This is a genomic window from Acinetobacter gerneri DSM 14967 = CIP 107464 = MTCC 9824 (assembly GCF_000368565.1).
Taxonomy (GTDB): Bacteria; Pseudomonadota; Gammaproteobacteria; order Pseudomonadales; family Moraxellaceae; genus Acinetobacter; species Acinetobacter gerneri.
Genome location: NZ_KB849544.1, coordinates 566,787 through 682,129, shown reverse-complemented (window position 1 = coordinate 682,129; position 115,343 = coordinate 566,787). Strand labels below are relative to the sequence as shown.

The 115,343-nt window shown below is 37.1% G+C and carries 110 protein-coding genes, 2 tRNA genes, 1 pseudogene and 1 CRISPR repeat array (1 of these 114 only partly in view); of the genes and pseudogenes, 66 read left to right on the top strand and 47 right to left on the bottom strand.

Annotated features, from left to right (window positions below; all coding sequences use genetic code 11):
* A protein-coding gene (gene prpC, locus F960_RS14505) for a bifunctional 2-methylcitrate synthase/citrate synthase (protein ID WP_004866536.1) crosses the window boundary here: on the top strand, window positions 1-918 show its 3' portion. Its footprint begins 237 nt before the window's first position; the window shows 918 of its 1,155 coding nt (coding positions 238-1,155); its start codon lies beyond the left edge, outside the window; the stop codon is at window positions 916-918.
* Between the two features lie 157 nt (window positions 919-1,075).
* On the opposite strand, the gene F960_RS14500 is transcribed toward prpC, so the two are convergent.
* Window positions 1,076-1,774 carry a hypothetical protein gene (locus F960_RS14500; RefSeq protein WP_035374042.1) on the bottom strand — a complete coding sequence of 233 codons (699 nt, stop codon included), beginning with the start codon at window positions 1,772-1,774 and terminating at the stop codon, window positions 1,076-1,078.
* Window positions 1,752-3,905 carry an alkaline phosphatase family protein gene (locus F960_RS14495; RefSeq protein ID WP_004866532.1) on the bottom strand — a complete coding sequence of 718 codons (2,154 nt, stop codon included), beginning with the start codon at window positions 3,903-3,905 and terminating at the stop codon, window positions 1,752-1,754. Before F960_RS14495 ends, F960_RS14500 begins: the two co-directional genes overlap by 23 nt.
* Window positions 3,906-4,509: 604 nt before the next feature.
* Between F960_RS14495 and F960_RS14485 the strand changes: the two genes are divergently transcribed.
* Entirely contained in the window at window positions 4,510-5,481 is a 972-nt protein-coding gene (locus tag F960_RS14485) for an NAD(P)H-dependent flavin oxidoreductase (RefSeq protein WP_004866529.1), read from the top strand.
* Window positions 5,482-5,565: 84 nt separating this feature from the next.
* On the opposite strand, the gene F960_RS14480 is transcribed toward F960_RS14485, so the two are convergent.
* The 10 genes from F960_RS14480 to dnaE all read right to left on the bottom strand — a co-directional run bounded on the left by F960_RS14480 (window position 5,566) and on the right by dnaE (window position 20,557).
* Complete coding sequence (locus F960_RS14480; RefSeq protein WP_004866526.1) at window positions 5,566-6,303, bottom strand: fimbrial biogenesis chaperone; 738 nt, start codon at window positions 6,301-6,303, stop codon at window positions 5,566-5,568.
* Window positions 6,300-7,628 carry a fimbrial protein gene (locus F960_RS14475; RefSeq protein ID WP_004866524.1) on the bottom strand — a complete coding sequence of 443 codons (1,329 nt, stop codon included), beginning with the start codon at window positions 7,626-7,628 and terminating at the stop codon, window positions 6,300-6,302. The genes F960_RS14480 and F960_RS14475 overlap by 4 nt, the downstream gene beginning before the upstream one ends.
* Window positions 7,625-10,219, bottom strand: a complete 2,595-nt coding sequence (locus F960_RS14470; protein ID WP_042073348.1) for a fimbria/pilus outer membrane usher protein — start codon at window positions 10,217-10,219, stop codon at window positions 7,625-7,627. Before F960_RS14470 ends, F960_RS14475 begins: the two co-directional genes overlap by 4 nt.
* The gene (locus tag F960_RS14465) at window positions 10,209-10,886 is read right to left on the bottom strand and encodes a fimbrial biogenesis chaperone (protein ID WP_020847005.1); all 678 of its coding nucleotides are present in this window, start codon (window positions 10,884-10,886) and stop codon (window positions 10,209-10,211) included. Before F960_RS14465 ends, F960_RS14470 begins: the two co-directional genes overlap by 11 nt.
* Before the next feature lie 188 nt (window positions 10,887-11,074).
* Window positions 11,075-11,617 carry a fimbrial protein gene (locus F960_RS14460; RefSeq protein WP_004866515.1) on the bottom strand — a complete coding sequence of 181 codons (543 nt, stop codon included), beginning with the start codon at window positions 11,615-11,617 and terminating at the stop codon, window positions 11,075-11,077.
* Between the two features lie 511 nt (window positions 11,618-12,128).
* Window positions 12,129-14,147 (bottom strand): esterase/lipase family protein, encoded by a 2,019-nt coding sequence (locus F960_RS14455; RefSeq protein WP_035374051.1) that lies wholly within the window; start codon window positions 14,145-14,147, stop codon window positions 12,129-12,131.
* A gap of 128 nt (window positions 14,148-14,275) precedes the next feature.
* Entirely contained in the window at window positions 14,276-15,193 is a 918-nt protein-coding gene (locus tag F960_RS14450; protein ID WP_004866509.1) for an ABUW_2363 family tetratricopeptide repeat lipoprotein, read from the bottom strand.
* A gap of 120 nt (window positions 15,194-15,313) precedes the next feature.
* The gene (gene cysE, locus F960_RS14445) at window positions 15,314-16,129 is read right to left on the bottom strand and encodes a serine O-acetyltransferase (RefSeq protein ID WP_004866506.1); all 816 of its coding nucleotides are present in this window, start codon (window positions 16,127-16,129) and stop codon (window positions 15,314-15,316) included.
* Window positions 16,129-16,962 carry an RNA methyltransferase gene (locus tag F960_RS14440; RefSeq protein WP_004866504.1) on the bottom strand — a complete coding sequence of 278 codons (834 nt, stop codon included), beginning with the start codon at window positions 16,960-16,962 and terminating at the stop codon, window positions 16,129-16,131. The genes cysE and F960_RS14440 overlap by 1 nt, the downstream gene beginning before the upstream one ends.
* Window positions 16,963-16,987: 25 nt before the next feature.
* Window positions 16,988-20,557, bottom strand: a complete 3,570-nt coding sequence (gene dnaE / locus F960_RS14435) for a DNA polymerase III subunit alpha (protein ID WP_004866500.1) — start codon at window positions 20,555-20,557, stop codon at window positions 16,988-16,990.
* A 441-nt stretch (window positions 20,558-20,998) separates the two neighbouring features.
* Here dnaE and F960_RS14430 point away from each other — a divergent pair, with 441 nt between their 5' ends.
* The 3 genes and pseudogenes from F960_RS14430 to F960_RS14415 all read left to right on the top strand — a co-directional run bounded on the left by F960_RS14430 (window position 20,999) and on the right by F960_RS14415 (window position 23,041).
* Window positions 20,999-21,217 carry a DUF6500 family protein gene (locus F960_RS14430; protein ID WP_004866499.1) on the top strand — a complete coding sequence of 73 codons (219 nt, stop codon included), beginning with the start codon at window positions 20,999-21,001 and terminating at the stop codon, window positions 21,215-21,217.
* A 120-nt stretch (window positions 21,218-21,337) separates the two neighbouring features.
* A pseudogene (locus F960_RS14425) lies at window positions 21,338-21,990 on the top strand (haloacid dehalogenase-like hydrolase).
* A 736-nt stretch (window positions 21,991-22,726) separates the two neighbouring features.
* A complete protein-coding gene (locus F960_RS14415; protein WP_004866489.1) occupies window positions 22,727-23,041 on the top strand; it encodes a hypothetical protein in 315 nt (104 codons plus the stop codon).
* Window positions 23,042-23,162: 121 nt separating this feature from the next.
* On the opposite strand, the gene F960_RS14410 is transcribed toward F960_RS14415, so the two are convergent.
* Both F960_RS14410 and F960_RS14400 read right to left on the bottom strand, forming a co-directional pair.
* Window positions 23,163-24,238, bottom strand: a protein-coding gene (locus F960_RS14410; RefSeq protein WP_085945819.1) for an IS3 family transposase whose coding sequence is annotated in 2 segments (ribosomal slippage) — window positions 23,163-23,986 and window positions 23,986-24,238 — 1,077 coding nt in all. Because the reading frame shifts where the segments join, the coding sequence is not laid out codon by codon here.
* 956 nt (window positions 24,239-25,194) lie between these two features.
* A complete protein-coding gene (locus tag F960_RS14400; protein WP_004866487.1) occupies window positions 25,195-26,379 on the bottom strand; it encodes a HEAT repeat domain-containing protein in 1,185 nt (394 codons plus the stop codon).
* A 594-nt stretch (window positions 26,380-26,973) separates the two neighbouring features.
* Here F960_RS14400 and F960_RS14395 point away from each other — a divergent pair.
* The 4 genes from F960_RS14395 to F960_RS14380 all read left to right on the top strand — a co-directional run bounded on the left by F960_RS14395 (window position 26,974) and on the right by F960_RS14380 (window position 30,152).
* On the top strand, window positions 26,974-27,345 hold the full coding sequence (locus tag F960_RS14395) for a UCP032817 domain-containing protein (protein ID WP_004866482.1): 372 nt from the start codon (window positions 26,974-26,976) through the stop codon (window positions 27,343-27,345).
* A 24-nt stretch (window positions 27,346-27,369) separates the two neighbouring features.
* On the top strand, window positions 27,370-28,140 hold the full coding sequence (locus tag F960_RS14390) for a DUF6445 family protein (RefSeq protein ID WP_004866481.1): 771 nt from the start codon (window positions 27,370-27,372) through the stop codon (window positions 28,138-28,140).
* Window positions 28,141-28,686, top strand: coding sequence for a hypothetical protein (locus F960_RS14385; RefSeq protein WP_004866479.1), 546 nt, complete (start codon window positions 28,141-28,143; stop codon window positions 28,684-28,686). It begins immediately after the preceding gene.
* A gap of 131 nt (window positions 28,687-28,817) precedes the next feature.
* Window positions 28,818-30,152 (top strand): ISNCY family transposase, encoded by a 1,335-nt coding sequence (locus F960_RS14380; protein ID WP_004856465.1) that lies wholly within the window; start codon window positions 28,818-28,820, stop codon window positions 30,150-30,152.
* A gap of 275 nt (window positions 30,153-30,427) precedes the next feature.
* Here the strand turns inward: F960_RS14380 and F960_RS14375 are convergent, their stop codons facing one another.
* A complete protein-coding gene (locus F960_RS14375; protein WP_004866476.1) occupies window positions 30,428-31,486 on the bottom strand; it encodes a type II asparaginase in 1,059 nt (352 codons plus the stop codon).
* Window positions 31,487-31,686: 200 nt separating this feature from the next.
* Window positions 31,687-32,154: a hypothetical protein gene (locus F960_RS14370; protein ID WP_004866474.1), complete on the bottom strand. Its 468-nt coding sequence runs from the start codon at window positions 32,152-32,154 to the stop codon at window positions 31,687-31,689.
* 213 nt (window positions 32,155-32,367) lie between these two features.
* On the opposite strand from F960_RS14370, the gene F960_RS14365 reads away from it, so the two are divergent.
* A complete protein-coding gene (locus F960_RS14365; protein WP_004855273.1) occupies window positions 32,368-33,114 on the top strand; it encodes an IS5 family transposase in 747 nt (248 codons plus the stop codon).
* Between the two features lie 53 nt (window positions 33,115-33,167).
* On the opposite strand, the gene F960_RS14360 is transcribed toward F960_RS14365, so the two are convergent.
* Window positions 33,168-34,598: a pyridoxal phosphate-dependent aminotransferase gene (locus F960_RS14360; protein WP_004866472.1), complete on the bottom strand. Its 1,431-nt coding sequence runs from the start codon at window positions 34,596-34,598 to the stop codon at window positions 33,168-33,170.
* A 229-nt stretch (window positions 34,599-34,827) separates the two neighbouring features.
* Here F960_RS14360 and msrB point away from each other — a divergent pair, with 229 nt between their 5' ends.
* The 4 genes from msrB to F960_RS14340 all read left to right on the top strand — a co-directional run bounded on the left by msrB (window position 34,828) and on the right by F960_RS14340 (window position 37,361).
* Window positions 34,828-35,247, top strand: a complete 420-nt coding sequence (gene msrB, locus F960_RS14355) for a peptide-methionine (R)-S-oxide reductase MsrB (protein ID WP_004866470.1) — start codon at window positions 34,828-34,830, stop codon at window positions 35,245-35,247.
* The gene (locus F960_RS14350) at window positions 35,244-35,726 is read left to right on the top strand and encodes a glutathione peroxidase (protein WP_004866468.1); all 483 of its coding nucleotides are present in this window, start codon (window positions 35,244-35,246) and stop codon (window positions 35,724-35,726) included. The genes msrB and F960_RS14350 overlap by 4 nt, the downstream gene beginning before the upstream one ends.
* A gap of 82 nt (window positions 35,727-35,808) precedes the next feature.
* Window positions 35,809-36,696: an AraC family transcriptional regulator gene (locus F960_RS14345; RefSeq protein WP_004866465.1), complete on the top strand. Its 888-nt coding sequence runs from the start codon at window positions 35,809-35,811 to the stop codon at window positions 36,694-36,696.
* A gap of 47 nt (window positions 36,697-36,743) precedes the next feature.
* Window positions 36,744-37,361, top strand: coding sequence for a LysE family translocator (locus F960_RS14340; RefSeq protein WP_004866463.1), 618 nt, complete (start codon window positions 36,744-36,746; stop codon window positions 37,359-37,361).
* A 50-nt stretch (window positions 37,362-37,411) separates the two neighbouring features.
* On the opposite strand, the gene ychF is transcribed toward F960_RS14340, so the two are convergent.
* Complete coding sequence (ychF, locus tag F960_RS14335; RefSeq protein WP_004866459.1) at window positions 37,412-38,503, bottom strand: redox-regulated ATPase YchF; 1,092 nt, start codon at window positions 38,501-38,503, stop codon at window positions 37,412-37,414.
* Window positions 38,504-38,714: 211 nt separating this feature from the next.
* On the opposite strand from ychF, the gene F960_RS14330 reads away from it, so the two are divergent.
* From F960_RS14330 to F960_RS14295, 8 genes are all read left to right on the top strand, one after another.
* Complete coding sequence (locus F960_RS14330; protein ID WP_004866457.1) at window positions 38,715-38,933, top strand: hypothetical protein; 219 nt, start codon at window positions 38,715-38,717, stop codon at window positions 38,931-38,933.
* 305 nt (window positions 38,934-39,238) lie between these two features.
* On the top strand, window positions 39,239-40,405 hold the full coding sequence (locus tag F960_RS14325; RefSeq protein ID WP_004866455.1) for an ATP phosphoribosyltransferase regulatory subunit: 1,167 nt from the start codon (window positions 39,239-39,241) through the stop codon (window positions 40,403-40,405).
* Between the two features lie 65 nt (window positions 40,406-40,470).
* Window positions 40,471-41,790, top strand: coding sequence for an adenylosuccinate synthase (locus F960_RS14320; protein ID WP_004866453.1), 1,320 nt, complete (start codon window positions 40,471-40,473; stop codon window positions 41,788-41,790).
* Window positions 41,791-41,995: 205 nt separating this feature from the next.
* On the top strand, window positions 41,996-43,006 hold the full coding sequence (locus tag F960_RS14315) for an IS30 family transposase (protein ID WP_004857039.1): 1,011 nt from the start codon (window positions 41,996-41,998) through the stop codon (window positions 43,004-43,006).
* Between the two features lie 274 nt (window positions 43,007-43,280).
* The gene (locus F960_RS14310; protein WP_020846640.1) at window positions 43,281-43,778 is read left to right on the top strand and encodes a fimbrial protein; all 498 of its coding nucleotides are present in this window, start codon (window positions 43,281-43,283) and stop codon (window positions 43,776-43,778) included.
* Between the two features lie 59 nt (window positions 43,779-43,837).
* Window positions 43,838-44,566 (top strand): fimbrial biogenesis chaperone, encoded by a 729-nt coding sequence (locus tag F960_RS14305; RefSeq protein ID WP_004866449.1) that lies wholly within the window; start codon window positions 43,838-43,840, stop codon window positions 44,564-44,566.
* Window positions 44,567-44,809: 243 nt separating this feature from the next.
* Entirely contained in the window at window positions 44,810-45,127 is a 318-nt protein-coding gene (locus F960_RS14300; protein ID WP_004866447.1) for a hypothetical protein, read from the top strand.
* Between the two features lie 90 nt (window positions 45,128-45,217).
* Window positions 45,218-45,997, top strand: coding sequence for a M48 family metalloprotease (locus tag F960_RS14295; RefSeq protein ID WP_004866445.1), 780 nt, complete (start codon window positions 45,218-45,220; stop codon window positions 45,995-45,997).
* 72 nt (window positions 45,998-46,069) lie between these two features.
* Here F960_RS14295 and F960_RS14290 read toward each other — a convergent pair whose 3' ends face one another.
* Window positions 46,070-47,119, bottom strand: a complete 1,050-nt coding sequence (locus F960_RS14290; protein WP_004866443.1) for an NADP(H)-dependent aldo-keto reductase — start codon at window positions 47,117-47,119, stop codon at window positions 46,070-46,072.
* A gap of 202 nt (window positions 47,120-47,321) precedes the next feature.
* Window positions 47,322-48,035: a cAMP-activated global transcriptional regulator CRP gene (crp, locus tag F960_RS14285; protein ID WP_004866441.1), complete on the bottom strand. Its 714-nt coding sequence runs from the start codon at window positions 48,033-48,035 to the stop codon at window positions 47,322-47,324.
* A gap of 147 nt (window positions 48,036-48,182) precedes the next feature.
* Between crp and F960_RS14280 the strand changes: the two genes are divergently transcribed.
* Window positions 48,183-48,602, top strand: a complete 420-nt coding sequence (locus tag F960_RS14280; RefSeq protein WP_004866438.1) for an OsmC family protein — start codon at window positions 48,183-48,185, stop codon at window positions 48,600-48,602.
* Between the two features lie 418 nt (window positions 48,603-49,020).
* Here the strand turns inward: F960_RS14280 and F960_RS14275 are convergent, their stop codons facing one another.
* Window positions 49,021-49,824 carry a M23 family metallopeptidase gene (locus tag F960_RS14275; RefSeq protein ID WP_020846639.1) on the bottom strand — a complete coding sequence of 268 codons (804 nt, stop codon included), beginning with the start codon at window positions 49,822-49,824 and terminating at the stop codon, window positions 49,021-49,023.
* Between the two features lie 280 nt (window positions 49,825-50,104).
* On the opposite strand from F960_RS14275, the gene clpB reads away from it, so the two are divergent.
* Together clpB and F960_RS14265 are read left to right on the top strand one after the other, a co-directional pair.
* Window positions 50,105-52,684, top strand: a complete 2,580-nt coding sequence (gene clpB, locus F960_RS14270; protein WP_004866435.1) for an ATP-dependent chaperone ClpB — start codon at window positions 50,105-50,107, stop codon at window positions 52,682-52,684.
* A 191-nt stretch (window positions 52,685-52,875) separates the two neighbouring features.
* Complete coding sequence (locus F960_RS14265; RefSeq protein ID WP_004866433.1) at window positions 52,876-53,343, top strand: hypothetical protein; 468 nt, start codon at window positions 52,876-52,878, stop codon at window positions 53,341-53,343.
* Window positions 53,344-53,434: 91 nt separating this feature from the next.
* Here the strand turns inward: F960_RS14265 and arsC are convergent, their stop codons facing one another.
* On the bottom strand, window positions 53,435-53,863 hold the full coding sequence (gene arsC / locus F960_RS14260) for an arsenate reductase (glutaredoxin) (protein ID WP_004866431.1): 429 nt from the start codon (window positions 53,861-53,863) through the stop codon (window positions 53,435-53,437).
* 82 nt (window positions 53,864-53,945) lie between these two features.
* Here arsC and F960_RS14255 point away from each other — a divergent pair, with 82 nt between their 5' ends.
* Genes F960_RS14255 through arsH form a run of 3 tightly spaced genes read left to right on the top strand, consistent with a single transcriptional unit; the run spans window position 53,946 to window position 56,060 of the window.
* Window positions 53,946-54,266: a metalloregulator ArsR/SmtB family transcription factor gene (locus F960_RS14255; RefSeq protein ID WP_004866429.1), complete on the top strand. Its 321-nt coding sequence runs from the start codon at window positions 53,946-53,948 to the stop codon at window positions 54,264-54,266.
* Window positions 54,267-54,310: 44 nt separating this feature from the next.
* A complete protein-coding gene (gene arsB, locus F960_RS14250) occupies window positions 54,311-55,348 on the top strand; it encodes an ACR3 family arsenite efflux transporter (RefSeq protein ID WP_004866427.1) in 1,038 nt (345 codons plus the stop codon).
* Window positions 55,349-55,355: 7 nt separating this feature from the next.
* A complete protein-coding gene (gene arsH / locus F960_RS14245) occupies window positions 55,356-56,060 on the top strand; it encodes an arsenical resistance protein ArsH (protein WP_004866425.1) in 705 nt (234 codons plus the stop codon).
* 83 nt (window positions 56,061-56,143) lie between these two features.
* Here the strand turns inward: arsH and rlmKL are convergent, their stop codons facing one another.
* Window positions 56,144-58,348, bottom strand: coding sequence for a bifunctional 23S rRNA (guanine(2069)-N(7))-methyltransferase RlmK/23S rRNA (guanine(2445)-N(2))-methyltransferase RlmL (rlmKL, locus tag F960_RS14240; RefSeq protein ID WP_004866423.1), 2,205 nt, complete (start codon window positions 58,346-58,348; stop codon window positions 56,144-56,146).
* Window positions 58,349-58,532: 184 nt separating this feature from the next.
* On the opposite strand from rlmKL, the gene F960_RS14235 reads away from it, so the two are divergent.
* From F960_RS14235 to F960_RS14210, 6 genes are all read left to right on the top strand, one after another.
* A complete protein-coding gene (locus tag F960_RS14235) occupies window positions 58,533-59,138 on the top strand; it encodes a LysE family translocator (protein ID WP_051069893.1) in 606 nt (201 codons plus the stop codon).
* A 255-nt stretch (window positions 59,139-59,393) separates the two neighbouring features.
* Window positions 59,394-60,404, top strand: a complete 1,011-nt coding sequence (locus F960_RS14230) for an aspartate carbamoyltransferase catalytic subunit (protein ID WP_004866420.1) — start codon at window positions 59,394-59,396, stop codon at window positions 60,402-60,404.
* Window positions 60,405-60,415: 11 nt separating this feature from the next.
* Window positions 60,416-61,651, top strand: a complete 1,236-nt coding sequence (locus F960_RS14225; protein WP_004866419.1) for a dihydroorotase — start codon at window positions 60,416-60,418, stop codon at window positions 61,649-61,651.
* Between the two features lie 638 nt (window positions 61,652-62,289).
* Window positions 62,290-63,747 (top strand): OmpA family protein, encoded by a 1,458-nt coding sequence (locus tag F960_RS14220; protein ID WP_004866417.1) that lies wholly within the window; start codon window positions 62,290-62,292, stop codon window positions 63,745-63,747.
* Window positions 63,748-63,869: 122 nt separating this feature from the next.
* Window positions 63,870-64,886 carry a hypothetical protein gene (locus tag F960_RS14215; protein ID WP_004866414.1) on the top strand — a complete coding sequence of 339 codons (1,017 nt, stop codon included), beginning with the start codon at window positions 63,870-63,872 and terminating at the stop codon, window positions 64,884-64,886.
* 454 nt (window positions 64,887-65,340) lie between these two features.
* On the top strand, window positions 65,341-66,111 hold the full coding sequence (locus F960_RS14210) for a Rossmann-like and DUF2520 domain-containing protein (protein WP_004866412.1): 771 nt from the start codon (window positions 65,341-65,343) through the stop codon (window positions 66,109-66,111).
* 445 nt (window positions 66,112-66,556) lie between these two features.
* On the opposite strand, the gene trmB is transcribed toward F960_RS14210, so the two are convergent.
* Together trmB and F960_RS14200 are read right to left on the bottom strand one after the other, a co-directional pair.
* Complete coding sequence (gene trmB, locus F960_RS14205; protein WP_004866409.1) at window positions 66,557-67,273, bottom strand: tRNA (guanosine(46)-N7)-methyltransferase TrmB; 717 nt, start codon at window positions 67,271-67,273, stop codon at window positions 66,557-66,559.
* 365 nt (window positions 67,274-67,638) lie between these two features.
* A complete protein-coding gene (locus F960_RS14200; protein ID WP_004866407.1) occupies window positions 67,639-68,256 on the bottom strand; it encodes a LuxR C-terminal-related transcriptional regulator in 618 nt (205 codons plus the stop codon).
* 488 nt (window positions 68,257-68,744) lie between these two features.
* On the opposite strand from F960_RS14200, the gene F960_RS14195 reads away from it, so the two are divergent.
* The gene (locus F960_RS14195) at window positions 68,745-69,356 is read left to right on the top strand and encodes a glutathione binding-like protein (protein WP_004866405.1); all 612 of its coding nucleotides are present in this window, start codon (window positions 68,745-68,747) and stop codon (window positions 69,354-69,356) included.
* A gap of 111 nt (window positions 69,357-69,467) precedes the next feature.
* On the opposite strand, the gene F960_RS14190 is transcribed toward F960_RS14195, so the two are convergent.
* The 7 genes from F960_RS14190 to F960_RS14160 form a co-directional block, all read right to left on the bottom strand.
* Window positions 69,468-70,190 (bottom strand): hypothetical protein, encoded by a 723-nt coding sequence (locus F960_RS14190; RefSeq protein WP_004866403.1) that lies wholly within the window; start codon window positions 70,188-70,190, stop codon window positions 69,468-69,470.
* Window positions 70,191-70,260: 70 nt separating this feature from the next.
* Entirely contained in the window at window positions 70,261-70,914 is a 654-nt protein-coding gene (locus F960_RS14185; protein ID WP_004866401.1) for a hypothetical protein, read from the bottom strand.
* 82 nt (window positions 70,915-70,996) lie between these two features.
* Window positions 70,997-71,782 carry a thiazole synthase gene (locus F960_RS14180; protein ID WP_004866399.1) on the bottom strand — a complete coding sequence of 262 codons (786 nt, stop codon included), beginning with the start codon at window positions 71,780-71,782 and terminating at the stop codon, window positions 70,997-70,999.
* Window positions 71,783-71,794: 12 nt separating this feature from the next.
* On the bottom strand, window positions 71,795-71,992 hold the full coding sequence (gene thiS / locus F960_RS14175) for a sulfur carrier protein ThiS (protein WP_004866397.1): 198 nt from the start codon (window positions 71,990-71,992) through the stop codon (window positions 71,795-71,797).
* Window positions 71,993-72,018: 26 nt separating this feature from the next.
* Complete coding sequence (locus tag F960_RS14170; protein ID WP_004866395.1) at window positions 72,019-72,384, bottom strand: DUF423 domain-containing protein; 366 nt, start codon at window positions 72,382-72,384, stop codon at window positions 72,019-72,021.
* 151 nt (window positions 72,385-72,535) lie between these two features.
* Complete coding sequence (rpoH, locus tag F960_RS14165; RefSeq protein WP_004866392.1) at window positions 72,536-73,405, bottom strand: RNA polymerase sigma factor RpoH; 870 nt, start codon at window positions 73,403-73,405, stop codon at window positions 72,536-72,538.
* 137 nt (window positions 73,406-73,542) lie between these two features.
* Window positions 73,543-73,779, bottom strand: a complete 237-nt coding sequence (locus F960_RS14160; RefSeq protein ID WP_004866390.1) for a sulfurtransferase TusA family protein — start codon at window positions 73,777-73,779, stop codon at window positions 73,543-73,545.
* A 388-nt stretch (window positions 73,780-74,167) separates the two neighbouring features.
* Between F960_RS14160 and F960_RS14155 the strand changes: the two genes are divergently transcribed.
* On the top strand, window positions 74,168-74,380 hold the full coding sequence (locus tag F960_RS14155; RefSeq protein WP_004866387.1) for a cold-shock protein: 213 nt from the start codon (window positions 74,168-74,170) through the stop codon (window positions 74,378-74,380).
* Between the two features lie 99 nt (window positions 74,381-74,479).
* Window positions 74,480-75,631 (top strand): ATP-dependent RNA helicase RhlB, encoded by a 1,152-nt coding sequence (gene rhlB / locus F960_RS14150; RefSeq protein ID WP_004866385.1) that lies wholly within the window; start codon window positions 74,480-74,482, stop codon window positions 75,629-75,631.
* A 93-nt stretch (window positions 75,632-75,724) separates the two neighbouring features.
* Here rhlB and F960_RS14145 read toward each other — a convergent pair whose 3' ends face one another.
* Complete coding sequence (locus F960_RS14145; RefSeq protein WP_004866381.1) at window positions 75,725-76,111, bottom strand: hypothetical protein; 387 nt, start codon at window positions 76,109-76,111, stop codon at window positions 75,725-75,727.
* A gap of 235 nt (window positions 76,112-76,346) precedes the next feature.
* Here F960_RS14145 and F960_RS14140 point away from each other — a divergent pair, with 235 nt between their 5' ends.
* From F960_RS14140 to F960_RS14075, 14 genes are all read left to right on the top strand, one after another.
* Window positions 76,347-76,922 (top strand): nitroreductase family protein, encoded by a 576-nt coding sequence (locus F960_RS14140; protein WP_004866379.1) that lies wholly within the window; start codon window positions 76,347-76,349, stop codon window positions 76,920-76,922.
* Between the two features lie 90 nt (window positions 76,923-77,012).
* Complete coding sequence (locus F960_RS14135) at window positions 77,013-78,086, top strand: NAD(P)H-dependent glycerol-3-phosphate dehydrogenase (protein ID WP_004866376.1); 1,074 nt, start codon at window positions 77,013-77,015, stop codon at window positions 78,084-78,086.
* A gap of 75 nt (window positions 78,087-78,161) precedes the next feature.
* Window positions 78,162-78,617, top strand: a complete 456-nt coding sequence (locus tag F960_RS14130; protein ID WP_004866375.1) for a SixA phosphatase family protein — start codon at window positions 78,162-78,164, stop codon at window positions 78,615-78,617.
* Between the two features lie 25 nt (window positions 78,618-78,642).
* Window positions 78,643-79,785 (top strand): type II secretion system protein GspL, encoded by a 1,143-nt coding sequence (gene gspL / locus F960_RS14125; RefSeq protein WP_004866373.1) that lies wholly within the window; start codon window positions 78,643-78,645, stop codon window positions 79,783-79,785.
* On the top strand, window positions 79,785-80,264 hold the full coding sequence (locus F960_RS14120; protein WP_004866370.1) for a type II secretion system protein M: 480 nt from the start codon (window positions 79,785-79,787) through the stop codon (window positions 80,262-80,264). The genes gspL and F960_RS14120 overlap by 1 nt, the downstream gene beginning before the upstream one ends.
* A 91-nt stretch (window positions 80,265-80,355) precedes the next feature.
* Entirely contained in the window at window positions 80,356-81,360 is a 1,005-nt protein-coding gene (locus tag F960_RS14115; RefSeq protein WP_004866368.1) for a quinone-dependent dihydroorotate dehydrogenase, read from the top strand.
* Between the two features lie 2 nt (window positions 81,361-81,362).
* Window positions 81,363-81,956 (top strand): CvpA family protein, encoded by a 594-nt coding sequence (locus F960_RS14110; RefSeq protein WP_035373115.1) that lies wholly within the window; start codon window positions 81,363-81,365, stop codon window positions 81,954-81,956.
* A gap of 24 nt (window positions 81,957-81,980) precedes the next feature.
* On the top strand, window positions 81,981-83,525 hold the full coding sequence (gene purF, locus F960_RS14105) for an amidophosphoribosyltransferase (protein WP_004866362.1): 1,545 nt from the start codon (window positions 81,981-81,983) through the stop codon (window positions 83,523-83,525).
* Window positions 83,526-83,646: 121 nt separating this feature from the next.
* Complete coding sequence (locus tag F960_RS14100; RefSeq protein ID WP_004866359.1) at window positions 83,647-85,536, top strand: M48 family metalloprotease; 1,890 nt, start codon at window positions 83,647-83,649, stop codon at window positions 85,534-85,536.
* 72 nt (window positions 85,537-85,608) lie between these two features.
* Window positions 85,609-86,361, top strand: coding sequence for a hypothetical protein (locus tag F960_RS14095; protein ID WP_004866356.1), 753 nt, complete (start codon window positions 85,609-85,611; stop codon window positions 86,359-86,361).
* Window positions 86,358-87,326: a 2-hydroxyacid dehydrogenase gene (locus F960_RS14090; RefSeq protein WP_004866353.1), complete on the top strand. Its 969-nt coding sequence runs from the start codon at window positions 86,358-86,360 to the stop codon at window positions 87,324-87,326. Before F960_RS14095 ends, F960_RS14090 begins: the two co-directional genes overlap by 4 nt.
* Before the next feature lie 198 nt (window positions 87,327-87,524).
* A complete protein-coding gene (locus tag F960_RS14085; RefSeq protein WP_035373114.1) occupies window positions 87,525-88,961 on the top strand; it encodes a M48 family metalloprotease in 1,437 nt (478 codons plus the stop codon).
* A 10-nt stretch (window positions 88,962-88,971) separates the two neighbouring features.
* A complete protein-coding gene (locus F960_RS14080) occupies window positions 88,972-89,340 on the top strand; it encodes a GFA family protein (protein ID WP_004866347.1) in 369 nt (122 codons plus the stop codon).
* Between the two features lie 8 nt (window positions 89,341-89,348).
* Entirely contained in the window at window positions 89,349-89,912 is a 564-nt protein-coding gene (locus F960_RS14075; protein ID WP_004866344.1) for a GNAT family N-acetyltransferase, read from the top strand.
* Window positions 89,913-89,990: 78 nt separating this feature from the next.
* Here the strand turns inward: F960_RS14075 and F960_RS14070 are convergent, their stop codons facing one another.
* Together F960_RS14070 and rpsU are read right to left on the bottom strand one after the other, a co-directional pair.
* The gene (locus tag F960_RS14070) at window positions 89,991-90,437 is read right to left on the bottom strand and encodes a GatB/YqeY domain-containing protein (RefSeq protein ID WP_004866342.1); all 447 of its coding nucleotides are present in this window, start codon (window positions 90,435-90,437) and stop codon (window positions 89,991-89,993) included.
* A gap of 38 nt (window positions 90,438-90,475) precedes the next feature.
* Window positions 90,476-90,691 carry a 30S ribosomal protein S21 gene (rpsU, locus tag F960_RS14065; RefSeq protein WP_001136722.1) on the bottom strand — a complete coding sequence of 72 codons (216 nt, stop codon included), beginning with the start codon at window positions 90,689-90,691 and terminating at the stop codon, window positions 90,476-90,478.
* A gap of 145 nt (window positions 90,692-90,836) precedes the next feature.
* On the opposite strand from rpsU, the gene tsaD reads away from it, so the two are divergent.
* Window positions 90,837-91,850: a tRNA (adenosine(37)-N6)-threonylcarbamoyltransferase complex transferase subunit TsaD gene (gene tsaD, locus F960_RS14060; RefSeq protein WP_004866339.1), complete on the top strand. Its 1,014-nt coding sequence runs from the start codon at window positions 90,837-90,839 to the stop codon at window positions 91,848-91,850.
* Window positions 91,851-92,003: 153 nt separating this feature from the next.
* Here tsaD and F960_RS14055 read toward each other — a convergent pair whose 3' ends face one another.
* On the bottom strand, window positions 92,004-92,876 hold the full coding sequence (locus F960_RS14055; RefSeq protein WP_004866337.1) for an ATP-binding protein: 873 nt from the start codon (window positions 92,874-92,876) through the stop codon (window positions 92,004-92,006).
* 212 nt (window positions 92,877-93,088) lie between these two features.
* Here F960_RS14055 and F960_RS14050 point away from each other — a divergent pair, with 212 nt between their 5' ends.
* The 4 genes from F960_RS14050 (at window position 93,089) to F960_RS14035 (ending at window position 95,709) form a co-directional block, all read left to right on the top strand.
* On the top strand, window positions 93,089-94,606 hold the full coding sequence (locus F960_RS14050) for a DUF3336 domain-containing protein (RefSeq protein WP_004866333.1): 1,518 nt from the start codon (window positions 93,089-93,091) through the stop codon (window positions 94,604-94,606).
* Window positions 94,575-95,429: a protein kinase domain-containing protein gene (locus F960_RS14045; protein WP_004866330.1), complete on the top strand. Its 855-nt coding sequence runs from the start codon at window positions 94,575-94,577 to the stop codon at window positions 95,427-95,429. Before F960_RS14050 ends, F960_RS14045 begins: the two co-directional genes overlap by 32 nt.
* An 81-nt stretch (window positions 95,430-95,510) precedes the next feature.
* Window positions 95,511-95,595 (top strand) — tRNA-Leu (locus tag F960_RS14040).
* A 40-nt stretch (window positions 95,596-95,635) separates the two neighbouring features.
* Window positions 95,636-95,709: transfer RNA gene (locus F960_RS14035), tRNA-Trp, on the top strand.
* A gap of 186 nt (window positions 95,710-95,895) precedes the next feature.
* Here F960_RS14035 and F960_RS23125 read toward each other — a convergent pair.
* The 5 genes from F960_RS23125 to F960_RS14015 form a co-directional block, all read right to left on the bottom strand.
* Window positions 95,896-96,585 (bottom strand): type VI immunity family protein, encoded by a 690-nt coding sequence (locus F960_RS23125; RefSeq protein WP_004866327.1) that lies wholly within the window; start codon window positions 96,583-96,585, stop codon window positions 95,896-95,898.
* Complete coding sequence (locus tag F960_RS23120) at window positions 96,558-97,220, bottom strand: type VI immunity family protein (protein ID WP_004866325.1); 663 nt, start codon at window positions 97,218-97,220, stop codon at window positions 96,558-96,560. Before F960_RS23120 ends, F960_RS23125 begins: the two co-directional genes overlap by 28 nt.
* A gap of 42 nt (window positions 97,221-97,262) precedes the next feature.
* Window positions 97,263-98,318 carry a VRR-NUC domain-containing protein gene (locus F960_RS14020; protein WP_020846545.1) on the bottom strand — a complete coding sequence of 352 codons (1,056 nt, stop codon included), beginning with the start codon at window positions 98,316-98,318 and terminating at the stop codon, window positions 97,263-97,265.
* Between the two features lie 86 nt (window positions 98,319-98,404).
* A complete protein-coding gene (locus tag F960_RS22395) occupies window positions 98,405-98,566 on the bottom strand; it encodes a hypothetical protein (protein ID WP_004866320.1) in 162 nt (53 codons plus the stop codon).
* 12 nt (window positions 98,567-98,578) lie between these two features.
* On the bottom strand, window positions 98,579-99,028 hold the full coding sequence (locus F960_RS14015; protein WP_004866317.1) for a hypothetical protein: 450 nt from the start codon (window positions 99,026-99,028) through the stop codon (window positions 98,579-98,581).
* A 68-nt stretch (window positions 99,029-99,096) separates the two neighbouring features.
* Here F960_RS14015 and F960_RS14010 point away from each other — a divergent pair, with 68 nt between their 5' ends.
* Both F960_RS14010 and F960_RS14005 read left to right on the top strand, forming a co-directional pair.
* A complete protein-coding gene (locus F960_RS14010) occupies window positions 99,097-99,732 on the top strand; it encodes a hypothetical protein (protein WP_004866315.1) in 636 nt (211 codons plus the stop codon).
* Between the two features lie 135 nt (window positions 99,733-99,867).
* Window positions 99,868-100,383, top strand: coding sequence for a PM1805 family lipoprotein (locus F960_RS14005; protein ID WP_004866313.1), 516 nt, complete (start codon window positions 99,868-99,870; stop codon window positions 100,381-100,383).
* Between the two features lie 290 nt (window positions 100,384-100,673).
* On the opposite strand, the gene F960_RS13995 is transcribed toward F960_RS14005, so the two are convergent.
* From F960_RS13995 to F960_RS13985, 3 genes are all read right to left on the bottom strand, one after another.
* Entirely contained in the window at window positions 100,674-101,108 is a 435-nt protein-coding gene (locus F960_RS13995; RefSeq protein ID WP_004866311.1) for a J517_1871 family lipoprotein, read from the bottom strand.
* A 361-nt stretch (window positions 101,109-101,469) separates the two neighbouring features.
* Window positions 101,470-102,333, bottom strand: coding sequence for a DMT family transporter (locus tag F960_RS13990; protein WP_004866307.1), 864 nt, complete (start codon window positions 102,331-102,333; stop codon window positions 101,470-101,472).
* 468 nt (window positions 102,334-102,801) lie between these two features.
* Window positions 102,802-103,212 (bottom strand): OsmC family protein, encoded by a 411-nt coding sequence (locus F960_RS13985; protein WP_004866305.1) that lies wholly within the window; start codon window positions 103,210-103,212, stop codon window positions 102,802-102,804.
* Between the two features lie 326 nt (window positions 103,213-103,538).
* Here F960_RS13985 and F960_RS13980 point away from each other — a divergent pair, with 326 nt between their 5' ends.
* From F960_RS13980 to F960_RS13965, 4 genes are all read left to right on the top strand, one after another.
* On the top strand, window positions 103,539-104,117 hold the full coding sequence (locus F960_RS13980) for a YceI family protein (RefSeq protein ID WP_004866304.1): 579 nt from the start codon (window positions 103,539-103,541) through the stop codon (window positions 104,115-104,117).
* 645 nt (window positions 104,118-104,762) lie between these two features.
* Window positions 104,763-105,053: a DUF4822 domain-containing protein gene (locus tag F960_RS13975; protein WP_004866301.1), complete on the top strand. Its 291-nt coding sequence runs from the start codon at window positions 104,763-104,765 to the stop codon at window positions 105,051-105,053.
* 61 nt (window positions 105,054-105,114) lie between these two features.
* Entirely contained in the window at window positions 105,115-106,077 is a 963-nt protein-coding gene (locus F960_RS13970; RefSeq protein ID WP_004854881.1) for an IS30 family transposase, read from the top strand.
* Window positions 106,078-106,085: 8 nt separating this feature from the next.
* A complete protein-coding gene (locus tag F960_RS13965) occupies window positions 106,086-106,316 on the top strand; it encodes a DUF4822 domain-containing protein (RefSeq protein WP_004866298.1) in 231 nt (76 codons plus the stop codon).
* A 79-nt stretch (window positions 106,317-106,395) separates the two neighbouring features.
* On the opposite strand, the gene F960_RS13960 is transcribed toward F960_RS13965, so the two are convergent.
* Window positions 106,396-107,121 carry a glutamine amidotransferase gene (locus F960_RS13960; RefSeq protein ID WP_004866295.1) on the bottom strand — a complete coding sequence of 242 codons (726 nt, stop codon included), beginning with the start codon at window positions 107,119-107,121 and terminating at the stop codon, window positions 106,396-106,398.
* A 359-nt stretch (window positions 107,122-107,480) separates the two neighbouring features.
* Between F960_RS13960 and F960_RS13955 the strand changes: the two genes are divergently transcribed.
* Window positions 107,481-109,454 carry a gamma-glutamyltransferase family protein gene (locus F960_RS13955; protein WP_004866291.1) on the top strand — a complete coding sequence of 658 codons (1,974 nt, stop codon included), beginning with the start codon at window positions 107,481-107,483 and terminating at the stop codon, window positions 109,452-109,454.
* 104 nt (window positions 109,455-109,558) lie between these two features.
* Here the strand turns inward: F960_RS13955 and F960_RS13950 are convergent, their stop codons facing one another.
* Entirely contained in the window at window positions 109,559-110,128 is a 570-nt protein-coding gene (locus F960_RS13950) for a TetR/AcrR family transcriptional regulator (protein ID WP_004866289.1), read from the bottom strand.
* Between the two features lie 89 nt (window positions 110,129-110,217).
* Between F960_RS13950 and F960_RS13945 the strand changes: the two genes are divergently transcribed.
* Together F960_RS13945 and F960_RS13940 are read left to right on the top strand one after the other, a co-directional pair.
* Window positions 110,218-110,964 carry an SDR family oxidoreductase gene (locus F960_RS13945; RefSeq protein ID WP_004866286.1) on the top strand — a complete coding sequence of 249 codons (747 nt, stop codon included), beginning with the start codon at window positions 110,218-110,220 and terminating at the stop codon, window positions 110,962-110,964.
* Between the two features lie 86 nt (window positions 110,965-111,050).
* Window positions 111,051-111,647 (top strand): 2-hydroxychromene-2-carboxylate isomerase, encoded by a 597-nt coding sequence (locus F960_RS13940; protein ID WP_004866284.1) that lies wholly within the window; start codon window positions 111,051-111,053, stop codon window positions 111,645-111,647.
* Window positions 111,648-111,818: 171 nt separating this feature from the next.
* Here the strand turns inward: F960_RS13940 and exaC are convergent, their stop codons facing one another.
* A complete protein-coding gene (gene exaC, locus F960_RS13935) occupies window positions 111,819-113,330 on the bottom strand; it encodes an acetaldehyde dehydrogenase ExaC (RefSeq protein ID WP_004866281.1) in 1,512 nt (503 codons plus the stop codon).
* 327 nt (window positions 113,331-113,657) lie between these two features.
* Between exaC and F960_RS13930 the strand changes: the two genes are divergently transcribed.
* Complete coding sequence (locus F960_RS13930; protein ID WP_004866279.1) at window positions 113,658-114,839, top strand: hypothetical protein; 1,182 nt, start codon at window positions 113,658-113,660, stop codon at window positions 114,837-114,839.
* A 230-nt stretch (window positions 114,840-115,069) separates the two neighbouring features.
* A CRISPR array of direct repeats spans window positions 115,070-115,337; the repeat unit is 28 nt; unit sequence GTTTGACATCGTGTAGATGGTTTAGAAG.
* Window positions 115,338-115,343 lie beyond the last annotated feature (6 nt).

The following is a 115,343-nucleotide window of genomic DNA, read 5'->3' as shown; positions in this document are numbered from 1 at the left end:
GCTTTACGTGGTTTACCTGCGGCACTTAAAACAGCTTTGGAGCAATTACCTCCATCTGCGCACCCAATGGATGTGATGCGTACAGGTGTTTCAGTTTTAGGTTGTGTAACACCTGAACATGAAGACCATAACCATGCTGGCGCGCGTGATATTGCTGACAAATTGATGGCAAGCTTGGGTTCAATGTTGTTGTATTGGTATCACTTTAGCCACAACGGTCGTCGTATCGAAGTTGAAACTGATGATGATTCGATCGGTGCTCACTTCTTGCATTTATTGCATGGCGTAAAACCATCTGAGCAATGGATTCAAGCGATGCATACTTCTTTGATTTTGTATGCTGAGCATGAGTTTAACGCTTCAACATTTACTTCACGTGTGATTGCTGGTACTGGTTCAGACATGTATTCAACGATTTCAGGCGCGATTGGTGCTCTACGTGGTCCTAAACATGGTGGAGCAAACGAAGTTGCATTTGTGATTCAGCAACGTTATAACGATGCAGATGAAGCAGAAGCAGATATTCGTAAACGTGTTGAAAATAAAGAAGTTGTGATCGGTTTTGGTCACCCTGTTTATACGATTTCTGATCCACGTAATGAAGTGATTAAAACAGTTGCGCGTGAATTGGCTGATGCCCAAGAAAACCGCAAAATGTATGTGATCGCTGAACGTCTTGAAAGCGTGATGAAAGAAGTGAAAAACATGTTCCCGAACTTGGACTGGTTCAGTGCAGTAAGTTATCACTTGATGGGTGTGCCAACAGCCATGTTTACACCATTATTTGTAATTGCTCGTACAGCAGGTTGGTCAGCGCATGTAATTGAACAACGTCAAGACGGCAAGATCATTCGTCCAAGTGCCAACTATACTGGTCCTGAAAATTTAGAATTTAAACCAATCGCTGAACGTGGTTAATTTTGACTGATTGCTCCTCAAAATTAAAAGGGCTTGAGGAGCTTTGAGTCAAAATCCAACTACTGATCTTTTAGATCAAAGCCAAGCCTTGCTTATGCAAGGGCTTGGCTTTTTTTTGGCTACTTTTGGGAGCTACTTTGTTGGTTGATTTGGATATTTAGTCATTTTCAATATCAGCATTGGCATCATTTCTCATAAAGCCTGCATCATGCATGGTAAAAACATCCTTTTTGATGGGTTGGCGATTGAGCGTAGTGACCTGCCAGACAGCCATTGATTTTGCATTATCCCAAATGACAAGCGGGATACGATCTTTCTCACTCCAGCAGATATGATGCTGAACTTTCCCTTGGCTAAGTACGTACCACTGGCATGGGGCAAAAGTTTTAAGCGATGCTTGTGGCGCTTTGCCTAGATGCAATTGATATTCACCTTTGGGATGTCTTAAGCCATGTGACATATCAAACCAATCATTAAATTCACCAAGATGAATCAGATTATTGCGATTGATTTTCGTGGTCACCCGTTTGTTATAGTCCACCACGATCATCTGATAGGCATTTAAATTGGCTTTATCACGGATCACATAGGTATCAATGGCTTGGTCGGTTTTCCGCCTCAAATGTAGCTCGCCATCGCGCCAAACTTGTAGGTTATGTTTGCGTCCATCGGCAGCACTATAAAATTGACTCTGAAAATATAAAGCTTTCGGCTCACCTTGGCTTTTAAAGACGTGTTCAAATTTGAGTGACTTTTGATTTGGGGTATGTGTAGCAACTGCTGCATGTGCATCGAGGCACAAGCCAGCAGTCAATAACATACTCAATAAAGTTTTATTTACGAGTAGCTTTTGCATAGTCAAAATATCGATAAGTTTTACCATTTACAGTGAGGTCTTTCACTGCAAGATTGATGCTATAAATCCCTTGAGACAGGCTTGAATCAGCAGTTTTCCCTGTAGGGTCAAGTGGCGTTTCAAAGCGTAAATTGGTCGCAGGCGTAGTTGGGGAAATGGTGCTGGCTTTGACGACAGGAGCTGAGGTATCCGCAGGTGCAGAGAGCGCTTCGTTGATTACGCGTCCATCAGCTTGAGGCATACTTAAACCAAGTAGATAGGCAACTGTCGGAGCGACATCGACATTACCCGTTGGACTTAAGATTTTTTGATTTTGTTTAAATGAAGGACCAAATCCAATCAAAGTGTTGTGTACATCGGAGATCCCGAAACTGCCGTGCATACCACGTTGACCGCCAGCGCTTTCATATTCGATACCCGGCAATCCTTGTACTTTGCTGTTGTAATCCCAGTCAAAGCTTGCCACTACATCTGGTTGTCCATTGTTTTGACGTTTGGCATTTTCCAGATTGACCTGAGACAATTTTAAAGTCCCTGCAATATTGCCATAGCGACTATCAACAAAGATTGCCCCATATTCTTCACGTTGTTGAAGCACAGTCACCAATTTTTGAATCAAAACTGGATCATGATTTGGAACATAGAAATAATCCGATCCACCATTTGCAGCCACGACGATGCCATTATTTGGCAATTTACCTGCACTTGGAACTGTAAAACTCGCAACTGGATTGGCTAGGTTTGCACTAATGGCTTGGTATTTGGTTCCAGCCTTGCCATCACAAAGTTTGCCTGTAGTATCAATGCTGACAGGAATGGTCGGTGTACCATTGGCTTGTAAACCATACATCGCAGAGGTAGAGCAACCTGAACCATCATAGGCATTGAAGCCACGATAAGTCAGCAAATCGGCGATACGAACATCACCTGAAAACGAATAGCCATTATTGTTGTCGACCTTGCCAAGTGTTGCAGCACTCAAGCCACTGCTTGCACCATTGATCGAAGGACCATTTGGGGTACTTGGAGATGGGTTGATTGTGCGTAATGGGTAGGTGCTTAGAGGACCTGAAACACTAGAATGCCCATGATCCGAAACCACAACGATATTGGTGGTGTCATACATTTTGTTGGCTTTGAGTGACGCGATCAATTCACCTAAACGAGCATCTTGTGAACGCAAACCTGCTTTCATATTTGAGGTGTTTGGACCATAACCGTGCTCGACATTGTCTGGAGTACGGAACCAGATCAAAGATAACATGGGTTGTTTTTTCGGTAAAATGTAGCTGGTGTAGACATTCATCATGTATTTATTGGCAGCATCTTCAGGTGCGCCTTGAGATGTGTCACTACTGTCGCGCGCTGCAATCGCGATTTTTCCATTTGGATCAAAAGCTGTGGTATTAAAGGTGATATAGCCCGCTTTTCCTGTTGGATCGCCATTGTTTGAAGCCAAAGTAACAGCATCAGTACCGCTATAACCCGCAGTGGTATTTTTAGGAATTGGATAACCTGCTGTTTGTAATTCAGTCACCAGACTACGGGGTTGCACTGTATTTTCATCCAAGAAATATCCACCTTTATGCAGATCTTGGATATAAGCAGGACCCGATTTCCCAATCGTTGCAGTGCTTAGCCCAGAAGCTTGAGCTGTTTCAAATAAGCTTTTCACCAATAATAACTGTCCACCATAGTAGTCATTGAGGGTGTTTAATACCTGATAATCTTCAGTAAAAACAGGATCGGTATAGTCGCTATTGCCACCACTAGCGCTTGGACCGACAGGAATCGTATTGGCAGAACCCTGAGGCGGCGTCCAAAAAGTATTACCATAAAAACCAGAAGTATGTGGAAATGACCCTGTCGCAAAAGATGAACCATTCATCATGGTAAAAGTCGGATAGGTTGAGTGGTTATCCGTAAAATTTACGCCTGCCTGTTGAAGCGCATATAAATTTGGTGTGTCGGTTGCATTAATTGAATCAGGGCGCAAGCCATCCCAAACCATAATAATGGTACGTGTTGGTTTTGCTGTAATTTGCGTTGTTGTATTTATAGGCTTCGAATCACCACAAGCAGCCAGCAATAAACTTGCAGTGACTGCTGTATATGTAAATAAACGATTCATAACATTCCTTTAGTTAGTATGTTGGAACGATTTGGAAGAATAACAACGCGGTCACACTAACAATGCTTTATGAATGATCAGTGACAGAAAAAAATGAAAATTTTAAGATTTGAAATAATTTTAAAAAATACATTTAAATTATAAAGTATTAAATTCAAAGACTATTTTTAAAATTATTGCTTTGGCGCTGCTACGATTTACAACATAAAAATGTCAGGAATATTTTGATATTATGACAGTTTTATCAATTTTAAGATTGCATTAAGGAATATTGCAATATTTACATATTGCTCAAATATTTTGATTTGTCTTGATGATTTCACACTTGCTTCATCAGCTTTATGTTCAATAGGTAGACTTAGTTGCTTTTGTAGCTAAAAGTCCCCTCGACGATATAGAGTGTAAGGATTGTCATCATTTTTTGAACCAATGAGTAAGCAAAAAAGATCGTAAAAACGGAATTTTTTGCTAAAAGTATGATAAAAATGCTCAATGCTTTTATGAAACTTGTTGCATAAAATGCAGATAAAATAATGAAAGGTGGTTCACAAATTTGTGAAATCAACATTGATATGATGTGATGAGGACAGGTTAGGAAATAACAATGAAGACTAAAATTACAGAATTATTTGGTATAGAGCATCCAATCATCCAAGGTGGTATGCACTTTGTTGGTTTTGCAGAGTTGGCTTCGGCAGTGTCCAATGCGGGTGGATTGGGCATGATTACAGGTTTGACCCAGCGTAGCCCTGCAGATTTAGCCAATGAAATTGCACGTTGCCGTGATATGACGGATAAACCTTTTGGTGTAAATCTCACATTTTTACCTACAGTCAATGCACCTGATTATCCGGGCTATGTCAAAGCGATCATTGAGGGTGGGGTGAAAGTCGTGGAAACTGCAGGGCGAAATCCTGTAGAAGTGATGCCGTACTTAAAAGATGCAGGCATCAAAGTCATCCACAAATGTACCTCAGTGCGTCATAGTTTAAAAGCGCAAGCAATTGGTTGTGATGCCGTTTCAGTTGACGGCTTTGAGTGTGGCGGTCATCCGGGTGAAGATGATATTCCCAATATGATTTTGTTGCCTCGTGCTGCTGATGAGCTTGAGATTCCATTTGTTGCTTCTGGTGGTATGGCGGATGGTCGATCTCTGGCTGCTGCTTTGGCGATGGGTGCTGAAGGAATCAATATGGGGACACGTTTTATTGCCACCAAAGAAGCACCTGTGCATGAAAATGTGAAACAAGCCATTTTAAGAGCGACTGAGTTGGATACACGTTTGATCATGCGTCCACTACGTAATACTGAGCGCGTGTTATACAATGATGCTGTCGGTAAAATTTTGGAAAAAGAAAAAGAATTGGGTGATAAAATCCAATTTAGCGATATCTTAGAAGAAGTTGCAGGCGTTTATCCACGCATTATGCTTGAAGGTGAAATGGATGCAGGGGCTTGGTCATGTGGCTTAGTGGCAAGTTTAATCCATGATATTCCAACGTGTGAAGAGTTGGTTCATCGTACGGTAAAAGAAGCAGAAGACATTATTCGTCAGCGTTTGATGGGCTTTTTATAAGGCTATTTAAAGCCCTGAGGCTTAAAATCGAGAAGCTTAAACAATTCAAATAAGACTCAACAAAATCATCTGATGTCTAAGGCATCAGATGATTTTTTGTATATAAGTGTTTTTTATGCCTTGATCATCAATCAAGGTATATTCGATTTCGTTGGGTTGGATATTTGAAATATTGAACTGTTTTAAATTGATGCTGATCTTTTCAAATGGAGCAAGCATTTCTTGATTGGTATTGTCGACTGGAAATACGCCTTCTGCTGATTTGAGTTTGATATTTAGCATCGTAATATGAAATGCAGAATGATTTTCTATGCTCAGTTGTTGCTGATTTTCTTGCGTAATGATATCAAATAGTAGGTTTTTTGAGCGTTGATCAATCGACATTTCCTTGAGTGATTTGGGTCTAAAAAAGATTTTCATTTGAGTATTCATTGCCAAATTGAGATGATCTTCTTGCAATTTAGATCGTTCAACCATGGGCACTTCGTATAGATTGAGCCAAAATACAGATTCTCGATCTGTAGCAAGTTGATCTTGGTTGTATATGATTTTGATGCTTTTAATTTCTTGAACTTGCATTTTAAAAATAGCAGGCGTAATCACAAAAGGTGTGTGTGTCGATTCGGGATTACGTTCTCCTTGATCTGTCCAAATCTGGGTAATAATAGGATAAGGATTGCTATTGGCCAGTAAGAGTATCTGACTAGGATCCTCTTGCTGATGGATCACGCGTGTCGCACTCGGCACCAATCCTGCATTAGTATTCGAAATAACAATAAGATGCAAAATAAATAGCATCAAGGCAATCGAGTGTTTTTTCATTGGATTTTGACCAATACCGTAGCTGTAGATTTGACTTTACCTGCACTAATGGTGGTATTAGGGATGGCTTTTAGTTCTGCACGATAATGTTGCATATAACTTTTATGACCACTGGCATTGGAACCAATCAGATAGGGCGTACCTTGTAGAACTGGATACCAACCAGCATCTTCACCACCACCAGCAAGCGCAAACTGATTTAAAAAATTCATTTCTTTATTACTCGCGGCATTAAACAGTTTTATACCAACGCCTGTAGCAATATCGGGATCAGTCCCATATTGATCAGACAACAAATACTTTACACCACCCTGAGTCGTTAAAAGCCCAAGAGAACTGGCTGCTGTATATGCACCTGCAGAAGGTTGAAAGCCAATTGCCGTTTGTCCTGTAGCTGTACCTGAAATCATCGCGTCGTTGCATTCAACTTCGACTTCTAAAATAGCCGATCGAATCGCTCCATTTTTGATTTCATCTTGAGAAATAGGCGGAAAATTGATAAGCGGTGTTGCATTCCGAGCGACGCAAGTCGGAATGTTACTGAGCGTGGTATTACTTTTATTTAGGCCGTAAGGGATTCCATAATAGGGCCAAAAACTAAAAGATGTATTTGAATCTTGACCTTCTTTATCACGTGCTGAATAGCCAAAACTTACCGAACTATTTCCTGTCAATTGCAGATAGGCACTGGGTTGATTACAGCTACTATTCGCTCCATTTGCCAATTTCCCGCTGCTATAACTACCGCTCACGATCATACTTAGATGGCAAAAACTCCCTCGTGAAAAGCTAGGCAATTGGCTAATTCGGTATAAGGTTGCCTCAAGAGGAGGGAGATCTGCCAAGCGAATATTTATTTTTCCATTCTTTTTTTCATAATTTGTTATAGGAATTTTCTTCCAATATCTCGATAAGGGAATCCCTGAAATACTCTGCTTCAAGCCAATATATTGCCACCATGTGGCATAGACGTCGGGTAAATGATCGATTAGCCCAGTTTCTACATGACCACCAAATGGTTCATCGCCGTTAGTTGCTGCTAGAAAATAGATATTGGGAAGATCCGCTTCATCGCACTGCCAAATAATGGAATTATCTTGTACGGTTCCATAGTTATAGTTTGAACTAGGCACAACGATATTGCCTAAAATACTACCCACTGGCTGTAAATAGACACTCGTTAGGTTGATTTTGCCAAAATTTAAGGCTGTTGCATAACTGTCAGAGGCATTGATCGAAGTAACAAGAGTACATCTTGCCTGAGATTCAAAGCCTAATGCAGATAATAAACCGAGCACTAGAAAATGACTCATTTTAATTTTCATTCTAAATGTCCTCTTTTACATACGGTGTCTAATTTGATCAATGGTGCATTGATTTGTTCTTTAGAGAGTTGATAATCAATACGGCAACTGTCTTGAATCTGATTACCCCATTTTACATTTAGACTGCCAGTGGTTTTTTCACTACGAATATAGATTTGGTTGTTTTGACCGACTACGCCAATATTTTGGGAATACTCATCAAATACGTCAGCACCGAGAGGGAGATTTTCTCCGCTGTCAGGTGTTGCATGCAGTAACATCGCATAACCTTTCTTGGTATTGAATTTGACTTTGACGGTTGCTCCTGCATAGGGGGCAACTTTTTGATCATTTTCTTCAAATTCAATTTGTGAAGAAGAACCAATTGGGTTGATCACTAAAGCATTAAAGCGATAGGGAGTAAGTGTTGGAACGAGAGCGAAACCGAAACGATCTATTTTGGTATTTTGTGCATTGAGGATTTGTGCACCTTTTGCACCTGGTGCCTCGATCAGGGCAAAAGTATCACTGAGATAGTGTCCTAAAGTGATACCACCACGATGAAAAGCCATTGCCCCTTGGATATTGGCTGAACTTTGCCAATAATTTTCACTTGAAGATGCATTAAGTCCAAGATTGGCATAGGCAAAGCGTTTTTGAGCACTAAAATTTAGGGTGTTTTGATGAGTTGCATCATCATAATTTAAACCCAAGTTATAATGAATCGCTTGGCGTTCTGACAATATTCCACTTATAGATGCTTGATAAGTATTGGAAATATTATTGTTATAATTAACTGTTAGGTCATTGATCCGTTTGGTTTTTTGATTGAATGGGAACGTAAAAGAAACAGCATATTGCGTGTCATTATTTTTATGATATTTATCTAAAGGAATCTCTTGATCTGTTTCAATTCGATTTGTCTCAGCAGGATGAGATTGTTGTTTTACGATTGAAAAATTCATGCTAATGCCATTTTTAAAGGACTTTCCATAGCCGAGTTGTAGCTGGTAATCTTTATTTTTTTGATCACGATAATGGTGAAGGGAAGAAGAAAGATATAAGGTTCCCCACTGATCCATATTTTGATTGATGGAAAGTACAACACGAGATTTTTCTTGATTTATATATGGAGCGTTCTGTTGATTGGATTGTATGTCTTGTTTCTTATGATCATTATTCAAAATCTCACTGAGGTCTTGATAGCCTGAGCTTGAAAAACGATATCCAGCTAGTGCGATTGTGGTCTGGGTTGGTACAAAAGTTTTACTATAAGTGGTATTGATCATCCACCCAGATTGATAGGATTGATCAGATAATTTGGCATTTGTATAGGTAAAATCAGTGCCTAAAGCCCCAAAATAATGATTAAAAGCTGTTCCAACTACTGCTGCTTGATAGCCTTTGGCTAGACGTAATCCAGAATTTAAAGTAAAGGTATTATTTAAACCATACTGAGTATCTATATTTGCAAAATATGCATCTTCGGTATATTCACGTGTTTTTCCGATATTAATATCATATTTATATGCGCCTTGACGTAATGAATCAGGCACGGCTGAAAATGGCACTTTAAAATGTCCGACCGAGCCATCAGCTTCATAAATATAAACATCCAAATCGCCATTTAAACTTGTAGGAAACAAGTCTTCAATCCGAAATGCACCGGGTGCGACAGTACTTTGATAAATTTCTCTATTGTTTTGTTTAATGGATACGCGAGCAGTTGTTTTGGCAATACCTTGTACAACTGGAGCATAGCCACGCATGGATTCGGGTAACATTCGTTCGTCACTACGAAGATTGATACCAAGATAATTCAGTCCAGAAAAAAAGCGCCCAGATGTATTAAGCTGTCCAATAGACAATTCACTTTGGATATTTTCCAATGGCCTTTTCACATAACTTTTTATGTTATTCCAAGATGAAGTATGTTCATCGAGATTGACGGACGACTGTTGTCTAAACTGCCATTGAGCAAAATTAATGCCTCCATTTAAAGCAATATAAGTTGAACTTTGCTGATGGTTTTTGCCAGAAATTTCATAATTATTGAGGTAATAATTGGCCATATAGTTGATAAAACCAATACTTGAACCTGCATCCCAGTCTTTCTTTTCAACATAACCACGTGGATTTTGTTTGATGTAGAGATTCGGAATGATAAGGTTCAATTTAAGTTTATTAAAATCAAAGTCAAATTTGGCATCGGGGATGTAGTCTTCGAGGAAGACACACTCATTAGCTACGGAGGCTGTATCTAGTCCAGAGATAATAATATTGGTTTTTGCTAACAGTTCGCGATTGAAACAAGGGCTGAGTTTGTTGTTTTTATTTGCCTTATATTCGATCTGGGTACGTTCTACGAGTTGTTGATTTATATATAAATCCAAACGATATTGCCCAGCAGCAATCTGTTGACCTTCAGAGAGTTGTTTGAGTAATTGGGGACTAATACCCGAATCTTTGAGTAGTGCTTGATCAAAAATATAAGCTTCGTCTACAGAAGTTTCATTCTTATTTTCGGCATAGCACACTGAAATCATCAAAAAATAGCAGATTGAAACCGTTGAAACTACTGAATATTTGGATGTTCGTAGGTCATTTTTCATGTCTAGAATCATTAATTTGAGGCATGATTTCACTCGAAACAGTCGCGCCATAAACATTAATAAACTCAATTTTGGCTTGGCTATGTTGAAGATTCACAATTGATTTTTCAGCAGGGAAAATCAACTCTGATTTGGGTGAAATCATGGTGTTCTGGATGGTTAAAATATCATTTTGATTTTCTCTGATATTTAACTTTGCAAATGTAATATAAAATGAGCTGCGATTGATCAGTTTGATAAAATGCTTATTATTTTGAGTAAAAATGGTATATGACAAATCTTTTTTGACATCCATTTTTTGGTTTTGTAATGACTTCGGTCGATAAAATACTTTGACCTTGTTTTTAAAAATCACGGTCAGTTTATTATTATCTGCAACGGTATTTTTAGTTGCAGGAATCTCTGAAAAATTTAAATAAAAAAGTGATTCACGGTCTTGAGGATATTGATTAGCCTCGCCTGTAAAAATCAAACGTACAATTTGTCCTTGCTCAGCGTTAATTTTAAAAAACGTAGGATTGGTGATAAAGGGTACAGTCGTTTGAGCTTGATCAATATTCTCTGATTCAAGCCAAAGCTGAACTAAATAGGGCGCTTGACCTTTATTTTGAAATTGCAGGCTATGTTCTGTTTTTTCGGCAGGGAAAATAATACGTGTTCCGATCATGACAATAGCTGCATTCGCATTACTCAGGGTAAAGAGCAACATAAAAACAAAAGCAATGTAATTTTTCAAAACAACAGATTTTCTCAAACAACTTAATATCATAGAACGTGGTATCACAAAATTTATGAACAAAATTTAAAGTCAGATCTGCTATTTATATAAATAGCAGATTGATATTTATTGAGGTCTTAGGGATAACTTAAGGTGTATTCAGCAACTGCGGTAATTGCACCAGGAGTTGCAATATCTTCAGCATAGTAACGTGCAGCAAATTGATGGCTGGCTGCACTTTGATTGATCGGTAGAACAAGCCCTTGCACCGTCGTAACGCCGTTGAGTGTGACAGGCGTGCTGCCATTTGCATCCGCAGTTAATTGGATTGAAACGTTTTGCGCAGCATTCGTTGTCGCTACGTTGCCGAGATTACCTGTAGAGGTAACATTGTGCCCTAAAAATTTTGTCCCGATTTTAAGTTCGGAAGTCGTACTTACCGTACAGCCTGATACTGAAATCGTAAAAGGCGTTAAACCCGCTGTTTTACCAGCTGTATCCAATTCTGAAACTGGAACAGTTGGGAGTAACACAGTGCCTTCACTTTCGCCATTGATTACAGCCTTACAGGTTTGACTGGTCACCTCACCTTGAAATGTAACTTGAGGTGCAGCATGAGCAAAAGTTGGTATTACAATGCTAAATGCGAGGATTGAGAAATAATTGTGAATTAATCTCATAATATAGACTCTTAAAATTGATTAAAATAGAAGAAAACAATGCGTAATAATCATGTATTGATCGATATTAATTATGAAGTAATACTGAATTTAAAACTTTGTGTATTGCGAATAATTGTTTGTTTATTTCAGTAGTTTTATAAAAAAACGCTTAATATATACATATGTATTTTAAATCGTTGTGTAAAATGATTTGAATATCAATAAAATCAGAAATAATGAAAATAATTGGGTTTAAAATAATATGTAAAAGTTATGAGTATAATATTTATTGAGCTGTTGTAGTTAAATACTAGATTTAGTCAAAATTAATATTAATAATATTTAAAATATAATATTGTTGTTTTTTAGTTTTTTTAATCACAATAACTTGTTTATTTATTGAAATATTTAATGAATGTTCAGATAAAAAGTTTATATATTAAGCGGTTTACTTGCTTTTTAGACGTTTTATAGACAAAAAAACTCGAAGCATTGTTCGAGTTTTTTTATTTTATAGCGAGATTTAAGCTTATTTGACTGGTTTTGAGGGATTATATAAGCCAAGTTCAACCAAATGAAGCCTTAGGATTCGGCGTAGTTCCAGTACTGCTTGAGGCGTTTCTTGGATAGAGTGGCCGCCATGTATGATTTTTTCAGACTTGGCACCTTCTAAATGTGCACTCTTATATGGAACGACGCCATCGGTCATGACATCTGGATCATCACTCTTGGTATTATTTCCTATGATGGAGTGATACAGCATTCCTTTATAAGGCATCGTGTTTTCGGTCAACTCGGTAAATTTTGAGTTTTTACTGAGATCACTCGGACCATTTTGAATTAGACCATGCCCAACTTCACCGATAAAATGTCCGATATTGATGTCTTTATCTTCAACTGAGTCAGCAATTGCTCCCAAGAATGCTCCTGGCATTTTGATGATTTTTCGTGCGAGACGAGTAAACCACAAGTCAGCAAAATCTGTCCCACGATGCGGAGCTGATAAAAAGATAGCACGACTAAAATTTGGAATCGGTTTGATGTTGAGACGTTCTTTGAATACATTATTATCAGTGAATTTTTGCACTTTACGACTATTCATCATTTTAAATGCGTCATTAGTTAGATCCTGATCGCTGACCAGTAATCGAGCAATGATTCCACCCATACTGTGTCCAATCAATACGGCATCTTTTGAGGCAGTCGCATCTGTGCCAATCATGTCAAAGGTTTGATTGATAATCGCATAAATCTGAAAACGGCTTTCTAAAATTGGCATATTGGTTGAGTAGAACGTTTGCCAAACTTGATAGTGTTCTCGTAATACAGGATCGCCCATGATGTCATTGGTTAACCGAATCCAAGCCTCTGGACTACTTGCCAAACCATGCACCAAGACAATCACTTTTTTATTCGGATTGTATGGTTCTAGCATATATAAATGAGGCATAGTTAGGCGATTATCGCGATCAATCAAAGACAAATATGCGGATTTTCCGAGATTGTTTTCTGCCAACCATAGACCATAAGGTGCAGAAAAGTTGGCAGCTAGTGGATAGTCTTTATTGGCAAGTTTTAAAGTATCTTCGCGGTATGGGTCATATACTTTGAGTTTAAAATTTTGACCATGTAGGATTTGATCGACTGTTTCTGTTTGTTCAGGTTCAGCCGCAATCGTTACTGATAGATATTGTGGCTGATGAATATTTGGATTGACGCCTGTTTTATAATGGTGATGTAAAGGATCAATAATATATTTATCATCTATTTCATCATTAGATTTAGGCAGTACTGCAACAAATTCTGATCCGAAACCATCGCGGCGGTTGATTGATCGCAATCCTGAAAAATTGAGATTATAACTCGACATCAAAGATTCTAATTTTTGATTTTGCAAATCGGGATAATGTGAAAAATCAATTTTATAGCGGCTGTCACCAATACTGATCACAGGCTTAACTTGGGAATCTTTATGTCGAGCGCTATAAGTAGACACCATTTTAGCAAGTGCTTGGTTGTAAAAATCGCGTATTTGTACTTGTCGATTATCAAATATTCGATCTTCAGGTTTGCGTTTCGTGGTAAATAAATAGGCATAGCTATAACGGATACTTTTATCCAGCATGTCCATTTCTTGGTCTAAGCATTTATCATAGTTTTCTTTATTGGATTCGCGTTTTTTATCGGATTCAAGTTTTGACAATTTACTGATCGTACAAGCGGAAGATTTGTCGAGTGCTTTGGCTTTTGCTAAATACAATTCGCTAGCAGTCGAGTAGAGCTGTTCATCTTGAACTTGGGTGATTTTGGTAATGTCATTAATACATTGAGTCGGATTATCTTGGCAGGTCTCTGCCTGACTTCCTGTCATTGATAACACGTTTAGACTGGCTTCACTAAGTTTGTTACGTGTTAAAATATTGGAACGTTCATTGGTAATCGTGACATCCACCGCTTGCTGTTTAACGCTTACGACTTGGCAACCAGTCAATACACTGCTGGATAGAGCCGTTACTATGAGCAATTTTTTGATTATTTTTTGTTGCATATCAAACTTTCTGGATGATGTGAGTGCATTAGATGAAATCATACGATATTTGTTGGAATTTTCAATTTATTTAAAAAAATAGACCGTACTAGACGGTCTATTTTTTGTAGCTTTATATGAAAGCTAGCTTAAGATTTAGCTGGATTTTTCAAAATTTGCCATACGTTATAACGAGTACCTGCTTGAATCTCGTTGATTAAACGATCAGCAACCTCAGCCTCTTCTGGATATTTAACCTTGTAATTTTTCAAAGTTTGAATGGCATTTTTCTTCTGCTCCATACCTAAGTAATTGTTTGCAGAAGAAAGATAAGCTTCTTGAACGCCTGCTTTGATCGCGCGATCTAAGTAAGGAATCGCTTCTTTTTGACCGCCACCTTCAGAAAGTGAGAAACCAAACCAAAGATTTGCTTCTGGATCATTTTGATTGATTTTTAAAATACGTTGCGCATATTTAAGTGATTTGGTGGTGTAAGCAGGGCCCATGTCCAAGTTACGTCCCATGATGCTAGCTTTAAATGCACGAATCAGTACATCAAATGACGCATTATCTGCTTCAGCCAATTTGTCCAATTCAGCAGAAACGTCTCTTAGACGATTTTGGTAGCCACGACGTTCTTGACGGTCAGTAAATTGAGGTGGGTAATGACGAGCTTTACCTTCTACAAGTTGTAAAAAGTCATCAATGCTGGTGATGTCCATCTCATCTTTGCCAGCAAGTACTGCATATTTCATGGTACGTTGATTGTTGTTTACAATCGGGATAATCAGTTTATTGCTATCTAAAGTGAGTTGTTTAGATGGATTGTTTGGATCAGTCACTACCATTTTAGTCAAAGGAGCGGCAGCAGCTTTTTTAAGCTCAATTTCAAATGGAGGTGGAGCATCGTATTTAAATGGGTTTAGCGCATAAAATGGTGGTGAAACATCAGGCTCTGTATAGACGATAGGATCTGTATTTGGTTTATTTTGTTTGACCGTTTGCGAACTACAAGCAGTTAATAGTGATGCAGCTATAACCGCATATGCCAAGGGCTTAATTGTCATCAGGTGTTTCATCCATTTAAATAAATTAGTTTTGAAATATTAAAAAGCATGTTCGTCAGTCTAAGAAAACGGAAACGAACATGCAACTTGAAAAAACGTTCAGTTATTAAAATTAATACATTATGCTTTAGATTGGTTACTTTGTGCCTCACACTCACGTCTAACTTCTTCTATTATTTTGAGTTCTTCTTCGCTATATGGCTGCTCGCCATCTTGTTGCTTGTTATATGTCGGATCGAGCAAAGACAAACGATGGCATAAATCATTCATGCGTTTTTCATTTTGCTGAATACGATCCAAGAGTACGCGCATACCTTCAAGCATAGGATCTGATTGATCTTGAGTTGCTGCATAAGGTTCGAAACTAATGCTTTCAGCATAGGTACGACGACGTTGCTCATTTTCATTTTCCTGTACTTTATCTTTTTTGATAATAAAGCGTGCAGGATTGCCAACGGCTGTTACACCTTCAGGTACAGGTTTGGTGACTACTGCATTTGAACCGACTTTGGCATTTTTACCGACAGTGAAAGGTCCTAAAATTTTTGCACCTGCGCCAACGACGACACCATCTTCAAGTGTTGGATGACGTTTGCCTTTATTCCATGTTGTACCGCCGAGGGTCACGCCATGATAAAGAGTAACATCGTCGCCAATTTCAGCAGTTTCACCAATCACGACCCCCATGCCGTGATCGATAAAAAAGCGTTTACCAATTTTTGCACCTGGGTGGATTTCGATACCTGTTGCAAAACGGCTAAATGACGACAAAATACGTGCTGAGGTTTTACATTCTTTTTCCCAAAGCTCATGTGCCACACGGTGCATGATCAGTGCATGTATGCCAGGATAAGTAGTTAAAACTTCAAGTGTATTTCGTGCGGCAGGATCACGCGCGAATACAGCTTGGATATCTTCTTTGAGCTGTTTAAGCATTAGTTTTGATCCTCATTTTTAGACTTTTTCCATGTACCATTATTTAACGCTTGTACGCGACTAAAAATGCCGCGAAGTAAATGATATTCCATACGATCTAATTGTATACGTCCAAATAATCGACGCAAGCGCAAAGGTAATAATCTTGGATTTTTTGGATCTAAAAACTCGATTTCAGCCAACATTTTTTCGATATGTGGATAAAATTGTTCCATCTGTTCATGGGTCACCAGTGGCTCATCCCAATGCATATCTTCTTGGTTTGTGACATGCATCACAGCTTCTTGATCTGGTTTTTTATCAATCAATTCGAGGGTTGCCATACGCATTTCATAGCAAATCACTTGAATTGCTTGTGAAACGTTGAGCACACCGTAGTCTGTGTTGACTGGAATGGTGACATGATAGTTGGCAAGTGCCAGTTCTTCATTGGTCAGTCCACGATCTTCACGACCAAAGACAATCGCGATTTCTTGTTGGTCTTGCATCACAGCTTGCATTGATTTTTGCGCAGCAGGGCGTGCTTCAAGTAATGGCCAAGGAATGGTGCGACTACGAGCACTGGTCCCAAAAACTAAGTGACAGTCTTTGATTGCATCTTCAAGTGTTTCTACGATTTCGATTTGTTCGATGAGATCACTTGCACCTGCTGAGAGAGCATCAATATCAGGATGAGGATAGGTCTTGGGTGCAACCAAGACGAGCTTGCAGAGTCCCATGGTCTTCATGGCACGCAAGGCACTTCCGATATTTGCAGGTAATGTGGTATTGACCATGACAATACGCACGTGACTCAAATGCTGTGATACTGCAGCATTGTCAATAATATCCATCGTATTTCCAATATTTGTTTAAACTTTAGGAGAATTGGCTCGCTTCAGCCATATATTGATCCATCGCATCATCCATACTCACATCACTTGGGGGAGGTGCAAGTGCTTTAGCGGGTTGTTCACGATGATCTACGGCTTTGGCAGCTTTAGATTTGACGTGATATTCGATATGAATGGTTTCTTTACCGAAATAATCACGTAATTTTGAAAGTAATTCATCAACTGGTGCAACTTTCCATTGTGGTCCTAGATGGACCTCAGCAGAGGCATAATCATAATCCACTTTAAAATACACAGGGATATGTTGACTCATATCTACGTTGCAATAAGGCAAGATGATTTTTTGAATATCGGCAGCTAAGGTTTTACTGATCACCTCAGGTTTTAAGTCGATATTGATGTTGTTTGCACGTTTCTGACGAATTTCATTTAAGGTAAATGCTTTGGTTAGACGACCAAGCGGGCGATCAAATCCTTCACGTTCATAGATTTCACCTTCGATGACCACAACTTTTTCATTTTGAATAATGTCTTTAAATCGTTGGAAGCGTTCGTGCGGAGAAGACACTTCGATACGTGCTGTACCATCATCGAGTGTCACCATCATACGATTTGGGAAGTTGGCAACATCGACGACTAAACCTGCAAATACGGTTGTGACCCCACGTCGGGTCGGAGTAAGTTCATTGATACGCTGTGAAATAAATGATTTTAACTCAGGACGATAGACATCAATCGGGTGACCCGTCAAATACAGTCCGAGGGTATCTTTTTCACCTTTTAAACGAACTTCATCAGACCACGGCTTAACAGGTTTGGCCGGTTTACGTTGAACCTCTTCAACCTCACCAAATAGATCCATGATCCCAGTTTCACGGTTAGAACGTGCTTGTTCTGCTGCCTGTACCGCCTCAGGAAGTTGAGCCATGATGGTTGAACGTTCCATGCCCAAGCAGTCAAGAGCACCTGCACGAATCAAGGCTTCGAGTGTTCGTTTATTGATTTTTTTCAGATCAATACGATGACAGAAATCAAATAAATCTTTATAAGGACCATCCTGTTCACGTGAATCAATCACAGACTGCATGGCTTGTTCGCCCACGCCTTTAATTGCACCTAAACCATAAATAATGGTTTGTTCATTGCTGGCATGGAACTGATAGAACGACATATTGATAGAAGGGGGCAATACTTCTAAACCATTAATTCGGCAGTCATCAATCAAAAATACAATACTATCGGTATTTTGCATTTCCGAAGACATAACCGCTGCTAAAAACTCAGCAGGATAATGTGCTTTTAACCAAGCAGTTTGATAGGCAACAAGGGCATAGGCTGCGGCATGTGATTTGTTAAAACCATAACCCGCAAATTTTTCCATATAGTCGAAAATATGGTTGGCAGTTGCTTCATCAATGTCTTTTTTCGCCGCACCTTCAATGAAGATTTGACGATGCTTGACCATTTCCTCGACTTTCTTTTTACCCATGGCACGACGAAGTAAATCCGCGCCACCGAGAGAATAGCCCGCACAGAACTGTGCAGCTTGCATTACCTGTTCTTGGTACACCATGATACCGTAAGTCGGTTCAAGAACACCTTCGAGCAAAGGATGCAAATATTCAAATTCACCACCATGCATACGATGGATAAAGTCTGGGATTAGATCCATTGGACCTGGACGGTATAGTGATACGAAGGCAATAATTTCCTCAAATTTACTCGGACGAGCTTCTTTAAGCATTTTCTTCATACCGACGGATTCAAACTGGAACACCGCTGTGGTATTTGCTGAAGCAAAAATCTCGTAAGAGGCTTTGTCATCCAAAGGAATATTGGAAATGTTTAATGGAACTTCGGCTTGAATGCGTTTATTGATATTTTGTACCGCATCTTCGATCACGGTTAAGTTACGTAGACCCAAAAAGTCGAATTTGACCAGACCCGCTGATTCCACATCGTCTTTGTCAAATTGTGCAACACGGTTAGTCCCGTCTGCATCACAGAGTACTGCCGAATAATCAGTGATTTTGGTAGGTGCAATCACTACACCACCGGCATGCTTACCCGTATTACGGGTAATGCCTTCGAGTTTGAGCGCCATTTCCCATATTTCGGCAGCATCGTCATTGTCAGGATTTGATGGATTGGTGACGATATCTTTGAGCTGTGGTTCTGCTTCGATGGATTCTTCAAGACTCAAACCTAGAGGTTTGGTCGGAATCATTTTCGAAATACGGTCAGCCAAACCATAAGATTTACCCAAAACACGGGCAACATCACGAATCGCCCCTTTGGCAGCCATGGTTCCGAAAGTTGCAATCTGAGAAACTGCGTCACGACCATAGTGACGCGCAACATAGTCGATGACTCGGTCACGACCTGCGATACAGAAATCGACGTCAAAGTCGGGCATGGATACACGTTCTGGATTTAAGAAACGTTCGAAGAGTAGGTCATAACGAAGTGGATCGAGATCGGTAATTTTCAAACTAAATGCAACTAAAGAACCTGCACCTGAACCACGTCCGGGACCGACTGGAACGCCGTTATTTTTAGACCATTGAATAAAGTCCATGACGATGAGGAAGTAGCCGGGGAACTGCATTTTAATAATAATGCCGAGTTCATAAGCCAAACGCTCATCATAAGGCTTACGAATTTCAGCCCAATCATCGCCACGCTGTTCAACAGGGTAGAGGACTGCCAAACGCTCCTCTAAACCTTCTTCAGATAAATGCTCAAAATACGTATCAATGGTATGACCTTCAGGAATCGGATAATCTGGCAAGTCATGGAAACCTAAACGTAGCGAAACAGAACAACGTTTGGCAATTTGAACTGTATTTTCGATTGCAGCTGGAATATCTGAAAATAGTTCAGTCATTTGTTCTGCAGTTTTAAAATATTGTTCAGGGCTATAATTTTTAGGACGACGATCATCACCTAAAACATAACCGTCTGCGATACATACCCGAGCTTCATGTGCTTCAAAATCTTCAGGACGAATAAAGTGCACGTCATTGTGTGCGACGACACCAATATTATATTTTTTAGCAAGCTTTACCGCTTCTTGGATAAAGTCTTCTTCGTGAATGCGCTGAGTACGGGTGAGGGCTAAATAGACACGATTGCCAAATTTTTCTATCCACGCTTCAAGCAAAGGCTGAGCTTTTTCTGGATATGCTGAAATCAGCATTTCACCGACATCACTATGCAAACCGAGCATAACGATTAAATCTTCAGATTGTTCGAGTACCCATTCTTTTTTAATACATGGAATATCGAGCTGTTGTCCCTCGATATAACCACGTGAAACGATTTCAGTTAAACCACGCCAACCTTTGTTGGTCATAGCCAATAAAGTTGCTTTGTGATCGGCATCATTGAGGCGAATGGTACTACCGAAAATCGGTTTAATCCCTTTATCGAGAGATTTTTTATAAAATTTAACTGCTGCATGTAAGTTTGAAAGGTCGGTAATTGCCATTGCTGGCATATTGTCGCTTGCAGCTGCTTTGATGAGATCAGGCACACGCACGATCGACTCAGTGATCGAAAATTCTGTATGTATACCCAGATGTACAAACTGCATAGCTTAACCCTTCTAAATTCAGCCAAATATTCTAACATGGTCTTGAACTGTGCTTTGATTATTATTTGTCTAAACTGTACGCATAGTCGCTAAAATTTTATTTCAACATCATAGCGATTTTGCAGGGTGTTGGGAAATGGAGAATGTTGTTCACTGCATAGTGGTTGTTAAATTTAGGGTGGGTTTTAAAATATTTAAATAGTTTTGCTCTATGGTTTAGACAGGGAGACTCTCTAAATAATGGGGGATAATTGTTCGTTATGGTTAATCAAAATTGTGGACCAATGATTAAATATTAGGTGCGGAACGTGACGAATCCGTAAAAAAAGTCTAGTTTGTTCAAACTAGACTTTTCATGGATTACAATTTATTGAAATAATTAAACTAATACAGTTGATTTCGTATAAGGCGTATTATGTTAATTTTGAGAAAGTTAAAAGTATGAGAAAAGAGTTAAGAGAAATATTTATTTATGGATGTAATGAGAAAATTGAGAAAAAAGGAGATAACGTTGGTTTATCTTTCTATGCTTTTTTTAAAAATAAAAACGATAATCTTGAACTCTTAATGGAAGCAGCTAGCTGGTGGATCATGCAACATAAATTAGATCATTTCGAAAAAGCCATAAAAATTAAAGCACTTGTTTTAAGTGAGTCTTAGCTTAACTCGGCTTGGTAGTAGTTATACGAAATCTTGATTTAAGATCAAGGCTCTGGATAATCCGTATTATGTTAATTTTAGATGAACTAATAAATTAAAACTTCAAGGGATATAAAACCAATTATGGAAGTTGTCGTTTTTGATCTAGATGGAACACTTTTATCAACTGACTCTACAAAAGTTTGGTTAATAAAACAATTAAAATCAAACCCTTTTAGATTTATAGGCGCAGTTATTATACCTATTGCAATTCCTATGATGAAAATAAAAAAGTATAAATCAATAGGGGCTTCATTATTTCTATGGATCGCTACATATAGATTGAGTAAATATCAACTTGAAGAAAGTTTTAAAGCATTCGCTACTGAACTTAAAAATACATCTTTTCCTAAGTTGTATTGGTTTGAAGATGGTATCGTTGAATTGAGATCACATTTAAAAGAGAATAGACAAATAATCATAACAACAGCAGCTCCAGAGCTATTACCTTAGCATTAGAATTATTAAAGTCTATTGATTTTAATATAAAAGTTATTGGTACACCTTTAAGAAGGAAGATGGGTGGATGGGTTGGGGAAATCCATTACAGACATGAAGAAAAGCTTAGACGATTACAACTTATTGGTATAAATCAGAAATGGTTAGCAACATATAGTGATGATATTGAAGAAGATTATCCTATTTTAGAAAACAGTAAGTATCCTTATTTAATTAATGGTGGTAAACAAAAAAAATTAAGCAAGAAACTTAAAAATATCCAGTGTTTAGAGTAGAGTTAATTAATAATGATGAGAAATTTCATGAAAGTAGATCTCAAAAAAATCTGTGAAGTATGGAAATCTGATCCTTCGTTATTAAAGAGACATTTGTAAAATGATCAGATATATTGCCATTTTTTGTCTTTTTTTATCCGCTATTTTTTGTTTTGCAATGGATTTTGATAAAATTTGTACTTATGGTCTTTTTGAAAAGAATGAACTCACAATCATTTATCAAATGGATGGAACAATAAATGAAGATGTTTTTGTTTTTACAGTAATTTCTGTAATAAGTATAATTTTTTCTCTAGTAATAGCATTCATTTCAAATAAAGTTTTGTATGGAATAATAGTAGGACTTTTCTTAATGCTAGAGTTATTCTTGCTTAATACAATGCTAACAATTTTTAATTTTCAAGAAGTTATTACGAGTTCCATAACGATGTGTAATAACTATATGATGTTGTTTTGGTTAATATTACAAATGTTTTTTCTAATCTTAAGTTCAATTTATATTTTTAGAAAACAAATCTAATTTTAGCTCTATTTATCAAAATTGTGGAACAATGGCTAAATATTAGGCGTGGAATGTGATTAATCCATAAAATAGCCCAGTTTATTCAAACTAAACTGTTTTGTGGGTTGCAAGCTTATGATTTAAAACAAATTAATAGAAGTGTTTCGCATAAGAGTTTGAATGTTAAATAATATCTAGAATATTAATGCGACAGAATAAAAAATGGAGAAATTTATGAAGTTTCAATATTACATCGTTCTTGTGTTGGTATTACCACTTAGTGGGTGCATTGCTGACTGCTTTCTAGGGTGTGGTTTACCGCCAGGAACTCTCTACCATCCAAAGAGTGATACTCCCGTCAGAGATTGTTACAACAATATTTTGACTAAGAATGATGTACAAAGCAGAGCATTCTGGGATGAGAATAATCTTCCTCATGGCACGATCAACTTTACTTGTCGCAATCATAAGGCATATTTGCCAGGGAAAGTGCCAGAGGATTTAAAAGACTTACCAGATGATCGCAATCTACGTATATGGACACCTTGATGTGTGCTGAAATAGTTGGAGAATTTTACTTGGGAGATTCTAAGTCGTTAACCGATAAAAATAAGAATTATCTTCTTTCAAGGGTAATCCTCCCATAACTAACTGAAGTTAAAAGTAGAGGTTAAGCAGCCATTAGAGGAGGCCTTCCTTTGTTGGCTTGGTGTGGTCTTTCATGATTGTAATGCCATAGCCAATTCGTTGCATAATCTTGTACTTCATCCAAAGTATCAAATAAATGTTTGCTTAGCCAACTATAACGTATGGTTCGATTATAGCGTTCAATATACGCATTCTGTTGTGGGTTACCTGGTTGAATATGTTCAATACAAATACCGTGTTCAGTTGCCCAGCGTACGAATTCATGACTGATAAACTCAGGTCCATTGTCGCATCTAATCACCAAAGGTTTTTCCCGATATTCCAACAACTGATTGAGTGCTCGAATAACTCGTATTGCAGGTAGTGAGAACCCTGCTTCAATAACTAAACCTTCGCGGCGGTAATCATCAATCACATTCAATAATCGAAATTTGCGACCATCGGAAAGCTGATCGTGCATAAAATCCAGTGACCAGACCTGATTTTCACGGATGGGTTCTTTCAATGGTTCAGGCGCATGTCGTTTTAGTCTTCTTCTTGGCTTAATACGCAGATTCAGTGCTAACTCACAGTAAATGCGGTAAACCCGCTTGTGATTCCAACAGTGACTCTTAACATGCCGTAAATATGAGAAGCATAGACCAAAGCCCCAATCGGAATTTTCCTCAGTGAGGTCTATGAGCTGTTCTGCAATGAGCACATTGTCATCACTGAGTTTAGCCTGATAACGGTAGCAGGTTTCACTTATGCCAAATGCAGTGCAAGCCAAACGGATACTAACAGCATGTCGGGCCACTGCATGTTGAGCCATCTGACGTCGACAAGATGGCTTCACCACTTTTTTGACATCGCTTCCTGAATAATTTCTGCCTTTAACCGCTCTTCAGCATACATTTTTTTCAGTCTGGTATTTTCTGTTTCCAACTCTTTCAGCCGTGCCATCAAAGATGTATCCATGCCGCCATATTTAGCACGCCATTTATAGAAGGTTGCATTACTCATACCGTGTTCACGACATAGGGCAGCAACAGGTGTACCAGACTCCGCTTGCTTTAAGATGGACATGATCTGGCTGTCTGTAAATTTAGATGTTTTCATGCAGAATCTCCTGCTTGTATCTTAAGAGAAAATTCTACTTTTAGATCCTATTATTTTTAGGGGGGATTACCCAAGCAGCAAGCAAATACTGCGAGTGCAGCTGACGCACCTGATATGAGCCAATAATCATATTTCGTAATAATATCGACATAATATGCGCCTGCGGTCGTTAGCCAAAACCCGATAAAAATGAATAAAAATTTTGACTTGAATGGGTCAAATTTTTCTTTTTTCTCAACTGTATTGATTAGTTGGTGAGTTTGAGAGTTTATTTGATCATCCTTTTTTCACTGAATTTTGAATAGCTTATTTCATGTGTTTAATCTTTTTATTGGGTTCTGCGTTGGCTTTAAGTTGCATCTTAAGGCGTTGGATGTATCTTAATTTTAATGGTCGATAATATTGTGTGTGTTTTGCACTGTACTGATGATGAAAAATTGTCTATTGCACGAGAAGTTAATAGATCAACTTACTAATTCACTATGACTAACTAATCGGAAGCTTGTAATAACTCTAAAACAATTTGTAGCTCGTCATCTACAGTATTTTGATGCTGACCTTTCTTCTCACGTTATAGTCTTTCTTAAATGTAGAGCTGTACTTAATCGTCCGCATTGAGGTCAGCCATTAAGTCTTTTACAGACCTGAAGCTCTTTGTTTTGCTTAGATCTTCTTCCATCGCTGCAATAGTTTCAGCATTGGGTTGCCAAATATCAAAAGGCAAAGCCTTTTGCTAAGCCTTTTTTTTGAAATATTTAATTTTTTCAATTGATTATGGAATTAAAAACATCCCCCAAAATCGACCTGATATTCGAAAACTATAGAGGGGACTTTCATTGAATTTTGCAGATATTGAGGTCATGAACTTTTTGGAAAAAATCATTCAATGCCTTAAAGAAAAAATGTCTATAGGCAGTTATGTTGTGATTGAGGGAAATCAATAAATTTAGCCTAATCTATTGTCCCCATGACGCAACAGACATACGCGTTCCAATATCCTTGGATGTCGACAATTCTTTTAGAATATTCACAGGAGTTGCAGGATTATGAGCTACTGCCTGCGTGACAAGTGGCTCTGGATCTTTAGCTAAAATAGTTAACAGTTGGACAGGAGTTTTTGTGTTTTCAGCAATATTTGATCTGAACGAAAAATCATCACTTTTTAGAAAATATGTGAGATTTTCAGGGTTAATATTGGGATTAGAGAGCGCTTTTGTAGTAGGCATGATTGGATTGTTTTTTAATAAATATTCAAGCACTTGATTATTTGCATTTTTATTTTCAGCTAATGCACTGTGAATACCGATGTCATCACTGTGCATCAACTTTTTCTGTACTTGAATTGATAATTTAGGATGGCTTGCCATACAGTATAGAAAAGAACTGCTTAATGCTGCTTTTTCCAAAACTTGAGATGAAATATTAGGATGGCAGAGTGCGGACTCACGTACGCCCTGTGCTTTATCTTTGGCTAACTGATCAATTATAGCTGTTGGTGTACTTAGATTTTCGGCAATATTTTTTCTAATTGATTCATCTTTGGACTTACTATAAAGCGTGAGTAAATCCAAGGGAATGTTTTTTTTATGAGAAATAATTGACTGCGTCGATCTATTGTTTTGATCCAATTTATAAAGTGTTTCAATTGGAAAATGTGGGTTACTTATCGCATTTTCACGTACAGAGTTATCTTTATCATTTACCAGTTTTTGTAAAAAATCAGGCTTTGCTGATGGGTTGCTGGCTAGAGCACTTCTTAAAAGATCGTTTTCAGAACCCATATATTTTTTATAAGTTGCTTCCGAAATATTGGGATTAAACAGTGCCCTAAATTGAACATCCTCATCTGGATCAGATGCTAATGTATCTGCAATAGTTGATGAAATGTTTTTATTCTGCGCTAGTGCGAATCTTACTGTTTGATTATCTTTGACTAATTTTTCCGCAATAGCTGTAGAAATATATTTATTTTGAGCTACATTTGTTCGGACTCGAACATCAGAATCTCTTGATAATTGACTAAGAATTTCAATATAACCTTGGGGTGTTTGTATTGTTGAATCTGCATGAGCGAAAGTAACTCCAATTGTATTTATAAATGAGTAGGCCAGTATGCTTAAGCAGATATTTTTTGTAGTCATAAGTTTTCGATTTTATTTTTAAATTTCTTGTAAATACTACGGAATTCATTCTTTTTTGTCAAAATTACGGTGGCGGGGCTTTCTCAGATACTTCAAAATTTTTGGAAAATGAACATCAAAAGTGTTCAAACTATATTGATAGCATTGGGTAGGGCGCTTCCCTACAATTTGCTTGATAATGGGAAATGGAGAATGTTGTACTACGTATAGTGGTTTTGGAATTTGTTTGTATTTTTAAGAATTTGAATAGCTTTAAAATGATTGCTTAGTGGGAGGAATGCTCTAAATAATGGGGGATAATTGTTCACTATGGTTAATCAAAATTGTGGACCAATGATTAAATATTGGGCGTGGAACGTGATGAATCCATAAAAAAGTCTAGTTTGTTCAGACTAGACTTTTTTATGGATTACAACTTATTGAAATAATTAAACTAATACAGTTGATTTCGTATAAGGCGTATTATGTTAAGTTTAGAAATATTTAAAAATCAAAATTTAAAAAATTATTTATCTATTCATTAACTTTTCTGCTAATCTTAAATAAGGTAAGTCAAAATAAAAAATTAAATCAACACAATAAAAGGAAATTGATATGACTCTAGATGAAAAAAAAGAAATTGCAAAACAAGAGCTTAAAAAAGTATTTTTTTTGGCATCAAATGGAGTAGATGTAAAAATGTTTAGTAAGTTTATTGATAGCATCTGGCATGAATTATTAAAAGATAAAAAGCAATATGAAGATTTTTGTATTGAAGCATGTGGAAATGTGATTTTTCATTCTGAGTCCAGTGGAGAAGGTGTTATTGATTTCATTGAAATTTATGAAGAAAAATATGGAAAAATGCCAGATGTCTGGTTCATGGATAAGAATGGTGATTTAGATAGAAAACAATATGAAAATTATCATGGAGATAATAAATTTATTACAGGATGGGATTGTACTCCAACACATAATTGTCTTTAATTTTTAGGTTAAAAGGCTAAATATATGTTTAAAGAATTTTTTGAGATAAATCCAAATAGAATTATAAAAAAGATTCAATTACCAAATACAAGTGATCATATTACTATAATAGATAACATATATTTAGATCCAGAAAAAGTTACATGGCTAGCTAATAATTTTGATTACAGCGGTTTTAGAAAAAATGGGCAATTTAAAAGATATATAGGAGAGCGTGCTAGAGTTTCTATATTTCAAGATGCATTAATGAGAGAAATGTATTTAAACTCAGATTTATCTTTACCAATATCAACCTTCCAGCCAATTGATACTTTATTTACTAGATTTAGAATGGACTATATTGATGATATGGATGCTAGACAATTTGTTCCACACGTTGATAATGATTCAATCGTAAGTGGTGTTTTGTATTTATCTAAAGAAAATGAATTTAAATATGGAGGAACTGCATTTTACAAACATATTCCAAGTGAGATATATAAATTACCATATCATCCTGATAAAAAAATCATGGGAATGATGAGGGATCAAAATCTTGACCCTATGAAAAAGAGTGAATATATTCAATTTATAAAAAATCTAATGTACACTGACTTAAATATTTTATTTAAATATCAAGGTTATACAGGTATTCCAGAATCAAATTCTTGTTGGGATTTATTATATATAACTAAACCTAAATACAATTCACTATTAATTTTCCCAGCTATGATATTTCACTCTCCAGTAATCTATGCACCAGAACAAAGAATTATTGATAGGCTAACTCAAAATCTTTTTTTAAGAGTAAGATAAATGAAAAATGAATATGATGAAATTCTTCTAAATTTTTCAAAATTATGTCCTTACATCAAACCAGCTATAAAATCAAATAATATTAATATAACCTACTTAACAAAAGAAAATTTTAATAACTATTTATTCTTCCAAAAAGCACTATTTTACTCAAAAAAACTATTAGAAGATAATGAATATTTATCTAGTTTCCTAATTATTATTGAGCCTGATAATTGTTTTGATATTATTTGGAATAAAATTGAATGGGTTCATTTTATTTTAAAAAAAATATTCTCTTCTAAAAGTATTCTTTTTGGTAAATTTTCTAAATCAAATTTTCAAAGTAATTTCATTGAAAAAAATACAATTATGTTTGTAATTAGGAAATCTAATATAAAAATAGATAAAAAATTTATTAAAAAAAATTGCATTAAAAATGAAATAATTAAAGAGTTTAATGAAAAAAATACAATTTCTGGATATTCAATAGAAGATATTTATTCCGATCTAGATTTATCTAAAAAAATTTATAAAATTTTAAAGAATGATTTAACTTCTGGATAGAGTATCATTTAACATAATGGGCGTTATGCGAAGTCTATTTGTTAGAACCCATTTAAAGTGTCTATATTCTCACCAATAAAAATGTCTAGTTTATGATGGTTTTTATCACCATGGACTGGATATAAATATAGATGCTGATCACTATGTCTGACAAAGAAATTCAACGGCTTGCAGTTCTGCAAGACGTTCGAGATCATCGTATTACCCAGGTCCGTGCTGCTGAAATCCTAAATCTTTCCACCCGTCAAATTACCCGGTTATTGCAGAAGCTCAATCAAGATGGTGTCTCAGGTATGGCACATGCCAGTCGTGGTCAACCTGGCCATCGTCGCCATGATGACTTGTTAAAATCAAAGTGCCTTTCCATTATTGCTGAACATTTGCTGGGCTTTGGACCCACCTTGGCGCATGAGAAGCTCAGCAGCATGTTTGACCTGAATATCCCGGTAGAAACGCTTCGGCGCTGGATGACGGCCAATGACCTGTGGATTCCGCGATCCAAGCGCCTGAAGCGTCCATATCAGCCACGTTATAACCGGGATTGCTTCGGTGAACTGATCCAAATTGATGGCTCATATCATGACTGGTTTGAAGGTCGAGCTGCAAAATGCTGCTTGTTGGTTTATATCGATGATGCTACTGGAAAGCTGTTGCATCTGCGCTTTTGTGAGGCTGAAACGACCTTTGACTACATGCTTTCAACCCGAGCCTACATTGAACAATACGGCAAACCTCTAGCCTTTTATAGCGACAAGCATTCGGTATTCAGAGTTAATAAAAAATCCAGGCAAGACAGCCAGATTACGCAATTTGGGCGGATTCTGAATAATTTGAACATCGATATTATCTTTGCCAACTCACCCCAAGCCAAAGGTCGTGTGGAACGTGCCAACAGAACCCTTCAGGACCGTCTGATCAAAGAGATGCGCCTGGAAGGCATCGGTTCGATTGCAGAGGCCAATATATGGTTACCCTGCTTTATTGAGCAGTTCAATCAGAAGTTCGCCAAATGTGCGCGAAACTCAAAGAACCTGCATCGGCCATTAACCGAATCTGATCTTGAACTGGATGATATTTTTACCTGGCAGGAACCGCGTAAGGTCACCAAGAATCTGACCCTGACCTATGACAAGTGTATTTATATGCTTGAACCGACAGAGCTGAATCATAAGCTTGTTGGGCAATACATTTCATTTCTGGAGTACCCGGATGGTACTGTGGCAATCATGCATGAAGGACGGAAGATCAACTATAGAGTCTTCAATAAACTGGCTGGACTACAGCAGAATGATGTGGTTGAGAATAAAAGATTAGGTTCGGTCCTGGCCCATATCCAGCAGCAACATGAGGAATTGGAGAAACAGAATAAACGTTCCCGTCTCAAGAAAAGTATGCCGAGTCGTAGAGCTCAGAAAAATATTATTAAACAAAGAAAGTTGAATCCTGTACTTGACTCTTGTAGTTAAAAACAGGACATTTTAAATGGTTTTTCGCATAGACATTTTAATTGGTGAATAACACTATTTTGAAAATATATTATTTTTCAATTGATTAAAAATTTTTAAACTTAAAAAACCAAAACCGACTTGAAAGAAATTGAATCTTTTTTTGGTGATTTTGATATGTTAATCTCAATAAAAATTGACTAATTTTTTTTTATAAATTTGTATTCCTATCCGTAGTTCATACCCCAAAGGGGATCGAGTGAATTGAGACTACAATCCCCATCTGATCACATAGATCAATACTCCCAAAACATTCTTTGGATTTCTTTAGCATCTTTGGTTTTAGTTAAAGCAAGTGCCGCAAGTAAGCGCGCTTTTTGCGGATTTAAATCATGAGCAACCACCCAGCCATATTTATCATCTGGCTGTTCAGCATTACGAAGCACAAAACCTTGTGGTACACGTGATGAGCGAATGATTTGGATGCCTTGTTGTTGCAACTGATTTAAAGTTGGTACGATATAATTAGCAACAGAGCCATTTCCTGTACCAGCATTGATAATCGCTTTAACCCCAGCTTTTTGTAGGGCTAAATAAGACTCAGGCAACATATTGGTTGAACCATAGACAATTTGAACTAAAGGTAAAGCATCACCTTTAATATCATCGATATTAAATTCAGAGCTGTTGTTATGACGTTTGGCGATATTTCTAAACCAATAAGTTTTGCCTTCAACCAAAGAACCTAAAGCTCCCCATTGACTTTGAAATGCATCGGTATGGATATTGATGGTTTTAGTCACATCACGTGCCGCAAAGATATCATCATTCATCAGCACAAAAACGCCTTTACCTTTTGCATCATCTGCTGCAGCAAGTGCAACTGCGCTATAGAGATTTAAAGGACCATCGGCAGAAAGTGCAGAAGGTGGACGCATTGAACCAACTACAACAATAGGTTTGTCCGTATGTACTACGAGGCTTAAGAAAAATGCTGTTTCTTCTAAAGTATCTGTACCATGAGTAATCACTACACCATTCACATCAGGACGTTTAACCAGTTCATTGACTTTACGGGCAATGGTGAGTAGCTCTTTGTCAGTAATGCTTTCAGATGCAATTTGTAAGGCTTGTACACCTGTAACATTTGCTAGATTTTGAATCTGAGGAACAGCATTGAGTAGTGCATCTACGGGAACTTTTGCTGCGGTATAGGTTGCGCTATTGGTCGAGCTTGCACCAGCGCCAGCAATCGTGCCACCTGTAGCAACGACGACAACATTATTTTTGGCATAACTTGCAAAAGGCAAAAGCATACCAATCGAAAGGGCGAGGGCGGTAACCGTTTTTTTCATAAAAGTTCCTTTTCTATCCATTCATCTATTTATAGGTTTTAAGCATTTTCTATGCCATTTTTAAATTAATATAAAAAATAGCTTGTTGCCCATACTGAATTTAAAATGTGATTTTGAGAAAGATCATTTAAATTTATAACGAAAATTTTTATTATATGAAACAAGAGAGTATGGGTTAAATACAGATTTAAACAATATATTTACTGTTTTTTTAACATATAAATAAAACCAAAATTGGGAGTGATGTATAAAGCGAGTTGTTCATTAACATATAAAAAGTTTGTTCTATCTTTTGAGTATGTTTGTTCGAGAAAGCTAATAGTGGGATATTGTTTTTGTGGATCAATCATTTTGATGAATTTAGATGGAATATAGAGTTCGGAGTCAGGCTGAACATTTATTTGCTGTTTGTTGATCAGATCAATGATTGTTTTACCTTGAAGATTAATAATTTTTTGATCCATGCTTTTAGGGAAGTTTGTTTCAGATCTAGGAAGAGAAGGATAAGGTGGGTAATCTTCCATTCCATTTTTAGATACTTCAATAGTATCGGTATCTGGATAGCCCACCCATTTCCCATAAGAGCTAGGGATATTATTGAAGTCTGCAAAGATTATTGGACTGTGAAACATGATTAGAGTGAGTAAAATTATTTTGATTTTTTTCATGCTTGGTAATCCCGTTTAAGTATATGGATTATTAATTGAATTTAATATTTTAGTGAAGAGGGTGTAAGTTAAAGTATAAAGAGTTTATTGAATAGATTAAAAAATAGAAGTTAAGCGCTTTACTTAACTTCTATTAGGGTCTGTTGACATTTGTTGCCTAAAAAAATAGCGAGATAGTAAAATTAAATCGCCAAACCCAATTTTACCCCCGCTATGCCTCGTACAATGCTGAATGATCAACACTGGTCTAAGTTACTTTCTATTTTCCGTCACTTTAATATTTATCTCAAACTAAATTTAAGAAATTTTATCGAAGCTATTCTATTTCGTATCAGAACAGGTTGTCCTTGGAGAGATTTACCTCAAGAATTTGGTAAGCCAAACTCTATCTTTAAGAAATACAATCGTTGGTCTAAAAATGATAAGTTTATGAATATTTTTAAATTATTTAGTAAACATGCTGATAAAGAATGGATATTTATTGATGGTAGCCACGTACGGGCACACCAGCATTCTTCAGGTATTAATAATCAAGATATTTCCAAAAGTATCGGTGGTAATAGTTCAAAAATACATTTAGCAGTTGATTCTAATGGTAATCCCATTGAGTTTATTATTTCAGATGGAACTTCCCATGATATTAAGATAGCCCCTGATCTGGTATCAAAATTAGATTTAACTGAATCAGAAATATTATGTGCTGATAAAGGTTATGACTCAGACAACTTCAGGACTCAAATTGAGCAAACAAAAACTAAGTCAAATATTCCTAGAAAATCAAACACTAAGTCTAACAATGATCATATGGATTGGCATATCTATAAAATCAGGCACTTAGTTGAGAATTCATTCTGTAGGTTAAAACAATTTAGAGGAATTTCAACTCGATATGACAAGCTAAAGCGTAATTATCAAAGTGCTGTCGCTCTTGCTTGTATATTTATTTGGTTACCATTGTAGGTTAAGTTCCATACTGCAAATGTCAACACACCCTATAAAAATACCTTCTAGTCTTAACGTATTTTTGCCAAGAAACGGCTTAAACGTGTCATCGCTTCACGAAGTTCATTTTCAGCAGGTAAGAACACTACACGGAAATGATCTGGAGTAGGCCAGTTGAAACCAGTCCCTTGCACTAAAAGCACTTTTTCAGCGCGTAATAGGTCAAGCATAAATTTCTCATCATCTTGAATCGGGTAAACCTCAGGATCAAGTCGTGGGAAACAGTACATTGCACCTTCAGGTTTGACACATGAAACACCAGGAATTTCATTGAGCATTTCCCAAGCGATATTACGTTGTTCGTATAAACGGCCGCCCGGACGAATCAAATCATTGATCGATTGATAACCGCCTAGTGCGGTTTGAATTGCGTATTGAGCTTGATGGTTGGCACATAAACGCATCGAAGCGAGCATATCTAAACCTTCGATATAGTCTGCTGCGCGAGATTTATCACCTGTAATCGCCATCCAACCTGAGCGATAACCTGCAATACGGTAAGCTTTAGACAAACCATTAAATGAAACACATAGCTGATTGCCTGCAAGTGCAGCAACCGACACATGTTCAATGCCGTCATAAACGATTTTGTCGTAGATTTCGTCAGCAAATAAAATCAGGTCATATTTTTTAGCCAAAGCGACAATTTGCTCAAGCACATGACGAGGATAGACTGAACCCGTTGGGTTATTTGGATTGATCACGACGATACCACGAGTATTTGGAGTGATCTTGCTTTCCATATCTGCAATATCAGGATACCAATGGTTTTGATCATCACATTTATAATGAATCGCAGTACCACCAGATAGATTTACGGCAGCAGTCCAAAGTGGATAGTCAGGCATTGGCACCAACATTTCATCGCCATCATCAAGCAGGCCTTGCATCGCCATGACGATCAGTTCAGAAACACCATTACCAATGTAGACATCTTTTACACTGAGATCCAAAATGCCTTTTTGTTGATAATACTGACAAATCGCTTTACGCGCAGGGAAGATCCCTTTTGAGTCTGTATAACCAATTGCATTAGGTAAATTCATTGCCACATCATTGATGATTTCTTGCGGTGCTTCAAAACCAAATGGGGCAGGGTTACCAATGTTGAGTTTGATAATCTTGTGACCCGCTTCTTCCATCTCATTGGCCGCACGTAACACAGGTCCACGAATGTCGTAGCATACATGCTCGAGCTTAGACGATTTTTTTATTTCGCGTGGGGTTTGGATACTGTTCGGCATTTTGGGATTCTCGGAAAGAGTGGGGTTCACTTTTGCATAACGATATAAATAACTTTTAAACGTTTCAGTTGTTACGAGATCAAGATCATGTTCGTCTCTAAGTAAAGCAACAATTTTCTCATGGGTAAATCCATCCTGTTGGTATTGTTTAATCACAGGGAGGAGTTGTTTAAAAATAACGCTCTTTTTTTGAGACATTTTTTAATCCTGAGCAAGAACAGGGTTTAGATTAACACTAATCCTACTTCCAAAAAAGCATTTATTTCGGAAATTTGCTTACCTTGTATTTTAAATTGCTTACTTTTTGCTTTTTAGTGCGAAATGAATCTTTTTGTAAATTGTGAACTAAACACTAGAATTTTTAAGATGAATGACGTAAATATACGATTAACTGATTTTAAGTAGCATGATAGTAAAGGAAATAATCATGGGAAAACTCAATAAAACAGACCGAGAATGGCAAAGAGAGTTATCACCAGAAGAGTTTCGTATCACTCGTCAAAAGGGGACTGAAGCTGCCTTCACAGGTAAATTCTGGAATACTAAACAACAAGGGACTTATGTCTGCCGTTGTTGCGGTGAGCCGCTTTTCTCGTCTGAAACCAAGTTTGATAGCGGTTGCGGTTGGCCGAGCTTCTTTAAACCCATCAATACTTCTGTGATAGAAGAGCATGAAGATACCACACATGGTATGGTCAGAACAGAAATTGTCTGTCATCATTGTGATGCGCATTTAGGACATGTTTTTGAGGATGGACCTCAACCGACAGGACTACGTTACTGCGTAAACTCAGCTTCATTAGAATTAGAAACACAAGAAAAAAGTGACGAGGAAACCTATCCATGACCAACATTTATCAATTTGAAGCAGAATTGTTAGATGGAGAAAATAAAACATTTACCGATTATGAAGGTAAGGTTTTATTAATTGTAAATACTGCAAGTAAGTGTGGTTTTACCCCACAATATGCAGGTTTAGAAAAACTCTATGAAAAATATAAAGAAAAGGGACTTATTGTACTCGGATTTCCATGTAACCAATTTGGAGGACAGGAACCGGGAACTGAGGAGCAAATTGGCGCATTTTGTGAGAAAAATTATGGTGTGACTTTTCCGATGTTTGCTAAGGTAGATGTCAAAGGTCCAGAGGCACATGCGATTTTTCGATATTTAACCAACAATAGTAAAGGTGTACTCGGAAGTGGCATTAAATGGAACTTCACCAAGTTTTTGATCAATAAACAAGGTCAAGTGATTAACCGTTATGCACCAACCACTAAACCTGATGCTTTAGAAGAAGATATTGAAAAAGCACTCAACGAATAAAATTCATGGCGATCTTCGGATCGCCTTTTTATTTTAAAATCAAATTATTCGCTTTTTATTAAAATCATATTAGGCTTTGAGTATGAATCCAGATCCAACAGTTGAGTTTTGGCGACATCCCGATCTTCCTTTTGTTGAATCGCGTCGCGCTTCACAAAGTCGAGTTTGCTATAAATCACATAGCCATCCAACTTTTTCGATTGGTGCTGTAGATCAAGGTTTGAGCCAATTTAGCAGTTATTTTGCAGAAAATTGTCTGATTAAAGCGGGAACTGTCGTGGTTATCCCAGCAGAAGTTGAACATTCCTGCAATCCAATGCCTGATTTTGCTTGGAGCTATCAGATGATGCATTTGGATGCCGACTGGCTAAGCGAGCTGTTTTATGAATTTGTTGATGCACCATTTGTGGATTTGGGTACAAAAAATGTGACCAAAATAAGCCCATTTATCCTTGAAAATCGTGTGATTTATCAAGCATTCTGCAAATTGAATGATTGTTTATTTGATCAACAATTGAATATTTATGAAAAAGAGCAACATCTTATCGAGGTTTTGACTGAGATTTTGTTGCCAAATTTTGACTTCAAAACTTTGCAACTCACGAACTATTTTCAAAAAGAATTTTTGAATCTTGTGGAATATATACAGCAATCAGAGCATTTTTTATCTTTAGATCAACTCGCTGATTTTTCGAAAATAAGCCGATATGCCATTATACGTTTATTTAAAAATCATCAAGGCATGACACCCCATGCTTATCAATTAAATCTAAAAGTGAATCGAGCAAGAGAATTGTTGAAGAAAGGGCAGAACATCGTGGATGTTGCGCAAGCGTTGGACTTTGTTGATCAAAGTCATTTTCATCGAACTTTTAAACAGTTTACGGGCATTACTCCTAAACAATATCAAGAAAGTAGTCGACATAGATTGATGAAACTTAAAATTTCTCGCAATTTTATACAATCATAAAATCTTTGATGTTTCTAAGCTGATCCTCGATATATACGAGGATGCTTATGGAACTTTTTATAGCGATTGCTATTACACATTTTTTAGCCTTACTTTCTCCCGGTCCCGATTTTTTTCTGATACTTAGTACTTTACTCAGACAGGGTCAACGCTCAGCAAAAATGATCTGTCTTGGAGTAGCTACGGGAAATGCTTTTATTATATTAATGATTTATCTATCATTATTTTATCTTGGGAAACTCAATCCAGATATTTTAAATATTGTGCATTATGCAGGGGCGGCTTATTTGTTGTATTTGGCGATTCAATGTTTTAGATATGCCAATGAAAAAATCGATCTAACACCTGTGCAGCCAGATCATTTTGGTGATACATCTCAACAAATTTTGAATTTTTTTAAAGGTTTGCAATCAAGCATACTCAATCCGAAAAATTTTATGTTTTATAGTAGTTTGCTTGTCTTGGTGTTTTATCAATATCAAGGTTTGACTTTATTTGGGCTAAGTTTTTGGATGGTTGCTGTTGTTTTATTCTGGAACTTACTATTAGTTCGTTTGCTTACTCAAAAGGCGTGGCTTGATTTATTAATCAAGAAATCATCTTGGTTGTTTTATTTGTCGAGTGGATGTTTTTTGATTTTTGCTATTTTATTGCTGTGTATCTGATAGACAATAAAAATGCCCCATTCATGGAGCATTTTTATTGCGATGTTTAATTAAACATTGAAGCGGAAATGCATAACATCACCATCTTGAACGATGTATGTTTTGCCTTCTAAACGCCATTTACCAGCTTCTTTCGCACCTGATTCACCGTTGTATTGAACAAAGTCATCATAAGCAACAACTTCAGCACGGATGAAGCCTTTTTCAAAGTCAGTATGAATTACGCCCGCAGCTTGTGGTGCAGTTGCACCGATTTTTACTGTCCAAGCACGAACTTCTTGAACACCAGCTGTGAAATAAGTTTGTAAACCTAAAAGTTTATAACCTGCACGGATCACCACGTTTAGACCCGGTTCTGCCATACCCATTGCTTCAAGGAATTCAGCACGTTCATCATCTTCAAGCAAAGAGATTTCAGCTTCGATTTGGTTGCAAAGCGGTACAACTACTGCGTTTTCTTCAGCAGCTAACTTTTGCACAGCTTCTAAATGTGGATTGTTTTCAAAACCATCTTCTGCCACGTTGGCGATATACATGGTTGGTTTTAAGGTGAGTAAACCATAACCACGTAAAAGTTTACGGTCATCATCAGAAAGGTCTGCTGCACGAGCAGGTTTGCCTTCGTCAAGCAAAGGTAAAATACGTTCTAAAACAGCTTTGGTTGCGATCGCTTCTTTATCGCCACCTTTAGCACTTTTAGTTAAACGTACTAAAGATTTAGTCACTGTTTCCAAATCAGACAGTGCAAGTTCGGTATTGATCGTTGCGATGTCGTCTAGAGGATCAATTTTGCCATTTACGTGAATGACATTTTCATCTTCAAAACAACGTACGACATGAGCAATTGCATCAGTTTCACGGATATTGGCAAGGAATTGGTTACCCAAGCCTTCACCTTTAGATGCACCTGCAACGAGACCTGCAATGTCTACAAATTCCATTGTAGTCGGTACAGTACGTTGTGGTTTAACCATTTCAGCGAGTTTGTCCATACGAGCATCAGGTACAGGTACGATGCCTGTATTTGGCTCAATAGTACAGAAAGGGAAGTTTTCAGCTGCAATGGCCGCTTTAGTCAAAGCATTGAAAAGGGTAGATTTACCAACGTTTGGTAGGCCTACAATACCGCAATTAAAACCCATGAAATGACTCACAAAGTTGTTATATAAAAATTGCTGATGATTTTACATGAAAGCGCCGATAAAGTCAGGTGGATTCATTATGATTACTGAAAATCGCGGATTCAACAAAGTAAAGAACAAGAGTCTTGGTCTGTTAAGACTAAGCCAACTATGAGTTTTTGCAGATTTAGTTTATGCTTTATCCATACTAGAATTTTAAAAATACGGAAAAATGAAAGCATTAAAAATAATCATTGGTTTGATCTGTCTCGTAATGAGTGTATTTATTTTTTATGCACTGGATATCATTGGCGGTGGGTTAAGTGCTTCAGGAGGGCCAGGAGGTTCATCTGGTGGACTTGGTACTTTGCTTGAATTTGTTCCAAGTGCAATTTTATTTATCATTGGATTTTTCATACTTAAAAGTACAGGGAGTAAAGAGGATAATTAAAAAAGGAATTTTTCAAATTGAATATATCCATGTTTGATTTTTCATTCTAAAAATACTTAGTATGATATTGCATTGGCATGCGCTAAATGAGTCAAGAGTCACTTTATGATTAGAAAAAGCGAATAAATAATTTACCCTAAAGTATGTATTTTACTCACTCTTCTTTGTCTGTGCCTTTAGATTTATTTTTCTGCAAAAGTCTAATGCACTCTGTGAATGATCGTGCTAAGATAAGAGAAATCGGGTGTGTTCCCGATTTTTTTATGCGGATTTGTTCCGCGCTGACAAGAATTTAGGTTTACAACATGCCCATTTCAGAGACATGGTTATTACCTGATGGTGTAGCTGATGTATTACCAGAACAGGCAGGGGTGATTGAGTCACTTCGCCGTGTGGCACTCGATTACCTCGCATCTCGTGGTTATCAGTTGGTATATACGCCATTTATCGAATATATCGAATCTTTATCCTCTCTTTCAGAATCAAACCAAGATCTAGACTTAGTTACTTTTAAAGTGATTGATCAGTTGTCTGGTCGTCTTCTTGGTGTGCGTGCTGATATGACGCCTCAAGTGGCTCGTATTGATGCGCATGTTCGTTCTGTAGAAGGTGTGGCTCGCTATTGCTATGCAGGTACTGTGTTACATACCAAACCTCAAGGTTTTAGTGCTTCTCGTACTCCGTTGCAGTTAGGTGCTGAATTATTTGGTCATGACAGCATTGATGCAGATGTTGAAATGGTCGATGTGATGCTAGGTTTGATCGACAAAGCAGGCTTTTTAGATGGCGTGCATCTCGATCTAGGTCACGTTGGACTATTTAGAAGTCTGATCAAATTTGCTGGATTATCAAAAGCGGATGAGCGTCAACTTTCAGATTTATATCAACGCAAAGCATTGCCAGAACTCAAAGATTTCACAGAAAATCTAAAATCAGGTTCGGATTTTTATGCATTGGGTCGTTATTCAACTGATCTTGAAGCGTTACAAGAAAATTTGAGCCTGGAAATTTTAGCCAATGCCGAATTTAAAGCTGCGCTTGATGAATTGATTAGCACACGTTCGCAAATTCAACTGCGTTGGCCAGCACTACATATCGGTATCGATGTCGTTGAGCTACGTAGTTATCACTATCATACTGGCTTACTCTATGCGGTGTATTCACCAAATCGTGCGGCACCTTTAGCGAAAGGTGGTCGTTATGATGGTATTGGTGAACACTTTGGTCGTGCACGTCCTGCAACAGGTTTTAGTTGCGATTTATTTGCTTTAACAGCAGGTCAGTTCAAAAAGATTGAATTGGTTGTCGCACCAAAAGGTCATGATTCAGATTTAGTTCAAGCGATCGCAGATGCGCGCCAAAATGGTTTAAGCGTAACGCAATTGCTTGGAAATGATGATTTAAGTTCAGTCCCATATGCAACACATAAACTTTCAAATGTTGCTGGGAAATGGATCATCGAACAGATTTAATCGCTCGAAAATGTCTAGGCATTTTCAAGTTTTCAATTTTAACAGCATGATGCAATGAGGCTATTATGGGCAAAAGTGTTGTGGTACTCGGTACCCAATGGGGCGACGAAGGTAAAGGTAAGATCGTCGACCTGCTCACAGATCAAGCGGCTGCGGTCGTTCGTTATCAAGGCGGACATAACGCGGGTCATACTCTCGTGGTTGGTGGTAAGAAAACTGTATTACACCTCATTCCATCAGGTATTTTACGTGAAAACGTATTGTGCTTAATTGGTAATGGCGTAGTACTTTCACCTGAAGCATTGATCAAAGAAATGGATGTGCTTGAAAAAGAAGGTGTTCCAGTTAAAGAGCGTTTACGTATTTCTCCAAACTGTCCTTTGATTCTTCCACATCACATCGCGCTTGACCAAGCACGTGAGAAAAAACGTGGCAATGCCAAAATTGGTACAACTGGTCGTGGTATCGGTCCTGCATACGAAGATAAAGTTGCACGTCGTGCGATTCGTGTTGCTGACTTGGTACGTGGCGGTGCACATTTACGTGCTCAGTTAGAAGAATTGCTTGAATATCATAACTTCCAATTGACTCAATTCTTCGGTGTTGAAGCGGTTAAAGTTGATGATGTGATCGCACTTTGTGATGAATGGCGTAAAGTCGTTGCTCCACTTGTGATCGATGTAACAACTGAACTTCACAACCTTCGCAAAGCTGACCAAAACATCATGTTTGAAGGCGCTCAGGGTTCACTTCTAGATGTAGATCACGGTACTTATCCGTATGTAACATCTTCAAATACAACTGCTGGTGGCGTAAGTTCTGGTTCAGGCCTTGGTCCATTACACCTTGATTATGTTTTAGGGATCACTAAAGCATATACAACACGTGTGGGTTCAGGTCCATTCCCAACAGAATTGGTTTATGACGCTGCAAATGATACTGGTGATGAAATCGGTAAACATTTGGGTACTGTAGGTGCAGAATTTGGTGCTTCTACTGGTCGTCAACGTCGTTGCGGTTGGTTCGATGCTGAAATCTTACGTCGTTCAGTGGATGTAAACTCACTTTCAGGTATTTGCTTAACTAAGCTTGATGTATTGGATGGCTTAAAAGAAGTGAAAATCTGTGTGGGCTATGAAGCTGCTGATTCAGGTTGTGTAGGCTCATCTGATGCGCTTGCATATGAAACTTTAAAACCAATCTATGAAACACTTCCAGGTTGGTCTGAATCAACTTTTGGTGCGAAAAGTATTGATCAATTGCCAGCAAATGCAATTGCATACGTAAAACGTATCGAACAATTGATCGAATGCCCAGTAACAATTATTTCTACTGGTCCAGATCGTGCAGAAACAATTGTATTAAGCCATCCTTTTGATGCTTAATTGATCTAAGTAATCCTGAAAGATACATTTATGTTTTAAATAAGCTAAATGTTATATAAAAAGCCAGCAATATATTGCTGGCTTTTTTGTTATTAGAATCATGTGATTTATTTAATTAAAAATAAAATTTAAATATGAATGGTTGGCAGACTAAAACTTGAAGTGCGACACCCCCAACCTAATATAGGTATAAAGGAGTGTCATATTGTCATACATACATTTAACAATAGTTGAACGAACTGCACTAATGCTAGAGTTTAACAAACCCAATTTTTCTGCTCGAAAATTTGCTAAACAAATTAACCGACATCACAGTACAATTTCTCGTGAATTAAATAAAAATTGCGGTTCTGTTCATCAATATAGTGCTGAACAAGCGATTGAATTTTCGCAGCAACGACGCAGGCGCGGTCATACAAAAATTTATTTGGATTCCTTACTATGGAAATTTATTGTAGAAGCCATAAAATGTTTATGGTCGCCTGTACAAATTTCTAAGTGGCTCAAACGACAATCAGATGATAAAGAGATGAATATTAGCCATACCACAATCTATTCAACAATCAGAGCTTTACCCAAAGGTGAACTTAAAAAGGAGTTATTATCTTGTTTACGTCGGGAAAATAAGAAAAGAAAAACTGAAAACCTGCCACAGAAAGATAGTATTTTACAGGATATAAAAACAATTCATGAGCGTCCATTAGAGGTCTTGGAAAGAAAAATACCAGGTCATTGGGAAGCTGATTTGATCAAAGGAAAAGATAATAAAAGCGCAGTAGCAACTTTGATTGAACGTAATACACGACTCTGTTTACTAGCAGTTTTACCTGATGCTAAGGCAGAATCTGTACGTACAGCCTTGACCGAAGCAATGGCTTACCTGCCACCTGAGCTGAGACAAACCCTGACTTATGACCGAGGACGAGAAATGGCTCAACATAAGCAATTGGAGGAGGAGTTGGATATAGATGTATATTTTTGTGATCCACATTCACCGTGGCAAAAAGGTACAATTGAAAATATGAATGGTCTTATACGGCAGTATTTACCGAAAGGAATTGATTTAAACCAAGCTGATCAAAATTATTTAAATCAAGTTGCCATGTCATTAAATACACGACCAAGAAAAGCATTAAACTGGTTGACGCCATTAGAGGAGTTTTCGAGACTAACTGATTATCACAAATGTTTTAAAACTGTCGCACCTCATGTTTGAATCCACCGTTTCTTTATTATAAATATCAAAATATATGACTAAATTACTTGGTTTATAATTCATGGTATTTTTGTTGACAGGGAATGTTTTAGATGATAATTATTTGGATAGATAATATTTTAAAGGTGATTTTTTGGGTTGTGTGATTGTCTGAATATTTTTATTGAATAATGTGCTGAGGGTATTATTTATGATTTTATTAAATATAAATAAAATAACTATTTTACTAAATAAAATACTAACGGGTTTTATATTGATAATAGCAAGTATTTATTTGCAGCAAGTAAATGCAGCAGATGGGGTAATGACTATGCATGGTAAGGTCACAGCACCAACTTGCACTATTAATGCTGGCTCAAGTGAAAATTTTTCCATAGACCTACCTAAAGTTTCAAGTAAGTTATTGACTAAAACAGGTGCTACAACAGCAGCAACACCTTTTGCGATTCATTTTAGTCAGTGTGCGGCAGGCATCAAAGTTGCAGCATATTTTGCAAATGGATCTACGGTCGATGTGCAAACAGGACGCTTAAATAATACTGCTAGTGTTGAAGCTGCATCTGATGTGCAAATTCAACTTCTAAATCAAGATCTTCAACAAATACCTTTACATTATCCCGTGATGACAGATTTACCCTTAGGAGGACAACAAACCAGTATAGATGCAAATGGCAATGCAATATTACACTATGCACTGCGTTATTTTTCAGTGGGAGAGTCAACTGCAGGAAGTGTGACATCTTCGATTAATTATATGATCAGTTATGAATAATTTGCTTTGGTGATGAGTAATAATTGGCAAGATTGATACTTGAAAGGTTGTAAATATTTATGAAAAATAGATACTTACTTTATTTTTTAACAATATTTTTATTCAGTCAGTCATTTCACATATCGGCTGCAGTCGTTATGCTTAGTACGAGAGTGATATATTTATCTGATCAAAAAGACGTGAGTTTAGCAATTTACAATCACTCTTCAAGACCATCATTGATACAAGCATGGATCGAGTCAGAACCAGCGCAAATAGGGGGTGAAAAAGAAAAAATCCCTTTTGTTCTAACTCCGAGTGTGCTGAGACTTGAGGCAGGGAAGCAGCAAAAATTATCCATTATGGCTTTACCTGAAGCAAATAATTTAAGTCAAACACAGGAAAGTATATTTTGGTTGCATATCGTGGATATCCCACCCAAGCCGAATCATAAAAGCGATTCAACCCAGAATTATCTTCAGGTCATTATCCATTCTAGACTTAAATTGATTTACCGACCTAAACGTTTACATGATGAACGAAATACTGCACCTCAGAAACTTGTTTGGAAAATACAGGATCATAAAATATTAATTGAGAACCCCACTGCATTTTATATGAGTATTCCTTCTGTATTGACATATAATCGTCAAGATTTAATGGGGAGTGTGGGGATGCTTATAAAACCATTTTCAAACTCGGAAATAGTACTAAATGGTGATTATATAGAAAAATTAAAATTTATGTGTATTAATGATTATGGTGGATATGATGAATATAAGGTTGAATTAAATAGTGCTAATAAATAAAAATATATTTAATATTTAAGTATATAATTTTAAAATCCGATAAAATAATTTTGTTATACATATAATATTTGGGTCTTAATAATGTAATTTTTTTGTTTGTTTACTTAAGTATTTAAATAAAATTATAGTTTTTTATGAAATTTTTAAAAATTGGATCAATCTCGAAATCGACTAAAGTTGACTTTAACTTTCAATCAAATAATCATACAAAAAGGGCTATAGAAAAAAGAGTGAATTTTCAGGATGAAGTTACAGCAAAATATTTCTAAAACGTTAATTTATTCATTCTTATTTGCTGTTGGTGGTTGTCCAACCATTGCGATGTGGATCGTCTCAGGTCAAACCGATGATCAAGATATCCTGATTTCGGCATTTATGAGTGTAACGATTTTATTGGCTTGTATTATTTTGCCTATCATATTGATTCAAAATGTTTTTATATTGATTAAGAAAAATAGTGTGGCGCTAGAAGACAAAATTAAACCTTTGGCTATTTTGTATTTGGTCTTGAATATATTATGCTTGGTTTATTGGCTCATGTATTATTTTAAGCTGATTTGATTTACATAATGTAAAGTACAACTTTTTTTAATTGTTTATAATTAAGATAAATTTATTTATAAGAAGTTTATTTTTAATTCGGAGTTATTTATGAATAATAAACTTTTGCTGTCTGTTCTTACAGCAAGCGTAATTTCATTTTCGGGATGTGCAACGATCGCAGATATGGCAGGAGCCGATAGCGCGACATTAAACATGAGTGCAACTCAAGGGTTTAACAAAACCGTACAGGAAGCACAGTCGCAAAAAACTTTAGATACCTCGTCTAGTACATATAAGCGTATCAATAACATATTTAAGCGTATGTCGCCTTATGCGGATACTATGAATCAAACAGGGCAGAAGTTTGATTGGAAATTGGCTGTATTAAAATCAGACACAGTGAATGCTTATGTTGCGCCAGGCGGTAAAGTTGTGTTTTACACAGGTATCGTCAACAAACTCAATTTGACGGATGATGAGATCGCTGCGGTGATGGGGCATGAGATGACACATGCCTTAGAAGAACATTCTAAGCAAAAAATGGGCGCGCAAGTTCTGACGAATCTTGCAGTAGGCGTTGGCAAATCTTATGTTGGTAGCGCTGGAGGCGGTCTAGGTGGCGCAGCACTTGATTTAGGTAGTCAAGTGGGGGTTGGCCTACCATATTCACGAAATCTTGAATCTCGCGCAGATCAGGGCGGTTTGATGCTTATGGCGAAAGCTGGCTACAATCCTAGTGCAGCTGTTACGCTTTGGGAAAAAATGGCGAAATTGCCAGGTGCAAAAGGTTCAGCGCTTTTATCGACTCACCCATCTGACGGTGCGCGTATCGAGGCGATGAGAAAGAATCTTCCAGCTGCTATGCAAGTTTATAACGCTCGTCGTTAATCTATTTTGTAATATCAAAAAAAACCAGCAGTGATTGCTGGTTTTTTTGTTTTATTTTACCTAATGATCCGACTAAGGCGCAGGATTAGGCTGTTGGCGATGGATGTCTTCAATGCCTTGTAAAACTTCTTCAGGTAAAACCAAATTAAAAGCGTCGATATTTTCTTTTAATTGGTCCAAATTAGTTGCACCGATAATGGTACTGGTCACAAAAAATTGTTGTTTTATAAAAACCAAAGACATCTGAGCCAAGCTTAATCCGTGTTTTTCAGCCAATAATGCATATTGTTCGGTTGCCCATTCACTTTGTGGATTGCTATAACGAGAAAATCTTGAAAATAGCGTAATTCGTGCATTTGCAGGGCGAGCACCATGTCTAAATTTCCCTGTCAAATAGCCAAAAGCGAGCGGTGAGTAAGCAAGTAAACCAATTTTTTCATAGTGTGCGATTTCAGAAAGACCGACTTCATAACTACGATTCAGTAAATTATAAGGATTTTGCACACTTACGATTTTCTCTAGCCCCATACTTTCAGCGAGATGTAAAAATTTCATCGTGCCCCAAGGTGTTTCATTGGAAAGCCCAATATGGCGAATACGACCTTTTTCAACTTCTTTTGAGAGCGCCGCTAAGGTTTCTTCTAAAGCGGTGAGTTTTTGTTGTTGTTCATGATGTTGATTGCCATAACCCAGTTGACCAAAGAAATTGGTTGGACGCTGTGGCCAATGCAACTGGTAAAGATCGATATAATCTGTTTGTAAGCGTTTTAGTGAGCCATCAAGCGCCTGAGCAATCTCTTGCTCTACAAAGCGGGTATATCCATCACGGATATGGCTGCCGCCTTGTTGAGGACCTGCAATTTTTGAAGCTAAGAATATTTTGTCACGTCCACCATTTTTTCCAAACCAATTACCAATAATGGTTTCAGTTGCCCCTTGAGTCTCAGGTTTTGGAGGGACAGGGTACATCTCAGCGGTATCCCAAAAGTTGATATCACGCTCTAAAGCATAACTTAGCTGTGAAAATGCCTCATCTTGATTATTTTGTTCACCAAAAGTCATGGTACCTAGACAAATTTCTGGAACTTGAATTCCTGTTTGTCCTAAAGGATTGAATTTCATAAGCTAAGTCCTTGTTGGTTATCTATAAAGTTTTCAAAATGTTTTAAAAAAGGCAATACACCATAACTGAATTTTTAGAGTAGTAGAAAGTAAATATATTTATAATCATGTAAATAAAGATGATTTGACACTAATTAAATGCTAAAAAAAAAGCAGACCCGAAGATCTGCTTTTAAAATAAGGATATATTTAGAATAAGAACTTATTCTTCATCGTCAAAATCATCACCATCTGCTTCAAATGATGTTTCTTCGAGTGATGAATCAAAAATCAAAATTGCTTTACCATCAGTTTCGATCATGCCTTGTTCTTCAAGTGTTTTAAGAACACGACCAACCATTTCACGTGAACATCCGACGATACGACCAATCTCTTGGCGTGTGATACGGATTTGACGACCATTTGGCAAAATCATCGCTTCTGGTTGAGTTGAAAGATCAATCAAGCAGCGAGCGATACGACCAGACACATCGATAAATGCAAGGTCTGTAACTTTACGTGTAGTATTTTTTAAACGACGAACGAGCTGTGCGAAAACTGCGTAACTTAGATCAGGATACTGTTTGCTCAATTCGTGGAAATTGTCATAAGAAATTTCTGCGATCTCACAAGTATCACGTGTACGCACTTCAGCAGTACGTTGAGGATTTGGTTCAAACAACCCCATTTCCCCGAAGAAGTCCCCTGGATTTAAATAGGCAACAACAATTTCGCGTTCGTCATCTTCACGAAGAATAATTGAAACCGAACCTTTTAAAATTAAGTATAGTGATTTTGACTCACTGCCTGCATCAACGATCGTTGTTCTTTTAGGAAAACGATTAATGTAAGCACGCTTCAATAACGCTTTGACAGATTCAGGGAGTTGGCCTGGAGACAAAGCATCTGTACTTAAATGTGAAAAATTAGAAACCATGCTAATCAATTCCGAATTGGATAAATAACAGATCAAAGATCTAAATAAAATTGTCACGCAGAAGCACAGAGTGAAATTCCTTATCAACTCAATTTATGCTAGTGTTACAGCTAACTCGTAATTTATAGTGTTTTTTAGGGACTTGCAATGCAAACAAGCGTTCAATGGTTAGAGAATGTCGCTTTTGAGGCACAATCAGAAAGTGGTCACAAAGTCATTATGGATGGTTCTGCCGAATATGGTGGTGAAAACAGAGGACCACGTCCCATGGAACTCATATTAATGGGACTTGGTGGGTGTGCTTCGTTTGATATTGTGACTATATTAAAGAAATCTCGCCAAGATGTGACGGATGTCTTATGCCAGTTAAAAGCTGACCGTGCTGACACAATCCCAGCAGTTTTCACAAAAATTCATTTACATTTTGTCGTAACTGGGCATGATGTAAAAGAAAAACAAGTTGCAAAAGCTGTCGAACTTTCTGCTGAAAAGTATTGTTCTGCAAGCAAAATGCTCTCAGATGGTGGCGTTGTCATCACCCATGATTTTGAGATTATTCCTGCCTAATAACATCTTATAATTACCGTGAAAAGTCGATTATATAATCGACTTTTTGATTTTATAATGTGTTTTTTATTGGAAATAATAAAAAGCGGTTTTTTGAATCCTTTAAATTATTACAAAATGTTTCAAAGATGCTAAAAAGTTGATATTCACAAATTTTTGTTCTAATTACCAATTATTTATTCATTATCTATCATTTTTTTAAATGATAAAAAACTCGGTTTTGATGCTCCTCGGTTTAATATTTTGACGCTTTTTTTAATGTTTTTTTAGAATGGCCTGAACAAGAACTTATGTAGTTTTTGAGTGAAAAAAATGAATAGTTTTCAAGGAAATTTTTAACACAATTAAATTTTATTATTTGCTAGCAGACAAAAATGAAACGATTACTTGAATCATTTCATTTTTGAGCATGGATTTGTTATTTATTTAAAAACAATTGTGGATCTACTCGAGCATCATTCAAACTCATGCCCCAATGTAAATGTGGTCCTGTGACACGTCCAGTTTTTCCAACCAAGCCAATTAAATCGCCTTGATTGAGATGTTGTCCGATACTCACTTTGATGGCGTTTAAATGGCAAAACATGCTGATGAGTCCTTGCCCATGGTCGATCATCACGGTATTGCCGTTAAAAAAGTAATTCCCTGTTTGCACAACGACACCTCCTGTAGGAGCGACTACAGCTTGTCCAACGGGCGCTGGAATGTCTAATCCACTATGGGGAGCACGCTGTTCGCCATTGAAAAAGCGTTTGCGGCCAAATGAGTTGCTAAATTTACCCTTGGTTGGCACGATAAAGTTTGGAAAACTTGCCCATTGTGCTGGACTAAATGAAAGATAAACAGCATTTTGTTCTTTGGCTTCTTGAGCATAGCGATCTAGTTGAGCTTGGTCAGGATTGACATAGCTTTGATCTTTCAACTTGATGTGCTGCTCGGCATAGGGGTAACTTGCGATTGAAATGCTGATCGGATTCTGATTGGTTTCAAGTTGTAAATTGCCTAAAGGGGCAGAGAGTGGAATCCCGAAAATGGCATATTTTTGTGCATTTTCTTTTACGATCATGACAGGGCGGTTTTGGTAACTGACTTTGTCTATGCTGTCACTTAAAGGAATTACAGCGATGCCACCTGCACGTCGTGAATCTTTGGGTAGGGCAGCAAAGCTCATTGAACTTAAACTCAAAGTGAGCAAACTGATCAGTAATTTTTTTAGTTTCATATTTTAAAATAATCATCAAAGCCATTTTCACTTAAATTATATAAGTAAATCATTAATCACTTGTGATGAATTTGTGCTGTAAATGGTGAATCACGCAAAAAGTCACAAAATTTACATGGTATTACTTGAAAAATCTCATAGATATACCAATATTAATACTGTCGTATATTTTGCTTTGCAAATATAACTTTATGAAAAATATATAAAATTATATTTGAAATTTAGAAAACCGTTCCCATATATCCATCAAGTACAAAATTTGTTGTGAGGAATAACAAGAATGCGTTTTGAAAAATTTACAAACCGCCTGCAGCAAGCCCTATCCGATGCGCAATCATTGGCTATGGGAAATGACAATACCGCAATTGAAAGTATTCATATATTGGCAAGTTTGCTTGAAGAGCCTGCCAATATCAGCTTGTTGCAACAAGCAGGTGCAAATTTAAGAGATTTAAAACAAAAGCTCGATCAAGCTTTAAATGATGCAGCAAAGCTATCCAATCCGACAGGAGATATCAATCTCAATCCTGAAGCTGTGAGAGCTTTAAATCTTGCGGATAGTTATGCACAAAAAGCAGGAGATGAGTTTTTATCGACTGATTGGGTATTACTCGGTCTTGCTGATACTGGTGCAACCAAAACTTTATTAAATGGCGTAGGCGTAACATCGGATAGTCTACGTAAAGTGATAGAAAATATTCGAGGTGACGAAAAAGTCATGAGCAATAATCATGAAGATCAACGTGACTCATTAAATAAATATACCGTCGACTTAACTGAACGTGCGATGGCGGGCAAACTTGACCCTGTGATTGGTCGTGACGAAGAAATTCGTCGTACGATTCAGGTCTTGTCACGTCGTACCAAAAATAACCCAGTGCTGATCGGTGAGCCGGGTGTGGGTAAAACTGCAATCGTGGAAGGTTTGGCACAGCGTATCGTCAATGGCGAAGTACCTGAGAGTTTAAAAGGTAAACGCGTTTTATCTTTGGACTTGGGTTCTTTACTTGCGGGTGCAAAATATCGTGGTGAATTTGAAGAGCGTTTAAAAGCTGTTCTAAAAGATTTGGCTAAATATGATGGCGAAATCATTTTATTCATCGATGAATTGCATACCTTAGTCGGTGCTGGTAAAGGTGATGGTGCGATGGATGCAGGGAATATGCTTAAACCTGCACTTGCACGTGGTGAACTACGTTGTGTTGGTGCAACGACATTGGACGAGTATCGTCAATTTATTGAAAAAGATGCTGCACTTGAACGTCGTTTCCAAAAAGTTTTGGTTGAAGAACCAAGTGTGGAAGATACCATTGCGATTTTACGTGGTCTAAAAGAAAAATATGCCACTCACCATGGTGTGCAAATTTTAGACTCAGCGATTATTGCTGCTGCAAAAATGTCGCATCGATATATTACTGATCGTCAGTTGCCTGATAAAGCCATTGATTTGATTGATGAAGCAGCTTCACGTATCAAAATGGAAATTGACTCAAAACCTGAGCCTTTAGACCGTTTAGATCGTCGTTTGATTCAATTGAAAATGCAATTGGAAGCAGTAAAAAAAGATGCTGATTCTGTATCTAAGGCTGAAGTTGAGCATTTAGAAAAACAAATTGCAGAAGTTCAAAAAGAATATAACGACCTCGAAGAAGTATGGCGTGCCGAAAAAACCTTGGTTGAGGGTACAAATCAAGCCCAAGTTGAACTTGATAAAGCACGTACAGCCTTTGAAAAAGCACAGCGTGAAGGTGATTTGGCAGAAGCGAGTCGTTTGCAATATGGCGTTATTCCTGAGTTGCAAAAACGTCTTGAAGCTGAAGAAGTAGCTGAAGTTAACGAAGAACCAAAATTGATTCGTACCAAAGTGACTGAAAATGAAATCGCTGAAGTCGTGAGTGCTGCGACAGGTATTCCAGTTTCAAAAATGCTGCAAGGTGAGCGTGAAAAACTTTTACATATGGAAGAGTTTTTACACAATCGTGTTGTTGGCCAAGATGAAGCTGTGGTTGCAGTATCCAATGCGATCCGTCGTTCACGTGCGGGACTTTCAGACCCGAACCGCCCAAGTGCTTCGTTCTTGTTCTTAGGTCCTACGGGTGTTGGTAAAACAGAGTTAACTAAAGCACTCGCAAACTTTATGTTTGATAGTGATGACCATATGATTCGTATTGATATGTCTGAATTTATGGAAAAACACTCTGTGAGTCGCCTAGTGGGTGCGCCTCCGGGTTATGTTGGTTATGAAGAAGGCGGTGTGTTGACCGAAGCTGTACGTCGTAAACCATATAGTGTGGTGTTATTTGACGAAGTGGAAAAAGCACATCCAGATGTCTTTAATATCTTGCTACAAGTGCTTGACGATGGTCGATTGACTGATTCGCAAGGTCGTACCATTGATTTTAAAAACACAGTGATCGTCATGACTTCGAACTTGGGTTCAAGTGATGTTCGTGAGTTGGGTGATGGTGCAAGTGATGATGATGTCCGTTCTGTGGTGATGAATGCTGTTTCACAACATTTCCGCCCAGAATTTATTAACCGTATTGATGAGTTAGTGGTCTTCCATTCACTTAAAAAATCACAAATTCGTGGCATTGCAGACATTCAATTGGATCGCTTACGTGCTCGTTTGAATGAACGTGAAGTTGGCTTAAGCATTGATGATGCTGCATTTGATATCTTGATTGATGCTGGATTTGACCCTGTATATGGTGCGCGTCCATTGAAACGTGCGATCCAACAACAAGTGGAAAATCCATTGGCTCAAAAACTTCTCGCAGGTGATTTTATACCTGGCGATAAAATTTTGATCACAGCACAAGATGGTCATCTTGATTTTGAAAAAGTGAAATTAAGTTAATATTTCATGTAAAAAAAACCTAGCTTCGGCTAGGTTTTTTTATGCTTGAGCTAAATTGTTTAGCGTAGGTGGATTGTTAAATATATAAATAGAATTTAACCTCTTATCGGGAAAATATGTATAGATATTGCACATAGTGAAAATAATTGTTAATTTTTTGTGAGTAATAATAAAAAGGGAAGACGTTGAAAATGGAGCATAAATTTAATTTAACTTTGATCAAATTTACGTCATTTCTACTATTTTCAAATTTCGTATTGGGCAGTGCGTATGCAGCAAAAGCGCTGGATGATGATGCGCTAGCAGATCAGACAGATCACCTTGCCAGATTGACACCAATTGTGATTTCAGCAGTGCAAGAAGATGTCCAACTTTCCCAAGATAATCAATATGCTAGCCATGATCGTATTGCCAAAGATAGAGCAGCGAAAGCTCAAAAGGCTAACTTGGATGCAGGGGTACTATCTGTATCACAGGTGCAAAAGAAGACCATCGATTTGACTCCTGTTTCGGATACGAGTAAGGATTATTCACCACAAAAGGTTCGTTACTATATTGTAGGACGCAGTGCGCAAAATAATAATGTCAGAATCGAAACTGCAGATCATGTGACTATTTATGTGAATCCTAAAGATAGTTCAGTGCCTGTAGCTCGTTAATTTATAATTTTCTAAGCATCATTAAGTCAATTTAATGATGCTTAGCTGTATAGCGATATTGCTCAGATTGTAAGAGTCTTGGTGAGTCTTGTTATTTAACTCGTTGTAGATGTTCATTGATGATGACTTCACCATCTTCTTTGGCAAATGCCTGAAGTTGAGGCTGAGATAATATATCTAAAACAATTTCCGACGGTCTGCATAATCGAGTGCCTAGTTCTGTTTTGACGAAGGGGCGATTGATCAAAATTGGATATTTAAGCATAAATTCAATGATTTGATCATCATTGTACGGGATTTTGTCGAGTTCAAGCAGAGTGTAGGGTTCAACATTTTTACGTAAAGCTTCTTTTATACTCAAGCCGGAACTTTGAATAAGATCAATGAGTTCTCTCTTATTTGGTGGGGTATTTAAATATTCAATGATCTCTGGCTCATGGCCTGTATTTCGGATCAATGCCAAAGTATTTCTTGATGTTGCGCATGCTGGATTGTGATAAATCTTTATATTTACTGCCATGATCTAATAACCGAGAAAAGCAAGATTGCATTTATATATGGATATGCGTATATTCGCAATAGTTTATGTAAGAGTCGTGAAAATGGATCAAACCGATTTTTTTAAATGCCTTTCAGATCCGACGCGTTTGGATATCTTAAAATTGGTGATGTTGAAACAGAATGTGTGTGTCTGTGAATTTTCATCTTTTCTTGAATTGAGCCAGCCCAAGATTTCTAGGCATTTGGCCTTGTTGAGAAACCTTTCTATTTTACTTGATCAAAGACAAGGGCAATGGGTGTATTACCGTTTAAATCCAGATTTACCAGCGTGGGCAAAGTCTGTGTTAAATATTATTCAGCAAGAAAGCATCTTAGAAAACCAATCAGGTAAATCTTGCATGATCCCTATTTCATGTGAATAGGTATTTTAAAATTAATCTTTTAAAAAATAAGTGAATATCGAGTGATGGCAAAACTTTCTTTTTTAGACCGAAATCTCACGCTATGGATTTTTATGGCAATGGCTTTGGGTGTTGCAATAGGTGTGCTGTTTCCACAAGTCTCTGAAAGTTTAAATACTCTAAGCATTGATTCTGTCAATATTCCAATTGCGATCGGGCTTATTTTGATGATGTATCCACCGCTAGCCAAAGTGGATTATGCAAATTTAACAGACGTTTTTAAAGACAAGCGCACCTTAATGCTTTCTTTGGTGCAGAATTGGTTGATTGCACCTTGCTTGATGTTTGCATTGGCATTGATTTTTTTACATTCTTATCCTGAATATATGACGGGTCTAATTCTGATTGGATTAGCACGTTGTATCGCAATGGTGTTGGTATGGAATGGCTTGGCGTGTGGTGATAATCAATATGTCGCAGCTTTAGTTGCGTTTAATAGTATTTTCCAAATTTTATTTTTTAGCACCTATGCTTGGTTTTTCCTCACTGTTTTACCTCCTTATTTTGGTATGCAAGCGCAAGTGATACAGGTTGGTTTTTGGACAATTACACATGCTGTCTTGATCTATTTAGGTATTCCATTTCTATTGGGATTTTTGAGCCGAAAGATCTTGGTTAAAGCTAAGGGATTGCAATGGTATCAGTCTGTGTTTATTGCAAAGATTAGTCCGATCAGTTTGATTGCATTGTTATTTACCATTGTGGCGATGTTTAGCCTTAAAGGTGCTGATGTTATTCGTCTGCCATTAGATGTCCTTATCATTGCCATTCCTCTGATGATTTATTTTGTTGTGATGTTCTTCATTAGCTTTTTCATGAGCAAATGGATGGGTAATAACTATGCTAAAACGACCGCTATTTCATTTACAGCAGCTGGCAATAATTTTGAATTGGCACTTGCAGTTGCCATCGCAACGTTTGGATTGGCTTCACCTGTAGCTTTTACTACAGTGATAGGACCATTGGTTGAAGTTCCTGTATTGATCAGTTTGGTAAGCGTATCATTGTGGCTAAAAAATAAATATTTTAAAAAAGAGGTATAAATATCAAATGGATCTAGCCAACATCAAATTGGATCTTTTGGATCGACCTAGTTTTGAAAAGGTTCAGGCAAAACCAGTTGAACACGCTCCTCGTATTTTACTTTTGTATGGATCTACTCGAGAACGCTCATTTAGTCGGTTGGCTGTTCAAGAAGCGGGCAGAATTTTACAATATTTTGGTGCCGAGGTTCGTATTTTTCATCCCAAAGATTTGCCCTTACCTGATGATCAAGCGTTATCTCATCCTAAAGTTAAAGAGTTACATGAATTGTTGGCGTGGTCAGAAGGAATGGTATGGTGTTCTCCAGAGCGTCATGGTTCGATGAGTTCTATTTTCAAAGCACAAATTGACTGGATACCTCTAGCTGCTGGAGCAATTCGGGCTACTCAAGGGAAAACATTAGCCTTGATGCAGGTATGCGGAGGCTCACAATCCTTCAATACAGTTAATCAAATGCGTATATTAGGGCGATGGATGCGGATGCTGACCATTCCCAATCAATCATCAATTGCAAAAGCATTTTTAGAATTTGATGAAAATGACAGAATGAAGCCATCCGCATACTACAATCGTATTGTAGATGTGATGGAAGAGCTGTATAAATTTACACTATTGACTAGAGGTCAGTCTGATTTTTTGACAGACCGTTACTCAGAAAGAGTAGAAAGTGCTGAAGAGCTTTCAAAAAGGGTCAATCAAAGTAGTATTTGATGACGGTTTAAGTTTTGCTTATGTCATAAAAAAGGAGCTCCAATGGAACTCCTTTTTATTTTCAAACAAAATCGCCCAATCAATTAGACTGGAAAATGTTTAATTTTCCAAGCGCGGTGAATTTTTGAATTACGTTTAAAGTCTGGACCGACAGTTTCATTTGAAATTTCTTCAACATCAAATGTTGCTTCAATTTCTTCGTCCATCTCAAAGCCACGATAGTTATTTGAAAAGTATAAAGTACCATCAGTTGCTAAGCGGTTCATGGCACGTTTTAGCAAGGAAATATGGTCACGTTGTACGTCAAAAGTCCCGTAGAATTTTTTAGAATTTGAGAATGTCGGTGGATCGATAAAGATCAGATCATATTGCTCATGACCTTCTTTTAGCCATTCAAAACAATCGCTGGCAAAAAACTGATGCTGTTCATCGACATGATCTACAGTTAAGCCATTGAGTACAAAGTTTTCTTTGGACCAGTTCAAATAAGTATTGGATAAATCGACACTGGTCGTGCTTGCAGCACCACCTAAAGCAGCGTGTAAGCTTGCTGTAGAGGTATAGCTGTAAAGATTGAGGAAATGTTTACCTTTAGCTTCATTGGCAATACGCAAACGCATTTGACGGTGATCAAGGAATAAACCTGTATCGAGATAATCTGTCAAATTGACCAAGATTTTTGCTTTGCCTTCTTGAACGATAAAACGTTTAGAAGCTGTACTTTGCTTCATATACTGCGTTTTACCTTCTTGGCGAGCACGTGTTTTGATGAAAATAGCATCTCGACTTAAACCAGTCACAGCACGAATCGCAGCTAAAGCCAGATTGAAACGTTTTTTGGCTTTTTCAGGATCAATTTTTTTCGGTGGTGCATATTCTTGAACATGCAAACGATCACCATACAAATCGACAGCAACATTAAAATCAGGTAAATCTGCATCATATAAACGTAAGCAATATACGTTATCTTTGACTGCCCATTTTTTGAAAGTTTGCATATTTTTTTGCAAACGATTGGCAAAGTCTTCAGCACCTTCGATAGCTTCAAATTGCTGTGGCTGCCATGTATCTAAAAATGGTTTTGAAACCGTTGCAGGTTTGATTTCACCTAAACGGATATAAATAGGCAATTTACCATTCATCAAACGTAAAGTTTGTGGATCATTTAAAGCCAATACGTCTGCTTGCTCGATTTGAGATGCAATCACCGCAGCATATTGTTTAGGGAAATTCTTTTGTAAAAGCGCAGATAAACCTAAATACAATGCTTTGTTTGATGCTTTATCACCTAAACGTTCACCATAAGGAGGGTTGGTTACAACAAGCGATTTTTTGCCTTCAGTTTTAAAATCTGGCCAATCTGCAAGTGTACGTTCTTCGATTTGGATTTGATCGAGTAGCGATTCGAAACCTGCGGCAATGATATTTTGTTTAGTGGCTTTTACCGCTTCCCAGTCAGCATCAAAGGCATAGAACTGCGGTAAAGGCTCACTCATGGCTTTTTGATGACGATCAGCAGCTTCTGCCTTAATCGACATCCATAAATCGTGGTCGTGACCATTCCAACCATTAAAACCAAAACGACGAACTAAGCCGGGTGCACGATCAGTCAAAATCAATAATGACTCAATAATAAATGTACCCGAACCACACATAGGATCAAGAATGATGTCTGGATTGCGTTCTTTGAGTTTTGCTTTTTGTAAGATTGCCGCTGCTAAGTTTTCTTTAATTGGCGCATCAGTCATAAAGCGGCGATAGCCACGTTTATGTAATGAATCACCTGATAAATCGAGGCAGAAAGTATGTGCTGTTTTACCAGCCAACACATAGAGGGTAATTTCAGGTTGCTTGGTGTCGATACTTGGACGACGACCTACAGCTTCCATAAATGAATCAACGACACCATCTTTGGCACGTAAAGTCGCAAATTGGGTATTGACCTTGATTTCACGCTCCGCATGTAAGCGGATGGCAAAAGTACTTTGTGGTGCAAAAATTAATGACCAATCGAAACTGATCGCACCTTCATATAATTCTTCAGCAACATCACGTGCATCATGGCTATGTTCAAGTTCATAGGTATGAATCGGTAATAACACGCGCGATGCTAAACGTGACCACATACAGATGCGATAAGCATTTTCCAAAGTGCCTTTGAATACTAAGCGACCCGGGAAACGTTCAATATTTTGTATCCCTAAAGCTTCAATTTCTTCGCTTAATAAGGTTTCAAGCCCATCTGCACAGGTGACCCAATATGTAGAAAGACGTGGTGATGAAGACATGCAAATTTCCAAAGGCAATAAAGCAAACGCGTATTTTAACTTATTTTTATGGCAAAAAGAGGCGTCAGAGTGCAATGAAGCAAATTTTTAATGGATTCTTTTAAAATATGTGGAAAATAAAACTTGAAATATATTTTATTTACCTAATCTAAATGGCAAGGATTAGATCAACTAGAAAATAAAAATGCTTGCACTACTGATATCCATGTTTACATTTTCATTGTCGATGTCCATTTCTCCGGGACCTGTCAATATCGCAATTTTGTCTAGCAGTATGAATTATGGCTTCAAACGGACATTTGCTTTTATATCTGGAGCGACTATTGGTTTTACTTTACTTTTGGCAGCGGTTTGTTTTGGCTTGTATCAAATTATCGTGATATATCCAATTTTATTGGACATTTTTACAGTTTTAGGAACTTTACTTTTGGTTTGGATCGGATGGAATATTTTTCGAGCCAAAGCAGAGAAGATTTCCGTTAAAGACAATGCGCAAATTCCCACTTTTATGCAAGGCGCACTTTTACAGTGGCTCAATCCAAAGGCATGGATTGCTGCGGTTGCAGGTACGGCTATTTTTTCGAGTGAACATAGCGCTTATATTTTACTATTGTTCGTGCTGATTTATTTTGTGGTGTGTTATTTATCTTTGATGGTCTGGGGAATTGTTGGCGAGAAGCTTGCTGTATTTTTAAATCAAGGTAATCGTGCGCATATTTTCAATATGTTGATGGGAATAGTGCTAATCATGATTTCTTTGCAGATGTGTTGGGGATATTTTCATCCCTAAAATGTTTGAAACATTGACTATTTTGGCAAATAAAATGATTTAGATTGCATTTAAAAAATGTGCTGTCCTGACCGTGGTCTATTCTCATTTATAAAGCTTATGGAAAATTATTGAGTTTAACTGTTTGAAATATAATTTATTATTTTAAATTTTAAACAAGGTGAAATAAATTTCTTTCAACTGCCCAAAACTTCAACTGCCAAATAGATATAAATATCTGTATAATACGTTAACTTAACGTATAGGGAATCTCTCATGCACTTGGCGGCATTGCATACTCCGAGCCAGATTCAACTCAACCAAGATGGTCATCTTAAACATTTCATTACCATCGAAGGTCTTTCCAAAGAAACGCTGACCAAAATATTAGATACAGCCCATTCTTTTATCAATGATCAAAACCAGCTTGTGACCAATAACCTATTAGAAGGTCGCACGGTGATGAATCTATTTTTTGAAAATTCTACTCGTACACGTACAACTTTTGAGGCTGCGGCAAAACGTCTTTCTGCCAATGTTTTAAATATTGATATTGCACGTTCAAGCACATCAAAAGGGGAAACGCTGCGTGATACGCTTTGGAATCTCGAAGCGATGGCAGCTGATATTTTTGTCGTGCGACATTCATCTTCTGGGGCTGCGCATTTTATAGCGCAAACAGTTTGTCCACATGTTGCGATTATCAATGCGGGTGACGGTCGTCATGCGCATCCAACGCAAGCTATGCTTGACATGTTGACGATTCGTCGTGAAACCAAAAAACCATTTGAAGAGTTAAGTGTTGCCATTATTGGTGATATTAAGCATTCACGTGTAGCACGTTCAGATGTTGCAGCATTGCAAACGCTGGGCTGTAAAGATATTCGTTTGATTGGACCAAATACATTATTGCCAGTGGGCTTTGATGATTATGGCGTGCGTATGTTCAATAAAATGGACGATGGCGTCGCTGACTGTGATGTGATTATTGCTTTACGTATCCAAAATGAACGTATCGAATCTCCAGCACTTTCTTCACAGCTTGAATTTTACAAAATGTATGGTTTGGATGAGCGCCGCTTAGCTCTTGCAAAACCAAACTGTATCGTGATGCATCCAGGGCCAATGAACCGTGGTGTGGAAATCGCATCAAGTATTGCTGATGGACCGCAATCGGTGATTTTGCATCAAGTGACCAATGGTATTGCTGTTCGAATGGCAGTACTTGCATTGTCAATGCAAGGTCAGTTGCAAGAAAAAGGTTTAATTGAAGCAGTATCGTTATAAGGGTGGATCACATGAGTATTGTAAAAATTGAAAATGTACGCGTATTAGATCCAATCCGAAATATCGATAACGTACAAACTGTATTTATTGAAAATGGTAAATTGATCGAAAATCCTGCCCGCATTGATGAAACCATCGATGGACAAGGTAAATGGTTAATGCCTACCATGGTTGACTTGTGTGCGCGTTTGCGTGAACCGGGGCAACAACAACACGGTACATTAAAATCAGAAGGTACTGCGGCACGTGAAAACGGTATTTTGCACGTGATTACTCCACCAGATTCTAAGCCAATTGTTCAAGATAATGGTGCACTTATCCATGGTTTGGTTGAAAAAGCTAAGCTCGATGGTGGCATTTATATGCGTATCATTGGTGCACAGACTCAAGGATTGAACGGTAAACAACCTGCCAATATGGGTGGTTTGAAAAAGGGTGGTTGTACAGCAGTTTCAAATGCAAATGCGACATTTGAAGATGATGATGTGGTGATTCGTACCCTTGAATATGCAGCAGGTCTAGATCTTACTGTTGTGTTTTATGCAGAAGAACCTGAGATTGCAAAAGATGGTTGTGTGCATGAAGGTTTTGTCGCATCACGCCAAGGTTTGCCGATGATTCCTGCGATTGCAGAAACGATTGCGATCGCAAAATATTTAATCATGATTGAAGCTACAGGTGTACGTGCTCACTTTGGATTGCTTTCATGTGGCGCTTCTGTCGAATTGATTAAAGCTGCGAAAGCCAAAGGTTTACCTGTGACTGCAGATGTGGCAATGCATCAATTGCATTTGACTGAAGAGTTGATTGATGGCTTTAATGCTTTGGCGCATGTACGCCCACCTTTACGTTCGATTCAAGACAAAGAACAACTACGCCAAGCGGTAAAAGAAGGTGTTATTGATGCAATTTGTACGCATCATGAACCTTTAAGTGGCTCAGCGAAAATGGCTCCATTTGCAGAAACTGAATCAGGTATTACAGCATTTGATACCTATGTTGCATTTGGTGTTGCACTAGTCGATGAGGGTGTCTTTACGCCGTTACAATGGGTTGAAAAAGTAACCCTTGCACCTGCAAAAGTAGCCAATATTTTAGAAGTTTGGCAACAAGAATCAGGTTTGGTTTTGGTTGATCCAGAATTACAATGGACGGTTTCAAAAGACAGTATTTTATCGCAAGGTAAAAATACACCATTGATCAATCAAACAGTCAAAGGTAAAACGATTCGTACTTTTGCTTTTTGATAAAAATATAAAACTCTAGCTTAAGCTATTTAAAAAGTCGGATGAGTCCGACTTTTTTATTGTTTGTAATTTTGTGTAATAAAAATAGAAAATTTAATGAGTTAATTTTATCTTAACTGCAAAAAACAGTATGGGGTGAGCCTAACAGATAAAAATTTAAATTTTATTAGACTTTTTTCATAAATTAAAAATGATCAGGTTATTTGGATAAATAAATATCATACAGTCACATTTGCCGTGAGTCATTTAATTTACTTTGCGTAGACAATCTTTCTTACTTTGTTTTCGGACAAATGAGAAATATATTTCGCAAGAAAGCCATTGTCGAACAAATGGGCATACATCCCTGTAGCCCTTGTTCGACGGACGGCATCCTGCCTTAATTGCAAAATGATGAGATTATAAATTTGTGCAAAAAATGACTTATGTAAGAATTCTATTAAATATTCACATTTAATTTATCTTAAAAATAAATCAACTTAAGTTAGTTTATTTTGTTACTTAAAATGTGAAATTGCTACAAAAAAATATATCAATGATTCATATATAAATTTAGAATAAAAAATAGCCTATACAATAGAGCCTTAGCACCGTAGTCAAAAGTAAAAACAACAATGAACAAAGGAGTATTCATCCTTATGAATATTATCGAGCTACTAAAAGACAAGGTTACGCCACATATTTTACAAGGCGATAACCAGTTTCAAGATGAAAAAATTGGAGCGCTAAGCGCTTTCTATCCGGTTCTACTTACTTTCTTCAAATCAAAACCAGAATTGATTAGCCTTTTACAACAAAATCTAAATCCGAGACTTGGAGATTTATTCGGAAATCAAGAGGTTGTTTCAAAATTTTTAGGATTGATTGGCGGTCAAGCGCCAAGTAATGAGATTGAAAATACGCTGAATCATTCGATTGCACCTGCATTGAAATTGTTAGGTGATCAAGCTGATTCAGATGACAAACACGGTATATTTCAGCTGATTCAAGCGCAATGGGGTAATATCCAAGCAGCATTACCAGCTTGGGCGACTGCATTTTTTGCAGCGATTGGCCTAAATGTTGGGCCAAGTCAAAGCTTTACAACACATACGACAGGTGCAGCAACTACCGCATCTACAGTTCAATCCGCTCCTCTTCAATCAACCAATGAACCAAAAAAATCAAATTGGTTGTTGCCGATTATTGGTTTAATTATTTTGGCAGCTTTGGCTGCATTCTTCTTTAAACAATGCAGTAGTAAAAAACCTGTTACAGATGATGCGGTTCCAGTATCTTCAGCTGCGACGACAGCACAGGCAGCTGAATTACATTTGGCTACAGGCAGTGATGGCAATATCACCAGCTGTCAAGTAAGCACAGGAAGTCAAAGTTTTATTGATCAATTGAAAGCGAAAGTAAAATCAGTTTTTGGCGCGGATAATTGTGATGCAACAGCAGATAGTCAATATGCGAGCGATTTCACTGATCAAAATGCGATTGATCAAGTATTAGCAAAAATCAAAGGCATTCCAAATGTTTCATTGGCATGGATTGGTAATCAGTTGACCATTCAAGCGCCAGATGCAGCTCAAGCACAAAAATTAGCAGATGAAATCAAAGGTTTAGTACCAAATCTGCAAGTTACTGCAAGCCAATCTGCCGATGCAGTTTCAGCACCAGCAAGTTCAGCAGATACAGCGAATAGTGGTAATACACAAGCCGATGCAGCACTTTCAAATATTCAGGGTGATAATGTCAAGATCGATGACATTGCTTCAGCTCTAAACTTACAAGTAATCAATTTTGCTACAGGTTCTGCAAATATCCCAGCTGAAAATAAAGCAATCTTGGATAAAGCTGCAGCATTGATGACAAAATTGCCTGATGCAAAACTTTTAGTTAAAGGCTTTACTGATAATGTGGGTAATGCTGCTTCAAACAAAACTTTATCAGAAAAACGTGCTAAAGCCGTTGCCGACTACCTGATCAGCAAAGGGGTAGGTAAAGCGCAATTAACTGCACAAGGTTTTGGTCAAGAAAATCCGATTGCGGACAATTCAACTTCAGAAGGTAAATTGAAAAACCGTCGTATTGAATTTGAAGTAAGTAAATAACATTTTAAGAAAAATCTGCGAAAAAGACCTCAAATCCGAGGTCTTTTTTTTGGATTAAAGCATTGAAAGAATGAGAAATAATGCTTTAAATAGGAGCCACATAACGACAACAAGGCATACAGATGAAACATATTGCTTTAATTTTAATTTTTTCTTCTTTTTTAATTTCGGGGTGTGGTCAAAAACAGAAGAAAGCAGAAGATGCAAAACAAATTTCAGAGTGGAGTTGTACACATCCTGAAAATTTACAGCAGATTGAAAGTACATTGAAAAATGATTATTTAAAAAAGATTGATAAGAAAATACTTCAAGAGAGTGCCTATACAGCAGATCAGGACATATTAAATAAAATCAATCGGGGGCTTAGTTTTAAAATTAATCAAGTTCGGACACTGACTGCAGATACAAGCAAGACCAATAAACTTGAGTGTGAAGGCCAGATCATTGTGCAATTTCCCAAAGGTTTACAACAGCGTGCGGAAAATGCATTTACAGAGAGAAATGATTGCTATGAAGACTGTTATGAACGTGAAAATCCTATTAATTTGAGAGATTATATCGAAGAGCAAGCTGCAAACTTGGTTTTAGAAAATGATCAATTGAAAGGTAAGTTCAATTTTCAAATTATAAAAACGGACAAAGATGGCTATAGTTTAAATGTGAATAATCAAGAGAATGTGATCTCAAGTGTCAGTGAAATTGCTTTGCATGCTGTTTTGTATAAAGCTTATGTAAATGAAAACAAAATGCTGAAAGAGCGGGATTCTATTGATAAAAAACAAGATGTTGTACAAAAAGAGTTGGCGCAAAAAGTCATGGATATTCGACAAAAAGAATTAGACTTAGATAAGAAAAAGCAAGTTGAATTGCTCAATCAGACTTGGGATCTTTTCAGTAATGAGCAAAAAGAGCAATTGAAACAAGAACAAAAAGACTGGTTTGAAAAACGAGATGTTGATTGTCAGGTGTTGGCGCAGCGGTATAACATTTATCGTGATGATGATACTGAGGTATATCAAAAGCAATCAAATTATTGGGATAACGCGATGATTGAGCAAAGTCAGCAGATGCAATATACCAAATGTTTCAATAGTCGTACCCAAGATAGGATTGAGTCACTTAAGAAGCAGATTAATTGATCAGGTTCAGATTTGAACTCTTGCATAAGTCATTTGTTGCTCGATTTATACTCTCATTATTTTGCTTCAAAACTTAATAAAATTTGTGATTAAGGCAGGATGCCGTCTGTCGAACAAGGGAGTTCCGCAATTTTTAAAGCAGTGCTTTAAAAATTGCTCAGGATGTATGCCCATTTGTTCGACAATGGCTTTCTTGCGAAATATATTTCTCATTTGTCCATAAACAAAGTAAGAAAGATTGTCTACGCAAAGTAAATTGAATGACTCACGGCAAATGAGACCGTATGATACTTTTCATCCGAATACTTGATCATTTTTTTATTTATGAAAGAAGTCTATTGATTTGTTTAAATATAAGAGAAAATTTATACTAAGTGCAGATTAAATAAAAAGGATGAATTGATTCATCCTTTTTTTATTGGCATGCTATTAGAAAATCTTTTTTGAAAAAATTATGCGTATTAGTTTTATTGGGTCGGGGCGGGTTGCGACAAAACTTGCATTGGCATTGTCTGCGCAACATGAAATTGTGCAAATTTTAAGTCAAAATATTCATCATGCTGAAAAATTAGCACAATTGGTTTCTGCTCAAGCGACCCATTGTATTGCCAAATTTGAAGCAGTTGATTTGGTAATTATTGCGATCAGCGATCAAGCTATCGAACAAATGATGCAAAAATCACACTTTTATTTTGCTGATGCTTTGGTTGTGCATACTTCAGGAAGTACCAGTTTGCAGACATTAAGCAAATACTATACTCGTTCAGGTGTGTTTTATCCTTTACAGACTTTTAGCTTTGAGCGTGATATTGATTGGAAAAATACACCAATATTTATTGAAACAGCACGTGAAAGTGATCTCGCTATTTTACAAGAAATTGCTGCAAGCCTAAGTCAACGAGTTTATTGCTACAGTTCAGAGCAACGTTTAAGTTTGCATTTAGCTGCAGTATTTGCCTGTAATTTCACAAATTATTGCTATGACATGGCGAAACAGATTGTTGATCAGAAGCAGGTTGATTTTAGTTTGCTGTATCCGTTGATTATGGAAACAGCTTTAAAAGCTACACAAAATGATCCGTATTTGATGCAAACAGGACCAGCCAAGCGTGGTGATGCAAATATTTTAAATATGCATCAAACGATGCTAGAAAAAAATGGAAATTCGGATTTACAGAATGCTTATGAATTGATGAGTAATGGTATTTTAAAACGACATCATTAAGTGCCATTTATGTGTTTTGAAAATTGAGTCTGTTATCAAAACAGGAAAGCCGCGCTATATAGAAAATGGACAATAAAAAAGGCTATGATTTACATAGCCTTTAAAAGAAGATTTAAATAGGGTCTGTTGACATTTCACAACTGAATTGCGTTGTTAGCTAAAATTGAGCAGGCAAGGCACGAAATGTAGAGAATGGCGAGACCATTTTCAAATTTCGTAACGAAGCCTGAGATAATTTTAGCTACAACCTGAGCAAGAACAAAGTACTACTTTGTTCGCAGCGCAAGGCGAAGCGAAAGGACGAGAGTATTTTTTGATGCTATTTCGTTGTAGCTTGGTCATTTAGATCACTAAATTTCTCAATCTACGCCTCATATCATCTAAAAAATACTCATAGTCGCAACCAATTTGAAACGTCAACAGACCCTAATAAATCATTCAATTTTTAATTGATTTTCTTAAAGATAAAATCATTAATTTTATGACCTTCTTCGATACCGCGGCGTTCAAACTTGGTTTGAGGTCGCCAGTCAGGGCGAGGGTAGCTATTGCCTTTACCTGCTAGATTTTCAAGGTTTGGACGATTATCCAATACATCAAGCATCCATTCTGCATACGGTTCCCAATCAGTTGCTGAGTGGAAAGTACCGCCCATTTCAAGTTTTTGTTCAACCAATTGCATACGCTCATGCGCCACAAAACGACGTTTGAAATGACGTTTTTTCTGCCAAGGATCTGGGAAATAGAGTTGCACACAGTTGATGCTATTGTCAGGCATTTCTTTAAGAACTTGGATCGCATCAGCATCAAGTACACGTAAATTGTTCACACCAGCCATACCAGCTTCATAGACGCACTGTGCGATCCCAGGGATATGGACTTCGATACCGACAAAATTACGTTCTGGATTGGCTTTAGCCATAAGTACAAGTGAACGTCCCATACCAAAACCAATTTCAACAGTCAGTGGGCGCTCTGGGTGTTCGAAATGTTGGCGTAAATCTCCAACAGGGTATTCCAAAATCAAATCACGATATTGTTCAAGCGCAGATTTTTGTGAAGTATTTAATGGCGAAGAACGACGCATAAACGTCACAATTTCACGGTGCTCATGCAAATTGTCTAGCTCTACAACTTGCGCTTCAATGTTCTCGTTTGACATAAGCTCGGAATAGAAAATTCAAAAGCGGTATTTTAAGTCTTTAAAGAGGGATGTCAAACGCTTATGGTTTTTTTTAAATAATTTGTGATTTACAGTAAGTCGATCACGTAAATTTTAGGCCAAATGATCCAAGACATAGATTGAGTTTGCACCTTATAGAAATTATGTCTGATGGCAAAGTAGAGAATTAAATTCTAATTATCGCTAAACACTAAAGAAGTAATTGAAAAGGTTGAGTGATTTGGAACGTAAATTTTGTTGAATTTTCTACTATATTGTTGATTTATTTTATGATGGATACAATGAAAATCATTATTTATCTATGGGAAAATTAGGGAGAAATCTGTGAAATTTCTCCCAATATTTTATAGATTTATTTTTTGGTAAATTAATTTAACAAAGGATTCTATAGAGAATTGAGAGACATTCAATTTTTTGGCTATTTCTTGTGTATTGAAGCCCTTAATCACCCAATTTAAAATCTGTCGGTCACGAAAATCAAGATAAGCGGTTGGATTTAATGCTGTCGGCTTTTCAAAAGCATCAAAATAATCCAATATTTGTAATGCAATATCTGCATCGATTTGCGCACCGCCTTGAATGGTAATACGAGCAGAATTAAGCAAATCTTGGTCAGATTGCTGTGTATAGCAATAGCCTGTCGCACCCGCAGATAGGGCATTTAACATATTATTTCTATTTTTAAAATGTGAAATAGCTAATACCATAATACTTGGATCATAATATTTTAATAATTTGATGAATGAAATACTTTCTGTGAAATCGGCACTAATATCTACAATTGCACATGATGCTGAATTTTGATCTAAAAGCTGTTTTGCTTCTACAAAATTATTTGAAAAGTATATGTTTTCTTCAGTATACCCAATCTGTATTAGAACATTATTTGTTCTATATTGATTGCTCAGCTCATGACTGACGACAATGACAGGTATGGGTAAAATTATATTGCTATTCAACATCGTACTTCCTACATCAGATATATAGAACTTTGCATTTTTTCTAAATGGTTGGCTATACCTGAATATAGGGAATTATCGGTAAAATTAATAAATTGATAAATATCAATAAAAAGATATAACAATTTATATCTAATTTTCTCTTGAAGCTGTATTTTTGATCAAGAATATGTGAATCTTTGAAATATAAATCATAAAATCATATTTTTTTCATCTCTTAAACAAACAAAATGGTTGAAAATAAAACAAGAGAACTTTTATTTTAGATTGATTGATTTATTTTTCATCATTTTTAAAAATATCTCTGTTATATCTATTTTTGCTATAAAGCAGAAGATTGTTCGGACAATATGTGTATTTGTGCATAAATTTTAAATAGATAGCGAGTTTCAATATTCATTTACGCTTTTTTGCAATTTTAACTGCGTTAGTGCTTGAAACTTTGTTCGAAGCGTTTTACAACTGTAAGGGTTATATAACAAGGAAATTTTATGAAGTTGTATTATTCTCCAGGTGCTTGTTCACTTGCGTCACATATTCTTTTAAATGAAATTAATGTTGATTTTGATTTAGAACGGGTTGATTTAAAAACACATAAAACAGAAAAAGGTGCAGATTATTACGAAATCAATCCAAAAGGTTATGTGCCAGCACTCGAAATTAATCCTGGTTTGATCTTGACTGAAAATGTTGCTGTGCTTCCGTTTATCGCGCAACATGATCCAAAGCAAGATTTGATCCCACCTTCGGGTTTGGGACGTGCCAAAGTTTTAGAATGGCTAGGTTATCTAAACTCAGAATTGCATGACGCTTATGCTGTATTTTTTGGTCCTGCATTGACTGAAGAAGAGCGTGCGCGTGCTTATGCTGAAATTGATAAAATTTTAAAATATATTGAAAATTATCTACAAGAATCAGAATTCGATTATTTGGTAAATGATCGTTTCGGTCCAGCGGATGCATATTTATTCGTGATCACCAACTGGTCAAATGTGATTCAGCATGATTTAACGCCTTATCCAAATATTGTTGCCCTACGCAATAAAGTTGCTGAACGTCAATCTGTTCAAATCGCAATGCGTGATGAAGGTTTAATTCCTTGATTTAAAATTATTCTAAATTTTAATGTTAAAAAACCCAAACACGAGTTTGGGTTTTTTATGATTGCGTTGAATATCTTGAACTTTTAATGGTCGATTTGGTTATTTTGATTGCTATTCAAAGTCATTATTTTCTTTGAAATTGATTTGGCTTAGAGATAGATCGTAGCGTTGTTTTAATTTACTCCAAGTGGTTTTGATCTTCTGTTTTTGTTCAGCAAATTCATTTGCACCTGAAGTGGACTTGGTTTTACCTGTGAGAAAATTAACGCTATAAGTGCTTGAGTCGCCACTGGCACGATGAAAGTCAGTGCTGTCAAAGCCAATTAGTTTAAATGAAGCTTTATTTGGCTGAGGCGTATTTTCATATCTAAAACTATAGGTATTATTGTTTACATACCAAGAACCGCAACTATACCAATAATGAAATGCGACTTGTAACACACCATTTTTTATTTCTAAAGGATCAAACTCTTCCAAGGGATCGGCTAAGCAAGGTGCATCGGCATCATTGGCGCTTGGAATCGTATCATTGCTACCCACAAGACGGTATGATTGCTGGTCTTTAAATAGGATCAGAAGCTTACGAGGATTTAGGTCGAGTTCTTCTGAGCCTAGCGCATCATTTTTTACGATATTTTTAGGATTTTTTTCTTCGATAATCATCGCAATATCTTTTTGGCCATCTTTGTTGAGATCACCTTCAACTTTCTGAAATAAGGTCCAGCCTTTGGGAATGAAAGCTTGTATATTAGGATGTGTTTCTGCCAGCACATTGCAGGCAGGAAGGCTACAGAAGCCCAGAATGATCAATTTGCTATAGCGTTTATTTTGCATGATTTATTATCCATAAAGTTGTCTAAGTCTATTTTTGTGTTGCTATATTGGATGATATTTAGAGGGGGCTTTATTTGATCATTTGCTTGAGAAAATTTTGATCATCTTGTAACTGGATTTTATCTAAAGTATTAGGTTGGATTTGAGATAGTTTTTTCCAAGTGATTTTAGGTTTAATTTGATCATCAAATTCATTATAGATCGTTGTTTTCAATTTTTGCGTTAAAAAATTACCACTATGACGCGTCGCTTTGCCATCTGTTTTATACGCAAACCAATATTCAAATCCTATCAGTTTAAATTGCTGCTGGCTAAGCTTAAAGCGATATGTCCACGACTCACCATACCAATTTGAGCAGCTATTCATCCCATTAAATGTGATGTCTAACAGGCTTTTATTGATTTTTATGCTGTCTTCATCTATCGCATCATCGATACAATTTTCAGTATCACGATAGGTCCATTTAGGTATTTGTTTTGTGGCATAGGGTTGTAAGACATGATTTTGATTCATCAAGATCATCAATTTGCGATCTAAAATTTTAGGATTTTTAGGTTGAATAATGATCGCAGCATCATTGAGTCCATCTTGATTTAAATCACCTTGAGCTTGAGAAATGATTTGCCAGTTTTGAGGAACAAATTTTTGTAATTGGCTTGGGTTTTGAGCTGCTAGGCATGTAGAGGAAAAGCCTAATACGATCGCTGAATTTATAATTTTCATTATATTATTGAACCTTTTTATTATGCAATGCAAAGGACTCCGAAGAATCCTTTGTTATAGCTTTGCTTTATTTTTTAAATATTTATTTAAAGAAATAACCAGTTTCAGGTGAGCTGGCATTTGCCATGCGTTTACGAGGCATACGTCCAGCCAGATACGCTTCACGACCAGCTTCAACCGCTTTTTTCATCGCAGAAGCCATGAGAATAGGGTTTTGAGCAGCAGCAATCGCAGTATTCATCAATACGCCATCACAACCCAATTCCATCGCAATGGCTGCGTCACTTGCAGTACCTACACCAGCATCGACCAAAACAGGTACTTTGGCATTTTCTTTGATAATCGAAATCGTGTGCGGATTTAAAATACCAAGCCCTGAACCAATCAAACTACCTAACGGCATGATGGCTACACAGCCCATACTTTCCAATTCTTGCGCCACAATTGGATCATCAGAAGTATAAACCATGACTTCAAAGCCATCTTCAATCAAAGTTTGTGCTGCTTTTAGCGTTTCAGTGATATTCGGGTATAAGGTCTTCTCATCACCCAAAACTTCAAGTTTAACTAAGTTATGACCATCAAGTAATTCACGTGCCAGCATACAGGTACGGATAGCACTATTGGCATCAAAACAACCTGCAGTATTTGGCAAAATGGTATATTTTTCAGGTGGAACGACTGAAAGCAAATTGGGTTGATCTGGATTTTGCCCAATATTGACACGACGAATTGCGACCGTCACGATTTCTGCACCGCTTTCGCGAATCGCCAAGTCAGTTTCATTCATGTCTTTATATTTACCTGTGCCCACAAGTAAACGAGATTTAAATGTACGAGAACCAATAATTAGGGGGGTGTCTTCCATGGGAGCTCCGTGTTAACCGCCACCAACAGCGTGAATAATTTCAATATGATCTTTTTCATTTAGAATGGTTTGCTCAAGTTTACTTTTTGAAATGATCATTTCATTTCGTTCAACTGCAAAGCGTTTACCTTCTAAAGATAATTCTTGAATAAGTTGCAATAGATTTTGGCAAGCTGTGTCTTGCAACTCACCATTTAAAAAAATCTGCATTGGTTTTCCCTAAAATCAGACGTTGATTATTTTGCGTATTTGAACGCGTTCCATGCAAGCAATAACCAGCCAATAATCATCAATGTGCCACCGATCGGTGTAATCGCACCCAAAAATTTAGGTGCGCCGAAAGCCATGAGATAGAGCGAGCCACAAAATATCACAATACCGAGCTGTATACAGATAAAGCTGGCTTTAAACGGAAATGAAGGCGCAACTTTGGCTAAAATGCCGAGTCCAAACAGACCTAAAGCATGATAAAAAAAGTATTCTGTCGAGGTATGCCACCAAGCCAATTGTTCTGGCGTAGCAAAAGATTTTAAACCATGCGCCCCAAACGCACCAAGCATGACAGCCAAAGCCAAATTAAGTGCTGAAATGGCAATCCACATAATGATGTTCACCTAAATCAAATCGTTCCCAACCTTAACATAAATAGACTTTATCTAAAAAGCATTAGTCGCCTTTATGTAGAAAAAACTTGATAAAAAACACGCATAAAAAAAGGGCAGTGCGCCCTTTTAAAATTTTGAAAATACAGCATTAGTTGGAAGACATCGCCACTTTGATCTTTTCCATTGCATTTTTTTCAAGCTGGCGAATACGCTCAGCAGAGACATTATATTCGGCAGCGAGTTCATGTAAGGTTGATTTATCATCATCTAACCAACGACGCTGTAAAATATTACGTGAACGATCATCAAGCTGATTCATTGCATCATGCAAAGCATTGGTGCTTTGTTCTTCATAATCTTCATTTTCAGCCAAACGAGCAGGGTCGTAACGGTTGTCTTCGAGATAAAGCGCAGGTGCAACATGAGTTGAACCTTCATCATCGTCATCACCTTGAGCTTCAAAGGCTGCATCATAGGCAGTCAGACGACCTTCCATTTCCAAGACTTGTTCAGGCGTTACATTTAAGTCATTAGCAATAGATTTTGCTTCTTCTAAAGTCAGTTTTTTGCTTGATTTCTTTAAACTACGCAGATTAAAGAACAGTTTACGCTGAGCTTTAGTTGTGGCGATTTTGACAATACGCCAGTTACGGATTACATATTCGTGAATTTCAGCTTTAATCCAATGCACGGCAAAAGACACCAGTCTTACACCCATATTTGGATCAAAACGTTTGACGGCTTTCATCAAGCCTAAATTGCCTTCCTGAATAAGGTCACCTTGTGGTAAACCATAACCCGCATAACTACGCGCAATATGTACAACAAAACGTAAGTGAGACATCACCAACATTTTTGCAGCTTCTAAATCTTGATCGTAGTAATAACGATCGGCAAGCTCTTTTTCTTGCTCAGCCGTTAAAATAGGAATCTGGTTTACAGTGCTTATATATGCGCCAAGATTTACACCTGGTGCAGATAATGACAGGGGCATCAATTGATTGCTGCTGTCACTCATAAGTTCTCCTTATCGGATAATATAGTTTAACCAATCCACATATCATAATTAGAATGTGATTCATAATTAAGGAAAATTGGGTAGCGAAATGTAAATTTCTGATCTATTTTGCAATCTTTGATTGTAAATGAATCAGATTAAGATTCAATTAAATAATGGAACTCATTTTCAGAAATTTTTTTAAAACAACAATTAATCTGATGAATCTCACAATATCGCAAAATATCTATTTCACTATGCGGATCTGACGACTTGAGTAAAAATTGTTGTTTCGGCTCAGCTTTCTTTAATTGACGTTTTAATAAGAGTAATGGCATAGGGCAGGGTTGGCCCAATGCATCAATATCCACAATAGAGTGTGATGTGTTTGTCATTTAATTTGAAAAATGTCTTTTTGTGCAATTGGCTTGATTTTATCAAAAAAATAGTGACCACCCAATCATTTTTGAAAATATTGATAACATAAGAGTTTTTAAAAGTGCTAATTCAAAAAAATGGATAAAAAAAGCACAAATTTTTTAAAGAATAAACCAAAAAAATCCTATTAATTGTCACAAACCCGTGTTAAGCTCGATGCCGTAATGAAGTTTCGCAGATCATTCATGATTTGATAGCTTCATTACAAATGGATGTAACCGGGATTTTGTTAATAGTTATACAGAATGATTACAAGCTTTGAAATAAAAAATATTTTAAACCCTTGTTTGCTCTGCTGTTTGCAACACCGGGTGGTCCTTTTTCTTAATAACTGAGGATTAACTTATGACAGCTCGCGAACAAGGCGTAGTGAAGTGGTTTAACGATACTAAAGGTTTTGGCTTTATCCAACGCAATGGCGGTGATGACGTTTTCGTTCATTTCCGTGCTATTCAAGGTGATGGTCATCGTTCACTACGTGATGGTCAACGCGTTGAATTCAGTGTTGTTCAAGGTCAAAAAGGTTTCCAAGCTGAAGAAGTTCAGCCTTTAGACTAATTCCTAATTTCGATTAGGAATAACGCCTCAATTGTCAAATTGGGGCGTTTTTGTTTTATACTATCGTTTTACACTCCCTTAGCGTTAGAGCACGTATATATGTCATCTGGTTTTGGAACCCTCAATTTACATCCTCAATTAAAGCAAGCGATTGATGCATTAGGGTTTAAAGAAATGACCCCGATTCAACAAAAAGTTTTGCAATACACTTTGGCAGGACATGATGCTATTGGTCGAGCTCAGACGGGTACGGGGAAAACTGCAGCATTTTTAATTAGTGTTATTAATGACTTGCTTAACAACCCGATTAAAGAGCAACGCTTTCGTGGTGAGCCGCGTGCATTGATTTTGGCTCCGACACGTGAGCTAGCTTTGCAAATCGAAAGTGATGCAAAAGAGTTGGTTAAGTTTACAAACTTAAATGTCGTGACACTTTTGGGTGGGGTGGATTTTGATAAGCAAAAGAAAATGCTTGATCAAAATTTTGTAGACATTATGGTGGCTACACCGGGTCGATTAATTGATTTTGTTGAACAAAAAGAAGTTTGGCTTGATCAAATTGAATTTTTAGTGATTGATGAAGCTGACCGTTTATTGGATATGGGCTTCATTCCTTCGGTGAAACGTATTGTTCGTTTTTCACCTCGTAAAGAACAGCGTCAGACTTTGATGTTCTCTGCAACCTTTAGTTACGATGTATTAAATCTTGCGCAACAGTGGTTATTTGAACCTGTTACGGTTGAGATTGAACCTGAAAAGAAAACCAATGAAGACGTTGAGCAACGTGTTTATGTGGTGTCAAACCAAGATAAATATAAACTTCTGCAAGAGATTTTACGTGACGAACCCATTGAAAAAGTCATGATCTTTGCCAATCGTCGTGATCAAGTGCGCCGTTTATATGACCATTTGAAACGTGATGGGTATAAAGTGGTGATGTTGTCTGGTGAAATTGCACAAGACAAACGTTTGAAAATGTTGGATCAGTTTAAAAATGGTCAACATAACATCATGATTGCAACAGATGTTGCAGGTCGTGGTATCCATGTGGATGGTGTTTCCCATGTGATCAACTTTACCTTGCCTGAACAGTCAGATGATTATGTACACCGTATTGGTCGTACAGGCCGTGCAGGTACTCAAGGCGTGAGTATTAGTTTCTTATCAGAAGATGATGCGTTCTATCTACCTGAAATTGAAAAAGCCATTGGTCAAAAATTGCCTTTGACACGTTTGGATGGTTATTGCTAATACATTTGAATATTTCAAACAATTCAGATCTAAGCTAAAAAATCCCTCTCGATGAGGGATTTTTTTTATGAAGACAAAATGATTTAAAGAAAATTATCCGTTTGCTTTACAGGTAAAGGTGAGGGTTACTTGATAGTCGGTATCTTTTTCAAGTGTATTGTTTTTGCCTAGCACTGAACCTAGGACGCCAGCAGCAGCGTTGATCATTTGACCAGTTTTTTCATCAACGACACCTTTTAATGCACCATGATATTCAGTTTTTTCATTGACAAGTACAGGAGCTGCTGATTTACCACAGGTTTTATTTGCAGTTGCAATGGCATTGTTTTTAGCAATGATTTGAGATTTCCCCATACCTGTGACTTCATATTGGCTGTTGGCATTTTGGATAACCAAGGTATTGCTCGTTGGATTTGAAGAACAGGCACTGAGCACAATTGCTGATAAAAAAGTAGAAGTAAGGAGAAGAGTGGTTTTCATGTTTGATCTCCGCATGAAATTGTTTAATAAAAATTTATAAGACGACAATTTATTTGAATATAACATTTGAACATAGTTTTGAGGTTCAAAAACTTAAATCATGTTTCATTATGATTATTTATATAGTATTCATGTGAAATAAAACAAGTTTGTTGATGAATGTTATCCCGAACTAGAGTAATTTTTCCAGTTTGTGCTAATCTAAACTTCACGCTTTGTAAAATTTAAAAAGTTCATGACTGACACTAACTTATCTGTAGTTCTTGAAAATATCCATCATCGTCAATCGATCGGGCATCTTATTGAGCCTGCACCTAGTGCTGAACAATTAGAGCAAGCTTTTCAAGCAGCACTGACTGCACCAGATCATCATCGCTTGAAACCGACTCATTTTATCGTGGTTGAGGGTGAGGATCGTGCGGCTTTTGGTGAATTACTTGCATCAGCAGTTCAAGATCTTGGTGAAATTGATCCAGCACAGTTAGAACGAGTTAAAAATCATCCATTTCGTGCACCAGTTTTAGTCTTGGCAGTTACAAAATTTCAAGATCATGCCAAAGTTCCATTTTTCGAGCAGACATTAAGTACGGGTGCCGCAATTCAAAACTTTTTACTCACACTACAAGCACAAGGTTTTGGTGCAATGTGGCGTAGTGGAGCTGTGGTTGAATCACCTTTATTAAAAAAAGCCTTGGGTTTAAATGAGCGTGATCTGATCTCTGGGATTGTTTATGTTGGTTCAATTGCAAAACCGATTATTGCTCGTCCAGAACAATCAACTGCTGAATATGTCATGCATTGGCATAAATAATTTTGTTTCAAACATTTAGATTTGCAAAATTTCAGTTATGATTTTCAGCATATTGTTTTTTAAAAATAATGACAAATTGGATGGGAATAAATGTCAGAGTTAAAATTTAGTGATTTGGTTGAGCCAGTTGCAATAGATCAAAAAACAGCATTGCGTGTTACTGTTTTGGGTGGGGGAAGTTTCGGAACGGCTATGGCAAATACGGCTGTTCGAAATGGTTGTGAGACCATGATTTGGATTCGTGATCAGGCTGTAGCAGATGAAATTAATGCAACACATATCAATAAACGCTATTTACCCAATTTTAATTTAGAAGCCAATCTTAAAGCTGAATCGAATTTGGAAAAGGCAGTCCGTGATCGAGATATTATCTTGGTTGCGATTCCAAGCCATTCTTTTAGAGATGTATTGCGCCAAATCAAACCTTTTATTTCAGCTCAAGCCGTGATTTCTTTAACCAAGGGGATTGAGGCAAAAACATTCTGTTTTATGAGCGATATCATTCGCCAAGAGTTACCAGAAGTGCCATATGGTGTTCTGTCAGGACCAAATTTGGCAAAAGAGATTGTGGCTGGACAACCTGCGGGTACAGTAATTGCCAGTGACTCTGAATTGGTACGTTATGCAGTTCAACAAGCTTTGCATAGTGCTTTATTTCGTGTCTTTGGTAGTGATGATGTTTATGGTGTGGAGCTTGGTGGCGCACTTAAAAATATCTATGCCGTAGCGATGGGAATGGCTGCTGCTTACAATGTTGGTGAAAATACCAAGAGTATGATTTTGACCCGTGCTTTGGCGGAAATGAGCCGTTTTGCGGTAAAACTTGGTGCAAATCCATTAACATTCTTGGGGCTTTCAGGGGTGGGTGATTTATTTGCAACCTGTAATAGTCCGCTTAGTCGCAACTATCAGATAGGCTTTGCATTGGGTTCCGGTAAGTCCCTTGAACAAGCGACACAAGAACTTGGGCAAACAGCTGAAGGGATCAATACCATTGTGCAGGTCAATACTCGTGCTAAAGAGCTGGATGTTTATATGCCGATTACACATGCATTGTATGAAGTGATTTTTGAGGGAGCACCGCCTTTAAATATTGCAGTTTCACTGATGAAAAATGGGCATCGTAGTGATGTGGAATTTGTTTTACCACACAATGAAGTATGACAAAGATTTGAAAACATCGCTAAAATTGTAACAAAGCTTGGGTATAATCGTTGGATAACGACATAAGGAAATTTTATGCAACTGACTTTAGTGCGTCATGGTGAAGCAGCACCGCCAGTCAATGGTAATGATACAAAACGTCCATTAACAGCTCGTGGACATGCCCAAGCAGCAGAAACTGCAGAATATTTAAAAGAGATTCTAAAGCCAGATGTATTTGTGGTGAGCCCTTTGTTGCGCGCTCAAGAAACACTCGCGCATATTCAAGGCTATTTTTCAGACGTACCTGTGCTGATTTGCGACAAAATAAAACCCGATGATGACGCAAAAAATGCAATTGAATGGTTGTCACAATTGCCATTTGAAAATATAGTCACTGTATGTCATATGAATGTTGTTGCACATATTGCAGAACAGCTAACAGATGAACATTTTCACCCATTTCATTTGGCTGAAGCGCGTATTTACGAGCAAAGTGTGATTGCAAATGGTTTATCCACACAAAAAAAAGTATTTGTACCTACCAAATAAAAGATTAAACGGCAGAAAATTATAAATGTTGTATTTATGGATGCCCGAAGCCAATGGGGTTTGGCAGTGGTCAAAAGGCGAGAACTGGGTTCAGGCATCTAGCCTTGAGCAACTGATTCAAGATATTAAACCTTTTCAAGGTGAAGAGGCTGTAGTCTTTTTCCCTAGCCGAGAAGTGCAAATTTTGCAGCAAAATTTGACGAAGCAGCAATATAAGCAGCTCGGTGTGGAAGGGGTGAAATATTTACTTGAAGAATTTGTGATTTTACCGATCGACCAAATGAAGATTTTTTCACATTTCAATCAGCCTGATTTGGTTTCTGTTTTGGGTATTGCACATGCCAATGTCCTGACTATGCAGCATTCTCTGTCGCTCATTCCTATCAAAATTATTTCTTTATTGCCTGATTTCTTGATTTTACCAATCCCTCTGCCAAATCAAACTGTTTTGGCAAATGTACATGGGCGTTTATTGGTTCGTGAAAATGAGTGGAAAGGCAATTCAATTGATGATTTGGCATTATATTTGGAGTTTGAAAATCCTGAGCGCAATTATTTTTATACTGGGCTTACGGATGAGCAAGTAGAAAGTTTATTTGCGATTTCAACAACTGATCGCCGCGAAGCATTTTCCTATCAATTTAAAGAAATTAAACAGGCAAAAAGTCATCCTTATAATGTATTGCCTAAAGCAAAATCTGAAAATACAGGACTGTCAGGTTATTGGAAAGCATGTATAGCCGTCTTTGTCGTATTGTTGTTGGTACAATTTAGCTATGATTTACTTCGATATGTGAAATTGAAAAACATCGGCAACCAAACGGCTGATCTTGCTATAAATCAATATAAAACATGGTTTGGCGCAAATGGACAGGTCACTGAGCAAGATCTAAAAAATCAGTTCCAAGGCAGATTAAATGCCAACCAAAGTGCCAATACGCAAGCCATACAGTTGTTAAGTCGTGTGGGTCCGATTTTGATGCAACAACATATTATTGCCAATCAAGTAAATTATGAATCTTCGATTTTAAATATGACTTTGCAGGCGAAATCTTCCGATGTCTTACAAGCATTGGTTCAGCAGTTAAATCAACAAGGCTTTAAAGCTGAACTTGGAAATGTTCAGACCCAAGGGGCAAATGTTGTTGGATTGGTGAAAATACAATAATGAAAGCATTAGATACTATTCAAAATAAATTTGATCTTTGGTTTGAGCAAATTTCTGAAAAATTAGATCGTTTAGCACCACGTGAACGAATCATGGTCATTGTAATGGTGATTTTTTTGATTGTGGCAGGGATCGGTTCGGCACTTTGGTATATGCACCGTGCAGCTGAAAACCAACAAAAACGTGTAAATGATCTAAAAGACTTAGTGGTTTGGATGCAATCAAATGCTGTTACCATGAAACCGCAAGATGAAATGGCAATGACCAGTTCTGATAAAATTCAGCGGATTGCGCAAAGTCAGGGTTTATCGGTGGCTTCTCAGCAAACGGGTAGTCAATTGCAAATCGTGGCTCAACATCAAAATTATGCGGTACTTGCGAACTTTTTGACCCAAATGGCACAAATGGGATTGAGTATAGACAAGATGGAGTTAGCCAAATCAGAAGGGCAGATTAAATTAACAGCGACAGTACATTAAGCCTTGAAAATAAACGCTTGTAAGGCATGGCGTTTTGGTGGGTCTTTCCCTATAATAAGTGCTACTTAAAAAGCCAAAGACTTTTACAGATATGTTGTATTCACTTGCTCGCCCTTTGTTGTTTTCTTTAGCACCAGAGCGTGCACATGAACTCACACTATCATTGCTACAAAAAGCACATAAGATGCGAGCAATGCGTCAACATGTTGCAGCGAAGCCTGTGACATGTATGGGTATTGAGTTTCCAAATCCAGTAGGTTTAGCTGCAGGTCTTGATAAAAATGGTGCATATATTGATGCGCTGGCAGGACTTGGTTTTGGCTTTATTGAAATTGGAACAATTACTCCTCGTCCTCAATCAGGCAATCCTAAACCTCGTTTATTCCGTATCCCAAAAGCAAAAGCCATTATCAACCGTATGGGTTTCAATAATGATGGTGTTGATCAGCTGATTGAAAATGTCAAAGCTGCAAAATTTAAAGGCATTTTAGGGATCAATATCGGCAAAAATGCGGATACACCTGTTGAAGATGCGGTATCTGATTATTTGATCTGTTTAGAAAAAGTTTATAACTATGCTTCTTACATCACGGTCAATATTTCTTCGCCAAATACTAAAAATTTGCGTAGTTTACAAAGCGGACATGCTTTAACTGAATTACTCGAAACCTTGAAAAATCGTCAATTAGAACTGGCTGAAGAACATAAACATTATGTGCCTTTAGTGCTCAAAGTTGCACCAGATCTAACAGAACAAGACATTACATTTATCGCTGATCAATTATTACAGTTTAAAATTGACGGTTTAATCGTGACCAATACGACATTGTCACGTGAAGGTGTAGAAAATCTCGAACACGGCAATGAAGCGGGCGGTTTGTCTGGCGCACCTGTGTTTGAAAAAAGTACTGCATGTTTAAAAGCTTTTGCTGAGATTCTTAAAGATCAAATTCCACTGATTGGTGTGGGTGGGATCTTGCAAGGTGATCAGGCAAAAGCCAAACAAGACGCTGGCGCGGCACTTGTACAAATCTATAGTGGCATGATTTATACAGGTCCAACGCTGATCAAAGACTGTGTTGATGCTATGACCTAATTATGAATACGATCGACATTATCATCCTGATTATATTGCTCTATGGGGGAATCAGCGGTTTGCGACAAGGATTTGTGATGACCTTTGCGAACTTGGTAGGTTGGATTTTTGCACTGATTGTTGCATCGAAATTTGCCTATATCGTTGCCCCATCAATGTCAGCATTGAGTGGTGATCCTGTCGTTCAAAAAATCGCTGCATTTGCATTTATTGTTTTAGTTGTCATGATTTTATGTTGGGTGGTGAGCTATCTACTCAACGGAATTTTAAAAACATTTAAGTTAGGACCGCTTAACCGTTTAGCGGGTGGTGCGTTTGGAGCCTTGAAAGGTCTGCTCATCGTCCTCATAACTATGCAAGGTTTACAACCTTGGGTTGAGAGTTCTCCGCATTGGAAACAATCGAAATTTATTCAATCATTATTGCCTTTTGCACCTTTAGCAACTGAGCTTTCTAAAGATGCTGCAAATGAAGCGCTTCATCAAATGCGCTCAGAAGAGCATAATCAAGATGTAAAACCTTTGGATGATAGCCGAGCTGATCAAGCAAATGCTGATGATCGAAATGGACATTCAAAACCAAACCCTTTTAATTGATCCTAGCTGGTCTGCGAGGTAGCTATGTGTGGAGTCGTTGGTATAGCCGGTAAATCACCCGTTAACCAAATGTTATTTGATGCGTTGACGATGTTACAACATCGTGGACAAGATGCAGCTGGGATTGTGACTTGTCACAATGGGCGACTTTTCCTGCGTAAAGACAACGGAATGGTGCGTGATGTATTCCATACACGTCATATGCGTGCGTTATTGGGGAATTATGGTATTGGGCATGTTCGTTACCCTACGGCAGGTTCTTCAAGCAGTGCAGAAGCACAACCATTTTATGTGAACTCTCCTTATGGGATCACCTTGGCGCATAATGGTAACTTAACCAATGCTGCTGATATTCATGATGATCTGTTTAAAACAGATTTGCGTCATATGAATACAGATTCTGATAGTGAAGTCTTACTCAACGTTTTTGCTCACGAATTGCAAAAAAGTGCCAGTCTTGAGCCTACACCAGAAGATATTTTCCATACTGTAAAACGTGTGCATGAGCGCTGCAAAGGTGCTTATGGTGTCGTTGCGATGATTACAGGTCATGGTTTGGTTGGTTTCCGTGATCCAAATGGTATTCGTCCATTGATCTACGGTTCACGTTTGACTGAAAATGGTGAAAAAGAATATATCATTGCTTCAGAATCAGTAGCGATTACAGCACTTGGTTTTAAAGTAGAGCGTGATATTGAGCCGGGTGAGGCTGTTTTCATCAATGACAAAGGTGAATTTTATTCTCAACAATGTGCAGAAGACTCTCGCTATCGTCCATGTATTTTCGAATATGTGTATTTTGCGCGTCCTGATGCAACGATTGATGGGATTTCGGTTTATAAAGCTCGCTTGAAAATGGGTGAGACTTTAGCGAAAAAAATCTTGACTGAATGGGGCGATGCTCACGATATCGACGTGGTTATTCCTATTCCAGATACAAGTCGTACGTCTGCGCTTGAACTTGCTAATATTTTAGGTGTGAAATTCCGTGAAGGTTTTATGAAAAACCGTTATATCGGACGTACCTTTATTATGCCAGGTCAGCAGCAACGTAAAAAATCAGTACGTCAAAAACTCAACCCAGTAGAGCTTGAGTTTAAAGACAAAAATGTATTGTTGGTCGATGACTCGATTGTACGTGGTACTACTTGTAATGAAATCATTCAAATGGCACGTGATGCGGGCGCTAAAAAAGTGTATTTTGCTTCAGCAGCACCGATGGTGAAATATCCAAACGTCTATGGTATCGATATGCCAGCCAAAGCAGAATTGATTGCTTCAGGTCGCACAGTTGAACAAATCGAAGATATTATCGGTGCAGACCGTTTGATTTTCCAAGATTTGGAAGACCTCAAAAATGCAGTACGTACCACAAAAGTACCGCGTATTACCGAATTTGACTGCTCTGTCTTTGATGGTAAATACGTTACAGGTGATATCGATCAAGCATATCTTGAAAATCTTGAGCAATCACGTAGTGATCTTGCGAAAAAACAAAAAGATGGCTACATCGATGTCAATATTGATGCTGCATCAGTAGATTTGAGCGGCATTAAAGAAGAAATGTAATTTTGTGCTGATTTACAATGCATTGTAATGTTGCATAAGTTTAAAAATTGCATTGAAAAAGCGGGTAATTCCCGCTTTTTTAATTTATTATTGAAATGTTGTCAAATTGGGATTATTGACATTGAAAGATGTAGGTCATTATTTAATAAAAAACAAAAATATGCTTTGGTCAGTGAGTGTCTGCTTGCTGGCAATGGTTTTGACCACATTTATTTTAAATACCGTACTGGGGCTTTTGGTTTTTTATTTTGATCAAAGCCAATCTGTTTTTTGGCATGTACTGAGTCCTTATACCATTGGTTTGTTACTTTTGGTCATGGGATGGTCGGTTTTATATGAATTTTATGTTTTCCGTAGTGGGGGGCATACTCTAGCCAAACAATTAAAAGCACGCCGTTTAAATCTGATTGAAAGTACTCCAGAAGAAAATAAAGCACTCAAACTTACAGAGCAGTTGTCTAAAAGCTTTGCGATTGATGTACCCGCAGTTTATGTTTTGCCAGATGAAATCGGGGTGAATGCATTAACAGCAGGTTTTCACAATAAAGATATCGTGATTATCCTGACGTGGGGTGCTTTGCAAAACTTGGATGAATTGGAGCTTTATGGGCTTTTAGGGCACGAGTTTAATCAGATTCTCACAGGTGAAGTCACTGAGAATACACGTTTAAAAATTTTGTATAGTAGTTTGACGACTTTTAGTCAGATCGGAAGTAAGGTCGCAAAACGTGGATTTTCACGTTATGCGGAAAAACCTCGCCATCGTTTTGAAACTTCTTATGTTGCAATGGGTGGGGTGATTTGGCTCATTGGTAGTATGGGGATTTTGATCACTCGCTTGATTAAGTTTTTGACTTTGGGTGGTCGTACCTTTTTCAACGATCATAAAACAAAGCGTCGTTTGATGAATGATGCAAATATCCAAACATTACTGCGTATTTATGTGCATCATGCAGGTTCACAAATTCATAGTGAATATTCTGAATCTATTGCCCATATGTGTTTTGCAAACTCTCTGAGCCCGCAAAGTTGGTTGAATATTCATCCAAGTATCGAAGATCGTATATATGAGCTCAATCCGTCTATTTTGCAAAATTTGCAGTTGGAAAATTTAAAGCGAATACGTACTCAACCTTTGTTTAGTTTGCTTAGACCTTTGGAAGAAGTTAATTCGGAATTTTACAATCCTTGGGTATCACCACAACCTTTGCCTTTATTGCGTTTATCACCGATCAGTTTTGCTTTAAATGACGCAATCAAGCCGCTCAATCCAGAAGTACGACGCAATATGGAACGCCCTGAACTGATCATTCGGGCGATGCAAACAGCTACAGGTTCACGTGAGGTGATGGTGGCGATTTTGATGATTCGTCAATATCGTGAGTTTATTCCAGCCAATGCAGAAGTCAGCCGTTCCATTGTAGATGCGTTATTGCATTTGGATGGTCGCGTACATATACAAATCTTTTTGGATGCATGTCAAAACCTCGGCAATATGCCTGCGACTATTTCACGACAGTTTTTGACTAAGCTGGCTAAAATTATCCAAGAAGATGGTGAAATTGGTTTGTTGGATGCCTTATTGATTGAAAAAGTAAAGTCAGATTTGAACTTGCTTCCGATGCATACACCTGCATCTTTGGAAAATGTGAAACCGCAGATTGTTCGTTTGATTGATGCTTTATTGCATGTACAACAAATCAATAGCGCCAATCAGCTTGAAGTTCGGCATCAAATTTTACAGCGTGTACTAACCACCGAAGAGCTACTCCAATTTGATGAGATTTCAGATGAACCAATTGATCTTGGTGAAATCGTTAATGATATAGCAGGGCTGTTATTGCGAGATCGTTTGAGTATATTGGGTGTGGCAGAAGCATGTTTATGGGGCGATCGCATCATTACTCAAGATGAACTTGATGTACTGCAACTACTTTATTGGCGTTTGGGCTTTGATACGGATGATATCGTTGATCAGATGCAAAAGAAAAATAGTGTACTGATTGTCTAGTGAATGAGAGCTTGCGTAGATATATTCCTACAAAAAGCAGTAAAACTGATAGAATAGATTTGAACTTTAAAGATGAATGTAGAGATGATTGAACATCAGCGAAATATAATGGCAGCCATGGGAATTGATATATGGGTTCCGCAGGGTTGTGCTGATATTCGTCAGGTAAATACGAGTCTTTACCGAGATATGGCGAGAGCAGAGGCTGAGATAGAAGCTGTTTCACAACATATCCAAATTGAAACTGCTCAGCAAAAAACAATACAGAGTGACATTGCAATTACAACAGCATTGCAAACTAAGGTTACTCAACCTGTTCATGAAAATAAAAAACCATTCGTAGATCAAAATGCAGTTGGTCTTGATGCAGTTGCTCTTGATATAAATACTCAAAATAAAAACACAGTTACGCATTCAAATATTGCAACTGAACTCTTAGCTCCACTGGCTGTAGATGCATTTTATTTACAAGCAGTGAGTTTGGAAAATTGTGTCATCGTGGTCGATGTATCAAAACTTAGCGAAGCTGAAAATACGCTATGGGGAAATATTCAACGTGCTGCACCACACCAATATGATGAGTTGAAATGGCCATTTCCATTAGGGCAATTTCAGGACGGTCGCTCGGCTCATATTTATGTGCAAGGTTTTGTTGATGCATTACGTTCGGATAAGCATGTTTTGAGTCTAGGTGCCTTGCCACATTTGGCAGATTTAAAATTGATACAATTGGCTAGTTTGCAAGAGATGCTAGATCAGCCATTATTGAAACGTCGTTTATGGCAATTTATGCGCAATAAAATTGAACAAATGGAAGTGAAATGAGTCAAAAAGTTGTAGTTTTTAGTCAGATTGATACGGATGTTTTAACACGTTTACAAAGCCAATATGATGTAGTGGTGATTAATCCTAAAGATGGCGATGTAAATCAACAGATCCGTGAGCAGGTTGTAGATGCAGATGCGTTGATTGGTGCTGGGCGTTTACTCAATGAGTCTAATTTAGCGCCTGCAAAACAATTGAAAATTATCTCAACTGTGAGTGTGGGTTATGATAATTATGATCTTAATTATCTAAATCAAGAAAAAATTTGGCTTGCAAATACACCTCATGTTTTAACGGAAACCACGGCTGATTTGGCATTTACGCTTTTAGTGAGTGCGGCACGTAAAGTTGCTTCTTTGGATGCATGGACGAAGCAAGGCAATTGGAAACGTACAGCTGGTGTTGAACAGTTTGGGCAAGATATTTTCGGTAAAACAATCGGTATTATAGGGCTTGGGAATATCGGTGCAGCAGTAGCTCGTCGTGGTTTTCATGGATTTAATATGAATGTGTTGTATCACAATCGCCGTGAAAAACTGGAAATGGCAGAGGCATTAAATGCTTCATACCGCAGCCTTGAGGACTTGTTACAACAATCAGATTTTGTTGTTATTGCAGTTGATTTAAATGCTGAGTCTAAACAATTGATTGGACAAAAAGAATTGGATTTGATGCAATCGCATGCGGTGTTGGTCAATATTTCACGTGGTTCAGTCATTGATGAGCAGGCGCTGATCGAAACTTTAAAAGAAAGAAAAATCTTTGCTGCGGGTTTGGATGTTTACCAAAAAGAACCGCTCGCAGAGTCAGAGCTATTTTCATTGGATAATGTCGTGACTTTGCCGCATGTTGGATCGGGTACTGTTTCCACACGTAAAAAAATGGCAGAACTCGCTTATAAAAATCTGGTAACGGCTTTAAATGGTCAACAGCCTCAGTATTTGGTCAATCCAGATTTTTCATAAAAGCTAAAATCCAAAGCCTTTCATTTTTAGAAATGAGAGGCTTTTTTATTCAATAAATAAAGCAAATATTTAATATTGCATCTGAGGATGAATGAAAAATTTCCAAATAATTCTAAAACAATAAAACATTTCATTGCAAAAATATTCTAAATTCAATGTTATAGTTCTATAAATTTTCCGATTTTTTAGAGAGAAAAATTGAAGCGTGCTGTTATAAGTTTGATTCTCATCTTATCCACGTCCATGAGTTCAGCAAGTGAATTTGGTTCTTCATCTCCACAAGTTATCGTTCCTGAGTTTGGTGGAGGTGTGGGGCTGATTGATCGACAAAAAGAAAAATTGATCGGGGAAAAAGTTTATCGGGAAATCCAAAATCAATTGCCCCTTATTCATGATGCGTGGTTAGAAGACCATTTTATGTTGGTTTTTTCGCAAATTTTGAGTCAAACCCAATTGGGACAACCTGTAGGCTTGGTGATTGTTAATGATCCGCAAATCAACGCCTTCGCTGTGCCGGGCGGGCTATTTGCGATCAACTCAGGCATGATTACTTCTGCGAAAAATCTAGATGAAGTTGCAGGGGTAATGGGGCATGAGATCGCCCACGTAGCACAGCGACACTACAGTCGATCTCAAGAAGCCTTTAAAGGGCAAAGTTTATTGGCACTTGCAGGTATTATCATCGGTGCTGCAATTGCAACAAAAGCCAGTGGAGATGCTGGAAGTGCGGTCATGCTTGGTACACAGGCGGCATTGCTGGACAAACAATTGAGTTATAGCCGAGATCAAGAGCGTGAAGCAGACCGAATTGGTATGCAGTTTATGGATCAAGCGGGTTACAATCCGCAGGCAATGGCTGACTTTTTTGAAAGTATGAATCGCTCATCGACACAGTTGAGCTTTTTGCCTGATTTTTGGTTGACCCATCCTTTGACTACCGAGCGGATGAGCGAAGCTAGGTTACGGGCAAACCAATTTACCCCGATACCTTATAGTAATACGCGCCAAGAATTTGAAATTTTAAAATGGTATACAGCTGTTGTTTCTCGACATGTATCCGAAGAGCAATTGAAGCTTTTAGCCAGACAAAAAAGTCTTGCAGGTTTATTTGCGCTAACACAATTTCATATTCAGCAAGGTGATTATGCTGAAGCGCAGGGCTATCTCAATGCTGCAAAAGCAATTAATACCCAACATAATCTAAACTATTTGTTGCAAGCTGATATCTATCTTGGGCAAAACAAAGTCGATGATGCTTATAATGCGTTGATTAGCAGGCAACGCATTGCTCCTGAAAATCGTGCTTTAGCATATAAACTGGCTGAAATTTTAATCAGACAAAATAAACCGAAAGATGTAGAAAAAATATTAAACACATTTTTGCAGAAAAATGAACGTGACGTTTCGGGCTGGCAATTGTTGCAACAAGCGGCTGATATTGATAAAACGAATCCAATGCGTACAGTAAATGTGCTACGTTATCGTGCAGAGTATCAATTTTGGTCAGGAGATGAAGTTCCTGCAATTAAGTCACTTTTACACGCTCAGCGATTGGCGAAAAATAATGATTTGATGCAGGCAAAAATTTCAGGCCGACTGAAACAGATGCAGGAACAACACAACCTCAAAATTTAAGAGAATAAAAATGATTAAGGGACAATGTCTGTGTGGCGCAATTCAGTACGAATATTTAGGTGAAATTGAACAGAGTATTTTATGTTATTGTCAGCATTGTAAACTGGCTCAGGGTAGTGTTGCAGGTTGGAACAGTCCTTTAGATCAAAGTAAATTTAGGATCGTACAAGGCATAAAGTATCTCAAAGAATATTTTCATACAGAACATAAAGCACGGGTATTTTGTATGGAATGTGCGAGCCCGATTTATTCCTATCGAAAAGATTTGGCTGGCGTGATTCGCTTACGCTTAGGTACAGTCACTGAGGGTTCAATCCCTGCACCAACAGAAGAATTTTTTACTGAGCAAAAACCAGATTTTCTAGACATTAAAAAATAAGAGAAAAAATGCAATTTGAAGCCTTTAAAATTGAAAATGAGCAAGTTGTTTTAAATATCTTAAATGAAAATGATGCAGAAGATCTTTATCAGGCATTAATTCATTCTTTGCCAGTATTCAGAAAATTTCCTGCAAGTATGCCTTGGGTGATGCAAGAGCCGAGTTTGGATTCGTCTAAAGCATTTTGTCGGTCGAGAGTTTTAGCTTTACTTAATAAAGAAAATTTTGTTTACAACATACGTGATGCTAAAACTCATGCTTTTATTGGTGTCATTGATATACACAAGATAGACTGGGTGAACAATACAGCTGCGGTCGGATTTTGGGCCAATGTTGCTTATCATGGTCAAGGTTATATGACAGAAGCTTTAAGGCTTTTTGTTGGTGATTTAATTGAAAATAAAGGATTTAAGCAGCTTGATGCATTTGTTGATAGGGAAAATGTGAAAGCGAGGCAGCTGTGTTTAAGAGCGAATTTTTATTTATCTGAAATAGAATATCAATCAGCACAAAACCCATTAGATGGCAGTATGCGAGATATTTGTTTATATAAGCTAGAAAGTAAAGCTTGAATCAGGAAGGAGAGGTATTGGGCTATTTAACGAATTAAATAGTCCAAATCAAACATTGAGAATATTTATAAACAGATATTAAGCAAGTTTAGCTTTGATTTTGCTAGAAACTTGTGCAGGATCGGCACGTCCGGCTATGATCGGACGTAGAGAATTCATCACCTTACCCATATCTTTCATGCTAGTAGCACCTTGCGCTTCAATTGTTTGCGCAATGAGAGAATCAAGCTCTTCCTCTGACATAGCTTCAGGTAGAAATTGAGAGAGAACCTCGATTTCGGCTTGTTCTTTACTAGCTAAATCTTCTCGGCCAGCGCCTTCAAAGGCTTTAACTGACTCTTTTCGTTGCTTGATTTGCTTTTCAATGACCGCAAGAACTTGGCTATCGCTAAGCTCAATGCGCTCATCGACTTCAATTTGCTTGATTGCTGCTTGCAGACTACGTATGACCGTTAACTTATCCATTTCTTTAGCACGCATAGTTGCTTTCAAAACATCAGTTATTTGGTTTTTTAAAGTAGTCATTTATCTTGTCCAAGTAGTCAATCAATCACAAATTAATCTTAGTAAAGGCGAGTAGTACGTACTGATTCGCGAGCCAATTTCTTTTGGTAGCGTTTAACAGCAGCAGCTTTTTTACGTTTACGTTCTTGAGTTGGTTTTTCGTAGAATTCGCGTTTACGAACGTCAGCTAAAACACCAGCTTTTTCGCATGAACGTTTAAAACGACGGATAGCTACGTCAACTGGTTCGCCTTCTTTCAATTTAACTTGTGGCATGAAGAATCCTCATTAGTTTATGGATAAGACTGGGTACATTATTGCACCAAGTCACAAGTGAGGAGCGTATTTTACTCATTTACATCTCATACCACAAGTCTATAATAGCATTTGCAATATTTTGATACGGGTAAAAGGCAGATTAATGATCGTTTTAGGCTTAGAAACTTCATGTGATGAAACAGGTCTAGCACTTTATGATAGTGAAGTCGGCTTAAGAGGGCAGGTGCTATATAGTCAGATTAAACTACATGCTGAATATGGTGGTGTGGTTCCTGAACTGGCGTCTCGTGATCATGTGCGAAAGCTTATTCCTTTGATAAATCAATTGCTTGATCAAAGCAAAATTAAAAAATCTGAAATAGATGCTGTAGCATATACACGTGGTCCGGGCTTGATGGGTGCCTTGATGACGGGTGCTTTATTTGGACGCACTTTGGCATTTGCCTTAAATAAACCTGCGATTGGTGTGCATCATATGGAAGGCCATATGCTTGCACCACTTTTATCTGCAAATCCGCCAGAATTTCCATTTGTTGCGCTTTTAGTGTCCGGTGGACACACTCAATTGATGGCTGCACATGGAATTGGCCAGTATGAAATTTTGGGTGAGTCTATCGATGATGCCGCTGGTGAAGCTTTTGATAAAGTGGCGAAAATGATGGGTTTACCTTATCCAGGTGGTCCAAATATTTCAAAACTTGCAGCTGATGGTGACATCAATGCCTTTGAATTTCCTCGTCCAATGTTACATCAAGGTCTAGATTTTTCTTTTAGTGGTTTAAAAACGGCTGTTTCAGTACAACTTAAAAAAGTTCAAGGTGAAAATCGTGAAGCGGATATTGCAGCTTCATTTCAAGAAGCTTTGGTTGATACTTTGGTTAAAAAATCTGTGAAAGCATTGAAACAAACAGGTTTAAGACGTTTAGTGATTGCAGGTGGCGTAAGTGCCAATCGTCGTTTACGTGAACGATTAGAAGCGGATTTGGCTAAAATCAAAGCAACTGTTTATTATGCTGAACCTGCTTTATGTACGGATAATGGTGCAATGATTGCTTTTGCAGGTTATCAGCGTTTAAAAGCCGGTGAACATGATGGCTTATCTGTAACGACTACACCACGTTGGCCGATGACTGAATTAAGCAATCCAGAAGCTTAATCAGTGTGAAAGTAAGTGACTTTCTATAAGTAAGTAAAGAGGCGGAAACCTCTTTTTTATTGTGTCGATTTGATCTTGTTCTGCCTTAACTTAGCTCTAAATTTAAGCCGAGTTAAGGTTGTCTCTACAAAAATGATTGGTTGTGTCAGTTAATTAAAGTGCTTTTAACTTTTCAGCACCAATCCAATGTTTTGAGAACTGGTATGCAGCACGACCTGAGCGCTGTCCACGAGCTTGACACCAACGCAGTGCTTCAGCACGAGCTTCTTCAGTAAAAGGCATTTCTGCTTTTTTGAGATAATGCTCAACAATTTCAAGGTAAAGTGCTTGATCCATTGGATAAAAAGATAGCCACATTCCAAAACGATCTGACAAAGAAATTTTTTCCTCAATCGCTTCTTGAGGGTGTAATTCAGTGTATTGGGGAACATCTACACGAGTCACAGGTGTATTTTCATGCATAAATTCTGGCAGTAAATGACGACGATTACTGGTTGCATAAATGATGAAATTACTTGAACCTGATTGTAAAGAACCGTCTAAAACACTTTTTAAACTACGGTAATTTTCGTCTTCTGCATTGAAGGCTAAATCATCACAATACACGATAAATTTTTCAGGGCGATCTTTGATGAGCTTTTGAATTTCAGGTAAATCAGATAAATCATCACGTTCTATTTCAATCAAACGTAAGCCTTGATCCTGATATTTAGTCAACAATGAACGCACGATAGACGATTTACCTGTACCGCGAGAACCCGTTAGCAAAATATCATTGGCTGGTAAGCCATGCAGAAATTGCTCTGTATTTTGCAAAATTTTTGCTTTTTGTCGTTCAATACCTTTTAAGTCATCCAAGTGCATCGCTTTCGGATGATAAAGTGCTTTGAGTTGTTTATTCTGCCAACGAAAGGCAGGCGCAGCAAAATCCGTTTCTTGCTTTGCTTCAGGCAAAACTTGATGCAATTGATCAAGTACAACGGATAAAGTTTTGAGTAAATGTTCTGGTAAATCAATTGTTGCCATTTTTGTTCACGACTAAAGCTTTTACATTGTGCTTGGATAGTAACACCAGTTTTTACAAAAGGTCTAATTCCGAATTTGAAAATGATTGTTAATGTATAGGAATAAATTATTTTGCAATTGAAAAATCAGTTAATATTGAGATAGATTTTAAAATCAAAACTTGTGTCTGATTGCTTAAACGTGATTCGATAAATGAAAGCATAGAGGTCAATATGTTATTAGAATTACATCAAAATCTAAATCCACATCAGGCGTATAGAATTAAAAAACTAAAACGCCAATTAGATCATGCAGATAACTATGAAGAATGGAAATCAATTGCACTGAAACTTGATGAGGAAAGTGGGGCACAAGAATGGAAATACGACAATAGCTCGTCCTATTTTGATGCGGAAATTATTTCACATCGTTTAACCTTGTTACGTCGTTATCGCTTGCAAGGGCGGACCGCAGATTTAATCTATATATTACGTGAAGGTTTTACTTATGACGTAGCCAATATTGGGCATCCGATGTTATTTGCTGAAACCTATATTGGCACAAAAAAACTGATCGAAGATTATATTGAAGAAGTAAGTCAGAGTTTGGCCTATATCGCTTCAGAAAAATGTGAAAATTTAAGTCTGCCTGAAAAGTTAAACTTTTTTGAAAACTGTCAAAAAGCTTACGGACAACCAGCCCTGATGTTTTCAGGTGGGGCAACTTTGGGATTGTTTCATAGTGGCGTTGTTAAAGCCTTGATGGAACAAGACTTAATGCCAAAAGTACTATCTGGTTCGAGTGCTGGTGCAATCATGACGGGAATGCTCGGCGTTGCAAAACCAGATGAAATTGTAGAAATTTTAAATGGCGATCATTTTTATAGTGAAGCCTTTCATTTTCGTGGTCTAAAAGAACTGGTTAAAGGCAATGGTGGTTTTGCCGATGTGCTCTATCTGAAGAAATTTTTAGTAGAAAATTTAGGTGATATAACATTTGAAGAAGCTTATAAAAATTCTGGCTTAGATATCAATGTTACCGTTGCACCTTATGATTCATCACAAGATGCCCGAATCATGAATAAATATACTTCACCTGATCTTTTGGTTTGGAGTGCGGTTTTGGCGTCTTGTGCTGTTCCAATCTTATTTCCACCTGTTAGGTTGACCAGCAAACGCTATGATGGGGTGCATACACCTTATTTAGCCAATACGCGTTGGGTAGACGGTAGTGTGCGTAGTGATTTCCCTCAAGAGCGCATGTCACGTTTATATAATCTAAACTATAGTATTGCGAGTCAGGTGAACCCACATATCGTGCCGTTTATGCAGACAGATGATGAGCGCTATAGAAAAGATCTATTGAGCTGGCCAGAAAGAATCGTGCGTAAACAAGGTAAGGTTTTGGCGATGGGCGTAATGGATTTTACCCGTAATCGTATTGGACGTGTGCCAGCAGTACAGAGATTGGTCGATCATGGTTATGGGATCGTTGATCAGCGTTACTATGGTGATGTCAATATTGTTGGTAAATACAGCTTAAGACACTATCGTTATATGCTGCAAAATCCTAAACCAAATCTATTTAAACTATTACAAAAAGAAGGTGAGCGTGCAACTTGGCCTAAAATTTCGAGTATAGAAACTCATGCGCGTATTGGTAAAACAATTCAACATTGTTTAGAAGTTTTAAATCACCCACAAACACGACAAAGATACAATGTCCAAGCAACTCAATGTGTTGATGCCTAAGATTGATCTTGGGCAACTACAACTAGAAAATAAACAAAGTAGCCAACTGCTAGGGCGCAGATTGTATCGTATTCATGTAAATAAAAAGCCATATTGGTTAAAACTTCAGGCTCTAGGTATACATGAATTAGCTGAACACTATTTTGAAAATGAACTTGAAATTTATCGTGAATTAAATCGAGTAGAATCTGCAAAGCATTCTGTACTGGGAAATTTTGCAATCATTGATCCACAGCAATATATTCGTAGTGATGAGCAATTTTATAGTGCTGGATTATTGATTGAAGATGCAAATAATTTATTTGCGCAAAACCCTCAAAGTATATCTGAAAAAGCAACTGTTAATATTTTGCTAAAAAGCTTAGATGTGTTGCAAAACCTACATCAATTGGGCTTCATTCATGGTGATTTAAAAAAGGAACATTTTCGAATCAATACAAATAGTGTGTTTCTTATCGATTTTGAGCAAGCTCGTACAATCAATGGGTTGATTCGACCTCATTTATCGGCGACACCACGTTATATGGCTCCAGAGTTATTTCACGCGGCAGAGAAGAGCATACAGTCTGATATTTATGCGCTCGGAATAATCTGGTTGGAATGGTTGACGCAAAATCGTTTGAGTTGCAATAGCTATAAAGAATGGGCAATTTTGCATTGTCAGCTATTAAAAATAAATTTACCTGAAAAGTTTCATGCTTTATATCCTATTTTTGAGCAAATTTTAGCAAAGAAAATTGATCAAAGATTTGCCAATATTTGCCAAATAAAACAAGCATTAAGCAAAAATGTACAAAGAAAAAGCAACATATCGCACTTTTGATTTATATTTAAACAAATGATGCGGTTTTTTATAAAAAGGGCTTGTCAGCAGGGCATGATCTCTATAATATACACAGCCATCGGGGGCGTGGCGAAATTGGTAGACGCACTGGATTTAGGTTCCAGCGCCGCAAGGTGTAAGAGTTCGAGTCTCTTCGCCCCCACCATCAAATTATAAAGTAATATTAAAACTTTATATTTTGAGATAGAGGATTGGTGTAATGGTAGCATGACGGTCTCCAAAACCGTTCGTCAAGGTTCGAGTCCTTGATCCTCTGCCAAAGATTCTATTAAAAAACAGGGGCTTATTTAAAGTCCCTTTTTTTTGCCACATTATAATTATTTGATTCTCACAAATCTGATTAAGTATTTAATTTGGATATCTCAACTTTGTTTTTATTTCCAAGCATCCATTTGACATATCTCTTCATTTACATTTGCAAATGAAGTTCTAAGTGATTAGCAACTTAAAACGGATTCGGCAATAAAACAGGTCCGCCATCCTCACGTTTTGCAAGTTTCCATACAGCAAGCTTACTGGAAATGCGACCACTTTGTCTTTCGTGTTCACCCTCTTCAGGAAATTCCTGCCCCTTTTTCAGTTCTTTACCCAGACCTTCAAAATCAAAGGGAATCCAAATACCAGTATAGGGCACGATATTATCATCATTGCTATAATCACCAAGGACAGGCAGTAATTCTTCCTTTCTACCCTTGAGATTAAGAATACCTTGATCAAAATTGGCACTATCCCAACGATGTATCCAGTAATAAACCTCTGATTGTGAATAGCGTGGACCACGATAAGCTGTATGCATAGCATCACTCGGCATCTCAGTGCGCACTACTCGACATAATTGATTGATAACAACATAAGGTAGAGGTAAGGCTAGAGCTTTATCTCCGAGACGTGGCAGTGGTCCAGCTTTAAAGGATAATGTTTGTCCTATTTCTTCGACTGACAACTCAGGATAGGCTTTCATAGTATCTAGATAGTTGGGTTGGCCGACCAATTGGTTTCTTAGTTCCGCACCAATAAAAGTATACCAGTTAATACTGCGGATACCTTGCATCCATTCACTTCTAAAGAAACTAGCCCCATCGGGTGTTATTCCCCAATACTTTTTGCTTACTTCATATTCATACCTTGCATCCATTCACTTCTAAAGAAACTAGCCCCATCGGGTGTTATTCCCCAATACTTTTTGCTTACTTCATATTCATAAAACTGGTAGGGGTGCCGATCAAATGGCAATTGGATGCTTAGCCCTGCATAACCATGAAAGACTTCAAAATGACTCAGGACATATTTGATCCAGTCATAATATTCTTTACGACCTTTATCACTATAGATCATTGAAATAGGGAAGTTGAGATGCATATGCGATAAACCATAGTTATCACGCGCAGTGAGTACGCCTAAAGCGTAGTCACCTGAAAATAGGCCAGATTCCGCAGAGCAAAGAAACCACTCAAGGACGTTACTATCTTTTGCTTTCGCAAAAGCAGACTGATAACTTTTATCGGTCAATTTCACAAAACCAGAACTTCTAAATGCAGCAAAATGAGATCTAAGGACGGATGGATATTGATTTTTAAATTTGTCGATTAAGGCTAAAACTTTCTGTTTACCCTCATCATTTCCACCATTGTTATAATAGATTTGAATGGTCAGAGAAAGTTGAGATAACACCTGATCATCTTTATCTAACATGAGGAGTTCACGTTCAGAGAGTCGTAATTGTTCTAGAAGTTCTGCTTCGGAAGGTGTTTGAAGTTCTATGGTGTGCATTGATGTTTAGTCCATTCTGTATTTTATATAATGTGTTGCAATTTAAAAAACTGCTTGTAAACCACGAGCGATAGCAGGCGCAAACCGAGCTGATTTGGCAATTCTAAATAAAAACAATCCTGCTCGAAGCGCACCAGCCCCAATATTTACCCCAGGTATCAACAAGGCGACTGTTGAAGCGATTTCCAGTCCGAGTATGATTTTATCACCTGTACTCATACCCACTGTAGCTTGTGCTTCTTGTACAATTGGTGGTAATGGTGTGACTTCTTTGGGTTCATTATTGATGGATGGGGCGGGCGTTATTTCTGGATTATTTCTTGATTCATCTTGTTGCATAGCATTTGAACTTTGTTCTACTAAATCGACTTCCTTTTGGATTTCTCCCCATGCTTGACTGAGTTCATGTGTTGTATAAGTTAAAGCAGGACTGCCATCATGAGGTATAAAAGCATATTGTCCATTTTCAGCTTTAAACTCTCCCTCTTTGATTAACCAAGGTGCGATGCTCTCCAATTCCATTAATGTTTCAGGACGAAAATATTGAGAGATTTCTTCTTCTTGAATCAGCTCTTCGCTGAGCAGATTTATTGGATTTAAGCTGTTATAAATCCACGGTTCAAGCTTATAGGGATAAGGTAAATTGTCCTTTGCAAAAACAGGTACGAGATCTTGGGAAAACTCGTAGGTATTCTCATGGTTCTCTCTCTTATTATCTTGAGTGATCCAGAGGGTGCTAAAAGATTCAATCCCAGAAATATATTTATAATCCTCTTCTTGGTCTTTGTTGAGTGAATCCTTGGGAAACTTCATTTCCACTAAGCGCTTGAGATTGTCATCATATTCGGTTTCATAAATGCTATCTTCAATACCGATTTCGCCACCTGGCCAACGACGAGATTCATCTTTGACGATGATAAGATCAGGTCTTCTACGATAACCACCCGCTGGATTTTTTAATACGATACGAGAACGCCAAGACGGGCTATGGCGTCGATTTTCACCATAGTTTTCATTTTCATCATTTCTCTCTTCGATTTTTACATATTTGGAAATTAAATGAGGTACGGCTACCGCACCAGCTGCCCGGTTTGCCATGGTTGGAACGCTAAAGGTGACTTCCGGTTTGTAATGCCATAGGTATCTTGCAGCTTTTTCATCAAGATTGACCAATGTGTAAAATGCTACTTGATAGCTACGAATTTTTTTCCAATTGGTTCAACTATTATATTGGGTCCTTTCATATATTTAAGGACAAAATCACATTTTACCCAAATATACCCAAGATCTAACTTTGCTACATCTTGATAGCGCTTATCAACCTCAACTCTCGTAATCATTGCCATTAATAATTATTCCTATTCTTCACTATCGATGTATTCAAAACTAAGTTTGATTGGATCAGAACCTGCTACAAAAAGTTGTCTGGTTTTTTTCTTCTCTTTTTCTTCTGGTTCGATAAATTTCACTTCTTGAGCTGAAGTTGTATTGACCAATAAAGTTTCACCATCTCGATTGGTGCGACCGATAACTTTACGACCATCTTGTAGAACAAGTTGATAAGGATAATTAGCTAATATTTTTTGAGTATCTTTATCACGGAGGACATAGTATCCAGAATAATAAGGGTTTAATTGTGGCATTTTCATATTTATAGATTTCGGACCTTCAAGCTCATGCGTTGAAGCCTTTGCCGAAAAGCTACCTTTAGTGGCATAGACAATGCCATCAGGAGTAATTAAAACCTGAGATCCACCCGCCATAAAAATAGGTATTGAATGGCTAGAAAATTGCTTATCGTAAATCATTGTTTTTATTCCAACATATTTCGATTAAACTTCAATCATGTAAATTTATTAGTATAGATTAATAACAAATGACGTTTATTATTGCAATACAATCAAGTGATAGTATTATTTTATCTGCGGATAATCGTGCGATTAGTACCGATTCAAATCAAAAAATTACAATTCATCCACAAGAAAATATCGGAAAAATGGCTACTTGGAATCAAGGCGCGATTACCGGAACTGGTGATTATGTAACATTTCAAAGAATGACTAATAAATTGAAAATAAATCAAGATATTGGTCAATTACCTGCGATGTTAAAGGAGTACTGCAGTATTAGAAAAAACGAAATAGGTATGCATGAACAAATTGACAAAACTGTGATTATTTACTCATATTTAGAAGGCTTAAATCCAAAATTACAATTCATCCACCATGATCAAGGTGAAATCATTAAACACGATTTACAAGAGAATGGATTGCAACTATTTATGTATAAAGAGGAGATTGGGGATATTTTAGAAAATCTTAAACAATTGCAAAAGAGTATAAAGCCAAGATATTGTTTTGAAACAAATGAAGCATGGATGTCATATTACCTTATACATTTTTCAGAGATATATAGAACGCAAAGTTTGCATGATGAAAGCGTGAGTTCTAGTTTTGATATTTTTTTTCAGACAGCGTATGAAAAAGTTCATAAGCATGTCGCAAGCTGTTAATCGAAGTTTTATACATCCTGATTGAAAATTGCCAAAGCCTGTGCAGAAGTAATTTAAAACATGGCGAATATTTTAGTTTTGAATTTGGATAAGTTGAATCAAATTTTATAGATGATATTCCATAAGGAAAATATAATGAAAAAACTGTTACTTTCGGTATTGTGTGTTGCGTCTTTAACTATCACTGCTTGTGAAAAGAAACCTCTTTATAACAATGATTCTAGGCATGCCGTTGCTGTCATGATATTAAGTAAAGACAATTCAGCTAATATTGAAAATGATTTAACTCAACTTCAAACATTGTCAAATACTAAAGCCGAAGAAGTTGGTAACTTACAGACAGAAATTATGAAAGCTGCTCAAACAGGAGATCTAAGTGCTGTAAGAGCTAAGGTTGATAAATTGAAAATTTTTGTTGAGGGATTTAATAAGGAATTAGATGAATTACCATTACAAAGCGCAGAAGTAAGTGCACTTAAAAATAAAATAAAAGAAACCAATGAAATTGGCTCTCAAATGGCAGAAGCGAGTGTTTCAAGTTCACCCGATATGGATAAAATCACAGAATTGCAAAAAAAGGCAATTGAAAATCAAAAAGTTTTGCTTGCTGAGATACAAAGATTACAAGCTAAGGCAAATTCAGTGAAATAGTTTAAATCACTGAAAATGAGTTCTATAGCCGCTTTTTGCCATTTTGACTAGAATCAGATCAGGTGGGATGAAACATCTTGCCAAATGAGTGAGGGCATTGTTCGTTTTGTTTAATAAAAACAGCTGCGATATAGTTGTCAAACAGGCCTTGAACATGAAGAATCCCATAAAAAGCCCAACTTGGATCAATCCGGCTTTTTATGGGTTGCAATATGCTGATTTAAAACAGATTAGTGTTCGTATTTCGCATAAGGCGTATTATGTTGATTTTAGGAAAGCTTACATATATTTTATTTAGTAAATGCTTTTTTACAGTATTCAGATGTCAAACTTAAATTATCATCCTTAACATACTGAGTATCAAAATAATTTTCAGGTACATACTTTAAATCTTCATTTTCTTTTTTTGTACGTAAAGGTCGAATTATGATTTTATTTTGATCAGAATTAATAATTTTAAATTTTGATCCCTCATTCAAAGTAATGACATCATTTTCTATTTTAAAACTGTTAACAGAGTTTGAATTGAGAATACTCATACAATATTTTCCTGAATTATCAGGATTTATTTGAAAACTTGATTCTGATACAACTAGCTTTGAGGTCCAAACTCCTATTAAGCCACGAGTATTTGTTTCTGATGGATCAGAAATTTTTTGGGCATTAATTGAAACACAACCACTTAATGAAAATAAGCTTAATACTAATAAGGTTATATTTTTCATATTATCAAATGATGCTAAATTAAGTAGCTCTAATCTTATACTAAAACCTCATTTATTTAACATAATAGGCGTTATGTGAATTAAAAAATATTATTTTCAATAGCTTACATAATTTTAAAGTTGCCTTTCATCCAAAAAAACCGACCTAAATCATATTGACTCTTTTTTATGCAGTTTTGATATCTTACACCAAAAAAATATCAACTATTTTTTTGCAAAATTTACAGGCTTACAAGCAACCAATCTCTACTGTCCAACTCAACCACATTGATGAAGCCACCATTTTTAAACTATTACTTACTTTATAATATGCATAGTAGGATAACTAGTTATCTTTAGAACTAAAATTTTTTGTGATATTTTATTTTTTTAATACAATCAAAAGTACACCGAAGATAGAAACAGACAAAGAAAAAAATGACCAAAGCGTTAAAGGCTCATTCAATATTAGCCATGCTAAAAGACCAGCTAAAAGCGGCGTTAACATACCAATAACGGTATTACTAACAGGATTAGTTTTGCTAGAAGCAATATTATTTAAAATACTCGGTAAGGCAGTTGCAAAGATCCCTAATAGCATTAGGCAGATAATGTTATGCATAGAGTATGTCACGTGAGCAGTTGATTGAGAAATCAAAAAAACAGAGAAAAATGAAGCAAGTAAAAAAGTTAATATATTGATACTTTGGAAGTCTTTAGTTTCGATTTCAGTTTTTTTATTCCATATAATAATTGAGTTAACTGCCTTAAATACAGCTGCAAGAAATGCTAGTGCACATCCCCATAAAAATAAAGTTAAATTTGAGTTATCAAATTTTAAAGTAGGGTAGATATATAAAAATACTCCTGTAAATGCGAATATAAATCCAATATATTCATAAATAGATGTTTTTTCTTGCTTAACCAATTTATAAATAATTGCAACACAAGGTGATAAAGACATCAGCAAAGTTGCTAATGCGACAGGGGTATATAAAAAAGAATATGTTGCACAAAAATAATAAAATACCATTAATAAGGAAAGGGTTAGCTTAAGTTTGAAATTTATGGATAAGGATTTAATGAAATTTTTATCAGAATTTATAATATAAAATGATACTAGGATAAATAAACCTGCAACGATGAATCGATAAAATAAAACAAATGGAATGGGTATATTCGTAATGCTTTTAACTAATACACCCGTAGTTGACCAAAGGAAAGCACATAATAAGCTGTATTGCATATTTATATTATTGAAAGTCATGTAGCAGAAAGTGTTACAGATTTTTCAAGTCCCAGCCAATAATGAGATAATAATTCTATAAATTTAATATAAGCATTGTAAAAATTTGCTTTCTTTTCTGAAGTATCTAGTAACGACCAAACAGTATTATTTAAATCAGCTATTTGAAAAGTGAACTTCTTTTTTAGGGGGGGCTAAAAAATATATAATGAAGTATAAGATATTGTTAAATAAGTAATTATATTGAAAGCACTACAGCTGACTAAATTGAATTTTTTCTTCAGTAAGTTGGATAAAACTTATATTTATTTCGTTTTGCTAAGCTAAAAGTTTGGATATTATATAATTTAAAAATAATGCATTGTGCATCATGGCTGAAACATAACATGAGAGGGGGCTCTTTGGTAATTTTCAGCCAGTATTTTTATTTGATTTCTGTTTCAAGATTCAAACGATACAAGATTCAAATCATGCAAAACTTAAATCTGTTTGAATAGAAATATTTGAGGTCAATAATTTATGAACAGGGCAACTTTCTGCAACTTTTAATAAACGTTTATATTGTTCATCGTTAAAATCGCCTTTTAACGTGATTTTTCTCACGATATTATTGCTTCCTGACTCTGGGTCTCCATCTGGATTTAAAGCTAAATCTACTTGTACATGTTCAATTTTGATCCCTTTGTGGTCAGCATACATCTGTAAAGTGACCGTAGTACATGCACCCAAAGCTGAGAGTAAAAGTTGCATAGGATTTGGAGCCGAATCTTGACCGCCTTTTTCAGTTGGTTCATCGACATACCAAATATGACCAGATGGGTCAGTCAAGGTGACACGATAAGGAGTCGTTGTACTTGTTGCTACTGCGCTATGGATCATTGATCAATCTTCATTTTAAATAAACTGGCTATTAAATTAGAAAGCTTTGACTAAAATTTCAATAGTTCGTTACCTTTCAACTTTTTGTTACTTAAAAAATATGATTTGAATCCATTGCTTAGATATTTATAGTTAATGATAAAAATAACTATATATTTCATTTGATTAGTATCATATTTTTCGGCATATAAAATTGGTTTTTTGATTTAAAAATAAGAAATAATCTCAAGTCGTTTCAAATTTGCAACATATCGTTTTATGCTTGAGCGTGAATATTTATGAGAGAAGTATAAACTAACAACCATTCACTAAATGAGATTAAAAACATGAACATTAAAGCGCTTACTCTTGGTTTAGCAGTTGCAACAGCAGCAACATTTACATTTGCAAAACCAGTTGCTTATACAATTGATCCGACGCATACAGCAACAGTTTTCTCTTGGAATCACTTTGGTTTTTCTACTCCATCAGGTAACTTTTCAGATATCACAGGTACAATCAATGTTGATAATGAAAAACCAGCAAACTCTTCAGTTGAAGTAAGCATTCCATTGAGCAGTGTAAATACGAATGTGTCAGCACTTGATAAAGAGTTCCAAGAAGAAGCTTGGTTCAATGCAGCTCAATATCCAAATATTACTTTTAAAAGTACTAAAGTAGAAACTAAAGATAAAAAGCATTTCAAAATTTCTGGTAATTTGACTGTGAAAGGTGTAACAAAACCAGTGGTATTGGATGCGACATTGAATAAACAAGGTGCGCACCCAATGACTAAAGCACAGTCAATTGGTTTTAATGCTACAACTTCATTTAGTCGTTCAGCATTTGGTATCGCAAACTATGTTCCGAATGTAGGTGATAAAATCACTGTAAATATCACAACTGAAGCTTCTGTTAAGCAATAAGTTTTTATAAATCATAGCCTGCATCAAGTTTAATAGCTTGATCGCAGGCTTTTTTATTTTTATCTCCATACAAAATATTGATTGCATATGGATGTGAAATCTTCATGTGAAGCTTTAAAAATGATTATTTAAATTTATTCTAATAAAATCAGTTAACTGTAGAATGTGATAAAAATGAAAGTAATCTGATTAAAGTTGTGTTATCTTGATGATATTAGTCACATTATTGTACGGTTTATCGAGTTATCCATCGTGTAGATGGTTTAGAAGTGAATATAATTTAACTCTTAGCTTACCTTTTTGTTATCCATCGTGTAGATGGTTTAGAAGCATTTTATCACAATGATTAATAAAACATAAGAGTTATCCATCGTGTAGATGGTTTAGAAGGTTGGTGCTCAAATCATAGGTGATGCGGAAAGGTTATCCATCGTGTAGATGGTTTAGAAGAGTCCAAGCGATGCTAATCAAAAGAAATATCTGCGAGAACGTAAAAAGTGAATAGTACGATAGTTTTTATAAGATTTTCCCCTAAATTTGCCAGTAAAGAATAAACTTAGATATAATGGAATAATAATGTGAATAATGAAATAAATCAGCTCATTTATAACAATTGATCATTAAGCTAATCAAATAGGACATAAAATGAAATTTTTTAAAAGTATTGCTATGGTTTCTATCTTAGTGCTTCCTCTATTAAATGCTTGTACATATTTAAAACCTAATAATGTAGTGGAAGTTCCCAATTTGACGCCTAAAGTCTTATTAGCAGCAACCCCGTGGTTAACGACAGAGGCAAAAGACCAAAATGCTCAAGCTGTTGCACTGGATGATGCACGTGCTAAAAACTATGTAGGTTATGCTTATTTTAAAAAAGACGGTTCATTTAAAATCGCAGATTCAAATCCCAAGTGCAACACACTTGTAGTTAGTTGAAAAAGTTAGGTGTATTCATAGAATCATTAGACTTTTTCAACTCGCAATTGGAAAGCACACAATGAAGAAATACACCCAACTTTCTCAAGATGAAAGATACGAAATTTATGCTACTTTGAAAAGTAAAAGTTCAATCGCTAGCCTTGCTCGGGAGTTAGGGCGTTCACGATCAACCATCTACCGTGAGTTAAAAAGAAATACTGGGCAACGTGGATATAGAGCTCAACAGGCAGCGAAATTTGCAAGTCAAAGACGGTACCATCCTTCATCATCCATGACAGCATTTGCCTTCGCTTATATTGATTACTTAATTGGCTTAGACTGGTCACCAGAACAAATTTCAGGTGCTTTAACACAACGCGGTTGGCTGGATGTACCTTCACATGAGTGGATTTACCAGCACATTTATCAAGATAAATCACAAGGAGGTAACCTCCATCTACACTTAAGGCATCAGAAGAAATATCGAAAACGAGGTTACAAAAACACGGATCGTAGAGGGCAAATCATTGATAAAACAAGTATTCATTGCCGAGACCAGGTCATTGATCAGCGACAACGTTTAGGAGATTTCGAAGGTGATACGGTGATTGGTAAACATCATAAAGGAGCTTTATTAACCCTCGTTGATCGAAAGAGCCTGTACGTACATATTGTTCATTTAGGGTCAACGAGAGCATCCTCTAAAACGATTACTTGTGCATTAGATCGTTTACGAATGAGCCATGCTTATAGTGTAACATTTGATAATGGAAAGGAATTTGCCGAACACAAAAGAATTACTGATGTCGGCATAGATACTTATTTTGCTGATCCTTACAAGTCTATTCAGCGAGCTAGAAATGAAAATACGAATGGTTTAATCCGGCAATATCTGCCAAAATCATCATCGTTTGATGACGTGTCAAACGATGAAATAGAGCAGATAGAATTTTCACTCAACCATCGTCCTAGAAAAACACTAGGCTGGTATACGCCAAGTGAAGTTATGGCTGGTTTTTATACTGTTGCACTTGCTGCTTGAATCCGCCAATGTATAACTTAGATGATAGTCTAAAAATGCAAGGAACTTGGTCGGTATCTGATGACGGTAAAACTCGTACAATCAATGCTTATGATGGCAATGGAAAATTGCTTTTTACCCGCGTAGTCGAGATAGTAACACTGAATAGTCAGGAGTTTAGTTATCGTGTTGCAGGTCAAAATGGACAATATACAGATATTATCCATAAACCTACCGATCATACTGAGCCTAAATCATAAAATTTTAGTATGCGATTTGGATTAAAAATAAAAGATAAAATTTGTTTAAAAAGGCACTCAGTATAGTGCCTTTTTTATTTTAGATCGCACCGATATTTACGAGAAAATTACGCATTACATTTGCACAAGATTGTTCTAATTGCTCAGCGTATTTATGATTATCTTCACGCAATTTTGCAATTGATAAATTGGCTGAACGGATTTCACATGTATGACCAATCAGCCATTTTTCGAAGTTTTCTGCCATTATTTCAATGTGGAATTGCAAAGCTAAAATTTGTTCGCCCAATTGAAATGCTTGATTTGGATAAAATTCTGAACTTGCAAGCAGTTGTGCATTTTCAGGCAAGTCAAACGTGTCGCCATGCCAATGCAAGACTTCAATATCCTCTAAAGGTGCGAGTAGATTTTGATTTGCATCTATAAGATTTAATTTTGACCAACCAATTTCTTTATGTGCACCTGCGTAGACTTTTGCACCGAGCGCATGTGCAATGAGCTGGGCACCTAAGCAAATTCCAAGGGTGGGAAGATTACGTTGCAAACGTGATTTTAAATGTGAAATTTCATCTTTTAGAAATGGATAATCTTCAGTTTCATATACCCCGATTGGTCCCCCTAAAATGATGGTTAAGCCTTCATATTCTAAAGCAGGTTTCAAATCATCCACGCCTGCCTCAAAGTAACGAACGCGAAAGCCATTTTGGTAAAATATATCTTCTAAAGAACCTAAGTCCTCAAACGCTAAATGTTGAATAACATAGATAGATTTAGGAAATTCTTTTTTTGCTGCTTGCTGACTCATGTTGTGCTCATCGATCTTGGTTTAGCTAACATTATCGGAATTTTATAATGAAAACCATGCCCATTTACGACAAGGACCCAACTTATTGATCATATTATTTATAAATAGGGGTCATTGCGATTTCGCCGTTTAAAAATCAAATTTTTGAAGTGTATTTGATGTAATAAAAAAGTGAAAATTACGATAAAAAATGCAATAGTTCTATTGATAAAGTTATGAGAATATTTTGTGTGATAAAAATGAGAGGAGGGTGAATACAAAGCAAAATTATTAGAAATAAAGCTGAAAAATTCAGTGAAAGAACTTCATTAGAAAAATGTGTAAATGGATATTTATTACAGAAGTAAAAGGAGAATAAGATGCAGAAAAAGTATAGTATTACAATGACTTGTGCGCTAACTATTTTAGCATTATACGGTTGCAATGACAGTAATGATTCAGCTTCAACACCTACCAATCCATCCAATTTAATTGTTGATACCAATCCCAATAGTTGCTCTACTGTGTCAGAAGATGGTACAAATGTGGTGGTGGGATCGAATCAATCAGGTGATCCTGCGGCACCAGAACCTGCTTCAGGTTATCGTCTAGGACTTAAAACAAAATATTCAGATCAATATATGGTGGTGGCAAATACACCTTTGGCAACCAAAGCGGGTTGTGATGTATTGAAAGCTGGTGGAAGTGCGGTTGATGCTGCTATTGCGGTACAAGCTGTTTTGGGCTTGGTAGAGCCACAGTCGAGTACGATTGCGGGTAGTGCATTTATGATGTATTACGATGCTGCATCTAAAAAAGTTACAGCTTATGATGGGCGTGAAACAGCGCCTGCGGCTGCTGATGAATATTATCTTGTGCGTCAAAATCAGGCAGATGCAAATTCGGCTGCACCAGTACCTTCAGCGCGCCGTAGTGGTCGATCGATTGGTGTACCTGGTGTGATGAAAATGTTTGAAATGGCTCATGAGGAACATGGAAAACTGGCTTGGAATCAATTGTTTAATAATGCAATTTCATTATCAAGTCATGGTTTTCGTGTACCTGGGCGCTTAGCAGATGCGATTAAAGCCAATGCGGCAAATTTGGCATTGGATAAAAATGCCATGCAGACGTATTTTGATGCTGATGGTCAGGCACTGAAAGTCGGTGACACGATGAAAAATGTCGCTTATGCAGAGACTTTGCAGAAAATTGCAAATCAAGGTGCAAAAGCGCTATATACAGGTCAAATTGCGCAAAATATTATAGATAAAGCCAGTCAATCTGTTGGTGATGATTCAAATCGCACGCCTATTACTCCAAGTCTGATGACTCTGTCTGATTTAAGCAATTATCAGGCAAAAAAACGAGAAGCGATTTGCACTAATTATCGTAATGCCTATCATATTTGTACGATGCCACCTCCTTCTTCGGGTGGGATCGCTGTTGCACAAGTTTTCGGGATTCTAGAAAATTTTGATTTAAGTCAATATGCCCCGAGTCAAAGTGATAATGAAGGGGGGATCCCGTCCGTTATGGGTGTGCATCTTGTTTCTGAAGCAGAACGTTTAGCTTATGCTGATCGTGATAAGTACGTTGCAGACACTGATTTTGTTGCGCTTCCGGGCAAAGGTGTGAGCACTTTGTTAGATAAAGATTATCTGAAACAACGTGCAGCTTTAATCAATAAAGATCAGAGTATGGGCGTTGCACAAGCTGGGAATTTCAATGTCCAAGCGGGTATTGATCGCACAGTTGAGCATGGTACAACACAATTTACAATCGTTGATGCCTACGGAAATGTCGCATCGATTACCTCTACAGTAGAATCAAGTATGGGATCATTCCATATGGTTGATGGCTTTTTGTTGAGCAATCAACTGACTGATTTCTCAGCAAATCCAGTGGATAGTACTGGTGCTCTGGTTGCCAACCGTGTGCAGGCAAATAAACGCCCAAGAAGTACGATGGCTCCAACATTGGTCTTTAAAGGTACAGCTCCGGGTGATTTTTATGCAGCAACTGGGTCACCGGGTGGTGGCACGATTATTCAGTATGTAGTTAAAACATTAGTGGGTATTTTGGATTGGAATCTGGATGCACAACAAGCCACTTCACTGGTCAATTTCGGCGCAACCAATAGTGTGTTAACCAATATTGATACTTCAAATTCGACACTTAATTTAGATAATTTAGTTGCTGGATTGAAGGAAAAAGGACATATCGTAAATGCTGGTGCTCAATCAAGTGGCGTATCTACGATCATGCAATTAAGTATCAATAATCAGAAAAAATATGCTGGTGGAGTTGATCCTAGACGAGAAGGGCTGGTCTTGGGAAATGGAGCATTATAAGTTTTGCAAATGTGAATCTGTTGTATCGTGGTTTATTATTCGATTAAAACTGGAAAATGACTTTATAGTATAAAATATGCAAATAAGACCAACCCAGTTTGGTCTTATTTTGTATTCATATTTAAATAAATTTTCACACAATTTTTACTCGAATCTAAGATCATTTTTCGAGTGTTATTATCTAAAATACTGCGTGCCATTAAAATTGCACCCACCAACTGACACATCACAGCCCAAGCCTTTTCTTCGCTGTCGAGATGTTTGGCAAATATTTGTTGACCACGAAGCAATTCAGCCTGATAAGCATGGCGAATGTCTTGATCGGCACGGGCAATTTCACTGGCAAGCGTAGGTAATATACAACCAACATCGGCACGTTCTACATGTGATAAAGCCAGATAACGATTCAACTCAAAATCAATCCATTGTTCAGGATCATCAAAAGGATTGTCTTGCCACATTTGGATACTATTTTGCAGTTCATTTTCAACAAGTGCTTTGAATAGATCATTTTTAGAGGAAAAATGTGAATAAAATGCACCGCTGGTGACTCCAGCAGCTTTCATAAAAGTATCAACGCCTGTTGAAGCAAAGCCATTCTTTTTAGCAAGTTGCCCACTAATTTCAAGCAACTCCTTACGTTTTTCTTCTTTATAACCTGCTTTATAACGCATATTCGCTCTTGAAATAGCCAATTGACGATTAAAAAATTATAACATAGTATTCGTTATGATAACGATCGTTATTTAAAAGGATGATACTAATGTCAGTTGAAAAAGAAGTCGAAAATAAAAAAGTTGCACTGGTGATTGGAGCAGGAGACGCAACTGGTGGCGCGATCGCTAAACGATTTGCAAAGGGTGGTTACATCACATGTGTAACACGTCGTCATGCTGATAAATTAACAACACTTGTCAATGAAATAAAAGAGGCTGGCGGGCAAGCACATGCCTTTGGTTCTGATGCTAGAAAAGAAGATCAAGTTATACAACTCATTGAAGATATAGAAAATAATATCGGCGAAATAGACGTACTGGTCTTCAATATCGGAGCCAATGTACCTTGCAGTATTTTAGAGGAAACAGCACAAAAATATTTTAAAATATGGGAAATGGCATGTTTTAGTGCATTCTTGGTGGGGCGTGAAGTTGCAAAGAGAATGGTGCAAAGACAACGAGGAAATATCATCTTTACAGGGGCGACTGCGGGTATGCGTGGCAGTGCTTATTTTGCAGCATTTGCAGGTGCAAAACATGCATTACGTGGATTGGCGCAAAGTATGGCACGTGAGTTGGGACCGCAAAATATTCATGTTGCACATGTGATTGTTGATGGTGCTATAGATACAGCATTTATCGAACAGACATTCCCAGATATTTATGCCAAAAAAGAACAGGATGGTATTTTAAATCCAGAGCATATTGCAGAAAATTATTGGCATATTTCACAACAACCCCGTGATGCTTGGACATTTGAAATAGATCTTCGTCCATGGATAGAAAAGTGGTAATAAATAGTATTTTAAATAGTTTATTTATTTTGGTAATTAACAAACTAAAAGTAAGTATAGCGTATCAATATATTTAAGGAAGAACCATGAAACAAGTTGAATTTTATTTTGATCTTGGTAGCCCATATAGCTATGTGGCTTTTTATCAGATTCAAAATATTGCAAACAATAACCAAGCAGAAATCATTTGGAAACCTATTTTATTGGGCGGTGTTTTTAAAGCAACGGGTAATAGCAGCCCGATGGTTGTACCTGCAAAAGCACGTTATTCAATGTTGGATATTACGCGTTGGTGTAAATATCTCAAGATTCCGATGCAGATGAATCCACATTTCCCCATCAATACATTAACGCTTATGCGCATCGTTGCCGCCGTTCAAATTTATCATCCAGAACAATTTATGCATGTATTAACAGGTCTGTTTAATGCCATGTTTAGAGAACCTAAAAATCTCAATGATGCTGAAGTCTTGCAACAAACAATGCATCAATTAGGTTTTGAGGCTGAACAAATCCAGACTTGGTTGGCAGATGAAAATGTGAAAAATCATTTAAAACAATTGACAGAAGAAGCGATCGAACGAGGTGTATTTGGTGCACCGACTTGTTTTGTTGATGATGAAATATTTTGGGGATTAGATCATTTAAATTTTGTTGAAATGGCACTTAAAAGCAAGGCTTGAAGCAGAGTAATTCAAGAAGTAAAAGAAGTAATAAACAAAGCAGTAAGAAACAACGCAGTAAAAAGAGTAGAAGCGAAAGCAGTGACGCTTCTACTATTAAACTGGAAAAATGTTGTTTGGACATCACGTAGATATCCAAACGACTGTGTTTGAAATGTTTAAAATTAAAACTTAGAAGAAGCCCATTGCTTTAGTCGAATAGCTAACCAATAAGTTCTTGGTTTGTTGATAATGATCAAGCATCATTTTGTGATTTTCACGACCGATACCTGATTTCTTATAACCACCGAACGCAGCGTGAGCAGGGTAGATATGGTAACAGTTAGTCCATACACGACCTGCTTCGATCGCACGACCAGCACGATAAGAAGTATGAGCTGAACGCGACCATACACCAGCACCTAGACCATACATGGTGTCATTTGCGATCTTGATTGCTTCGTCATAATCTTTGAAAGTTGCAACAGAAAGTACAGGTCCAAAAATTTCATCTTGGAAAATTTTCATGCTGTTATCGCCTTTAAATACTGTCGGTTCGATATAGAAGCCTTCACCAACTTCTTTACGATCACCGCCACCAATTAAGACTTGTGCACCTTCTGCACGACCTGTTGCGATACAACCCAAGATCTTATCTTGTTGCTCTTGAGAAGCTTGTGCACCGATCATGGTCTCCGTATCTAGAGGATGACCTGTTTTAATACGTTTTACACGCTCAATCGCTTTTTCAAGGAATTTGTCAGCAATACTTTCTTGGATCAATGCACGAGATGGGCAAGTACATACTTCACCTTGGTTCAATGCAAACATTGCAAAGCCTTCAAGTGCTTTGTCTAAGAATTCATCGTCTTTGTCCATAATATCTTCAAAGAAGATATTCGGAGATTTACCACCAAGTTCTAGTGTTACAGGGATAATGTTTTCAGTTGCATATTGCATGATCAACTGACCCACTTGAGTTGAACCTGTAAATGCAATTTTTGAAATACGAGGATTTGTTGCAAGTGGACGACCCACTTCAGCACCATAACCATTAACAATGTTTAAAACGCCTGGTGGCAAGATGTCTTGAATCAATTCAGCCAAGACAAGGATACTTGAAGGTGTTTGTTCAGCTGGTTTGAGTACGATACAGTTACCCGCAGCCAAAGCAGGAGCAAGTTTCCAAGCAGCCATTAAAATTGGGAAGTTCCATGGAATGATTTGACCAACTACGCCAAGTGGCTCATGGAAATGATAAGCGATAGTATCTTCATCAATCTCAGAGATACCGCCTTCTTGAGCACGTACACAGCCAGCAAAATAGCGGAAATGGTCAATCGCAAGCGGGATATCAGCTGCTAAAGTTTCACGAATTGGTTTACCATTTTCCCAAGTTTCAGCAACAGCAAGTAATTCAAGATTTTCTTCTAAACGATCTGCAATTTTAAGTAAAAGATTTGAACGAGTGGTAGGAGATGCTTTATTCCAAGTAGCTTTAGCTTTATGTGCAGCATCTAAAGCAAGCTCGATATCTTCAACTGTCGAGCGAGGAATTTTGGTAAAAACTTTACCGTCTACAGGTGAAATATTGTCAAAGTATTGTCCTTTAACTGGAGCTGTCCATTTTCCATCAATAAAATTTTCATATTGTGATTTAAATTGAACTTTTGAGCCAGGCAGATTAGGTTCTAGATAACGCATATAAATTTCCCTTTCGTTATTTTTTAAGAGTTACATTTTGAAACTCATTGATCATTTGATCCATAGATCAGTTATGATCATACAGTGAAACTCAGATTAAAAACGATTAGGTAGGAGAAAGGTTGGAAGTGAAATTTTGAAAATGACGTTATTATCTATAATTTGAAGGTATTTTTTATTTTAGGTTAATTTGTGACTTGTAACACATTGTTTGTAAAAAAATTACAGCTTTAGTCTTAGAGTTTTTTATTTTAATTTTGATTACTATGTAGACAATAAAAGGAATTTTTAGGTACTCATATAGGAAGAGAATAAGGAAGATAGGATATGTTTAGCACACACGAACTTTTGCAGAAACGCAATCAAATAGATCAGTTACGCCAAAATATAAGCCCTACGGGGAGCCATGCTTCCATGCTCAAACAAAGTATTGAAAGTTCATGGATGAGATCGAATTCGGCGGAGATCCCGAAAGATCGTTCAGCGGCCCCTTTATTTACAAAAATAAATAAAAATCAGTCTTCTTTAGAAACAGCAATCCAACAATGTTCAAATGAATTGAAGCATATCGCCGAACAAGCATCGATGGTGGTCGCCGTTGGGGATATTAGTAGTACAATTTTGTGGAGTGCTGCTAGTGGGCAGATGCAACGTGCAGCAGAGAGAGTCAATTTTATCCAAGGTGGGCAGTGGCGTGAGGATTTAGTGGGAACAAATGCTTTAGCTTTGTCATTAAAAACTCAAAACTCAAGCTGTGTATTTTCAAATGAACATTATATGGAATCAATTCATGATTGGGTGTGTTATGCAGCACCGATTTTAGATCCGTATTCTAAGCAGATTTTAGGGGTGATTGATCTTTCTACAACGTGGAATAATCATAATAGTTTAGGGCTATTAGCTGCTGAACGTTGTGCTTCAATTATTCAGACTGCGTTGATTGAATATCACCAACAACATTTATTTATAAGAGCTTTTTCAGTACCACAAGTATTGTTTAATGGAAAAATTTTAGTTCTCACACCTAGACAAGTAGAAATTTTGACAATTTTATCGCTTTGTCCGCAAGGGATGAATCTGGAAAATTTACATCAGGCTCTCTATGGTGAGCGCAAAGTGAGTATTGGGACATTGAAGGCTGAAATGTCGCAATTACGTGATATTTTGGGGGGCATGTTGGGCTCAAGGCCTTATCGTTTATTGGCACATGTTGAAACAGATTTTTTACAAGCGGAACAGGCTTTAGATGCAGGTTGTATCGATGCTGCTTTAAAGCTATGTAAAGGTGTTTTTTTGGCAAAAACGGAAAGTCCTTTTTTATGCGCTTGGCGTGATTTTATTGAATCTCGTTTGAGTGAGGCGATTTTTAAATCCAATGAAACAGATATTTTATTTAAACATTTGGCACGTTTCCCTGATGCGATTGACGCAGTGGAGCGTTTGATTGAATTGACACCTTTGCACCATCCTGCACATCAGATGTTGATTAAGTATAAAGATGAGCATTGAGATTTAAATATGAATGTAGTTAAAAATCTGTAGAAAAATAATTATTTAGATTTTTATTCAACATTATCGTTAATGGGATCATTTTGATTGGTCTTTGTTATTCTTCGATTTTTATTTATATAAAATATTAATTTAATTCAATGGTTTATATTTCTGTCTAAGAATGAAGTTTTTCAATGTATTTTGTGCTATCTTTTTGATATTGGAACATTTGTATAACGTATGTTCTAGTTTGACATCGTGTAGATGGTTTAGAAGATGTTCGGCATGGAATCATAAAGGCAATGTTTGTTTGACATCGTGTAGATGGTTTAGAAGTATAGTTGAAACAGCTCAATCATACAAAGATAGTTTGACATCGTGTAGATGGTTTAGAAGTTGAGTTGTTTCCAAAATACAGGAAGCCACTCGTTTGACATCGTGTAGATGGTTTAGAAGTTACAACCAACTAGGTGAAACTGGCTCAATCAGTTTGACATCGTGTAGATGGTTTAGAAGAACCAC

Excerpts from the sequence above, each read along its gene's own strand:
- F960_RS14500 (WP_035374042.1), bottom strand. The coding sequence starts at position 1,774 with ATGCAAAAGCTACTCGTAAATAAAACTTTATTGAGTATGTTATTGACT.
- F960_RS14495 (WP_004866532.1), bottom strand. The coding sequence starts at position 3,905 with ATGAATCGTTTATTTACATATACAGCAGTCACTGCAAGTTTATTGCTG.
- F960_RS14485 (WP_004866529.1), top strand. The coding sequence starts at position 4,510 with ATGAAGACTAAAATTACAGAATTATTTGGTATAGAGCATCCAATCATC.
- F960_RS14480 (WP_004866526.1), bottom strand. The coding sequence starts at position 6,303 with ATGAAAAAACACTCGATTGCCTTGATGCTATTTATTTTGCATCTTATT.
- F960_RS14475 (WP_004866524.1), bottom strand. The coding sequence starts at position 7,628 with ATGAAAATTAAAATGAGTCATTTTCTAGTGCTCGGTTTATTATCTGCA.
- F960_RS14470 (WP_042073348.1), bottom strand. The coding sequence starts at position 10,219 with ATGAAAAATGACCTACGAACATCCAAATATTCAGTAGTTTCAACGGTT.
- F960_RS14465 (WP_020847005.1), bottom strand. The coding sequence starts at position 10,886 with ATGATCGGAACACGTATTATTTTCCCTGCCGAAAAAACAGAACATAGC.
- F960_RS14460 (WP_004866515.1), bottom strand. The coding sequence starts at position 11,617 with ATGAGATTAATTCACAATTATTTCTCAATCCTCGCATTTAGCATTGTA.
- F960_RS14455 (WP_035374051.1), bottom strand. The coding sequence starts at position 14,147 with ATGCAACAAAAAATAATCAAAAAATTGCTCATAGTAACGGCTCTATCC.
- F960_RS14450 (WP_004866509.1), bottom strand. The coding sequence starts at position 15,193 with ATGACAATTAAGCCCTTGGCATATGCGGTTATAGCTGCATCACTATTA.
- cysE (WP_004866506.1), bottom strand. The coding sequence starts at position 16,129 with ATGCTTAAACAGCTCAAAGAAGATATCCAAGCTGTATTCGCGCGTGAT.
- F960_RS14440 (WP_004866504.1), bottom strand. The coding sequence starts at position 16,962 with ATGGATATTATTGACAATGCTGCAGTATCACAGCATTTGAGTCACGTG.
- dnaE (WP_004866500.1), bottom strand. The coding sequence starts at position 20,557 with ATGCAGTTTGTACATCTGGGTATACATACAGAATTTTCGATCACTGAG.
- F960_RS14430 (WP_004866499.1), top strand. The coding sequence starts at position 20,999 with ATGAGAAAAGAGTTAAGAGAAATATTTATTTATGGATGTAATGAGAAA.
- F960_RS14415 (WP_004866489.1), top strand. The coding sequence starts at position 22,727 with ATGAAGTTTCAATATTACATCGTTCTTGTGTTGGTATTACCACTTAGT.
- F960_RS14400 (WP_004866487.1), bottom strand. The coding sequence starts at position 26,379 with ATGACTACAAAAAATATCTGCTTAAGCATACTGGCCTACTCATTTATA.
- F960_RS14395 (WP_004866482.1), top strand. The coding sequence starts at position 26,974 with ATGACTCTAGATGAAAAAAAAGAAATTGCAAAACAAGAGCTTAAAAAA.
- F960_RS14390 (WP_004866481.1), top strand. The coding sequence starts at position 27,370 with ATGTTTAAAGAATTTTTTGAGATAAATCCAAATAGAATTATAAAAAAG.
- F960_RS14385 (WP_004866479.1), top strand. The coding sequence starts at position 28,141 with ATGAAAAATGAATATGATGAAATTCTTCTAAATTTTTCAAAATTATGT.
- F960_RS14380 (WP_004856465.1), top strand. The coding sequence starts at position 28,818 with ATGCTGATCACTATGTCTGACAAAGAAATTCAACGGCTTGCAGTTCTG.
- F960_RS14375 (WP_004866476.1), bottom strand. The coding sequence starts at position 31,486 with ATGAAAAAAACGGTTACCGCCCTCGCCCTTTCGATTGGTATGCTTTTG.
- F960_RS14370 (WP_004866474.1), bottom strand. The coding sequence starts at position 32,154 with ATGAAAAAAATCAAAATAATTTTACTCACTCTAATCATGTTTCACAGT.
- F960_RS14365 (WP_004855273.1), top strand. The coding sequence starts at position 32,368 with ATGCCTCGTACAATGCTGAATGATCAACACTGGTCTAAGTTACTTTCT.
- F960_RS14360 (WP_004866472.1), bottom strand. The coding sequence starts at position 34,598 with ATGTCTCAAAAAAAGAGCGTTATTTTTAAACAACTCCTCCCTGTGATT.
- msrB (WP_004866470.1), top strand. The coding sequence starts at position 34,828 with ATGGGAAAACTCAATAAAACAGACCGAGAATGGCAAAGAGAGTTATCA.
- F960_RS14350 (WP_004866468.1), top strand. The coding sequence starts at position 35,244 with ATGACCAACATTTATCAATTTGAAGCAGAATTGTTAGATGGAGAAAAT.
- F960_RS14345 (WP_004866465.1), top strand. The coding sequence starts at position 35,809 with ATGAATCCAGATCCAACAGTTGAGTTTTGGCGACATCCCGATCTTCCT.
- F960_RS14340 (WP_004866463.1), top strand. The coding sequence starts at position 36,744 with ATGGAACTTTTTATAGCGATTGCTATTACACATTTTTTAGCCTTACTT.
- ychF (WP_004866459.1), bottom strand. The coding sequence starts at position 38,503 with ATGGGTTTTAATTGCGGTATTGTAGGCCTACCAAACGTTGGTAAATCT.
- F960_RS14330 (WP_004866457.1), top strand. The coding sequence starts at position 38,715 with ATGAAAGCATTAAAAATAATCATTGGTTTGATCTGTCTCGTAATGAGT.
- F960_RS14325 (WP_004866455.1), top strand. The coding sequence starts at position 39,239 with ATGCCCATTTCAGAGACATGGTTATTACCTGATGGTGTAGCTGATGTA.
- F960_RS14320 (WP_004866453.1), top strand. The coding sequence starts at position 40,471 with ATGGGCAAAAGTGTTGTGGTACTCGGTACCCAATGGGGCGACGAAGGT.
- F960_RS14305 (WP_004866449.1), top strand. The coding sequence starts at position 43,838 with ATGAAAAATAGATACTTACTTTATTTTTTAACAATATTTTTATTCAGT.
- F960_RS14300 (WP_004866447.1), top strand. The coding sequence starts at position 44,810 with ATGAAGTTACAGCAAAATATTTCTAAAACGTTAATTTATTCATTCTTA.
- F960_RS14295 (WP_004866445.1), top strand. The coding sequence starts at position 45,218 with ATGAATAATAAACTTTTGCTGTCTGTTCTTACAGCAAGCGTAATTTCA.
- F960_RS14290 (WP_004866443.1), bottom strand. The coding sequence starts at position 47,119 with ATGAAATTCAATCCTTTAGGACAAACAGGAATTCAAGTTCCAGAAATT.
- crp (WP_004866441.1), bottom strand. The coding sequence starts at position 48,035 with ATGGTTTCTAATTTTTCACATTTAAGTACAGATGCTTTGTCTCCAGGC.
- F960_RS14280 (WP_004866438.1), top strand. The coding sequence starts at position 48,183 with ATGCAAACAAGCGTTCAATGGTTAGAGAATGTCGCTTTTGAGGCACAA.
- F960_RS14275 (WP_020846639.1), bottom strand. The coding sequence starts at position 49,824 with ATGAAACTAAAAAAATTACTGATCAGTTTGCTCACTTTGAGTTTAAGT.
- clpB (WP_004866435.1), top strand. The coding sequence starts at position 50,105 with ATGCGTTTTGAAAAATTTACAAACCGCCTGCAGCAAGCCCTATCCGAT.
- F960_RS14265 (WP_004866433.1), top strand. The coding sequence starts at position 52,876 with ATGGAGCATAAATTTAATTTAACTTTGATCAAATTTACGTCATTTCTA.
- arsC (WP_004866431.1), bottom strand. The coding sequence starts at position 53,863 with ATGGCAGTAAATATAAAGATTTATCACAATCCAGCATGCGCAACATCA.
- F960_RS14255 (WP_004866429.1), top strand. The coding sequence starts at position 53,946 with ATGGATCAAACCGATTTTTTTAAATGCCTTTCAGATCCGACGCGTTTG.
- arsB (WP_004866427.1), top strand. The coding sequence starts at position 54,311 with ATGGCAAAACTTTCTTTTTTAGACCGAAATCTCACGCTATGGATTTTT.
- arsH (WP_004866425.1), top strand. The coding sequence starts at position 55,356 with ATGGATCTAGCCAACATCAAATTGGATCTTTTGGATCGACCTAGTTTT.
- rlmKL (WP_004866423.1), bottom strand. The coding sequence starts at position 58,348 with ATGTCTTCATCACCACGTCTTTCTACATATTGGGTCACCTGTGCAGAT.
- F960_RS14235 (WP_051069893.1), top strand. The coding sequence starts at position 58,533 with ATGCTTGCACTACTGATATCCATGTTTACATTTTCATTGTCGATGTCC.
- F960_RS14230 (WP_004866420.1), top strand. The coding sequence starts at position 59,394 with ATGCACTTGGCGGCATTGCATACTCCGAGCCAGATTCAACTCAACCAA.
- F960_RS14225 (WP_004866419.1), top strand. The coding sequence starts at position 60,416 with ATGAGTATTGTAAAAATTGAAAATGTACGCGTATTAGATCCAATCCGA.
- F960_RS14220 (WP_004866417.1), top strand. The coding sequence starts at position 62,290 with ATGAATATTATCGAGCTACTAAAAGACAAGGTTACGCCACATATTTTA.
- F960_RS14215 (WP_004866414.1), top strand. The coding sequence starts at position 63,870 with ATGAAACATATTGCTTTAATTTTAATTTTTTCTTCTTTTTTAATTTCG.
- F960_RS14210 (WP_004866412.1), top strand. The coding sequence starts at position 65,341 with ATGCGTATTAGTTTTATTGGGTCGGGGCGGGTTGCGACAAAACTTGCA.
- trmB (WP_004866409.1), bottom strand. The coding sequence starts at position 67,273 with ATGTCAAACGAGAACATTGAAGCGCAAGTTGTAGAGCTAGACAATTTG.
- F960_RS14200 (WP_004866407.1), bottom strand. The coding sequence starts at position 68,256 with ATGTTGAATAGCAATATAATTTTACCCATACCTGTCATTGTCGTCAGT.
- F960_RS14195 (WP_004866405.1), top strand. The coding sequence starts at position 68,745 with ATGAAGTTGTATTATTCTCCAGGTGCTTGTTCACTTGCGTCACATATT.
- F960_RS14190 (WP_004866403.1), bottom strand. The coding sequence starts at position 70,190 with ATGCAAAATAAACGCTATAGCAAATTGATCATTCTGGGCTTCTGTAGC.
- F960_RS14185 (WP_004866401.1), bottom strand. The coding sequence starts at position 70,914 with ATGAAAATTATAAATTCAGCGATCGTATTAGGCTTTTCCTCTACATGC.
- F960_RS14180 (WP_004866399.1), bottom strand. The coding sequence starts at position 71,782 with ATGGAAGACACCCCCCTAATTATTGGTTCTCGTACATTTAAATCTCGT.
- thiS (WP_004866397.1), bottom strand. The coding sequence starts at position 71,992 with ATGCAGATTTTTTTAAATGGTGAGTTGCAAGACACAGCTTGCCAAAAT.
- F960_RS14170 (WP_004866395.1), bottom strand. The coding sequence starts at position 72,384 with ATGTGGATTGCCATTTCAGCACTTAATTTGGCTTTGGCTGTCATGCTT.
- rpoH (WP_004866392.1), bottom strand. The coding sequence starts at position 73,405 with ATGAGTGACAGCAGCAATCAATTGATGCCCCTGTCATTATCTGCACCA.
- F960_RS14160 (WP_004866390.1), bottom strand. The coding sequence starts at position 73,779 with ATGACAAACACATCACACTCTATTGTGGATATTGATGCATTGGGCCAA.
- F960_RS14155 (WP_004866387.1), top strand. The coding sequence starts at position 74,168 with ATGACAGCTCGCGAACAAGGCGTAGTGAAGTGGTTTAACGATACTAAA.
- rhlB (WP_004866385.1), top strand. The coding sequence starts at position 74,480 with ATGTCATCTGGTTTTGGAACCCTCAATTTACATCCTCAATTAAAGCAA.
- F960_RS14145 (WP_004866381.1), bottom strand. The coding sequence starts at position 76,111 with ATGAAAACCACTCTTCTCCTTACTTCTACTTTTTTATCAGCAATTGTG.
- F960_RS14140 (WP_004866379.1), top strand. The coding sequence starts at position 76,347 with ATGACTGACACTAACTTATCTGTAGTTCTTGAAAATATCCATCATCGT.
- F960_RS14135 (WP_004866376.1), top strand. The coding sequence starts at position 77,013 with ATGTCAGAGTTAAAATTTAGTGATTTGGTTGAGCCAGTTGCAATAGAT.
- F960_RS14130 (WP_004866375.1), top strand. The coding sequence starts at position 78,162 with ATGCAACTGACTTTAGTGCGTCATGGTGAAGCAGCACCGCCAGTCAAT.
- gspL (WP_004866373.1), top strand. The coding sequence starts at position 78,643 with ATGTTGTATTTATGGATGCCCGAAGCCAATGGGGTTTGGCAGTGGTCA.
- F960_RS14120 (WP_004866370.1), top strand. The coding sequence starts at position 79,785 with ATGAAAGCATTAGATACTATTCAAAATAAATTTGATCTTTGGTTTGAG.
- F960_RS14115 (WP_004866368.1), top strand. The coding sequence starts at position 80,356 with ATGTTGTATTCACTTGCTCGCCCTTTGTTGTTTTCTTTAGCACCAGAG.
- F960_RS14110 (WP_035373115.1), top strand. The coding sequence starts at position 81,363 with ATGAATACGATCGACATTATCATCCTGATTATATTGCTCTATGGGGGA.
- purF (WP_004866362.1), top strand. The coding sequence starts at position 81,981 with ATGTGTGGAGTCGTTGGTATAGCCGGTAAATCACCCGTTAACCAAATG.
- F960_RS14095 (WP_004866356.1), top strand. The coding sequence starts at position 85,609 with ATGAATGTAGAGATGATTGAACATCAGCGAAATATAATGGCAGCCATG.
- F960_RS14090 (WP_004866353.1), top strand. The coding sequence starts at position 86,358 with ATGAGTCAAAAAGTTGTAGTTTTTAGTCAGATTGATACGGATGTTTTA.
- F960_RS14080 (WP_004866347.1), top strand. The coding sequence starts at position 88,972 with ATGATTAAGGGACAATGTCTGTGTGGCGCAATTCAGTACGAATATTTA.
- F960_RS14075 (WP_004866344.1), top strand. The coding sequence starts at position 89,349 with ATGCAATTTGAAGCCTTTAAAATTGAAAATGAGCAAGTTGTTTTAAAT.
- F960_RS14070 (WP_004866342.1), bottom strand. The coding sequence starts at position 90,437 with ATGACTACTTTAAAAAACCAAATAACTGATGTTTTGAAAGCAACTATG.
- rpsU (WP_001136722.1), bottom strand. The coding sequence starts at position 90,691 with ATGCCACAAGTTAAATTGAAAGAAGGCGAACCAGTTGACGTAGCTATC.
- tsaD (WP_004866339.1), top strand. The coding sequence starts at position 90,837 with ATGATCGTTTTAGGCTTAGAAACTTCATGTGATGAAACAGGTCTAGCA.
- F960_RS14055 (WP_004866337.1), bottom strand. The coding sequence starts at position 92,876 with ATGGCAACAATTGATTTACCAGAACATTTACTCAAAACTTTATCCGTT.
- F960_RS14050 (WP_004866333.1), top strand. The coding sequence starts at position 93,089 with ATGTTATTAGAATTACATCAAAATCTAAATCCACATCAGGCGTATAGA.
- F960_RS14045 (WP_004866330.1), top strand. The coding sequence starts at position 94,575 with ATGTCCAAGCAACTCAATGTGTTGATGCCTAAGATTGATCTTGGGCAA.
- F960_RS23125 (WP_004866327.1), bottom strand. The coding sequence starts at position 96,585 with ATGGATGCAAGGTATGAATATGAAGTAAGCAAAAAGTATTGGGGAATA.
- F960_RS23120 (WP_004866325.1), bottom strand. The coding sequence starts at position 97,220 with ATGCACACCATAGAACTTCAAACACCTTCCGAAGCAGAACTTCTAGAA.
- F960_RS14020 (WP_020846545.1), bottom strand. The coding sequence starts at position 98,318 with ATGGCAAACCGGGCAGCTGGTGCGGTAGCCGTACCTCATTTAATTTCC.
- F960_RS22395 (WP_004866320.1), bottom strand. The coding sequence starts at position 98,566 with ATGGCAATGATTACGAGAGTTGAGGTTGATAAGCGCTATCAAGATGTA.
- F960_RS14015 (WP_004866317.1), bottom strand. The coding sequence starts at position 99,028 with ATGATTTACGATAAGCAATTTTCTAGCCATTCAATACCTATTTTTATG.
- F960_RS14010 (WP_004866315.1), top strand. The coding sequence starts at position 99,097 with ATGACGTTTATTATTGCAATACAATCAAGTGATAGTATTATTTTATCT.
- F960_RS14005 (WP_004866313.1), top strand. The coding sequence starts at position 99,868 with ATGAAAAAACTGTTACTTTCGGTATTGTGTGTTGCGTCTTTAACTATC.
- F960_RS13995 (WP_004866311.1), bottom strand. The coding sequence starts at position 101,108 with ATGAAAAATATAACCTTATTAGTATTAAGCTTATTTTCATTAAGTGGT.
- F960_RS13990 (WP_004866307.1), bottom strand. The coding sequence starts at position 102,333 with ATGCAATACAGCTTATTATGTGCTTTCCTTTGGTCAACTACGGGTGTA.
- F960_RS13985 (WP_004866305.1), bottom strand. The coding sequence starts at position 103,212 with ATGATCCATAGCGCAGTAGCAACAAGTACAACGACTCCTTATCGTGTC.
- F960_RS13980 (WP_004866304.1), top strand. The coding sequence starts at position 103,539 with ATGAACATTAAAGCGCTTACTCTTGGTTTAGCAGTTGCAACAGCAGCA.
- F960_RS13975 (WP_004866301.1), top strand. The coding sequence starts at position 104,763 with ATGAAATTTTTTAAAAGTATTGCTATGGTTTCTATCTTAGTGCTTCCT.
- F960_RS13970 (WP_004854881.1), top strand. The coding sequence starts at position 105,115 with ATGAAGAAATACACCCAACTTTCTCAAGATGAAAGATACGAAATTTAT.
- F960_RS13965 (WP_004866298.1), top strand. The coding sequence starts at position 106,086 with ATGTATAACTTAGATGATAGTCTAAAAATGCAAGGAACTTGGTCGGTA.
- F960_RS13960 (WP_004866295.1), bottom strand. The coding sequence starts at position 107,121 with ATGAGTCAGCAAGCAGCAAAAAAAGAATTTCCTAAATCTATCTATGTT.
- F960_RS13955 (WP_004866291.1), top strand. The coding sequence starts at position 107,481 with ATGCAGAAAAAGTATAGTATTACAATGACTTGTGCGCTAACTATTTTA.
- F960_RS13950 (WP_004866289.1), bottom strand. The coding sequence starts at position 110,128 with ATGCGTTATAAAGCAGGTTATAAAGAAGAAAAACGTAAGGAGTTGCTT.
- F960_RS13945 (WP_004866286.1), top strand. The coding sequence starts at position 110,218 with ATGTCAGTTGAAAAAGAAGTCGAAAATAAAAAAGTTGCACTGGTGATT.
- F960_RS13940 (WP_004866284.1), top strand. The coding sequence starts at position 111,051 with ATGAAACAAGTTGAATTTTATTTTGATCTTGGTAGCCCATATAGCTAT.
- exaC (WP_004866281.1), bottom strand. The coding sequence starts at position 113,330 with ATGCGTTATCTAGAACCTAATCTGCCTGGCTCAAAAGTTCAATTTAAA.
- F960_RS13930 (WP_004866279.1), top strand. The coding sequence starts at position 113,658 with ATGTTTAGCACACACGAACTTTTGCAGAAACGCAATCAAATAGATCAG.